At 65.0% G+C, this 114,622-nt stretch carries 100 protein-coding genes (1 of these 100 only partly in view); 69 read left to right on the plus strand and 31 right to left on the minus strand.

All coding sequences use genetic code 11. The features are described 5' to 3' along the window. A protein-coding gene (locus tag QRQ56_RS12995) for a hypothetical protein (RefSeq protein WP_438740475.1) crosses the window boundary here: on the plus strand, positions 1 to 885 show its 3' portion. The gene continues 183 nt to the left of window position 1, outside the view; only the last 885 of its 1,068 coding nucleotides appear in the window; the start codon falls outside the window, past its left edge; it ends in the stop codon at positions 883 to 885. Positions 886 to 942: 57 nt separating this feature from the next. Here the strand turns inward: QRQ56_RS12995 and QRQ56_RS13000 are convergent, their stop codons facing one another. The 4 genes from QRQ56_RS13000 to QRQ56_RS13015 all read right to left on the minus strand — a co-directional run bounded on the left by QRQ56_RS13000 (position 943) and on the right by QRQ56_RS13015 (position 3,348). Next, the gene (locus tag QRQ56_RS13000; protein WP_438740477.1) at positions 943 to 1,479 is read right to left on the minus strand and encodes a GNAT family N-acetyltransferase; all 537 of its coding nucleotides are present in this window, start codon (positions 1,477 to 1,479) and stop codon (positions 943 to 945) included. Positions 1,480 to 1,601: 122 nt separating this feature from the next. Continuing rightward, positions 1,602 to 2,339 carry a di-trans,poly-cis-decaprenylcistransferase gene (locus QRQ56_RS13005; protein ID WP_438740479.1) on the minus strand — a complete coding sequence of 246 codons (738 nt, stop codon included), beginning with the start codon at positions 2,337 to 2,339 and terminating at the stop codon, positions 1,602 to 1,604. Between the two features lie 30 nt (positions 2,340 to 2,369). After that, on the minus strand, positions 2,370 to 2,744 hold the full coding sequence (locus tag QRQ56_RS13010) for a transcriptional regulator (RefSeq protein WP_438740481.1): 375 nt from the start codon (positions 2,742 to 2,744) through the stop codon (positions 2,370 to 2,372). Next, positions 2,731 to 3,348 carry a hypothetical protein gene (locus tag QRQ56_RS13015; RefSeq protein ID WP_438740483.1) on the minus strand — a complete coding sequence of 206 codons (618 nt, stop codon included), beginning with the start codon at positions 3,346 to 3,348 and terminating at the stop codon, positions 2,731 to 2,733. The genes QRQ56_RS13010 and QRQ56_RS13015 overlap by 14 nt, the downstream gene beginning before the upstream one ends. 196 nt (positions 3,349 to 3,544) lie before the next feature. Here QRQ56_RS13015 and QRQ56_RS13020 point away from each other — a divergent pair, with 196 nt between their 5' ends. Next, on the plus strand, positions 3,545 to 4,789 hold the full coding sequence (locus QRQ56_RS13020) for a S1C family serine protease (RefSeq protein ID WP_438740485.1): 1,245 nt from the start codon (positions 3,545 to 3,547) through the stop codon (positions 4,787 to 4,789). 11 nt (positions 4,790 to 4,800) lie between these two features. Here QRQ56_RS13020 and QRQ56_RS13025 read toward each other — a convergent pair whose 3' ends face one another. Then, positions 4,801 to 5,085, minus strand: coding sequence for a DUF3551 domain-containing protein (locus QRQ56_RS13025; protein WP_438740487.1), 285 nt, complete (start codon positions 5,083 to 5,085; stop codon positions 4,801 to 4,803). A gap of 148 nt (positions 5,086 to 5,233) precedes the next feature. After that, positions 5,234 to 6,208, minus strand: a complete 975-nt coding sequence (locus QRQ56_RS13030) for a Bug family tripartite tricarboxylate transporter substrate binding protein (RefSeq protein WP_438740489.1) — start codon at positions 6,206 to 6,208, stop codon at positions 5,234 to 5,236. A 125-nt stretch (positions 6,209 to 6,333) separates the two neighbouring features. On the opposite strand from QRQ56_RS13030, the gene QRQ56_RS13035 reads away from it, so the two are divergent. Then, complete coding sequence (locus QRQ56_RS13035) at positions 6,334 to 6,744, plus strand: VOC family protein (protein ID WP_438740491.1); 411 nt, start codon at positions 6,334 to 6,336, stop codon at positions 6,742 to 6,744. Positions 6,745 to 6,976: 232 nt separating this feature from the next. Further along, positions 6,977 to 8,557, plus strand: a complete 1,581-nt coding sequence (locus QRQ56_RS13040; protein WP_438740492.1) for an AMP-binding protein — start codon at positions 6,977 to 6,979, stop codon at positions 8,555 to 8,557. 119 nt (positions 8,558 to 8,676) lie between these two features. On the opposite strand, the gene QRQ56_RS13045 is transcribed toward QRQ56_RS13040, so the two are convergent. From QRQ56_RS13045 to QRQ56_RS13055, 3 genes are all read right to left on the minus strand, one after another. Beyond that, a complete protein-coding gene (locus QRQ56_RS13045; protein WP_438740494.1) occupies positions 8,677 to 9,771 on the minus strand; it encodes an HD-GYP domain-containing protein in 1,095 nt (364 codons plus the stop codon). A 393-nt stretch (positions 9,772 to 10,164) separates the two neighbouring features. Next, positions 10,165 to 12,459 (minus strand): molybdopterin cofactor-binding domain-containing protein, encoded by a 2,295-nt coding sequence (locus QRQ56_RS13050; RefSeq protein WP_438740496.1) that lies wholly within the window; start codon positions 12,457 to 12,459, stop codon positions 10,165 to 10,167. After that, positions 12,456 to 12,947 carry a (2Fe-2S)-binding protein gene (locus QRQ56_RS13055; protein ID WP_298244447.1) on the minus strand — a complete coding sequence of 164 codons (492 nt, stop codon included), beginning with the start codon at positions 12,945 to 12,947 and terminating at the stop codon, positions 12,456 to 12,458. The genes QRQ56_RS13050 and QRQ56_RS13055 overlap by 4 nt, the downstream gene beginning before the upstream one ends. A 476-nt stretch (positions 12,948 to 13,423) precedes the next feature. Between QRQ56_RS13055 and QRQ56_RS13060 the strand changes: the two genes are divergently transcribed. From QRQ56_RS13060 to QRQ56_RS13080, 5 genes are all read left to right on the plus strand, one after another. Continuing rightward, positions 13,424 to 14,188: an alpha/beta fold hydrolase gene (locus QRQ56_RS13060; RefSeq protein WP_438740498.1), complete on the plus strand. Its 765-nt coding sequence runs from the start codon at positions 13,424 to 13,426 to the stop codon at positions 14,186 to 14,188. Positions 14,189 to 14,212: 24 nt separating this feature from the next. Continuing rightward, positions 14,213 to 14,554 (plus strand): hypothetical protein, encoded by a 342-nt coding sequence (locus QRQ56_RS13065; RefSeq protein ID WP_438740499.1) that lies wholly within the window; start codon positions 14,213 to 14,215, stop codon positions 14,552 to 14,554. A gap of 204 nt (positions 14,555 to 14,758) precedes the next feature. Continuing rightward, the gene (locus QRQ56_RS13070; protein ID WP_438740501.1) at positions 14,759 to 15,430 is read left to right on the plus strand and encodes a dienelactone hydrolase family protein; all 672 of its coding nucleotides are present in this window, start codon (positions 14,759 to 14,761) and stop codon (positions 15,428 to 15,430) included. A 226-nt stretch (positions 15,431 to 15,656) separates the two neighbouring features. Then, a complete protein-coding gene (locus tag QRQ56_RS13075; protein WP_438740502.1) occupies positions 15,657 to 16,139 on the plus strand; it encodes a hypothetical protein in 483 nt (160 codons plus the stop codon). Between the two features lie 176 nt (positions 16,140 to 16,315). Further along, positions 16,316 to 17,404 carry an acyltransferase family protein gene (locus tag QRQ56_RS13080; protein ID WP_438740504.1) on the plus strand — a complete coding sequence of 363 codons (1,089 nt, stop codon included), beginning with the start codon at positions 16,316 to 16,318 and terminating at the stop codon, positions 17,402 to 17,404. Positions 17,405 to 17,467: 63 nt separating this feature from the next. On the opposite strand, the gene QRQ56_RS13085 is transcribed toward QRQ56_RS13080, so the two are convergent. The 3 genes from QRQ56_RS13085 to QRQ56_RS13095 form a co-directional block, all read right to left on the minus strand. Then, the gene (locus QRQ56_RS13085; protein WP_438740506.1) at positions 17,468 to 18,217 is read right to left on the minus strand and encodes a polysaccharide biosynthesis/export family protein; all 750 of its coding nucleotides are present in this window, start codon (positions 18,215 to 18,217) and stop codon (positions 17,468 to 17,470) included. Positions 18,218 to 18,417: 200 nt separating this feature from the next. Beyond that, positions 18,418 to 19,074 (minus strand): peptide-methionine (S)-S-oxide reductase MsrA, encoded by a 657-nt coding sequence (msrA, locus tag QRQ56_RS13090; protein ID WP_438740507.1) that lies wholly within the window; start codon positions 19,072 to 19,074, stop codon positions 18,418 to 18,420. A 193-nt stretch (positions 19,075 to 19,267) separates the two neighbouring features. Beyond that, positions 19,268 to 19,585, minus strand: coding sequence for a hypothetical protein (locus QRQ56_RS13095; protein WP_028139549.1), 318 nt, complete (start codon positions 19,583 to 19,585; stop codon positions 19,268 to 19,270). 361 nt (positions 19,586 to 19,946) lie between these two features. Here QRQ56_RS13095 and rpsT point away from each other — a divergent pair, with 361 nt between their 5' ends. From rpsT to QRQ56_RS13175, 16 genes are all read left to right on the plus strand, one after another. Continuing rightward, complete coding sequence (rpsT, locus tag QRQ56_RS13100) at positions 19,947 to 20,213, plus strand: 30S ribosomal protein S20 (protein ID WP_212083530.1); 267 nt, start codon at positions 19,947 to 19,949, stop codon at positions 20,211 to 20,213. 1,251 nt (positions 20,214 to 21,464) lie between these two features. Continuing rightward, complete coding sequence (dnaA, locus tag QRQ56_RS13105; protein WP_438740509.1) at positions 21,465 to 22,874, plus strand: chromosomal replication initiator protein DnaA; 1,410 nt, start codon at positions 21,465 to 21,467, stop codon at positions 22,872 to 22,874. Between the two features lie 261 nt (positions 22,875 to 23,135). Beyond that, complete coding sequence (gene dnaN / locus QRQ56_RS13110) at positions 23,136 to 24,254, plus strand: DNA polymerase III subunit beta (RefSeq protein ID WP_438740511.1); 1,119 nt, start codon at positions 23,136 to 23,138, stop codon at positions 24,252 to 24,254. A 117-nt stretch (positions 24,255 to 24,371) separates the two neighbouring features. Then, positions 24,372 to 24,737: an endonuclease domain-containing protein gene (locus tag QRQ56_RS13115; RefSeq protein ID WP_438740513.1), complete on the plus strand. Its 366-nt coding sequence runs from the start codon at positions 24,372 to 24,374 to the stop codon at positions 24,735 to 24,737. An 89-nt stretch (positions 24,738 to 24,826) separates the two neighbouring features. After that, positions 24,827 to 25,963, plus strand: coding sequence for a DNA replication/repair protein RecF (recF, locus tag QRQ56_RS13120; RefSeq protein ID WP_438740515.1), 1,137 nt, complete (start codon positions 24,827 to 24,829; stop codon positions 25,961 to 25,963). Between the two features lie 121 nt (positions 25,964 to 26,084). Next, positions 26,085 to 26,828, plus strand: a complete 744-nt coding sequence (locus QRQ56_RS13125; RefSeq protein ID WP_438740517.1) for a hypothetical protein — start codon at positions 26,085 to 26,087, stop codon at positions 26,826 to 26,828. A gap of 147 nt (positions 26,829 to 26,975) precedes the next feature. Then, entirely contained in the window at positions 26,976 to 29,123 is a 2,148-nt protein-coding gene (locus QRQ56_RS13130; RefSeq protein WP_438740518.1) for a hypothetical protein, read from the plus strand. Between the two features lie 252 nt (positions 29,124 to 29,375). Beyond that, positions 29,376 to 29,951 carry a hypothetical protein gene (locus tag QRQ56_RS13135; RefSeq protein WP_438740520.1) on the plus strand — a complete coding sequence of 192 codons (576 nt, stop codon included), beginning with the start codon at positions 29,376 to 29,378 and terminating at the stop codon, positions 29,949 to 29,951. Between the two features lie 270 nt (positions 29,952 to 30,221). Then, positions 30,222 to 32,657, plus strand: coding sequence for a DNA topoisomerase (ATP-hydrolyzing) subunit B (gene gyrB, locus QRQ56_RS13140; protein WP_438740521.1), 2,436 nt, complete (start codon positions 30,222 to 30,224; stop codon positions 32,655 to 32,657). A gap of 195 nt (positions 32,658 to 32,852) precedes the next feature. Beyond that, complete coding sequence (locus QRQ56_RS13145; protein WP_438740523.1) at positions 32,853 to 33,491, plus strand: phospholipid scramblase-related protein; 639 nt, start codon at positions 32,853 to 32,855, stop codon at positions 33,489 to 33,491. A gap of 112 nt (positions 33,492 to 33,603) precedes the next feature. After that, on the plus strand, positions 33,604 to 34,071 hold the full coding sequence (locus QRQ56_RS13150) for a hypothetical protein (RefSeq protein WP_438740525.1): 468 nt from the start codon (positions 33,604 to 33,606) through the stop codon (positions 34,069 to 34,071). 127 nt (positions 34,072 to 34,198) lie between these two features. Continuing rightward, the gene (gene murA, locus QRQ56_RS13155) at positions 34,199 to 35,494 is read left to right on the plus strand and encodes a UDP-N-acetylglucosamine 1-carboxyvinyltransferase (protein WP_438740527.1); all 1,296 of its coding nucleotides are present in this window, start codon (positions 34,199 to 34,201) and stop codon (positions 35,492 to 35,494) included. A gap of 208 nt (positions 35,495 to 35,702) precedes the next feature. Then, on the plus strand, positions 35,703 to 37,097 hold the full coding sequence (locus QRQ56_RS13160; RefSeq protein WP_438740529.1) for an MATE family efflux transporter: 1,395 nt from the start codon (positions 35,703 to 35,705) through the stop codon (positions 37,095 to 37,097). Further along, a complete protein-coding gene (locus QRQ56_RS13165; protein ID WP_438740531.1) occupies positions 37,094 to 37,582 on the plus strand; it encodes a DUF2867 domain-containing protein in 489 nt (162 codons plus the stop codon). The genes QRQ56_RS13160 and QRQ56_RS13165 overlap by 4 nt, the downstream gene beginning before the upstream one ends. After that, a complete protein-coding gene (locus QRQ56_RS13170) occupies positions 37,579 to 38,229 on the plus strand; it encodes a 2-hydroxychromene-2-carboxylate isomerase (RefSeq protein WP_438740533.1) in 651 nt (216 codons plus the stop codon). The genes QRQ56_RS13165 and QRQ56_RS13170 overlap by 4 nt, the downstream gene beginning before the upstream one ends. A gap of 140 nt (positions 38,230 to 38,369) precedes the next feature. Continuing rightward, complete coding sequence (locus QRQ56_RS13175; RefSeq protein ID WP_438740534.1) at positions 38,370 to 39,683, plus strand: SMI1/KNR4 family protein; 1,314 nt, start codon at positions 38,370 to 38,372, stop codon at positions 39,681 to 39,683. A 3-nt stretch (positions 39,684 to 39,686) separates the two neighbouring features. On the opposite strand, the gene QRQ56_RS13180 is transcribed toward QRQ56_RS13175, so the two are convergent. Beyond that, a complete protein-coding gene (locus tag QRQ56_RS13180; protein ID WP_438740536.1) occupies positions 39,687 to 40,802 on the minus strand; it encodes an FUSC family protein in 1,116 nt (371 codons plus the stop codon). Positions 40,803 to 40,925: 123 nt separating this feature from the next. On the opposite strand from QRQ56_RS13180, the gene QRQ56_RS13185 reads away from it, so the two are divergent. Continuing rightward, on the plus strand, positions 40,926 to 42,293 hold the full coding sequence (locus QRQ56_RS13185; protein ID WP_438740538.1) for an MmgE/PrpD family protein: 1,368 nt from the start codon (positions 40,926 to 40,928) through the stop codon (positions 42,291 to 42,293). A 192-nt stretch (positions 42,294 to 42,485) separates the two neighbouring features. Here QRQ56_RS13185 and QRQ56_RS13190 read toward each other — a convergent pair whose 3' ends face one another. Both QRQ56_RS13190 and QRQ56_RS13195 read right to left on the minus strand, forming a co-directional pair. After that, a complete protein-coding gene (locus tag QRQ56_RS13190) occupies positions 42,486 to 43,916 on the minus strand; it encodes a serine hydrolase domain-containing protein (RefSeq protein WP_438740540.1) in 1,431 nt (476 codons plus the stop codon). 316 nt (positions 43,917 to 44,232) lie between these two features. Beyond that, positions 44,233 to 45,294 (minus strand): helix-turn-helix domain-containing protein, encoded by a 1,062-nt coding sequence (locus QRQ56_RS13195; protein WP_438740542.1) that lies wholly within the window; start codon positions 45,292 to 45,294, stop codon positions 44,233 to 44,235. A gap of 331 nt (positions 45,295 to 45,625) precedes the next feature. Here QRQ56_RS13195 and QRQ56_RS13200 point away from each other — a divergent pair, with 331 nt between their 5' ends. The 3 genes from QRQ56_RS13200 to QRQ56_RS13210 all read left to right on the plus strand — a co-directional run bounded on the left by QRQ56_RS13200 (position 45,626) and on the right by QRQ56_RS13210 (position 50,212). After that, a complete protein-coding gene (locus QRQ56_RS13200) occupies positions 45,626 to 46,543 on the plus strand; it encodes a pirin family protein (RefSeq protein ID WP_438740544.1) in 918 nt (305 codons plus the stop codon). Between the two features lie 86 nt (positions 46,544 to 46,629). Then, positions 46,630 to 47,544, plus strand: a complete 915-nt coding sequence (locus QRQ56_RS13205) for a phosphoribosylaminoimidazolesuccinocarboxamide synthase (protein WP_438740546.1) — start codon at positions 46,630 to 46,632, stop codon at positions 47,542 to 47,544. A gap of 451 nt (positions 47,545 to 47,995) precedes the next feature. Next, complete coding sequence (locus tag QRQ56_RS13210) at positions 47,996 to 50,212, plus strand: SulP family inorganic anion transporter (RefSeq protein ID WP_438740547.1); 2,217 nt, start codon at positions 47,996 to 47,998, stop codon at positions 50,210 to 50,212. Positions 50,213 to 50,402: 190 nt separating this feature from the next. On the opposite strand, the gene QRQ56_RS13215 is transcribed toward QRQ56_RS13210, so the two are convergent. Both QRQ56_RS13215 and QRQ56_RS13220 read right to left on the minus strand, forming a co-directional pair. Continuing rightward, entirely contained in the window at positions 50,403 to 51,896 is a 1,494-nt protein-coding gene (locus QRQ56_RS13215) for an NAD-dependent succinate-semialdehyde dehydrogenase (protein WP_438740549.1), read from the minus strand. A 110-nt stretch (positions 51,897 to 52,006) separates the two neighbouring features. After that, positions 52,007 to 52,327, minus strand: a complete 321-nt coding sequence (locus tag QRQ56_RS13220) for a hypothetical protein (protein ID WP_438740551.1) — start codon at positions 52,325 to 52,327, stop codon at positions 52,007 to 52,009. 345 nt (positions 52,328 to 52,672) lie between these two features. Between QRQ56_RS13220 and QRQ56_RS13225 the strand changes: the two genes are divergently transcribed. Both QRQ56_RS13225 and QRQ56_RS13230 read left to right on the plus strand, forming a co-directional pair. Then, the gene (locus tag QRQ56_RS13225) at positions 52,673 to 53,866 is read left to right on the plus strand and encodes a serine hydrolase domain-containing protein (protein WP_438740553.1); all 1,194 of its coding nucleotides are present in this window, start codon (positions 52,673 to 52,675) and stop codon (positions 53,864 to 53,866) included. Between the two features lie 95 nt (positions 53,867 to 53,961). Beyond that, positions 53,962 to 55,656 (plus strand): AMP-binding protein, encoded by a 1,695-nt coding sequence (locus QRQ56_RS13230; RefSeq protein ID WP_438740555.1) that lies wholly within the window; start codon positions 53,962 to 53,964, stop codon positions 55,654 to 55,656. Between the two features lie 266 nt (positions 55,657 to 55,922). On the opposite strand, the gene QRQ56_RS13235 is transcribed toward QRQ56_RS13230, so the two are convergent. Then, the gene (locus QRQ56_RS13235; RefSeq protein ID WP_438740557.1) at positions 55,923 to 56,924 is read right to left on the minus strand and encodes an adenosine kinase; all 1,002 of its coding nucleotides are present in this window, start codon (positions 56,922 to 56,924) and stop codon (positions 55,923 to 55,925) included. Positions 56,925 to 57,049: 125 nt separating this feature from the next. On the opposite strand from QRQ56_RS13235, the gene murJ reads away from it, so the two are divergent. From murJ to QRQ56_RS13255, 4 genes are all read left to right on the plus strand, one after another. Then, entirely contained in the window at positions 57,050 to 58,582 is a 1,533-nt protein-coding gene (murJ, locus tag QRQ56_RS13240; protein WP_438740558.1) for a murein biosynthesis integral membrane protein MurJ, read from the plus strand. A 72-nt stretch (positions 58,583 to 58,654) separates the two neighbouring features. After that, the gene (gene trpS, locus QRQ56_RS13245) at positions 58,655 to 59,707 is read left to right on the plus strand and encodes a tryptophan--tRNA ligase (protein ID WP_438740559.1); all 1,053 of its coding nucleotides are present in this window, start codon (positions 58,655 to 58,657) and stop codon (positions 59,705 to 59,707) included. 90 nt (positions 59,708 to 59,797) lie between these two features. Next, complete coding sequence (locus QRQ56_RS13250; protein WP_438740561.1) at positions 59,798 to 60,292, plus strand: universal stress protein; 495 nt, start codon at positions 59,798 to 59,800, stop codon at positions 60,290 to 60,292. A gap of 279 nt (positions 60,293 to 60,571) precedes the next feature. Further along, positions 60,572 to 61,141 (plus strand): NifU family protein, encoded by a 570-nt coding sequence (locus tag QRQ56_RS13255; RefSeq protein WP_438740563.1) that lies wholly within the window; start codon positions 60,572 to 60,574, stop codon positions 61,139 to 61,141. Positions 61,142 to 61,269: 128 nt separating this feature from the next. On the opposite strand, the gene QRQ56_RS13260 is transcribed toward QRQ56_RS13255, so the two are convergent. After that, positions 61,270 to 62,916: a methyl-accepting chemotaxis protein gene (locus tag QRQ56_RS13260; RefSeq protein WP_438740565.1), complete on the minus strand. Its 1,647-nt coding sequence runs from the start codon at positions 62,914 to 62,916 to the stop codon at positions 61,270 to 61,272. A gap of 373 nt (positions 62,917 to 63,289) precedes the next feature. Here QRQ56_RS13260 and tsaB point away from each other — a divergent pair, with 373 nt between their 5' ends. The 12 genes from tsaB (at position 63,290) to trmB (ending at position 74,171) form a co-directional block, all read left to right on the plus strand. Further along, on the plus strand, positions 63,290 to 63,985 hold the full coding sequence (gene tsaB / locus QRQ56_RS13265) for a tRNA (adenosine(37)-N6)-threonylcarbamoyltransferase complex dimerization subunit type 1 TsaB (RefSeq protein ID WP_438740567.1): 696 nt from the start codon (positions 63,290 to 63,292) through the stop codon (positions 63,983 to 63,985). Continuing rightward, positions 63,982 to 64,467, plus strand: coding sequence for a ribosomal protein S18-alanine N-acetyltransferase (rimI, locus tag QRQ56_RS13270; protein ID WP_438740569.1), 486 nt, complete (start codon positions 63,982 to 63,984; stop codon positions 64,465 to 64,467). Before tsaB ends, rimI begins: the two co-directional genes overlap by 4 nt. Before the next feature lie 38 nt (positions 64,468 to 64,505). After that, positions 64,506 to 64,961 carry a Fur family transcriptional regulator gene (locus QRQ56_RS13275; protein WP_011083619.1) on the plus strand — a complete coding sequence of 152 codons (456 nt, stop codon included), beginning with the start codon at positions 64,506 to 64,508 and terminating at the stop codon, positions 64,959 to 64,961. 5 nt (positions 64,962 to 64,966) lie between these two features. After that, positions 64,967 to 65,647: an HAD family hydrolase gene (locus tag QRQ56_RS13280; protein WP_438740571.1), complete on the plus strand. Its 681-nt coding sequence runs from the start codon at positions 64,967 to 64,969 to the stop codon at positions 65,645 to 65,647. 180 nt (positions 65,648 to 65,827) lie between these two features. After that, positions 65,828 to 67,222 carry a tRNA (N6-isopentenyl adenosine(37)-C2)-methylthiotransferase MiaB gene (gene miaB, locus QRQ56_RS13285; RefSeq protein WP_438740573.1) on the plus strand — a complete coding sequence of 465 codons (1,395 nt, stop codon included), beginning with the start codon at positions 65,828 to 65,830 and terminating at the stop codon, positions 67,220 to 67,222. A gap of 64 nt (positions 67,223 to 67,286) precedes the next feature. After that, positions 67,287 to 68,282 (plus strand): PhoH family protein, encoded by a 996-nt coding sequence (locus QRQ56_RS13290; RefSeq protein ID WP_438740575.1) that lies wholly within the window; start codon positions 67,287 to 67,289, stop codon positions 68,280 to 68,282. A 62-nt stretch (positions 68,283 to 68,344) separates the two neighbouring features. Continuing rightward, on the plus strand, positions 68,345 to 68,854 hold the full coding sequence (gene ybeY, locus QRQ56_RS13295; RefSeq protein ID WP_438740576.1) for an rRNA maturation RNase YbeY: 510 nt from the start codon (positions 68,345 to 68,347) through the stop codon (positions 68,852 to 68,854). 1 nt (position 68,855) lies between these two features. Further along, positions 68,856 to 69,974, plus strand: coding sequence for a hemolysin family protein (locus tag QRQ56_RS13300; RefSeq protein WP_438740578.1), 1,119 nt, complete (start codon positions 68,856 to 68,858; stop codon positions 69,972 to 69,974). After that, complete coding sequence (gene lnt / locus QRQ56_RS13305; protein ID WP_438740580.1) at positions 69,971 to 71,584, plus strand: apolipoprotein N-acyltransferase; 1,614 nt, start codon at positions 69,971 to 69,973, stop codon at positions 71,582 to 71,584. The genes QRQ56_RS13300 and lnt overlap by 4 nt, the downstream gene beginning before the upstream one ends. A gap of 222 nt (positions 71,585 to 71,806) precedes the next feature. Further along, positions 71,807 to 72,220: a helix-turn-helix domain-containing protein gene (locus QRQ56_RS13310; protein WP_008131807.1), complete on the plus strand. Its 414-nt coding sequence runs from the start codon at positions 71,807 to 71,809 to the stop codon at positions 72,218 to 72,220. Positions 72,221 to 72,306: 86 nt separating this feature from the next. Further along, entirely contained in the window at positions 72,307 to 73,464 is a 1,158-nt protein-coding gene (locus tag QRQ56_RS13315; protein ID WP_438740582.1) for a M20 family metallopeptidase, read from the plus strand. Continuing rightward, entirely contained in the window at positions 73,461 to 74,171 is a 711-nt protein-coding gene (gene trmB / locus QRQ56_RS13320; RefSeq protein WP_438740584.1) for a tRNA (guanosine(46)-N7)-methyltransferase TrmB, read from the plus strand. The genes QRQ56_RS13315 and trmB overlap by 4 nt, the downstream gene beginning before the upstream one ends. Before the next feature lie 87 nt (positions 74,172 to 74,258). Here trmB and QRQ56_RS13325 read toward each other — a convergent pair whose 3' ends face one another. After that, entirely contained in the window at positions 74,259 to 75,341 is a 1,083-nt protein-coding gene (locus QRQ56_RS13325) for a DUF2336 domain-containing protein (protein WP_438740586.1), read from the minus strand. Between the two features lie 360 nt (positions 75,342 to 75,701). Between QRQ56_RS13325 and rimP the strand changes: the two genes are divergently transcribed. The 8 genes from rimP to pnp all read left to right on the plus strand — a co-directional run bounded on the left by rimP (position 75,702) and on the right by pnp (position 86,096). Beyond that, complete coding sequence (gene rimP, locus QRQ56_RS13330; RefSeq protein WP_438740588.1) at positions 75,702 to 76,463, plus strand: ribosome maturation factor RimP; 762 nt, start codon at positions 75,702 to 75,704, stop codon at positions 76,461 to 76,463. Between the two features lie 2 nt (positions 76,464 to 76,465). Continuing rightward, on the plus strand, positions 76,466 to 78,076 hold the full coding sequence (gene nusA, locus QRQ56_RS13335; protein ID WP_438740590.1) for a transcription termination factor NusA: 1,611 nt from the start codon (positions 76,466 to 76,468) through the stop codon (positions 78,074 to 78,076). A gap of 23 nt (positions 78,077 to 78,099) precedes the next feature. Then, positions 78,100 to 78,783 (plus strand): RNA-binding protein, encoded by a 684-nt coding sequence (locus QRQ56_RS13340; RefSeq protein WP_438740592.1) that lies wholly within the window; start codon positions 78,100 to 78,102, stop codon positions 78,781 to 78,783. A gap of 70 nt (positions 78,784 to 78,853) precedes the next feature. Continuing rightward, positions 78,854 to 81,571 (plus strand): translation initiation factor IF-2, encoded by a 2,718-nt coding sequence (gene infB, locus QRQ56_RS13345; RefSeq protein WP_438740594.1) that lies wholly within the window; start codon positions 78,854 to 78,856, stop codon positions 81,569 to 81,571. A 156-nt stretch (positions 81,572 to 81,727) separates the two neighbouring features. Next, a complete protein-coding gene (gene rbfA / locus QRQ56_RS13350) occupies positions 81,728 to 82,174 on the plus strand; it encodes a 30S ribosome-binding factor RbfA (protein ID WP_438740596.1) in 447 nt (148 codons plus the stop codon). Continuing rightward, entirely contained in the window at positions 82,171 to 83,289 is a 1,119-nt protein-coding gene (truB, locus tag QRQ56_RS13355) for a tRNA pseudouridine(55) synthase TruB (RefSeq protein ID WP_438740598.1), read from the plus strand. Before rbfA ends, truB begins: the two co-directional genes overlap by 4 nt. A 2-nt stretch (positions 83,290 to 83,291) precedes the next feature. Continuing rightward, positions 83,292 to 83,561 (plus strand): 30S ribosomal protein S15, encoded by a 270-nt coding sequence (gene rpsO, locus QRQ56_RS13360; RefSeq protein ID WP_270164167.1) that lies wholly within the window; start codon positions 83,292 to 83,294, stop codon positions 83,559 to 83,561. A 378-nt stretch (positions 83,562 to 83,939) separates the two neighbouring features. Continuing rightward, complete coding sequence (gene pnp, locus QRQ56_RS13365) at positions 83,940 to 86,096, plus strand: polyribonucleotide nucleotidyltransferase (RefSeq protein ID WP_438740600.1); 2,157 nt, start codon at positions 83,940 to 83,942, stop codon at positions 86,094 to 86,096. A 191-nt stretch (positions 86,097 to 86,287) separates the two neighbouring features. On the opposite strand, the gene katG is transcribed toward pnp, so the two are convergent. Continuing rightward, positions 86,288 to 88,453: a catalase/peroxidase HPI gene (katG, locus tag QRQ56_RS13370; protein WP_438740601.1), complete on the minus strand. Its 2,166-nt coding sequence runs from the start codon at positions 88,451 to 88,453 to the stop codon at positions 86,288 to 86,290. A 114-nt stretch (positions 88,454 to 88,567) separates the two neighbouring features. Between katG and QRQ56_RS13375 the strand changes: the two genes are divergently transcribed. The 5 genes from QRQ56_RS13375 (at position 88,568) to QRQ56_RS13395 (ending at position 92,558) form a co-directional block, all read left to right on the plus strand. Further along, a complete protein-coding gene (locus QRQ56_RS13375) occupies positions 88,568 to 89,491 on the plus strand; it encodes a LysR substrate-binding domain-containing protein (protein ID WP_438740602.1) in 924 nt (307 codons plus the stop codon). A gap of 7 nt (positions 89,492 to 89,498) precedes the next feature. Beyond that, positions 89,499 to 89,963, plus strand: a complete 465-nt coding sequence (locus QRQ56_RS13380) for a GNAT family N-acetyltransferase (protein ID WP_438740604.1) — start codon at positions 89,499 to 89,501, stop codon at positions 89,961 to 89,963. A gap of 92 nt (positions 89,964 to 90,055) precedes the next feature. Then, positions 90,056 to 90,895 (plus strand): hypothetical protein, encoded by an 840-nt coding sequence (locus QRQ56_RS13385; protein ID WP_438740605.1) that lies wholly within the window; start codon positions 90,056 to 90,058, stop codon positions 90,893 to 90,895. Between the two features lie 36 nt (positions 90,896 to 90,931). Continuing rightward, a complete protein-coding gene (locus QRQ56_RS13390) occupies positions 90,932 to 91,846 on the plus strand; it encodes a hypothetical protein (protein WP_438740607.1) in 915 nt (304 codons plus the stop codon). Between the two features lie 115 nt (positions 91,847 to 91,961). Continuing rightward, complete coding sequence (locus tag QRQ56_RS13395) at positions 91,962 to 92,558, plus strand: glutathione S-transferase family protein (RefSeq protein ID WP_438740609.1); 597 nt, start codon at positions 91,962 to 91,964, stop codon at positions 92,556 to 92,558. Positions 92,559 to 92,568: 10 nt separating this feature from the next. Here the strand turns inward: QRQ56_RS13395 and QRQ56_RS13400 are convergent, their stop codons facing one another. The 4 genes from QRQ56_RS13400 to fabA form a co-directional block, all read right to left on the minus strand. Beyond that, positions 92,569 to 94,563, minus strand: coding sequence for an autotransporter outer membrane beta-barrel domain-containing protein (locus QRQ56_RS13400; RefSeq protein ID WP_438740610.1), 1,995 nt, complete (start codon positions 94,561 to 94,563; stop codon positions 92,569 to 92,571). 115 nt (positions 94,564 to 94,678) lie between these two features. Further along, positions 94,679 to 95,476 carry an enoyl-ACP reductase FabI gene (gene fabI / locus QRQ56_RS13405; protein WP_438740612.1) on the minus strand — a complete coding sequence of 266 codons (798 nt, stop codon included), beginning with the start codon at positions 95,474 to 95,476 and terminating at the stop codon, positions 94,679 to 94,681. Between the two features lie 137 nt (positions 95,477 to 95,613). After that, positions 95,614 to 96,837, minus strand: coding sequence for a beta-ketoacyl-ACP synthase I (fabB, locus tag QRQ56_RS13410; RefSeq protein ID WP_097663361.1), 1,224 nt, complete (start codon positions 96,835 to 96,837; stop codon positions 95,614 to 95,616). 54 nt (positions 96,838 to 96,891) lie between these two features. After that, positions 96,892 to 97,413 (minus strand): bifunctional 3-hydroxydecanoyl-ACP dehydratase/trans-2-decenoyl-ACP isomerase, encoded by a 522-nt coding sequence (fabA, locus tag QRQ56_RS13415; RefSeq protein ID WP_438741461.1) that lies wholly within the window; start codon positions 97,411 to 97,413, stop codon positions 96,892 to 96,894. A 372-nt stretch (positions 97,414 to 97,785) separates the two neighbouring features. Here fabA and irrA point away from each other — a divergent pair, with 372 nt between their 5' ends. Further along, on the plus strand, positions 97,786 to 98,277 hold the full coding sequence (gene irrA / locus QRQ56_RS13420) for an iron response transcriptional regulator IrrA (RefSeq protein ID WP_438740614.1): 492 nt from the start codon (positions 97,786 to 97,788) through the stop codon (positions 98,275 to 98,277). A 148-nt stretch (positions 98,278 to 98,425) separates the two neighbouring features. Here the strand turns inward: irrA and QRQ56_RS13425 are convergent, their stop codons facing one another. Then, entirely contained in the window at positions 98,426 to 98,956 is a 531-nt protein-coding gene (locus QRQ56_RS13425; RefSeq protein ID WP_438740616.1) for an SH3 domain-containing protein, read from the minus strand. A 335-nt stretch (positions 98,957 to 99,291) separates the two neighbouring features. On the opposite strand from QRQ56_RS13425, the gene QRQ56_RS13430 reads away from it, so the two are divergent. Beyond that, a complete protein-coding gene (locus QRQ56_RS13430) occupies positions 99,292 to 100,293 on the plus strand; it encodes a 2-hydroxyacid dehydrogenase (protein ID WP_438740618.1) in 1,002 nt (333 codons plus the stop codon). Positions 100,294 to 100,296: 3 nt separating this feature from the next. On the opposite strand, the gene QRQ56_RS13435 is transcribed toward QRQ56_RS13430, so the two are convergent. Continuing rightward, positions 100,297 to 101,208 (minus strand): LysR family transcriptional regulator, encoded by a 912-nt coding sequence (locus QRQ56_RS13435; RefSeq protein WP_438740620.1) that lies wholly within the window; start codon positions 101,206 to 101,208, stop codon positions 100,297 to 100,299. 115 nt (positions 101,209 to 101,323) lie between these two features. Here QRQ56_RS13435 and QRQ56_RS13440 point away from each other — a divergent pair, with 115 nt between their 5' ends. Further along, the gene (locus tag QRQ56_RS13440; RefSeq protein ID WP_438740622.1) at positions 101,324 to 102,331 is read left to right on the plus strand and encodes an aldo/keto reductase; all 1,008 of its coding nucleotides are present in this window, start codon (positions 101,324 to 101,326) and stop codon (positions 102,329 to 102,331) included. A gap of 9 nt (positions 102,332 to 102,340) precedes the next feature. Here the strand turns inward: QRQ56_RS13440 and QRQ56_RS13445 are convergent, their stop codons facing one another. Further along, the gene (locus tag QRQ56_RS13445; RefSeq protein ID WP_438740624.1) at positions 102,341 to 103,144 is read right to left on the minus strand and encodes a HesA/MoeB/ThiF family protein; all 804 of its coding nucleotides are present in this window, start codon (positions 103,142 to 103,144) and stop codon (positions 102,341 to 102,343) included. A gap of 272 nt (positions 103,145 to 103,416) precedes the next feature. Here QRQ56_RS13445 and QRQ56_RS13450 point away from each other — a divergent pair, with 272 nt between their 5' ends. Then, on the plus strand, positions 103,417 to 104,775 hold the full coding sequence (locus QRQ56_RS13450) for a peptidoglycan-binding protein (protein ID WP_438740625.1): 1,359 nt from the start codon (positions 103,417 to 103,419) through the stop codon (positions 104,773 to 104,775). Positions 104,776 to 104,857: 82 nt separating this feature from the next. On the opposite strand, the gene QRQ56_RS13455 is transcribed toward QRQ56_RS13450, so the two are convergent. Both QRQ56_RS13455 and ggt read right to left on the minus strand, forming a co-directional pair. Then, positions 104,858 to 105,796, minus strand: a complete 939-nt coding sequence (locus QRQ56_RS13455) for a sensor histidine kinase (protein WP_438740627.1) — start codon at positions 105,794 to 105,796, stop codon at positions 104,858 to 104,860. A gap of 417 nt (positions 105,797 to 106,213) precedes the next feature. Next, positions 106,214 to 107,893 carry a gamma-glutamyltransferase gene (gene ggt, locus QRQ56_RS13460; protein ID WP_438740629.1) on the minus strand — a complete coding sequence of 560 codons (1,680 nt, stop codon included), beginning with the start codon at positions 107,891 to 107,893 and terminating at the stop codon, positions 106,214 to 106,216. A 236-nt stretch (positions 107,894 to 108,129) separates the two neighbouring features. Here ggt and QRQ56_RS13465 point away from each other — a divergent pair, with 236 nt between their 5' ends. Then, the gene (locus QRQ56_RS13465; RefSeq protein WP_438740631.1) at positions 108,130 to 108,873 is read left to right on the plus strand and encodes an AAA family ATPase; all 744 of its coding nucleotides are present in this window, start codon (positions 108,130 to 108,132) and stop codon (positions 108,871 to 108,873) included. A 366-nt stretch (positions 108,874 to 109,239) separates the two neighbouring features. Here the strand turns inward: QRQ56_RS13465 and mutM are convergent, their stop codons facing one another. Further along, positions 109,240 to 110,121 (minus strand): bifunctional DNA-formamidopyrimidine glycosylase/DNA-(apurinic or apyrimidinic site) lyase, encoded by an 882-nt coding sequence (gene mutM / locus QRQ56_RS13470; RefSeq protein WP_438740632.1) that lies wholly within the window; start codon positions 110,119 to 110,121, stop codon positions 109,240 to 109,242. An 81-nt stretch (positions 110,122 to 110,202) separates the two neighbouring features. Here mutM and ubiE point away from each other — a divergent pair, with 81 nt between their 5' ends. From ubiE to dut, 4 genes are all read left to right on the plus strand, one after another. Next, complete coding sequence (gene ubiE / locus QRQ56_RS13475; RefSeq protein WP_438740634.1) at positions 110,203 to 110,964, plus strand: bifunctional demethylmenaquinone methyltransferase/2-methoxy-6-polyprenyl-1,4-benzoquinol methylase UbiE; 762 nt, start codon at positions 110,203 to 110,205, stop codon at positions 110,962 to 110,964. Continuing rightward, positions 110,961 to 112,535 carry a 2-polyprenylphenol 6-hydroxylase gene (ubiB, locus tag QRQ56_RS13480; protein ID WP_438740636.1) on the plus strand — a complete coding sequence of 525 codons (1,575 nt, stop codon included), beginning with the start codon at positions 110,961 to 110,963 and terminating at the stop codon, positions 112,533 to 112,535. Before ubiE ends, ubiB begins: the two co-directional genes overlap by 4 nt. A gap of 71 nt (positions 112,536 to 112,606) precedes the next feature. Beyond that, a complete protein-coding gene (gene coaBC, locus QRQ56_RS13485; RefSeq protein WP_438740638.1) occupies positions 112,607 to 114,058 on the plus strand; it encodes a bifunctional phosphopantothenoylcysteine decarboxylase/phosphopantothenate--cysteine ligase CoaBC in 1,452 nt (483 codons plus the stop codon). Beyond that, positions 114,055 to 114,513, plus strand: coding sequence for a dUTP diphosphatase (gene dut / locus QRQ56_RS13490; protein WP_438740640.1), 459 nt, complete (start codon positions 114,055 to 114,057; stop codon positions 114,511 to 114,513). The genes coaBC and dut overlap by 4 nt, the downstream gene beginning before the upstream one ends. The last annotated feature ends 109 nt before the right edge of the window (positions 114,514 to 114,622 follow it).

The following is a 114,622-nucleotide window of genomic DNA, read 5'->3' on the forward strand; positions in this document are numbered from 1 at the left end:
CAAATCCGGCGTTCGGAGCGGCTGCCGGCACCCAATCTCGCTTTTCTCGGCGACAGCTCGTGCCTGTTCGGGATTCACATCCCGACCCTGTTGCAAGCGTTTCCGGGCTCGAAAATCGAATCGTTCTGCACCATCGGGTATGTTGGCCCGGATGGCTATGCCGCCATGCTCGACAAGATGATCGCCGGTGGACGCCAGCCCGAAAAGCTCGTTCTGGCGATCAATCCAATCCAGTTCGAGCGCGATCCCAGATGGAACGAGTGGCCGATGTTCATCAGGACTGACCATTTGGAGGCCCCTTCCGTCCTGACGTTTCCGGCCAGCAGCCTCGAGTACATTCGCCTGCTGATGGAGCGAGCCGTGTACAATCCGCTGCCCGGCGCATATGCGATCTATTACGGTGGTAAGGACCAGTTCATCTCGACCATCTGGCGCGAGCACGGCGGCGCCGTCGAGCCCAACCGTATGCTGGATATGCCTTCGCTGGAGGCTTTCAAGGCCTCGCTGGCCGGACACGTTCTTCTCAGGCCACTCCCCCAATCAAAACCTTTCGTGATAAACGCGGAATTCGAAAAGGCACTCGACTCCTTGTCCGTAACGCTTTCGAAGTTCGACCGGTCGAAGGTCTACCTCGTGATAACGCCGGTCAATTCTGTCAATGCTCAGGGCGGCCCGCAGGTCTTCCACACCGAGGCGGGCAAGACGATTGCGGCTCGCCTGGGCCTCGATCAATCGCAATTTCTGGATACCCCGAGCGTCATGCTGGATATCATGTACGCGCACTATCCGGCGCATCTGCATCGCTGGGGACGGATCATCTACACCGAGCAGCTTGCCAAGGCGCTCGCCGAGCGCAACATCCTGGCGAGATCGGCCGGCAACTGATCCGTCCGCCGGCTTGTCCGTTTTTGGTCCTCACGCGACGACGGCTGTTGCGCCCTGCTATTTCGACAGGCGCTTGGCGAGGTGGATCGATTGCCAGTCTCCGAGCCCGGTGTCGTTGAAGCCTGCCTTCTTCGCGAGGCCGCGCATTTCGGCATTGGTACGCGTGGTCTCGGCCGCGATCATCTGGTGTCCGAGATCGAGCGCACGCGTTTCCATCGCCGTCATCATCTGAAGACCAAGGCCCTTGCGCTGAAAGGCATCGGCGACCGAGATGGCAAATTCGCCATGCCGGGCCCTTGCGTCGTAGGCGTAGAGCGCCTCGCCGATGATCCTGCCCTGCCCATCCTCCCTGAGCTCGGCGAGCAAGGTGAAGTTGTGAAGGTCGATGCTCCTGGCGATGCATTCGGCCGCAATCACGCCGGGATCCGATCGCGCGCCGCTGAAGCGCTTGTTGCGTGATGTCGAGGAAAGGCCGGTGAAATAGACCGACAGATTTTCCACGTCGGAGGCGCTGGCGGTCCTGATGCAGACCATGCCTTTCGCCTCGGCCAGTTCGACCGGCTCGACGACGGCTCCCGGAAACAGCTGTGACATGCGTGACGCTTTCGGCAGGTTGCTGGGACTTGCAGACCTAGCCGAGGCAACGCTCCATCCGCTTGGACAGTGTTGCCAATCATGCGGATGAAAACGAACAGCGCGCTTCCGTGTGCCGCGCGTCACACACGCGACAGCGACGGCACCTCCTCGGGCATGATCGCCTGGAGACCGCCGAAGCGGCGTTCGCGGCCGTGGAAGGAGCTCAGCGCCGTGGCGAGATCGCCCGCGTCGAACTCGGGCCACATCCGCTCGGTGAAGTGCAGCTCGGCGTAGGCGCCCTCCCAGAGCAGGAAGTCCGACAGCCGCTTCTCGCCCGAGGTGCGGATGATGAGATCGACGTCGCGCAAGCCGGCTTCGCCGGTGACGAGCTGCGAGAAGGCTTCGCGGGTCAGGCTGGTCAACGCCGCCGCCTTCGCCGCGGCATTGAGAATGGCATCGCGCGCGGAATAGTCGACCGCGATGCGCAGGTGCAGCGTGGCGCCGCCGGCGGTCGCTTCCTCGGCGCGCGAGATCGCCGTGGCGATACCTTCAGGCAGGCGATCGCGGCGGCCGATCACGGTGAGGCGCACGCCGTTCTTGACCAGGCTCTGGACCTCGTTGGCGAGATAGAAGCGCAGCAAGGTCATCAGCGCGGCGACCTCGGTCTTCGGCCTCCGCCAATTGTCGGTGGAGAAGGCGTAGAGCGTCAGCGTGCCGATGCCCTGTTTTGGCGCGGCTTCGACGATGCGGCGGATGGTTTCGACGCCGGCCTCGTGGCCGCGCACGCGCGACAGGCCGCGCCGCGTCGCCCATCGCCCGTTGCCGTCCATGATGATGCCGACATGCAGCTTTTCGTTACGGGACGCATCACTTTGCATTGCAAAGTCTCCGGTCAAAAAGGGGGAGGATCAGGTCGAGACGATTCCGAGGCGGCCGAGCGGCGGCGCTTCGCGTCCGGCGGCCTTGGCGGCGTCGCGCACCAGGCGTTCGAGCACGGTAAGATAATCGAGAAAACGGCGGCGGCCGGTCTTGGTGAGACGGCAAGTGGTGTGCGGGCGATTGCCCTCATAACCCTTGGTCACGTCGACGAGGCCGGCCTCCTGGAGCACGGCGAGATGGCGGCTGAGATTGCCGTCGGTGAGGCCGCAGAGCTGCTTCAGGTCGGCGAACGCCAGACCCTTCGGGTGCGCCATCAGCGAGGTCAGAAGCCCGAGCCTCGCCTTCTCGTGGATGACGCGGTCGAGCCCTTCGTAGGAGAAGGGTGCGCTGTCAGTCTTCGACATCATGGTCTCCGGACGCGAAATGCAGAATGGCCGCCATCACCGACTGCCCGATCACGAAGGGCAGCCCCATGGTCCATGGCGACAGCGTGTGGGTCTGGCTGGCGAGCACCACCACCGCGAAGCCGGACACGAAATACCAGGCGCCGGCCAGCGCGACGGTCCGCGGCAGCGAGCGGACGGAGGCGAAAATGCCGAGCGACACCAGGATCTGCCACAGGCCCGGCAGCAGCCACAATGTCTCGCTCGCGAACTTCCACATCACCACCGCGAGCAGCACGCCGGCAACGCCTGCGGGGAGAAACTGCTCGACCGCCTGATGGATCATGGCATCCGCGAGGCCCGAATGATGCCGGCGTGAGCGCGCACGCATCTCGATCCCGATCATCAGGACGGAGAGCGCGGCGGCGATGAACCAGCCGGCAAAGAAGCCGAGCGGCTCGCCGCCGGGATCGCCGAGCAGCCAGAATTGCAGCACGGCGGTGAGCAGCGCGACCGCGGCGGTCGCGGCCATCGTCGCCGGGCCATAGCCGCGGAACGCGGTACCGGCCGCGATCTGACTGCGGATCGCCACGATGTCGGCCAGTGCCTTGTCGAGATCGCGCATCGGTAACGCCAAACCTCGCTCCGCTCCTGTTGCGGACGCATGAGCCTTAACTTTGTGATGCAAAGTATATAGCGACGCAAAGTAAACGCAAGCGCGAAATCGCCGCGAGAGGATTCCCGCCTCGACGAACAACTGCCGGTTGCGCGGCGCCCGTCCCCGCAGATAAGATGCAATCGAAATCGTCCGGGGGGCTGGCATGTGGTTTAGGTCGTTGATTGTCGCGTCATTGTTGCAGGTGAGCGTCGCCGGCATCGCGCATGCGAAAGGACCATTCGGCAGCGTCAATGTCGGCAACTGGATCGGCGGCGCCTTCAGCAACGACGAGACTGGCGCCTTCTCCCATTGCGCCGCAACGACGCCTTACGGGAACGGTGTCATCCTGGTCGTCAGCCAGAACGCCACCGGCACCTGGTCGCTGGCTTTTGCAAGTCCCGGCTATCACTTCAACAAGGGCGAGAACGCCGCGATCGACGTGACCTTTGACGGGCGGGAGCAAGCCCGGCTTTACGCGACGTCCTATCAGTCCAACATGCTGACGGCCATCATGCCGCTCACCGTGGTGCGGACGTTTCAGAAGTCCAGCCTGATGGTGGCAACTGCCGGCCGCGCCGTGCTGAATTTCGATCTGACATCGACCGGGCCGGTCATCGCGGCATTGGCCAATTGCGTGACGAAGGTGAAGGCCGACGGGCTCGACAAGGCCGGCGACTTCACCAAGGGTGCGGCGAAGCCGGCCGCCACCGCGGAGAAGCAGGCGTCACCGCCTGCGTCCGGCAAGTCTGCCAAGTCCAAAAGCGGCACCGGCTTCGTGGTCAGCGGCAACGGCCACATCGTCACGAACCACCATGTGATCGACGGCTGCGGCGATCTCAAAGGCAATCTTACCGGCGAGGCCGCCATGGCGTTGCGCGTCGTATCAAGCGATGCAAACAACGATCTTGCCCTCCTGCAGGCGCCATCGACAGCGACCTTCAAAGAGTTTGCCCGGATCCGCGATCGTTCGATCCGCTCCGGCGATTCCGTCGTCGCGATCGGCTTTCCCTATCGCGGCCTGCTGAGTTCGGACTTCACCGTGACGACCGGTATCGTGAGCTCGCTCAGTGGGATGCGCAACGATTCGCGCTTCCTGCAGATCAGTGCGCCGGTGCAGCCCGGCAACAGCGGCGGCCCGCTGTTCGACACCACCGGGCAGATCATCGGCGTGGTCACGGGAAAGCTCGACAATCTGCGGATTGCGGTCGCAACCGGAAATATCCCCGAGAACATCAACTTCGCCATCAAGACCGGCGCGCTGCGCGATTTCCTCGACAATTCCGTTGTGCCCTATCAGACCGCCGAGCCGAAGGGCGAGCTGAAGACCACCGACATCGCCGCCAATGCCCGCGCCTATACCATGCTGATCTCGTGTACCGGCGTGGAACAGGCCGACGCGAAGCGGTAGATCGGCTTGCCCTAATACGGCGCGACGGGCCGGGCGCGACGGGGCGGCCGCGGCTGGGGCTGCACCTGCTGCCCCTGGCCGTAGGCGAAACGCGGATTGCGATCGCAGTACAGCAGCCGGCCGGATACGCTGGCCTGGCATTGTTCGTAGCTGCTGTAGGAGCATTCGCCGGGATAATCATATTCACCGCCCTGGGCACACCAGGGGTAGTCGCGGGCGGCCGCCGGCGTGGCGGTGGCGAAGCCGGCCAGGACCGCCGCACTGAACGTCAGCAGCACCAATTGCGTCTTGCGCATGATCCAACTCCTCTTCGGCTGGCACGAGATACGGCGCCATCATTATCAGGTTTCGCAGCGCCGTTTTATTCCAGATCAACGAGACAAAGCACGCAAGAAAAAAGCCCTGCCTTGCGGCAGGGCTCCAATTCCGGTCATCACAAGATCGCTACTCGACCTTCAGGCCGGCGAATTCGACGACCTTCTTCCATTTCTCGGTCTCGGCCTTGATCTCCTCGCCGAACGCTTCCGGGGTCTGCACCCGCGGCTCGCCGCCGAGCTCGACCAGACGCTTGGTCATGTCGGGCTCCTTCATCAGCGTGTTGATCTCGCTGTTGAGCTTGGCGATGATCTCCTTCGGCGTGTTCTTCGGCGCACCCATGCCGAACAACGCGCTGGCCTCGTAGCCCTTGACGGTGTCGGCGATCGGCTGCACGTCGGGAAGCTGCGGCGAGCGCTCGGTCGTGGTGACGCCGATCGCGCGCAGCGAGCCGGAGCGGATGTGCTGGATGATCGAGGGCATGTTGTCGAAGATCACCTGAACCTGGCCGCCCAGCATGTCGGTGATCGCGGGCGCGGCACCGCGATAGGGCACGTGCTGCATCTTGCAGCCGGTCATGGCCATGAACATCTCGCCGGACAGATGCACCGAGGTGCCGTTGCCGGACGAGGCCATGTTGACCTTGCCGGGATTGGCCTTCACGTATTCGATGAACTCGGCGACGTTCTTGGCCGGCACGTCCTTGTTGACGGTCATCACGTTCGGCACGCGCTGGAACGAGGCGACCGGCGCGATGTCGGTCACGAAGTTGAACTTGAGATTCTTGTAGAGCGTGGTGTTGATGTAGTTGGCCGGATTGACCAGCTGCAGCGTGTAACCGTCGGGCTCGGCATTGACGACCGATTCGGTGCCGATGTTGTTGCCGGCGCCCGGCTTGTTCTCGATCACGAATTGCTGGCCGAGCTTTTCCGAGAGCCGCTGACCGATCAGTCGCGCCAGGATGTCGGTCGCGCCGCCCGGCGGATAGCCGACCACCCATTTCACGGGCCGCGCCGGATAATCGGCGGCAAAAGCCTTCGACAGCGGGGTGGCTGCAAGCGGACTGGCGGCGAGCAGGCCCAGCGCGGTACGGCGAGTGATCATCTCAAGGGTTCTCCCAACGTGTTGTTCTTGAAGCCAGATGTCTTGAAACCGGCGTCGGTGGGGTTGTAACAAAGCTTGCTGCAGGCGGAAAGTGCGCGGCGCGCATCGCGACGAAAGGATAAGGCATGCCGGTCAAAGTCGAGGCCCTCGATCATCTCGTCATCAACGTCGCCGACGTCGCGGTCACCGCCGATTGGTACCGCAGGATTCTCGGCATGGAAGTCAAGGTGTTCGATCCCGGCGGCGGCAAAGCGCCGCGGACTTCGCTTCACTTTGGTAACCAGAAGATCAACGTGCGGCCGCGCGATGCCGACAAGGTGGAATGGTTCACCGCGGACCATCAGACCGCCGGCAGCGAGGACCTCTGCTTTCTCACCTCGGCCGCGCCCGACGAGGTCGTGGCGCATTTGAAGGCACATGGCGTCGCGATCGAGGAAGGTCCGGTTCCCAAGCAGGGCGCCCGCGGCACGCTGCGCTCGGTCTATTGCCGGGATCCGGACGGCAGCCTGATCGAGATCTCGTCTTACGCGGATTGAGGGCGGCTGGGCTCGCCCCCCCCAACCACCGTCATTGCGAAGAGCGCAGCGACGAAGCAATCCAGACTGCATCCGCGGAGGGATTCTGGATTGCTTCGCTTCGCTCGCAATGACGTCCGAGGGAGCGCGGACGACATACGCCCCCGATTTGCGCCCCGCGCCATCCGATGGCAGGAAGACGCAATAATCAAAAAGCAGCCGCCAGCAAGATGCAGGCTGCACGGGAGGAGCCATGTCTATCCAACAAGCCAACGCCGGAATCGTGAGCCCCTTCGACGGGCTCGACGTGCCCTGGCTGCTCAAGATGCGCGCGGAGGTCCGCCGTGATCATCCGTTCCTGATCTGGGCGCCGTTCGACGCGCCGGCGCGGCGCTGGAGCTATGGCGAGTTTCACGAGCGGGTCGGCGCGCTCGCGGCGGGCCTTGCCAGGCGCGGCGTCAAGCCGGGCGAATATGTGCTCATTCATCTCGACAATTGCATCGAGTCGCTGCTGGCATGGTTTGCCTGTGTCGAGCTCGGCGCCATCGCGGTCACCACCAACACCCGATCCGCGCCAGCCGAGATCGAATATTTCGCTAACCATTGCGGCGCCGTCGCCGCGATCACGCAGCCGGCCTATGCGGAGATTGTCGCGCAGAACTGCCGCAACATTCGCTGGATGGCGGTGACCTCGCATGATGCGGGGGCGGCGCCGGCGCAAGCCGTCTCGCGCGGCGACAGTTTTGAATCGCTGTTCGCCGACAGCGCCGACCGTCCGAAACGCGCGACCGATCCGCTCGCGCCCTGCAGCGTGCAGTACACTTCGGGCACGACCTCGCGGCCGAAGGCGGTGCTGTGGACCCATGCCAACGCGCTGTGGGGCGCCAAGATCAACGCCGCGCATGAGGACCTGCATGCGAGCGACGTGCACCAGGCCTATTTGCCGCTATTCCACACCAACGCCCTCGCCTACTCCATGCTGGCGACGCTGTGGGTCGGTGCGACGTGCGTGATCCAACCGCGCTTTTCCGCGAGCCGGTTCTGGGGCGTCGCGCGCGAGCATGGCGCGACCTGGACCTCGACCATTCCGTTCTGCATGAAGGCGCTGCTCGAGCAGGAGATCCCCAGGGATCACAAATTCCGCCTGTGGGGCACCGCGATCAACGAGCCGCCGGCCTTCGCCGCGTTCGGCATCAAGATGATCGGCTGGTGGGGCATGACCGAGACCATCACCCACGGCATCATCGGCGAGGTGGACCAGCCCAACATCCCGATGTCGATCGGGCGCGCGGCGCCGGAATACGAGATCCGCATCACCGACGATGACGGTCGGCCGACGGAAATCGGCGGCACCGGCAATCTCGCGATCAAGGGCATCCCCGGACTGTCGCTGTTCGCCGAATATCTGCACAACGAGAAGGCCACGCGCGAAAGTTTCGACGAGCACGGCTTCTTCCTCACCGGCGACCGGGTCGATCGGCTGGAGAGCGGCTTCATCAAGTTCGGCGATCGCGCCAAGGACATGCTGAAGGTCGGCGGCGAGAACGTCGCGGCGTCCGAGATCGAGCAGGTGATCGCGGTCGTGCCGGGCGTGCGCGAGGCCGCCGTGGTGGCGAAGAAGCATCCGATGCTGGACGAGGTGCCTGTCGTCTTCATCATCCCGCATGGCGGCGTCGCGGGTGCCGCGCCCGATCTGCACGACCGCGTGATGGCCGCCTGCCGCAAGGGGCTCGCCGACTTCAAGCTGCCGCGCGAGATCAGGCTCGTCGACGACATGCCGCGCTCGACGCTGGAGAAGGTGGCGAAGGCGGAGCTGCGGAAGATGGTCGGGTGACACCAGTCGTTCCGGGGCGGTGCGGAGCACCGAACCCGGAACCTCGAGATTCTCAGGTGCGCAAGCGCGCACCATAGTTCGCGCTACGCGCGCCCCGGAATAACGGGCCGAACGAATTATTAGAACGACCCCAGCGCCACCGGGCGGAACGCCTGCAGCAGATGCTGGTCGAGCTTGCCGCCCATGCTTTCCATCATCCCGAACGCACGCGAATGCGTGAAGGGCATGCGATAGGCGCGCTTTTCGACCAGGGCGGCGTAGATGTCGACGATCGTCGTGAGACGCACGATGTCGCTGATCTGGTTCGACGACAGGCCGTTCGGATAGCCGGAGCCGTCGAGGAATTCGTGGTGATGCAGCACGACGTCGAGCATCTCCGGCGGGAAGCCGCCTTGCGCGGCGAGCGCGTCATAGCCGCGGCGCGGATGCTGGCGAACCTCGGCCATCTCCTCGTCGGAGAGCTTGCCGGGCTTGTCGAGCAGCGAGGAAGGAACGAACGCCTTGCCGACATCGTGCAGCAGCGCGGCGCGGGTCAGGCGGCGCTGATCGTCCTCGCGCATGCCGAGATGCTGCGCGAAGGCGACCGCGAAGCCGGTGACGAACAGGCAGTGACGATAGCTGCCGACATGGTGACAGCCCACCGTGGTGAGCCATTCGCGCAGCGAGGAGTGCTTGATCGCCTTCAGGATCTTGCTCTCCGCGGCGATGACGTCGTCGAAGGTCAAGGGCACGCCGAGCGGCAGCTTCTCGAACATCTTCGTCAGCACCGCATGCGCCGCCTCGACGCCGCGGTTGAGCGTCTTGCCGCGATCGGTCGCGTCGTAGACGGCGGTGTCCGGGAAGGCGGCGCGGATGCGCTGGAGAATGGCATCGGCCTGAAGCGGGCGCGAAATCGTGTCGGTGGCGCCGAGCGCCCAGGCCTGCATGGTGCCGTGATGCAGGGCATCGGCGAGCACGAACAGCCGCGGCATCGAATGATAGGCATCGCCGCGCAGCTTGTTGCGCACCCGCTGCACGCTCTCGGGCGAGCGCAGATTGATGTCGACCACGAGGCCGGACAGATCGCGCGACGGCTTCTCGGGGATGTCCTGGGTGGTCACCGTCGAGACATCGCCGACCGCCTTCAGGATGCTGGCGAGCTCGTTACTCTCGTCGCTCCGATCGGAGGCGAGCAGAAGCCGGCGTTTGGCGGCGGATTTGGCTGGCGCGTTCATGGCTTCCCCAAAACACGGGACTGGATTTGGCCCGAGCCTAAGCCGGATCAGGTTCTCTGGCCCTTAAGAGGCGTGCTCAATGGAACCTTGGGAAATTGCACGCAATTTTACGGATCGGGTTCCCAGGGGGCGCCCGCAAAAGTGCGAAAACAACCCCATGCACAGTAGGGTTGGCATTGATAACAAAGGGGAATTTTGGCCTAACTGTCATCGCCCGCGCAGGCGGGCGATCGAGTACTCCGCGAAGGTGCGGCTAGAGCCGGGACGCCACGGCGTACTGGATTCCCCGCCTGCGCGGGGAATGACAGCGACTATTGAGGAACAGCCCCAAAACAAATCCGCCGGAGGTTTCCCTCCGGCGGATCGTCTCATGCGGCAATCGCCGCTCGCTCTTTACGCCTTCATGCTCGCCTTCACGGCTTCCGCCGTGATCGGCAGGGCCCGCACGCGGGCGCCGCTCGCATTGAAGATGGCGTTGCCGATGGCGGGTGCGACCACGGTCACCGCGGGCTCGCCAACACCGGTGGCCTTCTCGCCATTGGCGATCACGGCAATCGCGACCTCCGGCGTCTGGCTCATGCGCAAGGGCCGGTAGGTATCGAAATTGGTCTGCTCGATGCCACCGTCCTTCAGCGTCGCCTTTTCGTACATCGCCAGCGACAGGCCCCACAGCGCCGCGCCCTCGACCTGGGCACGGATGTTGTCGGGATGCACCTGGGTGCCGACGTCGGTTGCGACCGTGAGCTTCTTCACGGTCACCGCGCCCGACGGCGCCACCGCGACATGGGCGACACATGCCGTCCAGCTCGCGGTCGCGCGCTCCTGCGACGAGACGCAGGCGACCCCCATGCCCTCGCCTTTCGGCAATGGCCTGGTGCCGTAGCCCGACAGCCCCATCGCGGCGAGCAGCGTGTTGCGCAAGCGCTGCGCGCCGCCGTCGTTCTTGCCCGCGCCGTCGAGCAGCGAGATGCGGAACTGGGCGGGATCCTTGCCCGTGGCCACCGCGATCTCGTCGATCATGCTTTCGACCGCCCAGAAGGTCCAGCCCGGTGCCACCGAGCGGAGCTGGCCGGACGGCGTGGCGTTGTGCGCGAGCTCGTTCTTGATCGCGCGCACATAGTGGTTGGGCACAGTGTAGAAGAAGTCCGCGCCATTGACCGTGAAGCTGTCGAGCGGCCCCTTCTTGTCGACCGAGGGCGTGAGGAAGTCGGGAATTCCCCAGCGCGCGGTCGGCCAGGCCGAAACGACGTCGTGACTGAGCACGACGAGCTTGCCGTCGCCGTCCACGCCGGCCTTCACTTTCTGGTAGGTGAGCGGACGCGAGAAGTCCATCGTCATGTCGTTCTCGCGCGAGTAGATCACCTTGACCGGCTTGCCGACTGCCTTCGCCGCCTGCACCGCCGGAATCATCATGTCGGCATCGAGCCTGCGGCCAAAGCCGCCGCCGAGCCAATGCTGGTGCATCACGACGAATTTCGGATCGATCCCGGCAGCACCCGCGGCGATCGCGCCGGAGCGCGTCGCGAACTGGTTGCCGGAATAGATGTGCAGGATGTCGCCCTTGAACTCCGCAGTGGCGTTCATCGGCTCCAGCGGCGCATGGATGTTGATGCTGGTGGTGTATTCGGCCTCGACCACCTTCGCCGCCGAACCGAAGGCCGCATTGGGATCGCCGTCCTTGACGAAGAACTGGCCGGAATCCTCCAGGCCCTGAAGCCGCTTGGCTTCATCCAGCAGCGACTGGCTCGACAGCTTCGCGTTCGGACCGCCGTCATAGGCGATCTTCAGCGCGTCCGCCGCCTTGCGGGCGTTGGCATAGGTGTTGGCCACCGCGACGACCCAGCCGGACGTGGTCCCGGTCTTGTCGTCGAGGATGACGGCCTTCACGAAGCCGGGCACCTTCTTGGCGTCGCTGTCGTCGACCGATTTCACCGTGGCGCCAAAGCGCACCGGCGGGGTCACCACCTTGCCGTAGGCCATGCCCGGCAGCATCACGTCGATGCCGTACTTGGCCGTGCCGTTGGTCTTGGAGGGGATGTCGAGCTGCGGCACCGAGACGCCGATCATGGTGTATTGATCAGGCGTCTTCAGCTTGAGCGCCTTGAGCTCGTCCGGCGTGAAGGTTTTCGTCGCCTTGCCGCTCTTGACGATCTCGGCAAAGCTCATCTGCTTCTTCGACTTCGGATGCGACACCACGGAGTCGCGGACCACAAGCTCGTCCTTGAAATAAGGCGGCAAGCCCATGGCCGCGGCAGCAGCCTCGCTCAGCGCGATGCGTCCAGCGGCGCCCGCACGGCTCATCGCCTCGAAGTTCATCATGGTCGACCAGCTGCCGCCGGTGATCTGCGCGCCGAGCACGGGATCGTTGAACTTCGGATCGTTGGAGGCGAGATTGACCCGCATGTCACTCCATTTCGCGCCGAGCTCCTCGCAGACGATCTGCGCCATGGTGGACGCGATGTGCTGGCCCATGTCGGCCTTGCCGCAGGTCACGGTGACGAGACCATCCGGCGAGATCGCATACCAGACGCTCGGCTCGAAACTGGCGGGTGCCGCGGCCGCCGCGGAATCGATGCCGGGCGCGCCGGCATAGCCGAGCACGAGGCCGGTCGCGGCGGTGCCGACGAGGAAGGAGCGGCGGCTGAGATCCGTCGTCTCGGGCATCGGGTTCTTCACATGCTCGTTCATGTGGGCCTCCGCTCGTTGGAGGTGGCCGACGCGGTGCGCATCTCGGATGCGGCGCGCATGATCGCCTTCTGGATCCGCGAATAGGTCATGCAACGGCAGAGATTGCCGTCCATGTGCGCCACCACTTCTTCCTTGGTCGGATTGGAATTCTTCGCCAGCAGCGAGGCCGCCTGCATGATCTGCCCGGACTGGCAATAGCCGCATTGCGGCACCTGTTCGGCGACCCACGCCTTCTGCAAGGGATGGTCGCCCTTGGCGGAGAGGCCTTCGATGGTGGTGATCTTCTTGCCGGCGACGTCGCCGACCATGGTCTGGCACGAGCGCACGGCTTCGCCGTTGACGTGCACGGTGCAGGCGCCGCACAGCCCGGCACCACAGCCGAACTTGGTACCGGTCATCTGCAATTGCTCGCGGATCGCCCAGAGGAGCGGCGTGTCGTTCGCCGCATCCACGGACATACTCCGCCCGTTGATGGTGAGAGTTGGCATAGGCGTCTTCCCCTGCCGGTGCATGAAGCCGCTTACGGCGGCAACTTGATTGGCGGACGCCCACCGGGCTGGCGGCCCGCCTTGGCCGCGAGAATGATCGCGTTCGGTTGCCGAGGCAAATGCAATTTGGAACGAGTCGAAACAAACGTGGCGCCGCCACGTTGTGCGATGCGAGAACGCAGCGTGGTTGCAGCGGCTGGACGCAACAGGGAGCGCTCGCGAACATGCGTGGCATCGCATTCAGGCAGTTTCTTCGAGGTAACTTGGCAGGCTAGAGTGCAAACATCAGCGTGGGCGTCCCTTCTCCTCTTGTGGGAGAAGGTGGCGCGAAGCGCCGGATGAGGGGTTCTCTCTACTCGCAACACTGTTCGTGAGGAGAGAACCCCTCACCCGGCTTCGCTTCGCGAAGCCACCCTCTCCCACAAGGGGCGAGGGTGCACCGGCGTCGCGGTGAGAAAAAGAAAGGGCGGAAACTAATGCCTGGGATCAATCGAGACGGCGTCAATGTCTACTACGAGGTTCACGGCGAGGGCCCGCCATTGCTCCTCACGCACGGCTACTCGTCGACCTCGGCGATGTGGCACGGGCAGGTCGATGCACTCGCGAAGAGCCACAAGCTCATATTGTGGGACATGCGTGGTCACGGCCAGTCCGACTATCCCGACGATCCCAAGGCTTACAGCGAAGCGCTCACGGTCGGCGACATGGCCGCGATCCTCGATGCGGTCGGCGCGGGGCGCGCCATCATCGGCGGGCTTTCGCTTGGCGGCTACATGTCGCTCGCGTTCTATCGCGCGCATCCGGAGCGCGCGCGGGCGCTGCTGATCATCGACACCGGCCCGGGCTTCAAGAAGGACGACGCGCGCGAGGCCTGGAACGCGCGAGCGCTCGCCACCGCCGACAGGCTGGATCGCGAAGGACTTGCGATGCTGAAGGCAGCCACGAGCGAGCGTGCCACCGCCAGGCATCGCGACGCCAAGGGACTGGCGCTCGCCGCGCGCGGCATGCTGACCCAGCGCGACGCCCGCGTGATGGAACTGCTGCCCGACATCAAGGTGCCTTCGCTGATCGTGGTCGGCGCCGACGACACGCCGTTCCTCGCCGCCTCCGACTACATGGCCGCGAAAATCCCCGGCGCGCAAAAGGTCGTGATCCCCGCCGCAGGTCACGCCGTCAACATCGATCAGCCCAAGGCTTTTGTTGACGCCGTCGTGCCTTTCCTGAAGAACTTGCCGGCATAGGCTGAGGCAATGGGACCATAGACCATGATGCGAGCGATCTTGGCAGCGGGCGCAATGACGGTGCTGCTGTCGTCGGCGGCGCCGGCCGAACCATTCGGCGCGGTGCCGGCGCGCCGGCCTTTCGTCGCGACCCTGTCGAACAACATTCCGCTCGCCTTCGGCATGGACGCCGAGCAGACCGCCCGTGCCCTCGGAGAGCGCCTGCAATATGTGCGGGGACGGCCCGGCAGCGAAATCTATCTCGCTTTGCGCAATCTCGGCGGCAGCGGGCTGATCCCCTCCCGCCACCGCCTGTTCCTGCAATTCCGCCACGGCCGGCTGGCGGGCTGGAAAGAGGACTACGGCGAGAACTGGATGTGGGAGTGAGCGTGGCTCTTCATGTCGCAAGGACATCGCATCAGCGTTGTCTTGCGTCGACGTTTGCCACATCGTCATGCCCGGGCTTGTCCCGGGCATCCACGTTCTTAGTGACGCGCGAAGATCGTGAATGGCCGGGACAAGCCCGGCCATGACGAGTTTGCGGAACGAGCGGAATTCCCAATCAAAATCCAACCAAGAAGGACAACCCGCGTGGGACAAGACATCAGACTGACGGCGTCCGACAATTTCCAGCTTGGCGCCTATCGCGCCGATCCCTCGGGCGCCCCGAAGGGCGCGGTGGTGGTGATCCAGGAGATCTTTGGCGTCAATCACCACATCCGCTCGGTTTGCGACCGCCTCGCCGGAGAGGGCTACGTCGCGATCGCGCCGTCGATCTTCGACCGCACCGCGCCGAACTTCCAGTCGGGCTATTCGCCCGATGAGATCGCCGAGGCGCGCAAATTCGTCGCCAGCCCCGATTGGGAAGCGATGCTGCGCGACACGCAGGCCGCGATCGATGCGGTGAAGAGCGTGGGTCCGGTCGGCATCATCGGCTTTTGCCTAGGGGGCAGCATCGCGTTCGTCGCGGCGACGCGCTTGAGCGGCCTGAAGGCGGCGATCGGCTATTACGGCGGCGCCGTCGTCCGCTTTGCCGACGAGACGCCGAAGGTGCCGACGCAATTGCATTTCGGCGAGAAGGACGCAGGGATTCCCCTGACCGACGTCGAGACCATCAAGTCGAAGCGGCCGGATGTCGAGGTCTTCATCTATCCCGGCGCGCAGCACGGCTTCCATTGCGACGAACGCGCCAGCTACGACAAAGCCAGCGCCGACATCGCCTGGCCGCGCAGCATGGAATTTTTCGCGAAGCATTTGAAGTGAGGCTCGGCTCTCTCCTCCGTCATTCCGGGATGCGCCGACGGGCGCGGGCCCGGAATCCATCGTGCGTCGGAGTTGGTGGAGGAATGGATTCGCAGGTGCGCAATCGCGCACCATAGCTCGCGCTGCGCGCGCCCCGGAATGCCGAGAGAGCAGGAATCGGGTGGCTGCAGCGTGGCATGCGGCGATAGAGCTGGCCGATCGAGCCAATTCGCGCCGGGAGACCGCCATGCAGCAAGCCATCACCCACCTCGTCATCCGCAATCCGTTCGGAACCATGGATGTCCCCTCACCGGATGATTCCGAGGTGATGGATTATGCCGCTGCGGCCATGCTGCCCGGCGATGCCGCGGACGGCAACGCGGCGGCGTCGGCCGCGATCGCGGCACCATCCGATCCGATCGAAGGGATCTGGGCGAGCCGCTGGAACGGCGGCGCAGATCCGACCATGGCCGGCGACGCACCGGAGAAATGGAAGCAGGGCCGCGCGGAGATCCGCATCGCGGGAAGCCGGATCTATCTGCGCTTCGACTGGGACAATGGCCGCCGGCACGGGCTGATCGACGCCGCGCGCGACGGCACCGATAAGCTGATCGGAAAATACATCAACCTGACCACGCCGACGATCACCCGGCCATGGGTCGGACGCGTGATCGATGCTGCGAGGATCGACGGATGTTTTCCGGAGGGGCGGCTGGATTTCCGGAGGTGAGACGCTGCTGCCCCCGCCGTCATTCCGGGATGCGCCGACATACCGCCACCGCAGATCAGGAGGACGCCACCACCAAAAGCGGACGGGTGGGTTTGCCGTAGACCCCGGGGGGTGTAAAGTCTCATCGATAGGCTGCGCAAAAGCGTTGTGCAGCCGGCACGGAAATGTCTGCGAAGATGTTCAGTTTTGACCGGACGAAGAACGATACGTCGACGCTTCTCGATCTTCTCCGCGCACTCGCAGCCCAGATGGTATGCGTCGGACACACCTGGAATTGGACTTTCGGGCAATTCGGCGGGGCCGAGCCGACACTGGTCCCAGAGATCGGCGTTCTCCTGTTTTTTGTCCTCTCCGGTTTCGTGATCGCCTACACCCTGCACGACCGAACCAAATCCGCCAGCTACTCGCTGCTGAATTATAGCGTCGAGCGCTTCGCTCGCATCTATTCCGCATACGCGCCGGCCCTCTTCCTGATCGCAGCGCTGGACTACGTCGCGTTCACGCTCAGCCTGCCATCGTTCCAGCTCGACAGCCCGACCAGCTTCCTCAGGAACCTGTTGATGATGCAGGGCTACCAAGGCGAGTGGGGCGGAGGAACCTTCGGCTCGGCAGGCCAGCTCAGCACGCTCGCGATCGAGTTTCACATCTACTTCTTCGTCGGCGGCCTGTTCTTCTTGTGCAAAGGGCGCAACCGGCTTGCCGGGCTTTTGCTGGCGATCGCGGCCGCCGCGCTTCCGCTGTTTCATATTGCGGAGAGACCGAACGCATCGCAGAGCCTCTTTGCCCTCTGGTTGCTCGGCTTCGGAGGCTATTTCATCGCGATCAACATGAAGATCGACCGGCTCATGACCGTCGCCTGCGCCGTCCTGTCTTTCTTTCTGTTCTGGCGGTGGCGCATCGCGCATGTCCGCGGCAACGAATATGCGCTGGCGGCACAACCCTACTTTGCGATGTGGTTCTTGAGCCTTGCGATCGCCGCACAAGGGCAAAACTGGCTTCTGCGGTCCAGATCTGTGGTCGAGTTCTTCGCCGGGTATTCGTACACCCTGTTTCTCGTCCACTACACCATCGTCAAGATTATCGTGGGGCTCATGCCGGCACCGCTATGGATGACGTTCGCAACAGCGATTGCCGTCTCGAACCTGGTTGCCTGGCTGCTCGCTCGCGCCACGGAGGCACACCACAAGCAGTTCGCCGGCTGGATCCTGCGGAGATTAGGCAGCCCCCAAACGCGCGCCGAAAAGCTGGAAGAAGCAACGTCCTAGACCGACGGGATAAACCCGGCCGATCGCACCCTTCGCGCGGGCGCTCAACGGCGTTCGCCGGATCTAGAACCAGCGCTCGCCGACGAACACGGTGTCACCAGGGTTCAAGGGGGTGCCGAGCGGCACCACGGCGCGCATAGAGCCGCCGTTCTCGGTGTGGGTGATGGTGACGACGTCGCGCTTGGCGCGGGGCGAGAAGCCGCCGGCGATCGCGACCGCGCTCTCGACCGTCATGTTCGGCACATAGGGATATTGGCCGGGCGCGGTGACTTCACCGAGAATGAAGAACGGGCGGTAGGACTCGATCTCCACCGCGACCGAGGGCTCGCGAATGTAGCCGTTGCGCAGGCGCGCGGCGATCTCGCCGGCAAGGCCCGCCGTGGTGCGGCCGCGGGCCGGCACCGCGCCGATCAAGGGCATGGTGATGGAGCCGCCGGCATCGATGGCGTAGCTGTTGGTGAGACCTTCCTGGCCGTAGACCACGACGCGGAGCTTGTCGCCGGCGTCGAGATGGTAGGAGGCGTCATAACGCACCGGCGCCGCCATCGGTGCGGCGTAGCCGACCGGCATGGGCGCGGGCGAAGCGGCAAAGGAGTTGCTGAGCGCCGCGATCGCGCCGCCGCCATTATTGGCAACGACGACCGGCTGCGGACCGCCATAAGGCTGGCCATAGGCCATCGAGTCGAGATCGGCCCGCGGCGGCATCACCGCAACGGGGCCGGCGGTCTGCATGCAGCCGCCAAGGGTCAGCGCGGCGGACGCTGCCAAGAGCACTGCCGAGATCGACGATCGAAACGCGCGTGCAACTGGCACCGGACCTATCCCTCGAAACGAGACGGCTCCAGTGATGCACCGATTATGGTTAATAAAGCGTTTGCGGGAGGACTTGTGAGGGAGGACTTGGGCCCTGTCATTCCGGGGCGTCGCGATAGCGACGAACCCGGAATCCAGAAGTTGGGGCGCGAGATTCCGGGTTCGCGCTGACGCGCGCCCCGGAATGACGACCCAAACGACTACGCACTCACGCCAACGCCGATCGGACAGGACACGCCGGTGCCGCCGAGGCCGCAATAGCCGGCGGGATTCTTCGCCAGATATTGCTGATGATAATCCTCGGCGAAATAGAATTCGCCCGCCGGCGCGATCTCGGTGGTGATGGCCCCGAGACCCCTGGCTGCAAGCGCCTTCTGATAGAGCGCCTTCGAGGCGTCAGCAGCTTTCTTCTGCGCGTCGGAATAGGTGTAGATCGCGCTTCGGTATTGCGTGCCAACATCGTTGCCCTGACGCATGCCCTGCGTCGGGTTGTGGCTCTCCCAGAACGTCTTCAACAGCGCTTCGTAAGAAATCTTGCCGGGATCGAACACGACCAGCACGACTTCGGTGTGGCCGGTGCGGCCCGAGCAGGTCTCCTCATAGGTCGGGTTCGGCGTGTGCCCGCCGGCATAGCCGACGGCGGTGGTGTAGATGCCGTCGCCGAGTTGCCAGAACTTGCGCTCGGCGCCCCAGAAACAGCCGAGCCCGAACACGGCCTGCTCCAGGCCCGCAGGATAAGGCGGCTTGAGCTTGCTGCCGTTGACGAAATGAGTGGTCGCGGTCGGAATGGATTGCGCGCGGCCGGGCAGCGCCTCGGCTGCACTCGGCAACGCGGTGGACTTGCGCATGAACAGCATGATGGATCTCCGCAGGCGAGCTGTCCGTCGCTCGAGCAGATGCTCGGCGCGCGGTGCTCGCATTGAGGTGGGAATATAGGGATCTACGCCGGCGAGGGCAGCCGCGTTACGCCGCGCCCTTCGCGAGGGTCAGTTCCGGGCATCGAAGCTCCCGGCGGGAATTGAAAGTTCAATCCCAGCGGGAATTGACAGGTCAATCCCGGGAATAGCCGATCAGCGGTTTCCGCGGCCGGAACAGGATCATCAGCAGGATGCCGAGAATGCCGAGCACGGCAAAGACCGGTTGATCGAGCAGCAGGCGGATGACCGAGGTCCAGAGCCAGGGCGCCTTGGCCTCGACCCAGGTCCGGAAGGCCGACTGGCTGGCCTGATTGATGTCGTTCCAGAACTGGCCGAACCGCGTGAATTTGAGGGTCTGGTCGGCCACCCAGCGGGCGCCGTCATAGACCATGAAGATGAACCCGCCGGCGAGCAGCAACAGCCCAATCAGTCGGAAAAAGCCGCGGATCATGCCTCACCTTATATGGTCGTCCGATTGGAGGACCTGACAGAACGCCGCCAGCCAATAGCCGGCCGACGGCAGAAATTCAACCTCTTCAGGGCGTTACGGCGCCCCTTGGGACGCCTCCGGCCCGCTTTTCCAGCCTGGAAAGCGTTGACGGTGCCCAAGACCCTCTCTATAAGGGCGCCAACTGGCGGCGGGCGCAATCCTGCCGCCGCTGTTCTTTGAGCAGTTGCAGGCTTTTTGAAGCCTCATGTTCCGGGGACGGCCAGCAACCGAACATCCTAAATCCGAGCGTCGATTCCGCGGTCAAGCAAGCCGGCGCTACCCGACCAAGACGCGACCGGACCCCGCAAAGGACATTGAGACCATGGCCAATACCACTTCCGCCAAGAAGGCGACGCGCAAGATTGCCCGCCGCACCGCCGTCAACAAGTCGCGTCGCACCCAGATGCGCGGTGCCGTGCGCACCGTCGAGGAAGCCATCGCGACCGGCGACCGCGCCGCTGCCGCGAAGGCGCTGGCGAATGCCGAGCCCGCCTTGATGCGTGCCGCTCAGCGCAACATCATTCACAAGAACAACGCCAGCCGCAAAGTCTCGCGCCTCACCGCGCAGATCGCCAAGCTCGCCAAGTAACGAGCCGAGCAGCGAGCAAGGCAATTGCGGACGATCGACTGATCGATCGAACATCGCACGCGTCAAACAGCCCGGCCTTGCGCCGGGCTTTTTTATTTCCGGCATATTCACGCAAGCAGTCACGTCACGATCGATCGTCGATCGGAAGCTTCGCACGGCCTGCGCTATTCTTCGTTCCGTAGTTCTACCTGCCGATGTCCTGCAACAGTGGAAACTTTCACCGCGTTGCGAAAACCGCTGTGCTGCGGGCGTAACTTGAATTCGCAGACGCGAGAGTTCTGCACACCGTAGATTCACCGGAACAATTCGCGCGATGGAGTTACCCTGTGAAACGAGACTCAAAAAACGATGTCTCGCTAATCACTTATCGACATAGCGAGGGCAAGCATTTGGAAAACTCGCCCCGCGCGTCTCGTGCATGACAAATTTTTAAAAAAAAGTTGGCGGTGGCGGAGAATTGTCACATGAGGCGCGGCGTTTTCGATTCTACGCACGAATCCAGAAACTTGCTCCAAAGCCTGTGCACAAGTCGCGTGCGGCATTAACCGAGGTCAAGTTTTTTTGGTGGCTCAAGTGTGAATCAATTCGTTGCGAGTCTTTCCGCTTAGTGTATTCCTTAAGTCGTCAGCGGCGCCCACGATCTTCAGACCAGCGCGGTTTAGGAAACGGGGCGAGCGTGCAAATCGGCGGCGGTGTGCACGTAGGCGACGCTTCAACAAGCGATGACGGTTCACAACCCATAGCAATATGGGAATGGTAGTTCTTTGTCTGAATGTCTCCAAGCGGGATCTTCCCCGCTTCGTGCCGAGTGCACATGAGAGACGTCGCAAGCTACCCCGGCATGCAAGGCGGCGAAGCCGAGCGGACGACTAGTACAGACGGGCAGGACATCCGCGACTGAAGCGTTTCAGCGGCGGCTGTCTTTCACACGCAGGACCTTGCCGTGAGCGATCACGGCGGGACGGGGAGGTATCATGTCCTACGGATTCAACGCGGTATTGACACAAGTTCCATCGTTCAACGATGCCGTCTCCGATCCGTCCTGCGTTCAGCCTCCGACGTGTGAGGGCGCGTCGAGTACGCGCTGACCTCGCGAACTCTCCATCCCCGACATCGCTGATCTGACCGCGGCGTTTCCGCCGAGCGGTCGAGCCATGCCTGATGATGGACTCGCTAGAGGTCGCGCCATGGCAGGTGACCCTGCATGGCGCTCACCACGCAACCTTATCTCTCAAGAGAAGTTTTCTGACGATGACAATGGAACAGGATCGCTGGTCACGCGTGAAGGGTCGGCTGCGCTCGAGCGTTGGCGAAGACGTTTACACGAGCTGGTTCGCACGCATGGATCTGGAAGGCGTGCAGGACGAGAGCGTGCGGCTCTCGGTGCCGACGCGCTTCCTGAAGAGCTGGATCCAGGCCCATTATGCCGAGCGCGTGCTGTCATGCTGGCAGGCCGAGATGCCGGAAGTACATCGTATCGATCTTACCGTTCGCACCGCCGTGCGCCCGGTGGCGCAGCCGAAGGAAGCGCCCGCCCCGGTCGAAACACGCCGCACGCCTGCGCCGGAGCTGCGCTCGACCGCCACCGCGCCGGTCTCGGCCAATCATGACGCGCTCGGCGGCTCGCCGCTCGATCCGCGCCTGACCTTCGCGAGCTTCGTGGTCGGCCGTTCCAACACACTGGCGCATGCGGCTGCACGTCAGGTCGCGGAAGGCCGCCGCGGCGACCCCGTCATGTTCAATCCACTCTACATCCACGCGGGCGTCGGCCTCGGCAAGACGCATCTGCTCCAGGCCGTGACCTGGGCCGGCAATTCCGGCAACGAGCGCAAGGTGCTGTATCTCACGGCAGAAAAATTCATGTACGGCTTCGTCGCCGCGCTGAAGACGCAGACCGCGCTGGCCTTCAAGGAAGCGCTGCGCGGCATCGACGTGCTCGTCATCGACGATCTGCAGTTCCTGCAGGGCAAGTCGACCCAGGCCGAGTTCTGTCACACGCTGAACGCACTGATCGATGCCGGCCGCCAGGTCGTGATCGCGGCCGACCGTCCGCCGTCCGACCTCGAAAGCCTCGACGACCGCGTGCGCTCGCGGCTCGCCGGCGGCCTCGTGGTCGAGATGGGCTCGCTCGGCGAAGAGCTGCGCCACGGCATTCTCAAATCGCGCGTCGCAGCCGCCCGCACCCATCATGCGACTTTCGAGGTGCCCGAGGAAGTGCTGACCTATCTGGCTCGCGCCATCACCCATAACGGCCGGGATCTCGAAGGCGCGATCAACCGGCTGCTGGCGCACTCCAAGCTCAACAACCGGCCGGTGACGCTGGAGATGGCGGAGCACGAGGTCCGCGACCTGATCCGGCCGCAGGAGCCGAAGCGGATCAAGATCGAGGACATCCAGCGCGTGGTGGCGCGGCAGTATAATGTCAGCCGCTCCGACCTTCTGTCCTCGCGCCGCACCGCCAATGTGGTGCGCCCGCGCCAGGTCGCGATGTACCTTGCCAAGACGCTGACTCTGCGCTCGCTGCCCGAGATCGGCCGCCGCTTCGGAGGGCGCGACCACACCACGGTGCTGCATGCCGTGCGCAAGATCGAGGCGCTGGTCTCCAAGGACAATGCGCTGTCGGAAGAGGTCGAGTCGCTGAAGCGCCAGCTTCAGGAATAAACGCCTAGGGCACTCCTGCCATCCTGCCGCCGCCCTGGCCTCGCCTGGGCGGCGGCTTTCGTTTGAGCGGTAAATCGTGGGAATCGTACGGAACTGGCCCCCGATCCCTTGAATCCGGGGGCCATCCGAGCCACCTTGCGCGACCTTGGCGGCTTTGGTCATATCGATTGGATGGCCCTGACCTGCCGGGGTCATCGGTGCCGCGGCGGGGCTTTTTCGACCGCCCGGCTTCTTCATTTTGGGGATCGGGCGAGTAGTGCAATGAAGGTTACGGTCGAACGCGCGCAACTCCTGAAGTCACTGGGTCACGTCCACCGCGTGGTCGAGCGTCGCAACACGATCCCGATCCTCGGCAACGTGCTGGTCCGCGCCGAGAATGCCAAACTGTCGCTGAAGGCGACCGACCTCGACCTCGAGGTGACGGAAACGCTGCCGGCGGAAACCGCGACCGCGGGCTCCACCACCGTGCCGGCGCACATGTTCTACGACATCGTGCGCAAGCTGCCTGACGGTTCGCAGATCGTGCTGGAGGCCGACGGCGACCGCGCCGTGCTGGCGATCCGCGCCGGCCGCTCGCGCTTCACGCTGCAGACGCTGCCGGAGAATGATTTTCCGGACCTCGCCGCCGGCGACATGTCGCATTCCTTCTCGCTGGCCGCCAAGGACGTCAAGCGACTGATCGACCGCACCCAGTTCGCGATCTCGACGGAAGAGACCCGCTATTACCTCAACGGCATCTATCTGCACGCGGCCGGCACCGCGAAGGCCGCGACCCTGCGCGGGGTTGCCACCGACGGCCACCGCCTCGCCCAGCTCGACCTGGTGCAGCCCAAGGGCGCCGAGGGCATGCCCGGCGTGATCGTGCCGCGCAAGACCGTCGGCGAGGTGCAGCGCCTGATCGAGGACACCGACGCCGAGATGACGATCGAGCTGTCGCAGGCCAAGATCCGCTTCACCATCGGCAATGTGGTGCTGACCTCGAAGCTGATCGACGGCACCTTCCCCGATTACGGCCGCGTCATTCCGCAAGGCAACGACAAGGAACTCGTCGTCGACAAGAAGGATTTCGAGAACGCGGTCGACCGCGTCTCGACCATCTCCAGCGAGCGCGGACGCGCGGTGAAGCTGTCGCTGTCGCCGGGCAAGCTGGTGCTGTCGGTGACCAATCCGGATTCCGGCAGCGCGACCGAAGAGCTCGAGGTCGAATACGCCTCCGACGCCCTCGATATCGGCTTCAACTCCCGCTACCTCCTCGACATCGCCGCCCAGATCGAAGGCGACGTCGCGACACTCCGGCTCGCCGACCCGGGCTCGCCGACCCTGGTGCAGGACCGCGACGACAAGAGCGCACTGTATGTGCTGATGCCGATGCGGGTGTGAGGGTGAGGCAGCGGCCTCTCCTATCGACGAACGCGCGATGCACGTTGCTGTGCCCTCTCCCCTTGTGGGAGAGGGCAGCTCCGCTGGCGGATACAGACTCAGTCGGGTGAGGGGTTGGTGCCGCAGGAGCCGTCCCATCGGCCAGTCGCCAAGCGCCTCCGCCAGTTCGCGAAGAACATGCGCCACGGGTCGACCGATGCTGAAACCGCAATGTGGCGCTTGCTGAGGGATCGTCGGCTCTCCACTTACAAGTTTCGCCGACAGGTACCGTTCAAAAATTACATTCTCGATTTCGTCTGCTTCGAGAAGCGTCTCGTGATCGAGATCGATGGAAGCCAACACGCGGAATCGCAGCGAGATGCGACGCGCGAGGCGACGCTTGCTGCCGAAGGGTTTTGGACTTTGCGCTATTGGAACAATGACGTGCTTCAGCAGTCCACTTCCGTGTTGGAGGATATCCTTGCAAAGCTTGCCGGGCGGTAAGATACCCCTCACCCGTCGCCTCACTGCGTGAGGCGCCACCCTCTCCCACAAGGGGAGAGGGGAAGAACCGCGTCCACAACGAAGAACTGATGACCCCCTCCCGCATTCATCGCCTGACGCTGACGCATTTTCGCAATTATCGGGCGGGGGGGCTCGAGACGGCGGCTGACTTGGTGGCGCTGGTCGGGCCGAATGGGGCGGGCAAGACCAATTGCATCGAGGCGATCTCGTTTCTCTCGCCCGGACGCGGCCTGAGGCGCGCCACGCTGGAGGACGTCGCCGACAACCAGGGCGACGGTTCCTGGGCGGTGTCGGCGCAGGTCGAGGGCGCGCTGGGGCTGGCGACGCTCGGCACCGGCATCGATGCGCCGCGGGCCGACAGCGCGGTGAGCCGGCGCTGCCGCATCGACCGCGAGCCCGTGGGGTCGGCGAGTGCCTTCGGCGACCACATCCGCATGGTGTGGCTGACGCCGGCGATGGACGGACTGTTCATGGGCGCCGCCTCCGAACGCCGGCGCTTCTTCGACCGCCTGGTGCTCGCCATCGACAGCGAGCATTCCAGCCGCATCAACGCACTGGAGCGGTCCTTGCGCTCACGCAATCGCCTGCTCGAGACGCGCAATTACGACGACCAATGGTGCGGCGCCATCGAGCGCGAGACCGCCGAGCTGGCGGTGGCGGTGGCGGCGACGCGCGGCCAGACCGCGGCGCGGCTGACCGGCATGCTCAACGCGCGTGTGCAGGCTTCCGCCTTTCCCTCGGCACAAATCGCGCTCGACGGCTGGATGGAGAACGCGCTGCTGACCGAGACCGCGACGTCGGTCGAGGACCGCTACCGGCAGATCCTGCGCGACAACCGCCCGCGCGATGCCATTGCCGGCCGCACCACCGACGGCCCGCATCTCACCGACCTGCAAGTGATCTATGCGCCGAAGAGCATGCCGGCGCGCGATGCCTCCACCGGCGAGCAGAAGGCGCTTCTGATCGGCCTCGTGCTGGCGCATGCGAGCCTGGTCGCCGAGATGACTGGCATCGCGCCGCTGCTGCTGCTCGACGAGGTCGTGGCGCATCTCGACCCGAACCGTCGGGCCGCGCTGTTCGACGAGCTGAAGAAGCTCGGCGCGCAGGTCTGGCTGACCGGCGCGGACCCGGCGGCCTTCGCCGAGATCGGCGCCGGAGGCGAAGTGTTTGACGTCGAGAGCGGACGAGTCTCCGCACGGCACTAGACGCGGCATTGAACCCGCCCGTTTCCGCCAGCGACTAGCTGCATGAGGCCGCAACACGCGGCCATCGCGCGGATATCTCGGACACCCGCGCTGTTCTTGGCCATATCCTTGGAGCATCGCCATGGCGACGATGAAGCACGGAGCGCAAGCTCCGGCACGATGGCAGTTGTTTGCGTGCGGCCTCGTCCTGCTCGCAAGTTGCCTGCTCGCGGCGAGCGCCGGCGCCTTCGTGTCCAATCTGCCGCCGCTGTTCTCGGCCGCGCTCACGCTGGACCCCGAGGCCAAGCTGCCCGCGCCGACCCGCTACAGCTTTCGCGGTATCCACACCACCGTGACGCCCGGCGTCGAAGCCCCGCTGCGGACGCAGCTCGAAGCGCGCGTGCCCGCGGAGCTCGGCGACGTCCTCACCTTCTATCGCACCGAGCTTGGAAAGCTCGGCTGGCAGGAAAGGCCCGATGGCGCTGCGATCGCGGCCGATCACGTCCAGCTCGCCTTCGTCTCCCCGCTGGGGCCGGCAGCGCTGGAGCTCGCCCGCGGGGATAGCGGCACCGCTATTCACCTCGTGCAGAAGAACGCCGATGCGGCGAGCCGGGCGAACGTCATGCCTGAACCCGGCCAGGCCAAGCTGGTGTTCAGCAATATCAGCGCGACCGACGCCGCGCTCATGATCGACGCGCGGACCGTCAGGCGCGCTGCCGGCACCAACGCAGTGTCGCTGGATCTGGCGCCCGGCAAGTATTCCTACGAGCTGCGCGTGCCGGACCATTCAGTCACCACGAAGACCCTCACCATCGCGGCCGGCGATGCCTGGGAGCTCACGGTCGGGCGGGACGGCGACGCCTGGCCGCCGCTGCAGCTTTACTGAGCGTTTGCAGCTTTACCAAGCGTTGCGCGATCTTTGAACCTGACCGGTTCCTGCCGCGACTTCTCGTCAGAGGCCGCGCCGACGGTGTCGCGGCCTGCAATTGCGCGCGAGCCGATGCGCCGCGCCACGCCCCTTGGAGAAGCGACGATGTCGAGGATAACGCGCGGGACGCAGGTCCCGGCACGGTGGCGGCTGCTTGCATGCGGCCTATTCCTGTTGGCGAGCGCGTCGCTCCCGGCACGCGCCGACGATGGCTACGTCGACGTTCACACCTTGCCGCAGCTCGAGGGCGCGGTGGAAGATACGTCTCTGAAAAATCGCGACCGCGTCGAATATCGCATGCCGACGCCGCAAACCGTGACTGCGCCGGCCGTGAAGAAACTCCTCAGCGCGGGTGGCTGGGTGCCCTATGTGCGGCCGCTGGAAGAGAAGAGCGATACGCTGAACTTCAAGAAGGGCCGGCAAGGCCTGTCCGTCCACTTTACGCAGGCCCTCGGCCGGCCCGACCAATCCGTGGTCTACTACTCGCCCGACCGCATCTATGGAAACGTTCCGTTCCCCGACGGCGCGCTCGGCATCGTGTTCGATGGCACGAGGCCCTATCTCGGTTGCATCGCGCCTGAAGCGCTTGAGCCGACGTTGGATTTCTACACGAGAGAAATGGCCGCGATCGGCTGGCGCAAGCTCACAGCGGAGACGGCCGCGCGCTGGACCAATGCCAGCCTCGACGAGGCCGTTCCGAACGGCGTGCGCGTGTACTACGAGCATCCCGACAGCGAAGCGACCGGCTTCTACCGGCAGAAGCCCGTAATGCTGACGATGACGCGACGCGACGACGGCAGGACCAATGTCGAGATCCGGACGGCCCTGTTCGCGCTGCCGGCCGAGCTCAAGCTCGACGGCGATTCCGCAGGCTTTCCACGGCCGGGCTCGACCAAGACGTCCATGGGCAAGGGCAACGCGACCACTGCGAAGCGCGAAATGTCCGCCGCAGTGATGGCCGATCTGCCCGCCGTACTCGCTTTCTATCAACGCGAACTCACGGCGCGCGGCTGGCGGCACGAAGGCAATGCCGCGCTCAACCCTGGCGACGAGGTGGCGATCAAGGTCGCTACTTCTGAGGAAACCGGCGTGCTCAGGCTCGGCCGCAAATATGATCTCACCATGGTCAGCCTCGCCACGCAGCTGACGGAAGCGGCGATCGCGGCGCGGATCAAGGCGAAGAAGGAAGCGGACGAGAAGTTCATGAAGGATGCCGAGGCGATGGCCAAGCAGGTCATCACCGCCGACGAAGCGCGGCGCAAGGTACAGGCGGCCTCGCTGTCCGATGCACCGCTCAATGCACTTGCCGACAGCAAGACGCCGGTACCGCTGCCGGAGAACGCCGAGGGCGTCAAATTCGTGGGCGACGAAGGCAGCCTCGAATTCTCGTCCGAATCGAGCGTGAAGGCGCTGACCGCGTTCTACCGGGCCTCGCTGAAGCCCCTCGGCTGGAACGAGCGGCCCTCGGTGATCAACCAGCCCAACATGGCGATGCTGGAATTCGCCAAGGGCGGCAAGTCGATTTCCTTCACGGTGATGCAGATGGGCCCCAAGGTCAGGGTCAGCGCCGAAGGAACGGGCCTCAGGGAGGCGGCCGCCAAGCCCGTGGAAGCGCAAGCCAAAGCGTCCGAGCCGCTCAAGCCCGACAGCGAATCCGAGCTCCCCGTGCCGACACAGCGGTCGTCGACCTCGCTCGCCAGCACCAAGATGCCGGGCAGCGAGACTCCGTTCCGCCGCGAGCTAGAAGCCAGCATCCCGGCCCCGCTCGGCGACGTGCTGGCGTTCTATCGCGCGGAGCTTTCCAAGCTCGGCTGGCAGGAAAAGGCCGACGGCGCGATGGTGTCCGCGGAGCGCGCACACATCGACTTCACCTCGCCGCAAGGCCCGGCCGTGCTCAAGCTCGGTCGCGCTCGGAACGAGACCACGGTCAATCTGGCGCAGAAGAATCCGGACGCCGCCGTCAAGGCCGACATCATGCCGAGGGCGGGCCAGGCCAAGATCATGCTGGGCAATATCGGGCCGAAGGAAGCTTCGCTCACGATCAACAAGCAGACCGTCAAGATCGCGGCCGGCGCCGGCGGGCCGCAATCGCCGAAGGGTCCGATGCTCGATCTGCCGCCCGGCAAATACCAATACGCGCTGCGTGTGCCGGGACGTCCTGCCCGCACCGAGACCCTGACGGTCGCAGCCGGCGATGCCTGGGGCCTCATGGTGGGCCCTGATGGCGCCGTGCTGCCGCTGCAGATGTACTGATCCCTCGTGCTGTACCGGCCGGGTTGAACCCATGGGGTTCGCAGGGCGACTAGTCGATGAGGCGGCGGAGACCGGGTCACGGCCGCCTCATCGCGCGACGATCAGGACGCGCGGCATCCCTGGAGAACGGGCATGACGAGGTCAAGGCGCGGGACGAAGGTCCCGGCACAATGGCGGCTGTTGGTATGCAGCCTCATCCTGCTTGCGGGCTGCTCGCAAGAGCCGCTGACCGCGGCAGATCCTCACGCCGAGATGCCCGTGCCGACGCGAGCCAGTCATTCGAGCTTCAGCCGCACCAGCGCGAACGGCGTCGAAGTCCCGCTCCGGCTCGCGCTCAAAGCCGAGGTGCCCGCCGCGCTCAGCGACGTACTCACCTTCTACCGCACGGAGCTCGGAAAGCGCGGCTGGCAGGAAAAGCCTGACGGCGCGGTGGTCACCGCCGATCGCGCCCTCCTCGTCTTCGCCTCCCCGAAGGGGCCGGGCACGCTGACGCTCGGCCGCGCCAAGAGCGAAACCACGGTCGACCTGGTGCAGCGAAATACGGAGGCCGCGGCCAGGGCCAACTTCCTGCCGCTGCCAGGACAAGCACGGCTGATCTTCGGCTATCTCGTGCCTGACGTGGCTTCGCTCGCGATCAATGATCAAACCATCAAAATCGTGGGCGGCTTGAATCATCCGCAAACGCTAGATCTGCCGCCCGGCACATATTCCTACGCTTTGCACGTGTCGGGTCATCAGGTGCGCACCAACACCATCACGCTGGCCGCGGGCCAGGCATGGTTCCTCAAGCTGGCTGACGACGACGCCAAGTCCGACCAGATCTACTGAGCCCGCGGCGCCAAGTCGCCAGGGAGAGAGGCTTCCGAGCCCCCGCAAAATCCACGTCTTCAAGGGCCGAAAGCGGGTCTCGAATCGGGCTTTTCACAGCCCCCGAAATCGGCCCTCGCGCGCCTTGAAATACGGCCAAAAAACCCCATCTCCTCAAAGGGTTGCGACAGCATACTTTGCGCTAGGCGCAATCCCGCTTTCATGGCACAAATAGCTCGCAAATCAGCGCCTTTTGCGCCGCTGATTCGGGCGACATTTCGAAGGCCTCTCATGACAGAACCTGCTCGGCAGCCCGCTGCCGAAAACGAGCCCTCCAATCCGAGCGAATACGGTGCGGAATCGATCCGCGTGCTCAAGGGTCTCGATGCCGTCCGCAAGCGCCCCGGCATGTATATCGGCGACACCGACGACGGTTCGGGCCTGCACCACATGGTGTACGAGGTCGTCGACAACGCCATCGACGAAGCGCTGGCGGGCCACGCCACGCGCGTCGACGTCGTGCTCAATTCGGACAATTCCGTCACCGTGCGCGACGACGGCCGCGGCATTCCCGTCGACATCCACAAGGGCGAGGGCATCTCGGCGGCCGAGGTCATCATGACCCAGCTCCACGCCGGCGGAAAATTCGACCAGAACTCCTACAAGGTTTCCGGCGGTCTGCACGGCGTCGGCGTCTCCGTCGTCAACGCGCTGTCGAGCAAGCTCGGCCTGCGCATCTGGCGCGACAACAAGGAGCACTATATCGAGTTCGCCCATGGCGATGCCGTGGCACCGCTGAAGATGATCGGCGAAGCGCCCGGCAAGCGCGGCACCGAGGTCACGTTCCTTGCCTCGGGCGAGACCTTCAAGAACATCGAATATGATTTCGCGACGCTCGAGCATCGGCTGCGCGAGCTCGCCTTCCTGAATTCCGGCGTCAACATCGCGCTCTCCGACATGCGCCATGCGGTCGAGAAACGCGAGGAGATGCACTATTCCGGCGGCGTCGAGGAATTCGTCAAATATCTCGACCGCAACAAGAAGGCGATCGTGCCGGCGCCGATCATGGTGCGCGCGGAGGCCAACGGCATCGGCGTCGAGGCCGCCTTGTGGTGGAACGACAGCTACCACGAGAACGTGCTGTGCTTCACCAACAACATCCCGCAGCGTGACGGCGGCACCCATCTCGCCGGTTTCCGCGGCGCGCTGACGCGCCAGGTCAACGGCTATGCCGAGGCCAATGCGAAGAAGGAAAAGATCGCGCTGACCGGCGACGACTGCCGCGAAGGCCTCACCGCCGTGCTGTCGGTGAAGGTGCCCGATCCGAAGTTCTCGTCGCAGACCAAGGACAAGCTGGTGTCCTCGGAAGTGCGCCCCGTGGTCGAGAACGTCCTCAACGAGGCGCTGCAAGCCTGGTTCGAGGAGCACCCCGGCGAAGCCAAGATGATCGTCGGCAAGGTGATCCAGGCGGCGGCCGCGCGCGAAGCCGCGCGCAAGGCGCGCGAGCTGACGCGCAAGAGCCCGCTGTCGGTCTCCTCGCTGCCCGGCAAGCTCGCCGACTGCCAGGAAAAGGACCCTGAGAAGTCCGAGCTCTTCATCGTCGAGGGTGACTCGGCAGGCGGCAGCGCCAAGCAGGGCCGCAATCGCGAATTCCAGGCGGTGCTGCCGCTGCGCGGCAAGATCCTCAACGTGGAACGCGTTCGTCCCGACACGATGCTGAAGAGCGAGCAGATCGGCACGCTGATAACCGCTCTCGGCACCGGCATCGGCGACGAGTTCTCGGTCGAGAAACTGCGCTACCACAAGATCATCGTGATGACGGACGCCGACGTCGACGGCGCCCACATCCGCACGCTGCTGCTGACCTTCTTCTACCGGCAGATGCCTGCCATCATCGACGGCGGCTATCTCTATATCGCCCAGCCGCCGCTGTATAAGGTCAACCGCGGCAAGTCCGAACAGTACCTCAAGGACGAGAGGGCGCTGGAGGATTATCTGATCGATACCGGGCTCGACGACTGCGTCTACATTCCCGGCAGCGGAGGCGATCGCACTGGCCGCGATCTGCGCGCACTGGTCGACGATGCCCGCGCCGTTCGCGGCATCCTGCGAAATCTGCACTCCCGCTACAACCGCAAGGTAATCGAGCAGGCCGCGATCACCGGCGTGCTGAACAAGGCAATCTACGGCGATCCCGAGAAGGCCGCGGCGGCCGCTCAGTACATCGCCGGCCGCCTCGACACGCAGTCCGAAGAGGTCGAGCGCGGGTGGGTCGGCCTGTATGTCGAAGGCCAGGGCTTCCAGTTCGAGCGCACCGTGCGCGGCGTCAAGGAAGCCGCTGTCATCGACGACGCCTTCCTGGGCTCGGTCGAGGCGCGCAAGCTCGACGAATACACGGTCAAGCTCCAGGACGTCTATGCGCGCCCCGGCAAGCTGCGGCGCAAGGACGCCGAGCACATGGTCTACGGGCCGGTGGACCTGTTCGAAGCGGTCACCGATTCCGGCCGCAAGGGCGTCACGCTGCAGCGCTACAAAGGTCTGGGTGAGATGAACCCGGAGCAGCTCTGGGAAACGACGCTGGACGTCAATGCGCGCTCGCTGCTCCAGGTGAAGGTCAAGGAGGTCGACGAGGCCGACGACATCTTCACCAAATTGATGGGCGACGTGGTCGAACCGCGCCGCGACTTCATCCAGGAGCATTCGCTGAGCGCGACGATCGATATTTGAGGTCGGCTGGCTTTAGATGGTCGTCATGCCCGGGCTTGTCCCGGGCATCCACGTTCTTCGTGCGACGCGACAAGGGCGTGGATGGCCGGGACAAGCCCGGCCATGACGGAGACGAAGACCGATCACGCCTCCTGAACCTCATCCCCGGCCACCGCGACAAAATGGCGTAGCTGGCACGGGAAGAGGTCCAAGCCAATGTTGTCGACTTTAGCTGACCAGCACCGAATGTACGTGCAGCAGGTGTTCGAAATGGCCGAGCTCTTCGGCCTCGAAACCCGCAACAAATATCGCATCCGCGACGAAAATGGCCGCGATCTGCTCTATGCGGCCGAACAGCAAAAGGGAATTCTCGGCTTCCTGTTTCGTCAGGCATTCGGGCATTGGCGCTCCTTCGAGGTGCATTTCTTCGACGCCGCCCGGCAGCCGGTCATGCGGGGGATCCATCCCTTCCGCTTCTTCTTTCAGTGCCTGGAGCTGCGGTCGCGCGACGGCCGCCTGATCGGCAACATCGAACGCCAGTTCTCGATTCTCACCAAGAGCTTCCATGTGCACGATGCGCAGGGGCGCGTGGTGCTCGAGGTCACTTCGCCATGGTGGCGCGTATGGACCTTCCCGTTCATGCGCGGAGGACACGAGCAGGCGCGCGTCGCGAAGAAATGGTCCGGCTTCGGTTCCGAGCTGTTCACCGACCGCGACAATTTCCTGGTGGAGTATCTGGACAGCGGCCTGACGGAAGACGAACGAGCGCTGGTTCTTGCGGCCGCGATCTACATCGATCTGATGTATTTCGAAGTCAAAGGCGAGGGCGGCGTCATCAATTTGTTCCGCAATTGAAGCGCGATAACCCTTCCCCGCCAGCCCGCCGCACCCCCTGAACCTCGTCACCCGCCATCGCGACGAAGGGACATGACCCACGAGGCCTATTCCGGCCGGGAAGTGTCACGCCATGACCGCCTCTGCAACGAGCAGCTCCGCCGCACCCTCCCGCCGCCTCGGCATCATCGGGAGCATCGTCGGCGTGCTGGCGCTGATGGCGGCTGTGCTGCCGCATTGGGTGGTGCCGATGGTGTTTCCGCCGCCGCCGGCGGACCAGGTCATCGTCGACACCGGGCATCGCATCAAGGACCGCGTGATGGCGCGCGTGAAGGGAATCGAGTACCAGGCGCCGAAAGTCGAGAAATCGGCTGGACGCAGCTGGAGCGAAACCGCTTCCGCCACCGCGATCTCGCTAGGCCTGCTTGCCATTCTGTTGTCGGTCCTCTCGCTCATCTTCCGCGAGGAACGCCTCCTCGCCGGCGTCGCGGCCATCCTCGGCACCGGCGCCATCGCCATCGAGATCTCCTTCGTCATGATCGGCGCGCTGATCCTGATCGCGATCCTCTATGTGGTGGGGAATATCATCGGCCTGCTCTGAGGCCCCCCGCAGAAGGCCGCCGGCGGCCCCTGGAGCTGCAGCCAGCGCAATTGCTACCGCGCTCAATTCCCTATAGTTTCCGCCTCCAAAGCAGCCCGCCCCAACCCTTCAGGACGGAGAAATTCCCGTGGCGCCCATCCAATACATCGTCGAGGGCGGTCACCGGCTCTCGGGCTCGATCGAGCCGTCCGGCAACAAGAATTCGGCCCTGCCGATCATTGCCGCAGCCCTGCTCACCTCACATCCGGTGACGCTGGAGAACGTGCCGCGCATCCGCGACACCGAGACGCTGGTCGAGCTGATCCGCTCGGTCGGTGCGTCCGCGGAATGGACCGCCCGCAATACGCTTCACATCCACGCCAAGAGCATCCGCGCCGCCGACCTCGACCCCGAGCTGTGCGTGCGCATCCGCGCCTCGATCCTGCTCGCCGGCCCGCTGCTCGCCCGCTGCGGCGAGGTGATGCTGCCGCCGCCCGGCGGCGACGTCATCGGCCGCCGCCGGCTGGATACGCATGTGCTGGCGCTGGAGCAGTTGGGGGCAAAGGTCACCGCGACGGACCGGCTCGAATTCCGCGCCGCCAAGCTCGCCGGCGCCGACGTGTTCCTGGACGAGCCGAGCGTGACCGCGACCGAGAACGCACTGGTGGCGGCGGTCGCCGCGGACGGCGTGACATATCTGCGCAACGCGGCCTCCGAACCGCATGTGCAGGACCTCGCCAATTTCCTCGTCGCGCTCGGCGCGAAGATCGAGGGCATCGGCACCAACACCATGATTGTGCACGGGCCGGCGACGCTGGGGGAAGCTACCTACAGGATCCAGCCCGATCACATCGAGGTCGGCTCGCTGATCGGCCTTGCCGCCGTGACGCGCTCGCCCTTGCGCATCACCCGCGCCGGCGTCGAGCACCTGCGCTCGATCCGCATGGGTTTCGAGCGGCTCGGCATCGTCTGCCGCGTCGAGGGCGACGACCTCATCGTGCCCGCGAACCAGACGCTGAAGATCCAGGACGATTTCGGCGGCCATGTGCCGAAGCTGGAGGACCAGCCCTGGCCGGCCTTCCCGGCCGATCTGATGTCGATCGCGATCGTCACCGCTACGCAATGCGAGGGCGTCATCCTGATGTTCGAGAAGATGTTCGAGTCCAGAATGTTCTTCGTCGACAAGCTGATCGCGATGGGCGCGCGCATCGTGCTGTGCGATCCGCACCGCGCCATCATCGCAGGCCCGAGCCGTCTTCACGGCGCCACCATGACCTCGCCCGACATCCGCGCCGGCATGGCGATGCTGCTGGCCGCCGTGTGCGCCCAGGGTACCTCCACCATCAACAACGCCGACCAGATCGAGCGCGGCTACGAGCGCATCGAGGAGCGGCTGAACGCGCTCGGCGCGAAGATCAAGCGCGTGCCCGAGCGGAAGGGCTGAGGCGCGCTTCTTCCTTCTCCCCTTGTGGGAGAAGGTGGCGCGCAGCGCCGGATGAGGGGTTCTCTCAGCGTCTCGAATGAGAGTTGGATTCGCGGACAGATACCCCTCACCCGTCTCGCCGCTATCGCGGCGAGCCACCCTCTCCCACAAGGGGAGAGGGAAAATACGAGCCATGTATTTGGCACTTCGCCCGTGCTAAGCACCCGCCATGCTCGACAGCGTTGAACATCGTGCGCAGCCGCAAGCCGGCGTGCCGCAAAATCATCTCGCGCAAGAATTTGTCGAGACGTTGCGGCTGGCCGTGCCGCTGATGCTGACGCAGCTCGGGCAGATCGCGATGATCACGACCGATCTGGCGTTGATCGGACGGCTCGGCGAGGACGCCGTCGCGGCGGCGGCGCTGGCGCATACGGTCTATTTCGTCAGCTTCACCTTCGGGCTCGGACTGATGTCGGCGGTGTCGCCGCTGGCCGCGCAGGCCTTCGGCGCCGGCGACGTCAGACGCGTCCGCCACTCCTTGCGCGTCGGGCTGTGGGTCGCGTTCCTGATCTCGCTGCCGATGATGGCCTCGCCGCTCTATGGCGAGCAGATCCTGGTTGCGCTCGGACAGGTGCCGCGGTCGGCGGCGCTGGCGCAGCGCTATCTCAACGGCCTTGCCTGGGGCATCGCGCCGGCGCTCGGCTTCATCGCGCTGCGCAGCATGATGAGCGCGGTGAACCGACCGCAGCCGCCGCTGTGGATCACGGTCGCGGCGATTCCGCTCAATGCCGCCCTGGTCTACGTGCTGATCCATGGCCTGTTCGGCCTGCCCGAGCTCGACCTGTTCGGCGCCGGGCTTGCGACCACGATCGTCAATCTCGGCACGTTCCTGGCGACCCTGGCCATCGCCGCGTGGCGGAAGCCCTTTGTGGACTACCGGCCGCTCGCCCATCTGTGGCGGATCGACTGGCCGCTGATGCGGCAGCTCATCGCTGTCGGTGCGCCGATCTCGTTTTCCCTTCTGCTGGAATATGGCCTGTTCTCCTCGGCGGCGCTGCTGATGGGATTGATCTCGACCACCGCGATTGCCGCACACCAGATCGCGCTGCAGGTTACCGCCGTGCTGTTCATGGTGCCGCTGGGTATCGGCATGGCGGCGACGGTGCGGGTCGGCCACGCCTATGGCCGCGGCGATCCGGCCGCCGTGAGGCGCGCCGGTCTCGTCGCAGCCGTGCTCGGCATCGCGCTGGTCTCGGCCCTGACGTTCGCCATCATCCTCGGCCGTTACGAGCTGGGCCGATTGTTCTTCGGCAGCGGCGAGGCCAGTGCGCCGACGGTGGCGCTGACCGGGACGCTGCTGCTGGTCGGCGCCACCTTCTTCATCGCCGACGGCCTCCAGACCATCATGGGCGGCGCCCTGCGCGGCATCAACGACACCAGGATGACGCTGCTGTTCGCCGCAATCGGTTATTGGGGCATCGCCTTTCCCGTCGCCTGGATTCTTGCGTTCCACACGGGGCTGAGCGCCGTCGGCATCTGGGTCGGTTTCTCCGTGGGGACCTTCGTCTATGCCGGCCTGCTGGTCTTGCGCTTCCGGATGCTGACGCGCAGACTGGCGGGATGACCGGACAAGTTCGCGAAATCACCCCCAATGTCGACGCCGGCGCGGTGCTGGCAGGCGCGCAGTTCATCGATGCGTTTCGCGTCGAGGTCGGCGCGGCCGGCGTGAATGCCCGCGAGGCCTGCACGCGGATGGTCTTGAACGGGCCACGATGGGTCGATGCGCTGGTGCGCCTGCGCAACATTCTCGTCACGCCATTCGGCCTGAAGAAGTCAGGCGAAGGCGCGCCCGCGCCCGGCGGCCTGATCGGCCTGTTTCCGGTGTTGAGCGAGACACCGGAGCGGCTGATCGCAGGCTTCAACGATTCTCATCTCGATTTTCGCATTGTCGTCGACGTGGCCGGGAACGCAGCGACCCGGGAGGTCACCTTGACCACGCTGGTGAAGACAAACAATTTTCTCGGCCGAAGCTACCTCATGCTGATCACGCCGTTCCACAAGCTCGTCGCCCGCGGCATGATGGGCAGGATCGGGGAGCCCGCGCGATGACGCTGTCCGTCGACCTGTTCTTCTCGTTCCGCAGCCCGTTCAGCTATCTGGCCCTGCCGAAGACGCGGAAGCTCGTGGAGGACTACGATCTCGCCGTGAACCTGCGGCCGGTCTATCCGCTCGCGGTGCGCGTGCCCGGATTCTTCAAGAAGGCCAGCCCGAATTTCATTCGCTACGTGGTGCTCGACAGCACGCGCGTGGCGCAGCACGAGGGCATTCCGTTCCGCTTTCCTCGGCCCGATCCGATCGTGCAGGACAAGACGAATTTCGATGTCGCGGCCGAGCAGCCCTACATCCACCGCCTGACCCGGCTCGGCGCGATGGCGCAGCTCGAAGGACGCGCGATCGCCTTCACCGACGCGATTGCGCGCGTGCTGTGGGATGGCTCGGTGGCCGGTTGGAACGAAGGCGATCATCTCGCGCGCGCGGCCGAAAAGGCAGGCTTCGATCTCGCCGCGATGGACGCCGCGATCGCCAAAGATCCGGATCGCTACGAGCGGGTGATCACGGAGAACGAGAGGGACCACGCCGCGTCCGGCCATTGGGGCGTGCCGACCTTCGTGTTCGAGAACGAGCCGTTCTTCGGCCAGGACCGCATCGACCTCCTGGTCTGGCGCATGCAGAGCAAGGGCCTGGCGCGACGCTAGTGTCGCGTTCTGCAGCGTCTTCTGACGCGCGCGACAGTACACCGCCGCGCTGACAAGCGCTTCCGCGAACCATGAACCGATCTTTCCGAGCGCGCGACTGAGACGTGGCGCCCGATACCGGCGGCGCGTTCGGAGGTCGCATGCATCTGGCAAAATTCTTCCATCGCGCCCCCGGCGACGACGATCGCGAATTGATGCTGATCCCCGGCAGCGAGCCGATGGTGATCGGCGTTCACATGAACTGGAAGGGCGATCCCGACGCGGATGAATTCCTGCGCAAGACGTTCTCCGGCATTGCCGACGCGGCCGCAGCCTTCCGCCGTCACGTCGCCGATCTCGTCGCGGCCGGCTATGTCGAGACCGTCCACACCAAATATACGCTGCGGGACCTGCCGCCCGATCCGCCCGCCAAGCCGGAATGGCAGAAGGGCCTGGACGAGCTGATGATTCTGGCGCTCGCCGCGCCGATGGCCGAGCAGGCAGCGCAGATCGAGGCGCTCAGGGGCACCCCGGCCGAGCACGAGCCGTTGTATCTCTGGCATGCCGCGCGCCGCAGCCGCTCTGCCGGGCTCGATGCGGCGGAGACCGCACGCCTTGCCGAGCAGGCGCGCGACACGCTGCTGGCGCGGCGTGCTGCCGGGAAGCAGCATTATGCATGGTCGATCTACGAGGGCGATCTCGAAGGGCGCATTCTGGAATTGCTGAGCGACGCCCAACTCGAGGCCGGCAATCCCGACGCCGCGCTGAAGACGATCGAGCATCTGTGCAAGATCGCCCCCAGCCAGGATCGCATCATCAAGCGCGCCGAGCTGCTCTGCGGTTATTTCCCCGAGCGGCAGGAAGAGGCCTTTGACGATGCCTATCAATGGTCGCGGTTCGGCGGCTACGAGGAGATCATGGCGCTTCCCGGCTATGCCGAATACGAAGCGCGGCGCAAGGCGGGAACATCCAGGAAGGGCTGGCGCTGGAGGCAAGGCACGCCGGCGAGCGAGGCGGATATCAATGCCGTGGAGCAAGCGCTCGGTGTCCGGCTGCCCGATGATTATCGCAAATTCCTGCTGAAGCGCGGCGAGACCGAGCTATTGGTGCGACTGCCCGAATCGTCCTCGGAGCTTCGCTTCTATGCACCCGAGGCGCTGACCAAGCAGCTTCACAACCTCCTTGGCTTCATCGCCTATTCCGACGACGAGGTCGAGGAAGCCTGCACCTATTTCCGCAAGGAATATGGAGTGTCGCTGAAGCATCTCGTGCCGATCGCCGAGCCGTCGCAGCTCAGCCGCTGCCTGCTGCTCCATGTCGAGCCCGGCGAACGCTTCGGCCAATGCTTCCAATGGGATCATGACGGCGCATGGGAGCTTGAGCAGCAGCAACCGTCTTTCGACGTCGCCTTGAAGGCGCTGACCGACGGCATCGCGCGCCGCGATGCGACGCAGCTCGCGTTCTTCGATCTCTAGAAATTACTCCGCTACGCGCGCCGGCTTGCTGCTCGCCGCCTCCGACCATTCGCCGACGACGCGGTCGAGGTCGCAGAGATTCTGGTGCATCTGCTCCAGCGAGAAGCCGAGCGCGAAGAAGCGCTCGGCGGTATCGCCGGGATGGCCGCGGATCAGTCCGTCTTGCCGGACGGACGCGACCGCCTCGGCATAGTGCTGGAGCGCGACGTGGACGGGATGGATCGGCGGCGCGCCCGCGCCTTCGCGCAAGGCGGCGGCCGCCGAGCGCAGGAAACGCGCAATGACGGTGGACACCTCCGTCAGCGGCGCGGCAAGCCGCATCTGCACCTCGACCGGCAGCGGCACCACGGTGGCGCGGCCGATCATCACGACGTCATGGCGCAGCCGCAGAACGGTGCGCAGCAGCGGGCCCGTGTCGGGCCCGCTCGACAGCCGCGCGGCGCGCTCGCGCTCGGCCTCGGCACCGATGGCGTTCATGCCGACCATCGCAGTCCCGATGCCGTCCTGGATCCGGTGCAGCGCGTCGTTGTCGCGGCCGCGCGTGAGGCCCGCGAGCAATTCAGTGAAGGCGTCCGCAATCAACTCGAGCAATTGCGCTGCCGCGGCGCGGATCTGCCGCACCGCGCGCGAGGGCAGCACCAGGAACGAGACCAGGAGGCCCGTGACCGCGCCGACACCGACCTCGCTGACGCGGTCGATCGCCGAGGTCATGGGATCGGAATGATGCATGGTCGGAACCAGCAGCACGATCACGGCCGTCACCGTGGCGGCGCTGAGGCTCGGATTGATCGCGGCGATGAAGGCGAGCGGGGCGACCGAGAGCACCAGCAGGCCGAGCAGGCCGACCTCGCTGGAATAGGGAATCAGGATCGCGATGGCGCCGCCATAGATCGCGCCGCCGATGGTGCCGAGCATGTAGTCGCGCGTCGCCTTCAGCGAGCGGCCGACGCTCATCTGGGTGACGATCAGCGAGGTCAGCACCGCCCAGAGCGGTAACAGCAGATGCAGCGCGGTGGCGATCGCATAAGCCGCGGTCGCCGCGACCGTGACCCGGATCGCGAGCCCCAATTGGGTTCGCCGCGACCTGATCCGCTCGAACACCTTCCCTGCGAACGCCATGCCCGACTATCCGGTCCAAACCACGTAAAGCCAAGCAAAAGCATGGCTGATACCCGCGGCTCCAAGGCCGCTTGAAAGGCCAAATCAGCCCGCCTAACTTGCCGGCCAAAACGAGGAAACACGATGGCTCACGAAACCGCAACGCTCGCCGCCTATGTCTTCAATCTGAAATACGGGGATATTCCGGCCGAGGTGCTGGAGCGTGCCAAGGTGCTGACCCTGGACTTCCTCGGCAGCGCCATCCGGGCGAGATCCGAAGCGCAATCCACCCCGTCGATGCTGAAAATGCTGGAGGCGCTGGCGCTCGACACCAAGGGCGAGTCCACCGTGTTCGGCGACACCAAGACCTGGACGCCGGCGGTTGCCGCCCTCCTCAACGGCGCGCTCGGCCACTCCCTCGATTTCGACGACACCCATGCCGATTCCTCACTGCATCCGAGCGCGCCGGTGGTTCCGGCCGCCTTCGCCGTCGGCGAGATGGTGGGCGCCTCCGGCCGCGACGTGCTGACCGCGATCGTCGCGGGCTACGAGGTCTGCTGCCGGCTCGGCAACGCGCTCGACCCGACCTCGCATTATGCGCGCGGCTTCCACCCGACCGCGACCGCGGGCACCTATGGCGCGGCCGCGGCGGCCGGCAAGCTGTTCGGACTATCCGAGCAGCAGCTCATCTCGGCCTTCGGTGTCTCCGGCAGCCAGGCCGCAGGCTCGCTGCAGTTTCTGGTCAACGGCGCCTGGAACAAGCGCTACCAGGTCGGCGCCGCCGCGATGAACGGCGTGATCGCCGCAACGCTCGCGCGCAATGACTTCATCGGATCGAGCGAGTCCGTCGAAGGCAAGCATGGCCTGCTCGCCGGATACACCGACGATGCGCATCCGGACAAGGCGGTCGCCGAGCTCGGCAAGACCTACGAGACCATGAAGATCGGCGTAAAGCCCTATCCGAGCTGCCGCTACACTCACGCCGCCATCGACGCGCTGATCGCGATGCGGCGCGAGCACAATCTGACACCCGACCAGGTCAAGCGCGTCGAGATCGGCCTGCATCGCAACGGCATCACGCTGACCGGCGATGCCGCGACCAAGCGGCATCCGACCTCGATCGTCGGCGGCCAGTTCTCGATGTTCTTCACCGGCGCACTCGCGCTCGACCAGGGCTCGTTCGGCTGGGACGATTACAACCGCCTCGGCGATGCCGCCATCGACGCGCTCGCCGACAAGTTCGACGTGGTGCAGGACGACCGGCTCGAGGTCGGCCGCACCCATCCCTTCGGCGCGCGCGTGAGCATCACGACCGATGACGGCGTGCACGAGCGGCTCTATGCGGATCCCTCGGGGGAGCCGAACTCGTTCCCCGATGCGCAGGCGATGCAGCAGAAGTTCTTGACGCTGGCACGGCCGGTGCTGAACGCGCGCGCGGAAAAATTCGCGGACGCGATCATGACGCTGGAGCGGTTCGATCGCGTGGCCAAGGCGACGGAGCTGGGGAGGTAATTATATTCTAGCAGCGCGGACGGTGCACCCTCGCCCCTTGTGGGAGAGGGTGGATGCGCGAAGCGCAGCCGGGTGAGGGGTTCTCTCCGCGAGTCCAACTCTCATTTGAACGCGAGGAGAGATACCCCTCATCCGGCGCTTCGCGCCACCTTCTCCCACAAGGGGAGAAGGAAGAAGCTCGCTCCGCGCCTCTCAATCCACCCCCGCTAATTTTCCCTTCTCGCGCGTCGCGGCCACGACATCGCGCACGAGATCGAACACGCCATCCGCCTGTGGCGGGGCATTTGGCGAGCGGCCGAGCCGCACGATCACCAGCTGCTCCGACGGGATCACGATGGTGTACTGACCGATCGTGCCCTTGGCGAAGAAGGCATCGCGCGGCCAGCCATGCGTGGTGCGGAGATTCGCGCCAAAACTGTCGCCCTGGTTGGTCCAGAAGCCGGCGCCGATGCCGACCCACGCGTTCGGCGTGGCGGTCGCCGAATAGTTCACCCAGCCTTCCGGCAGGATGCGCCTTCCACCCGCCACGCCGTCATTGAGATAGAGCTGGCCGAAGCGCGCCCAGTCGCGCGCGGATGCGAGCATCTCGCTCGATCCTTCGATCGTGCCCGAGCCATCGAGCTGAAGGACGACATGGCGCATGCCGAGCGGCGCGAACAATTCGCGGCGGGCGAAGCGCAGCGCACCTTCCGGCGTGCCGCCTGAGGCATCACGGATCAGATGCGAGAGGATCAGGATGTTGCCGTCGTGGTAATTCCAGACGGTACCGGGCGCGGTCACGAGCGGAATGGTCTCGGCATAGGCCGCCATGTCCCGCTCCACGAACTTCATCCGATTGACCGGCTCGAAGGCCGAGCCGAGCGAGGCCTCCAGTGAGCTGCCGAGCGCAAGGCCGGCGGTGTGGCGCAGAAGCTGATCGACCGTGATGGCATGGCGGGGATCGCGGGGATCTTTCCAGACGGCGATCGGCGCGCTTCCGTCGAGCTTCAACTTGCTCTGGCGCACCAGCACGCCGATCAGGGCCGAAACCACCGACTTCGTCATGGAGAAGCCGAGCAGCGGCGTCTCCGGTCCAATGCCGTCAGCATATCGCTCCGCGATGACGCGGCCCGACTTCATCACGACCACCGCGCGGGTGCGCCGGTAAGGCGGCTGCGCGGGCTCGGTGAAGGCGCGGTCGAGCGCGGCGGCAAGCAAGGGGCTTTGCGGCGGCACGATCCCGGGGCCGGCGATCTCGGGCAGCAGCGCCGGCTGCCTGTCATCCGGCGGCACCGACACATCGGCGATCCCCGCTTCGTGCTCGAGCGTGCAACCAAGCCCCTCGCGATAGACGGCATGGCTGCGGCTGAGGCCGAACAGCGTCACCGTGACGTCCTTGCGGACGCGGTCGACCCTGGTGTCCATCGCCCAGGTGATCAGCCCGGTGCCGGGCATGGCATCGGTGGTCTCGGCAAGATTGCGCTGTGGATCGAGGCCGGAAACAAATGTCTCCGAGCACAGGATATCCGCGACGAAGCCGGTCGCGACCCTCGGCATGTCGCGCCCGCGCGCCGCACCCAGCGCGAGGCCGGCACAGGCGATAATGGTGGTGGTGAGGAGGATGATCTTGCGGCGGCGGGTCACTGGCTTTCTCCTGACTGGGCAGTTGCCGGGAGGAAGCCGGAATGGGCGGCGAAGCGCTCGCCGGATTTGGAAAATGGCCTGGCTGAAGTTGGGCGCGGGCTGGTCGATTCTGGAATAAAGCAGTTATTTCAAGGTGATAGCAGGTCACCGTCACGGCAGCGGTAGGCTCCCTCGCCCCGCTTGCGGGGAGAGGGTTGGGGTGAGGGGGAGTCTCCGCAAGGACACTCAGAGTGGAGTTCGCGGAGAGCCCCCCTCACCCGGAATTTGCTCTCGCAAATTCCGGCCTCTCCCCGCATGCGGGGAGAGGCGAAGGGCGTCACGCCGTGCTCGTGTTGTGCCGTCGGTATTCCGTCGGCGTCACGCCCGTGACCGCCTTGAAGGCGCGGTTGAACGGCCCGAGCGACTGGAAGCCGGCGTCCATGGCGATGGTGATGACGGGCACCTCGGCCTGGGCGGGATCGGCGAGCGCGGCCTTGGCTTCCTCAATCCGGTGGTTGTTCAGGAACACATTGAAGTTGCGGTAGCCGAGCCGCTGGTTGATCAGCCGGCGCAGCCGATATTCCGGAATCTTCAGCCGGCCGGCGAGCACGCCAATGGTGATGTTCTCCTGGCGATAGATCCGCTCGTCCGCCATCAACCGCATCAGGGCGTCGATCAGCTTTTGATCGGCGGCGTCTTCAGTGGCTTGCGGCGAGAAAACGACCGCCGGTGCAGCCTTCGCTTCCAGCGGAAACAGATCGCTGGCATCGACGCGCATCATGGCGTAGGCGATGGCCGCGACGATGCAGGCGAGAACGCCGGCATTGATCGCATCGGCGGCGTCGACGACGCGGGTCCCTGCGACGGAGATCTGAAGCAGCGCGTTCACCCCGCCATAGATCGCGCCGGCACAGACGATGAAGACGCGAACGCGGCGACGGCGCTCGACGAGGTCGGCCGGCCACGAGGCGATCGTCTGCCCGATCGCAAGCGCGATGAAGCCGAGCACGATCAAATTGACCACCGTCACGGAGAATCGGACGTGGCCGCTCGGTGCAATCCAGACGCAGCCTGCGAAGCTGAACGCCGTCACCAATGCCCAGACCCATCCGTGCCACCAGCGGAGACGAAACTCATCGTCGAACAGCGCGCGCGTGAACAGCCAGAACACCACGATGTTGCCGGTCGACAGCGCGACCAGCGGCGCATGTGACACCGGGATCCGCGATGTAACACCCACCGAATAGCTCACCGCGTGCGCGGCCAGGCCCAGTGCGAGCGCCGCACCAAGCCGCCCCGCCAGCACATTGCGGAAATCGGCGACCAATGACGCCGCCAGTACCAGCAGCAATGCGACGCTGGCAGCGCGGAAGGCAAGCTCGGTTGCGGCTAGGGTCATCAGGTGGCGCGATCGGTCGCAGTTGAAACCAGCCGAACATCGTTCGTTGCGGATGTTTTTTCAAGGACCATGGGCGTCCACGGCTAAAGCGACACCCACAACTGTCATCGCCCGGCCAGTGCGCAATTGCGCACCAGGACCGGGCGATCCAGTACGCCGCGACGGCAATGATTGAACCGATGGCTGCGGCGTACTGGATTCCCCGCCTGCGCGGGGAATGACAGCGGTGGATGTGGCGCTGCCCACACAACATCCACCTCCGGCCTTTGTCGCGACGACGCCGCAAATTCCTGCTAGGTTCGCGCTCAAGAAAGCGAAAAAGGAGTCCACCATGAGCTGGCAACCCTCCAACGATCCCGTGCTCGGCGATCCCATGTCCTGCGACGCGCTGGATCTCGTCATCGTGCCGCGCACGCGCGATCTCGGCGACGGCTTTGCCGTGCGGCGCGCGCTGCCGCATGGCAAGCGGCAGATGGTCGGGCCCTTCATCTTCTTCGACCATTTCGGCCCCGTGCAGTTCGTTTCCGGCAAGGGCATGGACGTGCGACCGCATCCGCATATCGGGCTGGCGACCGTCACCTATCTGTTCGACGGCGCGATCATGCATCGCGACAGCGAGGGCAATGTGCAGGAGATCGCGCCGGGTGCGATGAACCTGATGACGGCCGGACGCGGCATCGCGCATTCCGAACGCACGCCGGACACGCAGCGCGCCTCGGGCCAGAAGATGCTGGGCTTGCAGAGCTGGATCGCGCTGCCGGCGGGGTCGGAGGAAATCACGCCGTCGTTCCAGCACTACGGCTCGGGCGACCTGCCTGTTATTTCCGAGCGCGACTTCACCGCGAAGGTGATCGCGGGCTCATCGTTCGGCATCACCTCGCCGGTGTCGATGGTGTCGCCCTGGTTCTACACCGAGGTAACGGCCGCGGCGGGCGCGAGCGTGCCGCTCGACCCCGATCATGAGGAGCGCGCGATTTATGTCGTCGATGGCGAGGTCGAGATCGCGAACGAACGTTATGAGGGGCCGCGGCTCCTGATCTTCCGGCCCGGCGACCGCATCACCGTGAAGGCGCTCAAGCCCACGCGGATGATGTTTCTCGGCGGCGATGCACTGGAGGGCCCACGCCATGTCTGGTGGAATTTCGTCTCCTCCAGCAAGGAGCGGATCGAGCAGGCCAAGCAGGACTGGAAAACCGGCCGCTTCGCGCCAGTTCCGCAGGAACATGAGTTCATTCCGCTGCCGGAATAGGCTAATCCGGTCTCCGGCCGGGCCATCGGGCACGGCCGGACGCCCTGGCCTTCCCTGCCAAAGACTGCCTTGCGAAAGATCTGCCGATGACCGCCATGCTCTCCAGCGACCTGCCCCTGACCAAGATCGGGCGCGGCAAGGTGCGCGATATCTACGCCGTCGACGATGACCGCCTGCTGCTGCTCACCACCGACCGCATCAGCGCGTTCGACGTCGTGATGGGCGAGACCATCCCGATGAAGGGCGCGGTGCTGACCCAGATCAGCGCGTTCTGGTTCGGCGAGCTTGAAGGCGTGGTGCCGCATCACATGATCAGCGCGGACACCGACGAGATCATCGCGGCCGTGCCGGCGCTCGAAGCCCACCGCGCCGAGATCCTCGGCCGCGCCATGCTGTGCAAGCGCACCACCGTATTCCCGATCGAATGCGTGATCCGCGGCTATCTCTCGGGCTCGGCCTGGAAGGAATATGCGGCCAGCGGCACGCTGGCCGGCGAGAAGCTGAAAGCCGGCCTCGTCGAGAGCGAGAAGCTGGAGCCTTCGATCTTCAGCCCGGCGACCAAGGCCGAGACCGGCCACGACGAGAACATCACCATCGCGAAGATGCGCACCGTCGTCGGTGACGAGACGGCCTATACGCTCGAGAGCATGACGCGGGCGATCTACACGCTCGGCGAGGAGCTGGCGCGCGAGCAAGGCATCATCATCGCCGACACCAAGTTCGAGTTCGGCCGCGACAAGGACGGCCGCATCATCCTGATCGACGAGGTGATGACGCCGGATTCCTCGCGCTTCTGGGCAGTCGATGCCTACAAGCCCGGCCAGCCGCAGGCGAGCTTCGACAAGCAGCCGCTGCGCGACTATCTCGACGTCGAGCGCCGCGCCGGCCGCTGGAACGGCGACGCTCCGCCGCCGCCGCTGCCGGCCAGCGTGGTCGAGGCGACCAGCAAGCGGTATCTGGAAGCGTATCGGCGCGTGACGGGCAAAGAGCTGAAGATTTAGGCCGGGCCGGCGCCGCGCACGCCGTCATTGCGAGGAGCGAAGCGACGAAGCAATCCAGACTGCATCCGCAGGTGCATTTCTGGATTGCTTCGCTCCGCTCGCAATGACGTGGATGGGCCGGCGCGCTCCCTCCTCGTCGTCCCTGCGAACGCAGGGACCCATACCGCGTGATGTCGCGGTTGTGGTCGGCAGTAGTACCGAACGCCGGTTCTTCGCCAAACCACTCCCTGTGGTTATGGGTCCCTGCGCTCGCAGGGACTACGGCGGAGTGTATCGCAGTGCGTCTACGCCTTTCCTCAACCACGGTTGATCATTCACACGTCGTGAACAGGGATTCGCACCGAATCGCCGCGGGACATTGTCGGATGCTTCACAGTCACAAAAATCCAGTTGCGCTAAGTCCGTAGTCGTCTACGTCTCAGACGGTATTTTTCAGGGCGAGCGCAACGGCGTGACCGATCCAGCAATTACTTTCAGTCCGGCCCCTCGTTTCAATCCGGCCGTCAAACGTGCGCTGAATGATATAATGGGCGGCAGTGCCGCCAGCATCCTGACCGTCACTTTCGGGCTGTCCTATTCGCTGCTGATCTTCGCCGGCCCGCTGTCGCCCTACCTGTCCTACGGCATCACCGCGACCTTCGTCAGCTCCGCGGTGCTCGCGATCGTCGTCGCACTGTGCAGCTCGCTGCCCTTCGCCGTGGCTGCGCCCGACAGTTCGACGGCGGCGGTGACCGGCATTCTGGTGGCTTCGCTGGTCGAGCGCATCGAGGCGACCGGCCCGTCCGTGCCGCTGCTCTCGCCGGTGCTGATCACGCTCGGCCTGTCCACGGTGCTGACGGGACTGGTGCTGTGCGGATTGGGGCTGACGCGGCTCGGCCGCGCCATTCGTTACGTGCCCTATCCCGTGGTCGGCGGCTTCCTCGGTGCCACCGGACTTCTCATCGCGCTCGGCGCGATCAGGGTGATCACCAACCACCCGCTGCAATTGGCGACGCTGCCGTATTTCGCCAACGCCACCACGCTGCTGGAGCTGGGCGCCGCCTGCGCCATGGCGCTGGTGCTGTATCTCACCTGGCACCGGTCGCGCAGCCCGTTCGGGCTGCCAATCATCCTGGTGGGCGGCGTGCTCACCGCGCATCTGGCGTTCTGGATCACCGGCGTGTCGTTCGACAGCGCGCGCACGCTGGGCTGGACCTTTCAGCCGCCGCCGCAGGCGGTGTTCACGTTGCCGTGGCATACCCAAGATTTCGCCAGCTATCCCTGGTTCGTCGTGCCGGACCTGATCGGCAACGTCGTCGCCGTCATCTTCGTCACGGCATGCTGCACGCTGTTCAACACCACGGGCATCGAGGTCGCGGTGCACCGCGAAGCCAATCTGGAGCGCGAGCTGAACGTCACGGGCATCGCCAACGTGCTGAGCGGCCTGCTCGGCGGCTACCCCGGCTGCAGCTCGATCAGCCGCTCGATCCTCAACTTCAGCAGCGGCGGACGCGGCCGGCTGTCCGGCCTCACCGTCGCGGCACTGTCGCTCGTGATGCTCGCGGTCGCGCCGGAGCTGCTCGGCTTCATCCCGAAATTCGTCATCGGCGGCCTGCTGCTCTATCTCGGCGCCGACCAGCTGCACAGATGGATCATCGAGTCGCGCAAGCGGCTGTCGAAGCTCGAATATCTTTCGCTGATCGCCATCATCGCGATCATCGTGGCCTGGGGCTTCGTGCCGGGCATCCTGATCGGCGTGATCATCGGCTGCGCGACGTTCGCGTTCAGTGCCGCACGGGTCGAATCGATCAAGTACAGTTTCGACGGCTCGGAGTACCGGTCCTCGCTCGACCGCTCCCGAGACGACCTGGAGGTGCTGTTGGCGCATGGCGGCAGCATCCAGGGCCTCAACCTGCAAAGTTATTTGTTCTTCGGCTCCGCCAACCGGCTCTACCAGCACGTCAAGCAGCTACTGCAGGAGCGTCCGGAATGCCGCTACCTGCTGTTCGACTTCAAGCTCGTCACCGGCGTGGATTCATCGGCCGCGTACAGCTTCGCCCAGATCAAGCGCAGCGCGCACGACCTCGGCGTAGAGCTGATCCTGGTGCACCTGTCGAAGGCCGCCGAAAAGGTGCTACGCTCCAGCGACTTCGTCGGCGAAGGCGTCACTATCATTCCGGAGCTCGATCGCGCGCTGGAATGGTGCGAGAACGAGATCATCTCCCAGCATCAGGGCCTGGTGCAGGAAGAGGCCAGCCTGCATGACTGGTTCGCGCGGATTCTCGGCAGCGAGGACGATGCCGACAGGCTGGTTCACCGCTGCCAGCGCATCGAGGTCGAGGCCGGTGAAATCATCGTGCAGGCCGGCGACCCCGCCGATTCCATGCACTTCATCCTCGAGGGCCGCGTCGGCATCATGGTCCCCGCCGAGGACGATCGCACCACGCGCGTGCGCAGCCTCGGCCGTTACACCACGATCGGCGAGATGGGCCTGGTCTCGAACACCCCGCGTAGCGCGACGATCCAGGCGGAAGTCGACAGCGTGCTCTACGTGCTCAACACGCACCAGTTCGACGCGATCAGGGACGAGGACCCCGCGCTCAGCCACAAGCTGCTGACGTATTTCGTGTCTGTCATGGCGGAGCGATTGACGTTTGCGAACAGGACGATCGCGGTGTTGAGGCGGTGAGCCCGTAGCCCGCATGAGCGCAGCGATATGCGGGTGTCAAGGCCCCGGATGTCGCTGGCGCTCATCCGGGCTACGAAGCCGACCTCGTCATTGCGAGGAGCGAAGCGACGAAGCAATCCAGACCGTCTCCGCGGAAAGATTCTGGATTGCTTCGCTTCGCTCGCAATGACGTGGAGAGATCGCGAGGGTATCACACCCCCGCCATCATCACGTATTTGATCTCGACATACTCTTCCATGCCGTGACGGGAGCCTTCGCGCCCGAGGCCGCTTTCCTTGACGCCGCCGAACGGCGCGACTTCCGTCGTAATCAGGCCGGTGTTGACGCCGACCATGCCCGATTCCAGCGCCTCGGCGACACGCCAGACGCGGCCGAGATCGCGGGAATAGAAGTACGAGGCGAGACCGAACGGCGAGGCGTTGCACATGGCAATGACCTCCGCTTCGTCCTTGAAACGGATGACCGGGGCGAGCGGGCCAAAGGTTTCCTCCTGCGATACCAGCGAGTCCGCCTTGACGTCGGCGAGCACCGTGGGCTCGAAGAAGGAGCGGCCTAGCTCGCTGCGCTTGCCGCCGGTCACGACCTTGGCGCCGCGCTTGACGGCGTCCGCAATGTGACGCTCGACCTTGTCGACCGCCTTCATGTTGATCAGCGGGCCTTGCGTGACGCCACTCTCGGTGCCGTCGCCGATCTTCATCGCGGCGACCTTCGCCGACAGCTTCTTCACGAACTCGTCGTAGATCTTGTCCTGGGCATAGAGGCGGTTGGCGCAGACGCAGGTCTGGCCCATGTTGCGGTACTTCGAGACGATGGCGCCCTCGACCGCGGCGTCGATGTCGGCATCGTCGAACACCACGAAGGGCGCATTGCCGCCGAGCTCCAGACCAAGCCGCTTCACGCCGACGGAGGCCTGCTGGTAGAGGATCTTGCCGACCGCGGTCGAGCCGGTGAAGCCGACGAAGCGCACCGCCGGATGCTCGCAGAGCACCTTGCCGATCGGCGGCGCGTCACCCGTGATGATGTTGAGCACGCCCTTGGGGATGCCGGCCTTCTCGGCGAGCACGGCGAGCGCCAGCGCCGACAGCGGGGTCTCGTTGGCGGGCTTGAGCACCACGGTGCACCCGGCCGCGAGCGCAGGCGAGACTTTTCGCGTGATCATCGAGTTCGGGAAGTTCCACGGCGTGATGGCGCCGCAGACGCCGATCGGCTGCTTGATCGCGAGCAGGCGCGCATCCGGCCGCTGGGTCGGGATGGTCTCGCCATAGACGCGGCGGGCTTCCTCGGCGAAGAACTCGATATAGGCGGCGCCGATGTCGACCTCGCCGAGCGCCTCGGTAAGCGGCTTGCCCTGCTCGGAGGTGAGGATCAGCGCGAGGTCCTCGCGGTTGGCGACGATCAGCTCGAACCATTTGCGCAGGATGTTGGAGCGCTGCTTGGCGGTGTGCTTGGCCCAGCCCGGAAAGGCGCGCTCGGCGGCCTCGACCGCCTTGGTGGTCTCGTCCGCGCCGAGCTGCGGGACCTTGGCCAGCTCGACACCGGTGGCAGGATTGTTGACCGCGAACACCGGCGTGCCGACCCAGGCGCCGTCGATGTAGCAGGCCTCCTTCAGGAGCGAGGGGTCCTTGAGCCGGTCGCGCAGGGTGGCAGTAGCTTGTGGGGCGCGTGCGGCGGCGGTCGGTGTCATGGCGTTACTCCCTGGGGGCGATCGGATCGGGTGCGGAATATAGGGGCAAGCGATGCCCAATGCACCGCCCCGCAACGCACACCTGCCGGGAGCTGAGGGGGAAGCGGCCCTTAGGCCGCGCCGCTCATATACGTCTCGCGCCGGCCGATCATGCGCTCGGCGGCGGCCTTGGCGTCGGCCTTCGAGGAGGTCGCGCAGGTCCGGTACTCCAGATCGGGCCCGTCGGAGGCGTTGCGACGGCCGAACCAGTTCTTCGAGCCGACCGGCAGCAGCGCCAGCGATTGCGCCAGATTGTCGACCGCACCGAAGGAATAGAGCGCGCCGGTCCCGGCGATGCGCACTTCGTAAATGCCGGGCGCAATCGGCGCCTCCAGGTTCTCGCCCCGTCCGGGACGGGGATAGCGCTTCCATTCGCTCCAGGTCGAAATCATCTGAGGTCCCCTCGCAGCCGCCCAGGGCCGCCAAATTTGCATCAAGTCTTAACGTCGGCCGCCGACTGGGCCGAGAGCTGAACGCCGCAACGCACAAAATGTTTCAAGTGCTTCAAACAGGTGAAACATATCGCCAGAGCCCATCCACGGTCACTGGGAGTAGCGGCCATCCACCGCAGATTGTGATCGAGTGTTGCCGTTCAGCCCGCTTGTCGTCCTGCGTGGGGCACGGACCGTCAAGTCACGACATCGCGACCATGACGGGCATCTGGACGCGCTTGCCGCACGGAGCGTGCGGGAGGACAATCGATCACTGCCAATAATAATCAAACCCGAGGAAACGCCATGCAAAGCAAAGCTGAGATCGACGAGATTCTGCGTCAGAAGAGCGAGGCCAGGGAGATTCCCGGCGTCGTCGCTATCGCCGCGAGCGGTAACGACGTGCTGTATCACGGTGCGTTCGGCAAGCGCGACCTGTCCAAGCCCGATGCGATGACTGAAGACAGCGTGTTCTGGATCGCCTCGATGACGAAGGCGGTGACATCGGCGGGCGCGATGCAGCTGGTCGAGCAGGGCAAGCTGTCGCTGGATGCACCGATCGGCGAGCTGCTGCCCGATCTCGCCAATCCGCAAGTCCTCGACGGCTTCGACGCCAAGGGCGAGGCGAAGCTGCGGCCGGCCAAGCGGCCGATCACACTGCGGCAGCTCATGACCCACACCGCCGGCTTCTGCTACAACATGTGGAACGGCGATCTTGCGGTCTATCTGGACAAGCACGGCATTCCCGCCATCACCACCTGCCAGAATGCGGCGCTGAAGACGCCTGTCATGACCGACCCCGGCACGCGCTGGGAATACGGCACCAACATCGACTTCGTCGGCAAGGCGGTGGAAGCCGTCAGCGGCAAGCGGCTCGACGCCTATCTGCGCGACAATCTGTTCAATCCGCTCGGCATGAGCGACACGGCCTTCAAGATCACCGACAACATGCGCAAGCGTCTCGTCGGCATGCATGCGCGCGGCGAGGACGGCCAGCTCGCCGCGATCCCGTTCGAGCTCGAGCAGGAGCCTGAGTTCCACATGGGCGGCGGTGGCCTCTATTCGACCGCGGCGGACTACATCAGGTTCACCCAGATGATCCTGAACAAGGGTCGCGGCAACGGCAACCAGGTGCTGAAGGCCGACACGATCGCCATGATGAGCCAGAACCAGATGGGCGATCTCAACATGACCAAGATGACGACGGCGGCGCCGATGTACACCAACGACGTCGATCTCTATCCGGAGCAGGTGAAGAAATGGGGCCTCAGCTTCATGATCAACACCGCCAAGACCGCCGAAGGCCGCAGCGCCGGCAGCCTCGCCTGGGCGGGCCTTGCCAACACCTATTACTGGATTGATCCCGCGCGCGACGTCACCGGCGTCATCCTGATGCAGCTCCTCCCGTTCGCCGACGGCAAATGCCTCGAGGCGTTCGCTGGCTTCGAGCGCGGCGTCTATGCCGGGCTCGATGCGGGCAGCGGACAGAAGGCGGCGTGAGAGGGAGCCAATCTCTCTCCACGCGTCATGGCCGGGCTTGTCCCGGCCATGACGGCGGATAGACGGCGCTGACCATTTGACGAAAGGATTTCGACTTGACGGATAAAGCGGACAGCTACGTTTGCGGCATCTCGGACACGCCGCTGCTCGGCGACACCATCGGCCGCAGTCTCGACCACGCGGTGCGGCGCTGGGGGAACCGTGAGGCGCTGGTCTCGCCCAGCCACGGCGTCAGATGGACCTGGCGAGAATTCGCCGAGCGGGTCGATGCGCTCGCCGCAGGCCTTCTCGCGCTCGGCCTCGAACGCGGGACGCGGATCGGCATCTGGTCGCTGAACCGGCCGGAATGGACGCTGACCCAGTTCGCCGCCGCCAAGGCCGGGCTGATCCTGGTGACGATCAATCCCGCCTACCGGCTCAGCGAGCTGGAATTCGCGCTGAAGAAGGTCGGCTGCGCGGCGATCGTCACCGCCACCGCGTTCAAGACCAGTCAGTACATGGAGATGCTCAACACGCTGCTGCCGGAGCTGGCGGGCTCAAAGCCCGGACAGTTGCAGGCGGCGCGGTTGCCGGCCCTGCGGATGGTGATCCAGATCGGCGGCCCGGCAGCCCCGGGCACGATCCCATTCGAGGAGGTCGCGGGCATGGGCGGAGCGGAGCATCGCGAGCAGCTCGCTGCGCTCGGCGCCGCCCTGCAATTCGACGATCCCGTCAACATCCAGTTCACCAGCGGCACCACCGGCTCACCAAAAGGCGTGACGCTGACGCACCACAACATCCTCAACAACGGCTATTTCACGGGACGCGCGATGCGGCTGACCGAGCAGGATCGGATCTGCATCCCGGTGCCGCTCTATCATTGCTTCGGCATGGTGATGGGCAACCTTGCGTCCGTCACGCTCGGCACCACCATGGTCTATCCGGGCGAGGGCTTCGATCCGCTTGCGACGCTGCGCGCGGTCGAGCAGGAGAAATGCACCGCGCTGTACGGCGTGCCGACCATGTTCATCGCCGAGCTCGATCATCCCGAGTTCAAGACTTTCAATCTGAAATCGCTGCGCACCGGCATCATGGCGGGCGCGCCCTGCCCGATTGAGGTGATGAAGCGCGTCAACACCGAGATGAACATGCGCGAGGTCACCATCGCCTATGGCATGACCGAGACCAGCCCGGTCAGCTTCCAGAGCGCGACGGACGATCCCCTGGAGCGACGCGTCTCCACCGTCGGGCGGATTCATCCGCATGTCGAGGTGAAGGTCGTCGATCTCGAGGGCAGAATCGTCAAGCGCGGCGAACGCGGTGAGCTCTGCACCCGCGGCTACAGCGTCATGCTGGGCTATTGGGAGGAGAAGGAAAAGACCGCCGACGTGCTCGACGCCAATGGCTGGATGCACACCGGCGATCTCGCCACCATCGATGACGCCGGCTACTGCAACATCGTCGGGCGCATCAAGGACCTCGTGATCCGCGGCGGCGAGAACCTCTATCCGCGCGAGATCGAGGAATTTCTGTACCGTCACCCCAAGATCCAGGACGTGCAGATCTTCGGCGTCGCCGACACCCGCTATGGCGAGGAGCTCTGCGCCTGGATCCGCGTCAGACCGGGCGAGACGCTGACGGCCGAAGAGGTCCGCGCCTTCTGCGACGGCCAGATCGCCCACAACAAGATCCCGCGCTACGTCGAGTTCGTCGACGAATTCCCGATGACGGTGACGGGAAAGATCCAGAAATTCGTGATGCGCGATGCGGTGGAGCAGCGGTTGGGATTGACGGCGGCGAAGACGGCGTGAGGAACTGAAGCTCTCACCAAACGACGGTCGTCATCCCCCGCGAAGGCGGGGGATCCAGTACGCCGCGGCTTCTCCGTATCCCACGACAATCTCTGGAATACTGGATCGCCCGGTCAAGCCGGGCGATGACAGTTGTGAATGCGGCGCACGGCGACCCCAACACCGTCATTGCGAGCGCAGCGAAGCAATCCGGTCTGCCTCCGCGGAGAGATCCTGGATTGCTTCGTCGCAAGGGCTCCTCGCAATGACGCGGAGAGAATCTCGCTTTAAGCCGTCAGCCCGCGCTGGCCGGCCAGCTCCTTGAGCGACACCAGCGGACGCGCGCCGATGTGCTGGATCACTTCGGCGGCCGCGAGAGCACCGAACTCGCCGCACTGCTTGTAGGCGAGGTTGCGCGACAGGCCATACAGGAAGCCCGCGGCGAAGAGGTCGCCGGCGCCGGTGGTGTCGACGAGCTTGTCAATCGGGAACGCGGGCGCCGCGACGGCGTCTTCCGACGACACCACCATGCAGCCCTTCTCGCTGCGGGTGACCACGCCGAGATTGACGTCGTTGCGCAGCTGCTTCAGCGCGGTGTCGAAATCCGAGGTCATGTAGAGCGAATGCAGCTCGGACTCGTTGGCAAACACGATGTCGACGGTGCCGTTGCGCATCAGGGAGAGGAACTCATCGCGATAGCGATCGACGCAGAAGGAATCCGACAACGTCAGCGCCACCTTGCGCTTGGCGTCATGGGCGATCTTGGCTGCCTTGACGAAGGCATCCTTGGCGTTCTTGGGGTCCCAGAGATAACCCTCGAGATAGACGATGCCGGCAGCGGCGATCTCGGCCGGGTCGATATCGGCCGGCGACAGATCCTGCGCCGCGCCGAGATAGGTGTTCATGGTGCGCTCGCCGTCATCGGTGACCAGGATGTAGGAGCATCCGGTGGCGGGGCCGTCCTTGGCGGCGGGCGTGTTGAAGGCGACGCCGGCCGAGCGGATGTCATGAACGTAGAGCTTGCCGATCTGGTCGTCCTTGACCTTGCCGACATAGGCCGCACGCGCCCCCAGGCTGCCGATGCCGACGATGGTGTTGGCGGCAGATCCGCCCGAGACTTCCGTGGCCGGCCCCATGTCCTTGTAGATGGCGGCGGCCCGGGCTTCGTCGATCAGGGACATGCTGCCCTTGGTCATGCCGTGCTTGGCCAGAAAAGCCTCGTCGGTCCTGACCAGCACGTCGAACAGCGCGTTGCCGATGCCGAGAACGTCATATTTCACGTCAGCCATTCACCTTGATCCTGTTTGGCGGATTGCGAACCCTGCGAAAATCCGCTTCCTGTCAGCCTGAAATCCGGCTCGCGGCCTATCACGACAGGGCCTGCGCGGGCAAGCAACGGTATTATCCAGGCGCAATGATCCGCTCCTTCCTGACAGTCTCGACGGGAACACTGGCCTCGCGGCTGCTGGGTTTTGCGCGCGATTCCATGATTGCCGCCCTGCTCGGCACGGGCGCCGTGGCGGACGCGCTCCTGGCTGCTTTCCAGCTCGTCAATGTGGTGCGCCGGCTGCTCAGCGAGGGGGCGCTGAATGCCGCGCTGATCCCGGCCTGGCTGCGCGTCCGTGACAGCGGGGGCGACGCGGCCGCTTCCGCTTTCGCAGGACGCGTGCTCGGCACCGTCAGCGCCGCCCTGATCGCGATCTCGATCGTAATCGCGCTGCTGATGCCGCTGATCGTCACGGTGATCGCGCCGGGCTTCGTTGGCAGCGCGACGCTCGATCTTGCGGTCGCCAACGCCCGACTGATGCTGCCCTACCTCGCCTTCGCCGGCCCCGTCACGGTGCTGATGGGATTGCTCAACGCCCAGGGGCGATTTGCGCTCACGGCCTTCTCTCCGCTGTTGTTCAACATCGCGCTGATCACAGCGATTGCGATGCTGCTCGTTGGGCATGCGGATGCCGGCTTCGACGCGTGGATTCTCGCGGCTACCGTCGGCGTGGCCGGTCTGCTGCAGCTTCTGATGCTGCTGTCGCAGCGAAGCGCCGATCTGGCGACGCCCTTGCGCGTCAGCTTCGACAAGGAGATGCGCGGCTTTTTCGCCAAGGCGATCCCCGGCATGATCGCAAGCTCGGGCCCGCAATGGCTGATGGTGGCCGGCGCGATCATTGCGTCGGCAACGCCCTCCGCGGTGTCCTGGCTCTATTTCGCCAACCGTTTGATCGAACTGCCGCTCGGCATCGTCGGCGTCGCCATGGGCACGGTGCTGGTGCCGGAGCTGACCCGCGCCGTCGCAAACGCCGATCGCGACGCGGTGGCACACGCCGAATCGCGCGCGCTGGAGCTTGCGGCCGGGCTGGCCCTACCCGCCACGCTCGGCCTCATCGTGCTGGCCGAGCCGATCGTGCGGCTGCTGTTCGAGCATGGTGCCTTCGGTGCGGCGGACAGCATGGCCACCGCGCACGCGCTGATGTGGCTGGCGCTGGGCCTCCCCGCCCACGTGCTGATCAAGGCGCTGTCGCCGGCCTTCTATGCCCGCAGCGACACGATGACGCCGCTCAGGGCCACCGGCACAGGCTTCGTGGTCGCCGTCGCCCTCGCCGTCCTGCTCGGCCATGTCTTCGGAGCCAGCGGAATTGCGGCAAGCATCGCGGCCGGCGCCTGGAGCAGCGCGCTCTCGCTGCTCCGGAAAGGCACGGCCGCGTTCGGCTTCTCGGTCGACGCTGCCGCCCGCAAGCGGCTGCCGCGGATCGTGCTGGCGGCCGGGGCGATGGGCGCCCTGCTCTGGCTGACCACGGGTCTGCTGTCTGCCGGAGCCCACGGCCTCGTCAAATTCATCGTGCTGGGCCTGCAGATCGCGGCCGGTATCGCCGTTTATGGCCTGCTGCTGCAGATCCTCGGCGCGGCCTCCTGGCGCGAGGCCGTGACCGCGCTGAAACGGCCAGCCTGACCATAGAATTGCCCTTGACGGGGCAGCGCCGCTGTTGGAAACGACGGCCGACTACCTATGGGAAGGCTCACCATGCCATTCGTTGAACGGGTTTTTTCGGGCGTCCAGCCGACGGGCAATCTGCACCTCGGCAATTATCTCGGCGCCATCGTCAACTTCGTGAAGATGCAGGAAACCCACAACTGCATCTATTGCGTCGTCGACATGCACGCGATCACGCAGGGCGTGGACGTCTGGGGCGGACCGGCCGAGCTCACGCGCAACACCCGCGAAGTGACCGCGGCGTTCATCGCGGCCGGCATCGACCCGAAGAAGCACATCGTGTTCAACCAGAGCCAGGTCTCGGGCCACGCCGAGCTCGCCTGGATCTTCAATTGCGTCGCGCGCATGGGCTGGCTCGGCCGCATGACCCAGTTCAAGGAGAAAGCCGGCAAGGACCGCGAGAACGCTTCGGTCGGCCTGTTCGACTATCCCGTGCTGATGGCGGCCGACATCCTCCTGTACCGCGCCACCCACGTGCCTGTCGGCGAGGACCAGAAGCAGCATCTCGAGCTCTCCCGCGACATCGCGCAGAAGTTCAACAATGATTTCGGCGATTCCATCCGCGCGCAGGGCACCAATGACGGCCTGTTCTTCCCGCTGCCGGAACCCCTGATCACGGGTCCGGCGACGCGCGTGATGTCCTTGCGCGACGGCACCAAGAAGATGTCGAAGTCCGATGCGTCGGACAATTCGCGCATCAACCTGACCGACGACGCCGACACCATCGCGCAGAAGATCCGCAAGGCGAAGACCGATCCGGAGCCGCTGCCGACCGAAGAGAAGGGCCTGGAAGCCCGCCCCGAAGCCGACAATCTCGTCGGCATCTTCGCGGCGCTGTCCGGCCGCTCCAAGGCCGACGTGCTCCGCGAATTCGGCAGCGGCCAGTTCTCCAGCTTCAAGAACGCGCTGGCGGAGCTGTGCGTCACCAAGCTCGCGCCGATCGCCGGCGAGATGAAGCGCCTCGTCGCCGACCCCGCCCATATCGACGCCATCCTGAACGACGGCTCCGACCGGGCCCGCGCCATCGCCGAGGAGACCATGAAGCTCTCCAAGGACATCGTTGGCTTCATCCACCGGCGCTGAAGACGGCCGGCGCCCGCGCCGGCCGCATCTCCTCTCCCCAAGCTTGCGGGAGTGTGGCAGCATGCAGTCCGTGCACATTCCGGGACATGCATGACCAGCAAACGACTTTGCTACGAGCCGGGCCACAAGCCCAAATGCCTCGTCATCGTCGACGACACCGCCGAATGGGATCGCGCGGTCTATTATGCCAGCCGCTGGGCGATCCGCGCCGCCGGCGGCGTGGTGATGCTGCGCATCATCGAACCCGAACAGCAGAGCCAGGAATGGCTGGGGGTTGCCGACATCATGCGCGCCGAAGCGCAGGAAGCGGCGGAGGCGACGCTCGACCGCGCCTCAGGCCGCGCCAACGGCATCGCCGCGATCACGCCGGAGCGGGTGATCCGCGAGGGCGCACCGATGGAGCAACTGCTGGCGGTGATCGACGAGGACCCCGACATCGCCATGCTGGTGCTCGCCGCCAACCCGGGGGCGGAAGGGCCAGGGCCTCTGGTCTCGCTGCTCGCCCACGCGGTCGGAACCTTCCCGATTCCCGTGACGATCGTTTCAGGTGCGCTGAGCGACGAAAGCGTGGATTCACTGTCATAGGCCAGCGCTTCACCTCGCCCCGCTTGCGGGGAGAGGTCGGATCGCAAAGCGATCCGGGTGAGGGGGAGCCTCCGCGAGTCCAAATCCCACCGTCCCCGCGAAGGCTCCCCCTCACCCCAACCCTCTCCCCGCAAGCGGGGCGAGGGAGAAGAGGCCCCCTAACCCGCTGATAGAACAACGAAACCTTCTCCGCTCCCACTTGACCGTGCGTTCCCCGTCGCCATCTGCTAGGGAATGGAGCACGCGCCGGCCTTGAACCGACGACGTCTGGAGAAAACCATGTTCATTCAAACCGAAGCCACCCCCAATCCCGCCACGCTGAAGTTCATTCCCGGCCGCGTCGTGGTCGACGGCAACCCCATGGAATTTGCGAGCCGCGAAGCCGCTGGCCGTTCGCCGCTGGCCGAAAAGCTGTTCGAGGTGCCCGGCGTCACCGGCGTGTTCTACGGATCGGACTTCATCACCGTGACCAAGGCGGGCGGTGAATGGCAGCAGCTCAAGCCCGCGATCCTGGGTGCCATCATGGAGCACTACATGTCCGGCGCGCCGCTGCTCGCCGACGGCGCGGCTGACGATGATGCCGATCTCGACGACGAGGACGAGTTCTTCGACGAGGCCGACGCCGAGACGGTCGACATCATCAAGGACCTGATCGAGACGCGCGTGCGGCCGGCCGTGGCCAATGACGGCGGCGACATTACCTTCCGCGGCTTCAAGGACGGCGTCGTCTATCTCCACATGAAGGGCGCCTGCTCCGGCTGCCCGTCATCGACCGCGACGCTTCAGCACGGCATTCAGAATTTGCTGAAACACTTCGTGCCCGACGTGGTCGAAGTCCGGCCGATGTAAGCACGGCATCGTAGGTGCCGTAGGGTGGGTTAGCCGAAGGTGTAACCCACCACTTCTATATTCGCGTAGACCGTAAAGAGGTGGATTACGCCTTCGGCTAATCCACCCTACGAGACGACAAGGCCGTCCTACGCCGCCTGACCGATGCTTGCGGCCTCTTCCGCGGCACGGCGCATGCTCGCCGACATTTCCTGGGTGACGGTGCTCTGCTCCTCGACTGCCGCGGCGGTTGACGACACGTACTCGCTGACGCCCTGGATTGCGCTCTTGATCTGCTCAAGCGCACCGACGACGTCGACCGAGATGCCGTTGAGATTGCCGATCTCCTGCTCGATCCGGTCCGCTGCCTGCTTGGCCTGATTGGCGAGGTTCTTCACCTCGGACGCGACCACCGCAAAGCCGCGACCGGCTTCGCCGGCGCGCGCGGATTCGATCGTGGCATTGAGCGCGAGCAGGTTGATCTGTCCGGTGATGTTGCCGATCAGTTGCACGATCATCCGCATGGATTCCGCCGCCTGGCTCAGCCGGTGCGCCTGCTGGTCCGCCGCCTCGACCCGATCGACCGCGGTCGATGCGGTCTGGCGCGAGCGCGTCATCGCCTCCGCGATCTCGCGCACCGAGGCATTCAGCTCCTCGGCGCCGGCAGCGACGGATTCCATCATATCGCGCACCTTCTCGCTGCGCTTGCGCGCGATCACCTGCGCGGTGGTGTCGGAGGCGTATTTCACGACCTTGAACGGCTTGCCGTTGAGATCGCGGATCGGATTGTAGGAAGCCTGGATGAAGACCTGCCGGCCGCCCTTGCCGACGCGCTGATATTCACCGGACTGGAATTCACCCGCGTTTAGCCTGGCCCAGAAGGCGCGATAGACGTCGCTGTCGCGCTCCTGCGCACCCACGAACATGCTGTGATGCTTGCCGGCGATCTCGGGGAGCGTGTAGCCGAGCGCGCCGAGGAAGTTTTCGTTGGCAGTCAGAACCTTGCCGTCCATGTCGAACTCGATCACCGCCTGCGACTTGCCGATCGCCTCGATCTGGCCGGCGAAGTTCGCATTCGACAGCTTCTGCGCGCTGATATCGGTTGCGAATTTCACCACCTTGAACGGCTTGCCGGCCTCGTCGAGGATCGGGTTGTAGGACGCGAGGATCCAGATCTCCGTCCCGCCCTTGCCGAAGCGCTTGTACTCGCCGGACTCGAACTCGCCGCGCGCAAGCTTCGCCCAGAACGCGCGATAGGCCGCGCTGTCGCGCTCGCTCGCGCCGACGAACATGCTGTGATGCCGGCCCTGGATCTCGTCGAGCCGGTAGCCCAGCGTGGCCAGGAAGTTGTCGTTGGCGGTGATGATGGTGCCGTCGAGATTGAATTCGATCACAGCCTGGGCACGGCCGATCGCGGTGATCTTTCCGGCGTCCTCGAGGCTGCGGATCTTGCGTGCGGTGATGTCGGTCGCGAACTTGACGACCTTCACCGGCTTGCCGGCTTCGTCGATGATCGGGTTGTAGGAGGCCTGGATCCAGATCTCGCGGCCGCCCTTGCCGAGCCGCTTGTACTCGGCCGATTGATATTCGCCCCGGCTGAGCCGCGCCCAGAACTCGCGATAGGCCGCACTGCCCCGCTCTTCCGGCATCACGAACATGCTGTGGTGCTTGCCCTGGATCTCGTCCAGCCGATAACCCATCGCGTCCAGGAAATTCCGGTTGGCCGCAACGATGGTGCCGTCGAGATTGAATTCGATGACCGCTTGCGATTTCGAGAGGGCGTTAACCTGGGCCATCGCCTCGCGTGCTGAAGAACCGCCTCGCCAAAATGACATTAATAAATCCTCCTAAAATGCCCGGGGCGTGCGCGGCTTGATCTGCCAAAATTGCATCGCCCGAGTCGCCGTTGACTCGTCTTTCCGTGGCCGGAGGGTGTCAGTTGATTGCTAACGCACTATTAATTTGAAATAAATTCAATCACTTAGCATATTTTAAGTTGTAAACGATGCGACTGCATCAAAATCGGAGAAGCCTTTTGGCGGGCGAAACACATGCTTTTTCCGAAGGCGTAGTAGTACGGGGACGGCCGGCCCGTCGCGCCCCGCACCGCTTGTGCAATGCCCAAACTTGCTCTGGTTCTGACGGTGCTGGACCGACTAGATTGCGGCCATGCTGATCCTTGCCATCGATACCGCGCTCGAGGCCTGCGCGGCCGCCGTGCTCGACACCGATGCCGGCCGGCTCCTCGCGCAGGAGCAGCTTCTGATGAAGCGCGGCCACGCCGAGGCCTTGATGCCGATGATCGCGCGCGTCATGCAATCGGCCGATCTCGCTTTCACCGCCCTCGACCGCATCGCCGTCACCGTCGGCCCCGGAAGCTTCACCGGGCTGCGCGTCGGCATTTCGGCGGCGCGCGGCCTCGCGCTTGCCGCCGGGCGGCCGGCCGTCGGCCTCACCACCTTGTCGGCCTATGCGGCCACCATCGTCGGCCAGAGCAAATCGTCGCCCGTGATGTCCGCAATCGACGCGCGGCACGACCATGTCTATTTCCAGATCGTCTCCGGCGACGGCAGCCAGCTGGTGCGGCCGCGCGTCGCGTCGATCGACGAGGCGATCGCGGCCTCGCAATTCGGCGCGCCCCATCTGGTCGGCAACGCCGCGAAGATCCTGGCCGATCGCTGGCCGAAAGACATCGAGCCGCCGATCGCGATCGACATGCAGGCCGCACCCGACATCGGCTGGGTCGCATGGCTTGGCGCGGCCGCCGATCCCGAGACAAATCCGGCGCGGCCGTTCTACCTGAAGGCACCCGACGCGAAGCCGGCCGCGACTCCGCCACTCGCAGCGCAAGCCGCAACCTCATGATGAGATGGCTGTCGGAATGGTGGCGCGGCGGCACCGCCGCCGTCGAGCCCGCCTCCGCGCGCGATGCCGCGCGGCTGGCGCAACTACACGGTGCCTCCTTCGCGCGCGGCTGGGGCGAAGGCGAATTCGAAGGCATGATCAGCGAGCGCAACACGCTGGTGCATCGCTTGCGCCTCGGTCGCAGCACGATCGGCTTTGCGGTGTCGCGGATCGGCGCGGACGAGGCGGAAATCCTCTCGATCGCGGTCGATCAGGCCGTTCGCGGCCGCGGTCTCTCCCGCACGCTGCTGATGACCCATCTCGGCCACCTTGCAGGGCGCGGCGTGCGCACGATATTTCTCGAAGTCGAGGAAAACAACCAGCCGGCGCGGCGGCTCTACGACAGGTGCGGATTCGTGGTGGTCGGGCGCCGCGAACGCTACTATAAGCAGCCGAATGGGGAACAATTGAACGCCCTTCTGATGCGGCGTGACTTGTCGTAACATCGATGGCAGAAAGCGCCCCGTCAGGCAGACAGATCATGACCGCACTGAAACCTTCTTCCGCATCCAAGGCGTCCGGCATCGAGGCGCGCTGTGCCGCCACCGGCATGCGCATGACCGAGCAGCGCCGCGTCATCGCCCGCGTGCTCGCCGAAGCGGTCGATCATCCCGACGTCGAGGAATTGTACCGGCGCTGCGTCGCCGTCGACGACAAGATCTCGATCTCGACCGTGTACCGCACCGTCAAGCTGTTCGAGGATGCCGGCATCATCGAGCGTCATGATTTCCGCGAGGGCCGCGCGCGTTACGAGACGATGCGCGACAGCCATCACGACCACCTCATCAACCTTCGCGACGGCAAGGTGATCGAATTCACCTCCGAGGAGATCGAGAAGCTGCAGGCGGAGATCGCCCGCAAGCTCGGCTACAAACTGGTCGACCACCGGCTCGAGCTCTATTGCGTCCCGCTCGACGACGACAAGCCGACGTCTTAGATTTAGTGCCTGTCGACCTCATCATCTTCGATTGCGACGGCGTGCTCGTGGACAGCGAGGTGATCTCCTGTCGCGCCCATGCCGACGTGCTGACGCGGCAAGGCTATCCGATCACGTCGGAGCAGGTGCTGGTCCGTTTCCTCGGCGTCTCTGAGAAGGACGCGCGGCGGATGGTCGAGCAGGAGATCGGCCGCAGCCTGCCCGACGATCTCGAGCAGCAGATCAGCACGGCCACGCTCCAGTTCTACGCCAGCGATCTGCAGCCGATCACCCATGTGGCGGCAGCGATCGCCGCGATCGATCTGCCCAAATGCGTCGCATCGAGCGGCTCGCCGGAGAAGATCCATCACGGCCTGACGTGCGCCGGGCTCTACGACCTGCTCGCCCCGAACATCTTTTCAGCGAGCCAGGTCGCGCGCGGCAAGCCCGCGCCGGATCTGTTCCTGTTCGCGGCCGCGCAGATGAAGGTCGCGCCGGAACGGTGCCTGGTGATCGAGGACAGCGTCCCCGGGGTCACAGGTGCGCACGCGGCCGGGATGACCGTGCTGGGCTTTCACGGTGGCGGCCACTGCCCGCCCGGCCATGCCGAAAGGCTGCGCGCCGCCGGCGCCGGATTGACGTTCGATGATATGCGGCAGCTGCCGGAGCTGGTCCGGAAGGCTGGAATGGAGACCTTGGCGGGCTGATTTCGCGCCCCTGATGTCATTCCGGGACGCGCGAGCCCGGAATCCAGAGGTTTTGGCGCGAGATTCCGGGTTCGCGACGGCGTCGCTCCCGGGAATGACGGTTCGGCCGGCTCCATTCGCTGGATTTTCGGCTCTCCAGCCTCTATTTGAAGGCCGTCCTCCACCACCATTTCGGGTTCCATGACGCCGCCGCGCAAGCTGCACATCAAATCATATGGCTGCCAGATGAACGTCTACGATGCCCAGCGCATGGTGGACACGCTGGCTCCGGAGGGATTCGTGGAGACCGCGAACGCCGAGGAGGCCGATCTCGTCATCCTCAACACCTGCCATATCCGCGAAAAGGCCTCCGAGAAGGTCTATTCCGAGCTCGGGCGCCTGCGCGTTGCCAAGGACGAGGCCGCGCGCGACGGCCGCACGATGCAGATCGCCGTTGCCGGCTGCGTGGCACAGGCCGAGGGCGGGGAAATCGTGCGCCGCGCGCCTGCCGTCGACGTCGTGGTGGGACCGCAGAGCTATCATCACCTGCCCGAGCTTCTGAAGCGCGCGCGTGATGACGGCCGCGCGATCGAGACGGAATTTCCCGCGGCCGACAAGTTCGGCTTCCTGGCCCAGCCGAAACCCGATGCGATCCGCGCGCGCGGCATTTCCGCCTTCGTCACGGTGCAGGAAGGCTGCGACAAGTTCTGCACCTTCTGCGTCGTGCCCTACACGCGCGGCTCGGAAGTGTCGCGGCCGATCGCGAAGATCGTCGACGACGTCAAGCGGCTCGCCGACAACGGCGTGCGCGAACTCACGCTGATCGGACAGAACGTCAACGCCTATCACGGTGAGGGGCCGGACGGGAAAGCCTGGCCGCTCGGCCGGCTGCTCGAACATCTGGCGACGATTCCCGGCGTCGCCCGGCTGCGCTATTCGACCAGCCATCCGCGCGACGTCGACGACAGCCTGATTGCGGCCCATCGCGATCTCGGTGCCCTGATGCCGTTCGTGCACCTGCCGGTGCAGTCGGGCTCGGACCGGATTCTCGCCGCCATGAACCGCAAACATACCGCCGATGATTACAGGCGGGTCGTCGACCGTTTCCGGGCCGCACGCCAAGACATTGCTTTTTCATCGGATTTTATCGTGGGCTTCCCCGGCGAGAGCGAGCAAGATTTTCTCGCCACACTCGCGCTTGTCACGCAAATCGGCTACGCTGCGGCGTATTCGTTCAAATACTCCGCCCGGCCGGGAACGCCGGCCGCGGATATGCAGGAGACGGTGTCCCCCGCCGAGATGGACCAGCGATTGGAGCGGCTCCAGAAACTGATCGACAGCCAGCAATCGGCCTTCAACAAGGCCGCGATTGGCTCAACGGTCGACGTGCTGTTCGAACGCACCGCCCGCAAGGACGGCCAGATCGTCGGCCGCACCGCCTTCCTCCAGCCCGCCCATGTGATGGCCTCGCCCGACATCATCGGACAGATCCTGCCGGTCAGGATCGACAGCCTCGAGCGTTACAGCTTCCTCGGCGAGCTCGCCACACCGCGCAGCGCGCGGGAGCCCGCTTTATCGCAAGCCACTGGAGCCTGAACCCTTGCCCAAAAGCGCATCGGATTCGTCTTCTATCGCTCCCAGCCGCAAATTTGACCGCGACATGCAAGTTCCGCCCGAGACCCAGGTCGTCATCGACTTCGACGACAACCGCGCCGCATCCGCGCTGGTCGGCCCTTACGGCCAGCACCTGGCGCAGCTCGAGCGGCGGCTCGGCGTCGTCGTGGATTCCAAGGGCAACCACATCACCATCGGCGGCACGCGCGACGGCTGCGACGCCGCGCGCCGCGTGCTGGAGATGCTCTACGCGCAGGCCGTGAAGGGGCAGGACCTCGACCAGGGCGAGGTGGAGGGCGCGATCCGAGCCGTCATCGCCCAGGGCTCGCTGTTCGAGTTCGACGCCAAATCGGCCAAATCCTCCTTCGACAGCATCAATTTGCGCAAGCGTCCGGTGCGCGCGCGCACCGCCGCGCAGGATTCCTACATTCGCGCGCTCAAGCGCCACGAGCTGGTGTTCGGCATCGGCCCCGCCGGCACCGGCAAGACCTGGCTCGCGGTCGCGCATGCGGCCCAGCTGTTCGAGCGCAAGGAGGTCGACAAGATCATCCTGTCGCGCCCGGCGGTGGAAGCCGGCGAACGGCTCGGCTTCCTGCCCGGCGATCTCCGCGAGAAAGTCGATCCGTATCTGCGCCCGATCTACGATGCGCTCTACGACCTCATGGATGCGCGCATCGTCGAGCGCGCGCTGCAGACCGGCGAAATCGAGATCGCGCCGCTCGCCTTCATGCGCGGGCGCACCCTCACCAACGCCGCCATCATCCTGGACGAGGCGCAGAACACCACGTCGATGCAGATGAAGATGTTCCTGACCCGTCTCGGCGAGAACAGCCGCATGATCGTGACCGGCGATCCCTCGCAGATCGACCTGCCGAACGGCCAGACCTCGGGTCTGGCCGAAGCGACCAAGTTGCTGAACGGCGTCGAGGGCATCGCCCAGGTTCATTTCAAGGCCGAGGACGTGATCCGCCACGAACTCGTGGCGCGGATCGTCGCCGCCTACGAAGGTTCGCCGCAGCGGCCGGCCAGCAGCAAATCCTGACGAGGCAAAAGCGGGACCCCTTGAGGGCGCAGACGCGGCGCCCTTTCGTCCCGGACAACACAATGTCCCATCCCAACCTTCCCATGACCGAGGTTCTCGTCGTCGCCGATTGCTGGCAGCGCGAGCCCGATTCCGAAGCCGTGATCCAGCGCGCGGTTGCCGCCGCCGCCGAGAGTGTCGACGAAGACGTTGCCGACGCCGAAGTGGCCGTGATGCTGACCGATGACGACGGCATCCGCACCCTGAACAGCAACTGGCGCGGCATCGACAAGCCGACCAACGTGCTGTCGTTCCCCGCGCTCCAGCCGGAGGGCGAATGGAAGCCGGGCGATGCGCCGCGCATGCTCGGCGACATCGCGATCGCTTACGAGACCATGCGGCGCGAGGCGGACGAGGAACGAAAGCCGTTCGACCACCATCTGAGCCATCTCGCCGTGCACGGCTTTCTGCATCTGATCGGCTACGACCACGAGAACGACGGCGACGCCGAGGAGATGGAAGCGCTGGAGACGCAGATCCTGGCTCATTTGGGAATCCCCGATCCCTATGCTGACCGCGCAGGGACGCACTGAGATGCCGGATTCCGACCCGATCCAGGACAATTCGCGCAACACGGCCAATCTGCCGGCCGTGGTCGCACAGGGCGAGGTGATGCGCCCGACCGCGGACAGCTGGTTGCTGCGCGCCATCCGCACGCTGTTCGGCTGGAAGGCAGGATCGGTGCGCGACGACCTCCAGGTCGTGCTCGATGCGACGACGCCCGGCGACTCCGGTTTCTCGGCGGTCGAGCGCACCATGCTGCGCAACATCCTCGGCCTGCACGAGCGCCGCATCGCCGACGTCATGGTGCATCGCGCCGACGTCATCGCCGTCAAGCGGGACATCCCGCTCGGCGAATTGATGGACCGCTTCGAGAGCGCCGGCCACTCCCGCCTCGTGGTCTACAACGAAACGCTCGACGATCCCGTCGGCATCGTCCACATCCGCGACCTGCTTGCCTTCATGACCGCACGCGCGCGTGTGTCGGAAGCCACCAAGACCAAGCGCAAGAAACCGATGCCGGCCGGGCTCGACCTGCGCACGGTCGATCTCGCGCTGCCGCTCGAGGACGCGCGCATCATCCGAAAGCTGCTCTACGTGCCACCGTCGATGCGGGCGATCGACCTGCTCGCGCAGATGCAGGCCACGCGCATTCACCTCGCACTGGTCGTCGACGAATATGGCGGCAGCGACGGGCTGGTGTCACTCGAGGACATCGTCGAGCAGATCGTCGGCGAGATCGACGACGAGCATGACAGCGACGAGCCGCCTTCGATCGTGCGCCTGCCCGACAACGCCTTCATCGCCGACGCCCGCGCCAGCCTCGACGACGTGCGCACGGTGATCGGCGAGGATTTCGTCACCGGCGAAGCCGGCGAGGAGGTGGAGACGCTCGGCGGCTATCTCGTCAGCTTCGTCGGACGCCTGCCGGTGCGCGGCGAGGTGATCTCGGGCCCCGGCAATTACGAGGTCGAAGTGCTCGATGCCGATCCGCGCCGCGTCAAGCGGCTGCGCATCTCGACGCGGAAGGAGCGGCCGGCGCCGCGCACCCAGCGCGAGCGAAGCCGGCGCGAGATTACGCCGGATGGCGGCCAACCGCCCCCCGGCGACACGCCCAGCCCGCCGCCAAGCGACGGGACCGGCCAGCAGTGAGCCCGTTCCAGCGACTTCGGCAGATTGCGCTCGCCATCATCCTCGCCTGGGGATGGAAGCGCGCGGTCATCGCCATGGCGTGCGGAGCATTGTCGGTACTGGCGCTGGCGCCGTTCAATTTCTTTCCGGTGCTGTTCATCACCTTTCCAGTGCTGGTCTGGCTGATCGACGGCACCGGCGCCGGCCGGTATGGCGGCGTGCCGGCCGCGGCGCTGACCGGCTACTGGTTCGGGCTCGGATTTTTCGTGCCCGGCCTCTACTGGATCGGTTTCGCCTTCTTCGTCGATGCCGATGTGTTCGCCTGGCTGACGCCGTTCGCCGTGCTCGGCCTGCCGGCTTACCTGTCCATCTTCACGGCCATGGGCTTTGCGCTGGCGCGCCTGCTCTGGAGCAAGAACGCCATGCGCGTGCTTGCGCTCGCGGCGAGCCTCACCGTTAGTGAATGGCTGCGTGGCCATGCGCTGACCGGCTTTCCCTGGAACGCGTTCGGCTATGCGCTGTCCGAGCCGCTGCCGCTGGCGCAGACCGCCTCGCTGATCGGCCTGTGGGGCATGACCTTCCTGACGGTTGCGATCTTCGCCAGCCCCGCGACGCTGATCGACCGCACCCCGGATCGCCGCCTGTCATGGCACGCCTCGGCCGCGGCCGTTGCGCTCCTGATTGTCATGAGCATCTTCGGCGCGGTTCGCCTCGCGCTCAATCCGACCACGATGGTGGCGGGCGCGAAGCTGCGGCTGATGCAGCCGAACCTGCAGCAGGACGCAAAATTCAATTACTCCGCCAAGACGGAGGTGATGAAGAAATATCTGGCGCTGTCCGACCGCGCCTCCGGTCCGCAATCGACCGGCGTTGCCGATGCCACCATCCTGATCTGGCCCGAATCCGCCTTTCCGTTCTTCCTGACCCGCGAAGCCGACGCGATGGCGCAGATCGCCGATCTCTTGCCAAAAGGCACGGTGCTGATCACGGGTTCGGTCCGCGCGCCCGATTTGCCGCGCGGGACGCCGATCACGCGTGCCTATAATTCGATCTATGTCATCGATCACGACGGCAGCGTGCTCGCGGTCTACGACAAGTTGCATCTGGTGCCGTTTGGAGAATTTCTTCCTTACCAGTCGTTGATGGAGAAGCTCGGCTTCGAGCAACTGACGCGTGTACGCGGCGGCTTCATTCCCGGCACGGTACGCCATGCGCTGCCGGTGCCCGGCGTGCCGCCCGCGTTGCCGTTGATCTGCTACGAAGCGATCTTTCCCGGCGAGGTCGCCGGACGCAACGAACGTCCGGGCTGGATCGTGAATCTCACCAATGACGGGTGGTTCGGCATCTCGACCGGCCCCTACCAGCATCTGGAGCAGGCGCGCATGCGCGCGATCGAGCTCGGATTGCCGCTGGTCCGCTCCGCCAATACAGGCGTTTCCGCAGTGATCGATCCGGCGGGACGGACCGTTGCCAGCCTCGGTCTCGGGATCGAAGGCATATTGGATGCAAACCTGCCCGCGGCTATTCCTCCGACGGTTTATGCACGGGTCGGCGATGTGCCGGCCGCCATGCTCGTCGCGCTGGCCGTGTTTCTGTCCGTCCGCCGGCGTGTGGCCAGACCCCAGCGCTGATCGCGGGCCGCGCCGCCAGCGCGGGTGGAAGCTTTTGACAACCGCAGTCCCACGGTTGACAGACTGCACACGGGCTCCCCATTCTGCACCGGCTGCAAAAGACAGTGGTGCATTGCTAAATTTCTCCGCAATGTTTCCCAATAAGAGGGTTTGATTTGACGATACTGCACCTGAGGCACTCCAGTTGATTGCGCTGAAGGTCGTGTTTGGAGGGCTGAGGAAATGTCGAAAGCGCCCAACCCTGTTGACAAATATGTCGGCAGTCGCGTGCGTATGCGCCGCATCATGTTGGGCATGAGTCAGGAAAAGCTCGGTGAAGCTTTGGGCCTGACTTTCCAGCAGATTCAGAAGTACGAGAAGGGCACGAACCGCGTCGGCGCGAGCCGCATCCAGCAGATCGCCGAGATTTTGCAGGTGCCGGTGTCGTTCCTGTTCGAGGGCGGTCCGAGCGGAGTGGCCGGGCCGGATGGCTTCGCCGAAGGAGCCTCGCCCTCTTACGTCTCGGATTTCCTCGCGACGTCGGAAGGCCTGGCCTTGACCAAGGCGTTCACCCGAATCACGGATTCGAAGATGCGCCGCTCCATCGTCGATCTCGTCGAGCAGATCGCCGCCCGCGAAGGTCCCGACAAGCGCTGAGGCGCCGTCGCAATGGCGATTTGAGACTGCGCCAAATCTGGCCTATGTCGTCATTTGTGGCCGTGATTTGATGCGCGTCCGCTTCGATGATGCGATTCAAAGGCACAGATGCGCTCATGACCGGCTCCAATTGGTTCGATTCTCAAACTATTCTCGATGGTATCCGCCGCTGGGTGGAGATCGAGACTCCGACGGAAGCGCCTGAACAGGTCAACAAGCTGGTTTCTGCGGTCGCGGAGCAATATCGCGATCTGCCCGTCACGCTCGAGCGCGTCGCCGGCGTCGATGGCTGCGGCGATCATCTCATGGTGCGCTCGCATTGGGGCCAGGACCGGCCGGGCATCCTGGTGCTGAGCCACCTCGACACGGTCCATCCCATGGGCTTCATCGAGCGCCTGCCGTTCAAGATCGAAGGCGACGTCGCGTTCGGTCCAGGCATCTACGACATGAAGGGCGGCGCCTACATCGCCCATCACGCCTTTGCTGCGCTCTGCGCCGACGGTCATCCGTCGCCGCTCGGCATCACGCACCTGTTCACCTCCGACGAGGAGATCGGCAGCCCGACCTCGCGCAGGCTCATCGAAGAGGAAGGGCGCAAGGCCAAATACGTGCTGGTGACGGAGCCGGCGCGCGACGGCGGCAAGATCGTCACCGGACGCAAGGGCGTCGGGCGCTTCCGGGTGTTCGTCAAGGGTGTCCCGGCACATGCGGGCTCCCGCCCCGAAGACGGCCGCAGCGCGGTGCGCGAGCTCGCCAACGTCATCCTGGCGCTGGAGGGGATGAACGACCTCGAGCGCGGCGTCACCGTCAATGTCGGCGTGGTGCGCGGCGGCACGCGCCCCAACGTTACGCCGGAAGAGGCCTATGCCGAAGTCGATTTGCGCGTGGTGAGCCTCAAGGATGCAGACGAGTTCGTCGGCAAGATCCTCAGCCTGACCTCGAAGACCGAGGGCGTCACCGTCACCGTCGCGGGCGAGCTCAACCGCCCGCCATACGAGAAGACCCACGCAGGCGCCTCGCTGTTCGAACACGCAAAGACGCTCGCCGGAGAGATCGGCTTCGAGCTGATCGACACCCACACCGGCGGCGGCTCGGACGGCAATTTCACCGCCCCGCATACCGCGACGCTCGACGGGCTCGGCGTCGACGGCAAGGGCGCGCACACCCATTATGAGCAGCTCTACATCTCCTCGCTCGCGCCGCGCGCGCGGCTGCTCCATCGCCTGTATCAGACGCTGCGATGAGCGAACGCAAGTCAGACCCCGATCGCGACGACAGCGAGCGCGCCTTCTTCGGGCGCCGCAAGGGCCACAAGCTGCGGCAGCACCAGGCCGAGCTGGTCGACCATCTGCTGCCGCATCTTGCGCTCGACATCGCGGGCGAGGCGCCGGTCGACGCCCGCGAGATCTTCGGCCCCGAAACGGAAGACGTGCGGCTGGAGATCGGTTTTGGCGGCGGCGAGCATCTTGCCGCCGAAGCCCAGAGCTTCGCGACCACCGGGTTCATCGGCTGCGAGCCCTACGTCAACGGCATGGCAAAGATCCTCGCGCAGATCGAGGCGGCCAATATCGGCAATATCCGCCTGTTCGCGGGCGATGCCGCCGAGCTGCTGGCCTGGCTGCCGAAGACGTCGCTGTCGCGGATCGACCTGATTCACCCCGATCCCTGGCCGAAGCGGCGGCACTGGAAGCGGCGCTTCGTGCAGGACCGCACCATTGCCGCGATGGCACGCGTGCTGAAGCCGGGCGGTGAATTCCGCTTCGTTTGCGACATCGACGATTACTGCGCCTGGACGCTGTCGCATCTTGCGCGCTCGCAGGACTTCGCCTGGCTGGCCGAGCGCGCCGACGATTTCCGGCAGCCATGGGACGGCTACACGATGACACGCTACGGCCGGAAAGCCGCGCGCGAAAGACGCAAGGCGGCCTACTTGCGATTCAGGCGGGTGTAGTCGTCATTCCGGGCGATGCGAAGCATCGACCCGGAATCCCGAGGTTCCGGGTTCACGCTTCGCGTGCCCCGGAACGACAGCAAAAATTTAGATCGTCTGCCGGTTGCGCCAGAAATTCACGACGCGCTCGGCGGTCGTCGGCATCAGGCGCGTGAAGTTCACGCGCGCGGTCTCGATGTCGGCATCGGCTGGCGTGCGCTGCGAACCGTCCCAGAGCAGGATGAGCGCTCGCACGGTCGGCCAGCCCAGGTTCAGCACGCGGCCGACGATGAGGATCGGATCGTAGCGGTCGCCCGAGATCAGGCGGTCGAGAACCGAAAGACGGACGCCGGACATTGCCGAGAGCGAGGCGATCGATTCCTCGTATTTGTGCGCCTTGGCAAAGCCCAGCAATGCGCTCTCGCCGAGATGGCCCTCGCGATGCAAGGTGAGCACCGTGCGCTGCGCTCCGGAGAAATCGCGCCGCGGCCCCGGCGGCAGCGCGGCTTCCTCGATCGCTGCCATCGCGCGCTTGATCTCGACCTGGCGCGCAGGGTTGACCACGCTGGAAAGACGCCGGCGAATGACGTCGAGCGTCCCGTCGAGAAGCTCTTTGAGGTGGTCGCCCGAAAGATCGCTGCGCTGGCCGATCTTGAGCGTCAGCACCCCATCCTGCGCCGCGCGTTTGATCATCTCGGAATAGCTGCCCGGCGAGAACGCCGCACCGGCATTGCCCGCGGCGCGGCGCACCACGTCGCGATCGCCGCGTTCGACCAGCACGTCGGTGATCTCAGACGACAGTGTCGGGCGTTCCGTCATCGCCAGCAGATGGCCCTGGCCCTTCAGCCGCGCGATCTCGACCAGAGCGGAGTCATCGAGCACGGGCGAGCGGCGCAGCACGGGGCCCGCCACCATGATCTCGTTTTCGCGCGCGAGCTGATTGACCAGATGCGGCGGCGCGTTGGTCAGGTGCGAGAAGCGCTCGGCGAGATCGGCGCGCGAGGCAAGCTCGGCATGCGGCACGAGATCGATCAGGAGATTGTCGAAGAGATCGATGAGCTCGGGACGGAGATTGGCGGAATCCTGGAAAAACAATTCGGAGATTGCGCGCGCGATCTCGCCGCGTCGCCGCGGATCGCCGCGTTTGACGATATCGTCCAGTCCGGGAATGAGCGACGTGGCAACGGTCATGTAAACAACTCGATCAGGGCACGCCGCGGGTGCGCCCTTGGTCGAAGCCGCCCCACAATCCGGGAATTTAGCCTCTCCAGGTGAAAGAAGCGTTAGGCTCGGGACGCTGCGAATCGGGCGCAAAAAGGCCTCGTTTGACCTGCGAGAGGCCTTGTCCGGGAGGGGAGAAAGCGCTATATCAGCGCCAATTCATCTTCTCATACGATCCGCGTAGTGAGAGTGGGCCCGAAAGGACCCGCTCTTTTTTATTACCTGAACGCGGCTTGGCGGAAGATGCGCCCCGACGCGTGTCGGGAAAGTTCCGAAGCGGGCTTTGAAAATCGTAACCAAGCCTTAACCATCGAGCGCCTGATCCTGGACATGACCGAACCGAACCCTGGTTCCACGGATGCCGAATTGCTGGCCGAGCCGAGACTCGTGGTCGAGCCCGGCGCGGCGGCACGGGTGTCCGCGGTCGCCGGCCCGGTGCTGGAGGGCATGGGCTACCGCTTGGTGCGGATCCGGATTTCCGGCGAAGCCGGCTGCACCGTGCAGATCATGGCCGAGCGGCCCGACGGCTCGATGCAGCTCGAGGATTGCGAGGCGATCTCGCGGGCCCTTTCACCAGTGCTCGACGTCGCCGACCCCATCGATCGCGCCTATCGGCTGGAAATCTCCTCGCCGGGCATCGACCGCCCGCTGGTGCGCCGCTCCGATTTCGAACGCTATTCCGGCCATCTGGTGAAGATCGACATGGCGGTCGCCCATGAGGGGCGCAAGCGGTTCCGCGGCAAGCTCGGCGCCGTCGAAGGCGACCGCGTTCAATTGCATCGCGACGACGTCAAGGCAGGCGACAATGCCGACGTTCTCCTGACCATGGAAGACATCGGCGAGGCGCGCCTCGTGCTGACCGACGAGCTGATCGCGGAATCGATGCGCCGCGGCAAGGCCGAGGAGCGCCAGATGCGCAGGGATCTCGGCATCGAGCCGCCGCAGGCGCCGCACGCCGAGATCAGCGCGAAAACCACCAAGAACACCAAGCCGCAAAAGCAAAAGAAGCCGGCTCCGACCAACACCAAGAAACATCGCCTTGCCGCCGAACGCGCGCGGCGCGGCGAGATCGATCCTGACCAAGGAGACTAGCCATGGCAGTCAGCGCCAATCGACTTGAATTGCTCCAGATCGCCGACGCCGTTGCGCGCGAGAAATCGATCGACCGCGGCATCGTCATCGCGGCGATGGAAGACGCGATCGCCAAGGCGGCGCGGGCCCGTTACGGCAGCGAGACTGACGTTCACGCCGAAATCGACCCGAAGAAGGGCGAGCTCAGGCTGTCGCGCCACATGCTGGTGGTCGAGAAGGTCGAGAACCACTCCAACCAGATCTCGCTGGTCGACGCACAGCGCGCCAATCCCGGTGCCCAGGTCGGCGACACCATCGCCGACACCCTGCCGCCGCTCGAATACGGCCGTATCGCCGCGCAATCGGCCAAGCAGGTCATCGTGCAGAAGGTGCGCGAGGCCGAACGCGACCGGCAGTATCAGGAATTCAAGGACCGCATCGGCGACATCGTCAACGGCGTCGTCAAGCGCGTCGAATATGGCAGCGTGATCGTCGATCTCGGCCGCGGTGAAGCCATCATCCGCCGCGACGAGATGCTGCCGCGCGAAGTGTTCCGCAACGGCGACCGCGTCCGCGCCTACATCTTCGACGTCCGCCGCGAGACCCGCGGCCCGCAGATCTTCCTCTCCCGCACCCATCCGCAGTTCATGGCCAAGCTGTTCGCGCAGGAAGTGCCGGAGATCTACGACGGCATCGTCGAGATCAAGGCAGTGGCCCGCGATCCCGGCTCGCGCGCGAAAATCGGCGTGATTTCCCGCGATTCCTCGGTGGATCCGGTCGGTGCCTGCGTCGGTATGCGCGGCTCGCGCGTGCAGGCCGTGGTGAACGAGCTGCAGGGCGAGAAGATCGACATCATTCCCTGGTCGCCCGACATCGCGACCTTCGTGGTCAACGCGCTGGCGCCGGCGGAAGTCTCCAAGGTCGTCATCGACGAAGACCGCGAGCGCATCGAGGTCGTCGTCCCCGACACCAACAACCAGCTTTCGCTGGCGATCGGCCGCCGCGGCCAGAACGTGCGTCTGGCCTCGCAGCTCACCGGTTGGGACATCGACATCCTGACCGAGCAGGAGGAATCGGAGCGCCGCCAGGCCGACTTCGAGAACTCCACCCGCGTCTTCATGGAATCCCTCAACGTCGACGAAGTGGTCGGCCAGCTGCTGGCGTCCGAAGGCTTCACCTCGGTCGAGGAACTCGCCATGGTGGACCTCAAGGAGCTCGCCGGCATCGAGGGTTTCGACGAAGAAACCGCGCAGGAGCTGCAGAGCCGCGCCCGCGAATATCTCGAGCAGCAGGAAGCCGAGATCGAGGCACGCCGCAAGGAGCTCGGCGTCGAGGATGCCGTCAAGGACGTGCCCGGCGTCACCTCCAAGATGCTGGTGAAGTTCGGCGAGAACGACATCAAGTCGGTCGAGGACCTCGCCGGCTGCGCCACCGACGATCTGGTCGGCTGGACCGAGCGCAAGGAAGGCGGCGAGCCGACCAAGCATGCCGGTGCGCTGGATGGTATCGACATCTCCCGTGACGACGCCGAAGCGATGATCATGCAGGCCCGCGTCAAGGCCGGCTGGATCACCGAGGCCGATCTTGCCAAGCCCACCGAAGAGGTTGAGGCCAGCGAAGATCAGCCGGCTTAGGGACGAAGGAGAATGTCGCCCGGATGCTCGCAGACACTGACCACGATCTCGACCATGGCCCGCGGACCGAAAGGTCCGCGACCATGCGCATGTGCGCGGTCAGTCGCGAGGTCCGGCCGATCGACGAGCTGATCCGCTTCGTCGTATCCCCCCAGAACGAGATAGTTCCCGATCTCAAGCGCAAGCTGCCCGGACGCGGCATGTGGGTGACTGCCTCGCGCGAGGTGGTTGCGGAAGCCGTCCGGCGTCACCAATTTAGCAAGGCCTTCAAGCGCGAGCTGCGCATCCCTCAGACGCTTCCCGCCGACATCGAGGCGCTCCTGGTTCGGAGCGTGACCGAAGCCCTTGGGATCGCCGCCAAGGCCGGCCAGGTCGTGGCCGGTTTCGGCAAGGTCGAAAGCGCCCTCGGGGAAGGCACGGTCGAGGTCCTGATCCACGCCAGCGACGGGGCCGCGGACGGAATCCGCAAATTGGACACGCTGGCGCGTCAAAATACCGGAAATCGCGGCGCCAAGCCGCAGATTCCCGTCATCACCGCCCTGAAATCGGTAGAATTGGATTTGGCACTGACCCGGTCAAATGTGATACATGCTGCCGTGCTCGCGGGCCCGGCGAGCAAGTCATTCCTGTCACGTAGCCAGATGCTGGTCCGATACCGGATGGCGGACGCTGACAAGACTGCCGAAGAACCCGGCCAGGATTTCTGAGAGACAACGACCACCCGATTGGACTGTGCGGCAACGCACAACACTGAAAAATCAGGATTAGGACTGCTGAATGGTTGATACCAAGACCCCTGGCGACAAGAAGCTGAGCGTTCCGAGCAAGACGCTATCGCTCAAGCCGCGCGTCGAAACGGGCACTGTGCGCCAAAGCTTTGCTCATGGCCGCAGCAAGCAGGTGCTGGTCGAGACGCGCGGCAAGCGCCGCAACCCCGGCGCTCCCGAGCCGCAGGCGGCCGAAGTGGCGAAGCCGGCACCCGCCGCGCCCGCACCCGCCCCCTCGCGCCCGGCTCCGCCTGCTCCCCCGCGCAATTCCGGCTCCGGCGTGGTGCTGCGGACGTTGACCGAGGACGAGCGCTCCGCCCGCGCCAGCGCGCTGGCCGATGCCAAGGTGCGCGAAGTCGAAGAGCGCCGCCAGGCCGAGGAAGAGGCTCAGCGCCGCGCCGTTCGCGAAGCCGCTGAACGCGCCGAGCGCGAAGCCGCCGAATCCCGCCGCAAGGCCGAGGAAGAGCGCCACCGTCACGAGGACGAAGCCAAGCGCAAGGCCGAGACCGAGGCCAAGAAGCGCTTCGGCGAAGGCGAACAGCCGTCCGCGCCCCGTCCCGCAGCTGCTGCGACGGCGCCGGCTGCTCCCGCGCCGCGTCCCGGCGCACCCGCTCCGCGCCCCGGTGGTGCCACGACGACCGCACGCCCGGGAACCACGACCGCACGCCCTGGGACGACCACTGCACGGCCCGGAGGCGGCCCGCTTGGTCGCGCTCCCGCGGTCGCAGCCGGTCCCGATGAGGATGATGGTCCGCGCCAGATCCGCCGCGGTCCCGGCGGCGCAGCGCGCCCCGTGGTGGCTCCCAAGCCGACCCATAAGCCCGGCCCGCAGAAGGAGCGCGGCCGCCTGACTGTCGTCACCGCATTCAATGCCGACGACGTGCGCGAGCGCTCGATCGCCTCGTTCCGCCGCCGCACCCAGCGCCTGAAGGGCCATGCCGCGAACGAGCCGAAGGAAAAGCTCATCCGCGAGGTGATCATTCCGGAAGCGATCACGATCCAGGAGCTCGCCAACCGCATGGCCGAGCGCGCGGTGGAAATCATCCGCATGCTGATGAAGCAGGGCGCGATCCACAAGATCACCGACGTGATCGACGCCGACACCGCGCAGCTGATCGCCGAAGAACTGGGCCACACCGTCAAGCGGGTTGCCGCGTCCGACGTTGAAGAAGGCCTGTTCGACGTCACCGACGATTCCACCGACACCGAGACGCGTTCGCCCGTGGTGACCGTGATGGGTCACGTCGACCACGGCAAGACCTCGCTGCTCGACGCGCTCCGTCATGCCAACGTGGTCTCCGGCGAAGCCGGCGGCATCACCCAGCACATCGGCGCCTATCAGGTCGTCTCGCCCGAGAGCGGCAAGAAGATCACCTTCATCGACACGCCCGGCCACGCCGCGTTCACCGCGATGCGCGCCCGCGGCGCCAAGGTCACCGACATCGTCGTTCTGGTGGTCGCTGCCGATGACGGCGTGATGCCGCAGACGATCGAAGCCATCAACCACGCCAAGGCGGCGCGGGTGCCGATCATCGTTGCGATCAACAAGATCGACAAGCCCGACGCCAAGCCCGAGCGCGTGCGCACCGAGCTGCTCCAGCACGAGGTGCAGGTCGAATCGTTCGGCGGCGAAGTCGTCGACGTCGAGGTCTCCGCCAAGAACAAGACCAATCTCGACAAGCTGCTCGAGATGATCGCGCTCCAGGCGGAAATCCTCGACCTCAAGACCAATTCGGAGCGTCCGGCCGAAGGCACCGTGATCGAAGCCAAGCTCGATCGCGGCCGTGGTCCGGTTGCGACCGTGCTGGTCCAGCGCGGCACGCTCCGGGTCGGCGACATCATCGTCGCCGGCGCCGAAATGGGCCGTGTCCGCGCGCTGATCTCCGATCAGGGCGAGACGGTGCAGGAAGCCGGTCCCTCGGTGCCGGTCGAAGTGCTCGGCTTCAACGGTCCGCCGGAAGCCGGCGATCGTCTCGCGGTGGTCGAGAACGAAGCCCGCGCCCGCCAGGTCACCAGCTACCGTGCGCACCAGAAGCGCGAGAACGCGGCTGCCTCGATCTCCGGCATGCGCGGCTCGCTCGAGCAGATGATGTCGCAATTGAAGACGGCGGGCCGCAAGGAATTCCCGCTGATCATCAAGGCCGACGTGCAGGGCTCGCTGGAAGCAATCCTCGGCTCGCTCGAGAAGCTCGGCACCGACGAGGTCGCAGCCCGCATCCTGCATGCCGGCGTCGGCGGCATCTCGGAATCGGACGTGACGCTCGCGGAAGGCTTCAACGCCGTGATCCTCGGCTTCTCGGTTCGTGCCAACAAGGAGGCCGCTGCGGCCGCCAAGCGCAACGGCATCGAGATCCGCTACTACAACATCATCTACGACCTCGTAGACGACATAAAGAAGGCGATGAGCGGCCTGCTCGCGCCGACATTGCGCGAAACCATGCTGGGCAACGCCGCGATCCTGGAGATCTTCAACATCTCCAAGGTCGGCAAGGTCGCCGGCTGCCGCGTCACCGACGGCACCGTGGAACGCGGCGCCAATGTGCGCCTGATCCGCGACAACGTCGTCGTGCACGAAGGCAAGCTGTCGACGCTGAAGCGCTTCAAGGACGAAGTGAAGGAAGTCCAGTCCGGTCAGGAATGCGGCATGGCCTTCGAGAACTACCACGACATGCGCGCAGGCGATGTCATCGAGTGTTATCGCGTGGAGACGATCCAGCGCTCCCTGTAAGTCCAAATCTTACCGAAGCGTTCGGATCTTTTTGAACTGAAATTGCGGGAGTGCGATGGCCGGATTTTTTTCCGGCCATCCACCCCTCTTCGTTCCAACAGGACACATGACAATGCCCGTGCCTCGAACACGGGCATGACGAGGTGATTTTCGAGAATGCCACGGCATCATCAGAAGAAGAGTTCCGCCCCCGGCGGAGGCTCGCAACGTCAGTTGCGCGTCGGCGAGCAGGTTCGCCACGCGATGGCCGATATTCTGGCGCAAGGCAACGTGCATGATGCGGACCTCGAAGGTCACATCATCACCGTGCCGGAGGTGCGGATGTCGCCCGACCTGAAACTCGCGACAGTCTATGTGATGCCGCTCGGTGGCCGCGACACCGAGATCGTCATCGCTGCGCTCGAGCGCAACAAGAAATTCCTGCGCGGCGAAGTCGCGCATCGCGTTAACCTGAAATTTGCACCTGACCTTCGCTTCCGCGTCGACGAACGATTCGACGAAGCGGAACGGATCGAGAAGCTTTTGCGAACACCTGCGGTGCAGAAGGACCTCGAACAGGACTTGGAACAGGATCCGGAGACGGATCGGGAAGAAGAACGATGACGATGGACCCGGCTCACGACACGATCAGCGGCGAACAGGCCGACCAGCGCGACGTGCAGAAAAATAATTTTGCGGAGATCGGCGGCAATTCCGAGCCGCGGCAGGAGCCGCGCCGCGTCAACAACGATCCGCGCGCCAAGCAGCAGAAGGGCAACCAGGTTCGCCGCGACCGGCGCGACGTCCATGGCTGGGTCGTGCTCGACAAGCCGATCGGCATGACCTCGACGCAGGCGGTTGCGGTGCTCAAGCGCCTCTTCAATGCCAAGCGCGCCGGACACGCCGGCACGCTCGATCCGCTCGCCTCGGGCGGCTTGCCGATCGCGCTCGGCGAAGCCACCAAGACCGTTCCCTTCGTCATGGACGGCCGCAAGCGTTACCAGTTCACGGTGTGCTGGGGCGAGGAGCGCGATACCGACGACATCGAGGGCCGGCCGACCGCGACTTCCGACCAGCGCCCGACCCGGGAGGCCATTCTGGCCCTCCTGCCCCGCTTTACCGGGGTGATCGAGCAAATCCCGCCGCGCTATTCCGCGATCAAGGTCCAGGGCGAGCGCGCCTACGACCTCGCCCGCGACGGCGAGATCGTCGAGCTGGCCCCCCGTCCGGTCGAGATTCACCATTTAACCCTTGTAGATCAACCGGATAGCGACCACGCCGTGTTCGAGGCCGAATGCGGCAAAGGCACCTATGTCCGGGCGCTGGCCCGCGATATGGGCCGGATTCTCGGCTCTTACGGCCATATCTGCGCGCTGCGCCGGACCCTGGTCGGCCCGTTCGACGAGAACGACATGATTCCACTGGATCAATTGGAGGCTTTGTGCGATAGAGCCGCGTCCGGCGAGGGTAGCCTCGCGGACGCGCTTATGCCCGTTGAGACCGCGCTGGACGACATCCCGGCACTGGCCGTCACTCGGGCTGATGCGGCAAGGCTCCATCGGGGCCAAGCCGTTTTGTTGCGCGGACGGGATGCGCCCACAAGTAGCGGCACAGTCTATGTCACGGTGGCAGGCCGTCTTTTGGCGCTTGCCGAAGTTGGCAATGGCGAAATCATCCCCAAGCGTGTGTTCAACCTGACCGGCCTGACTGCCAGCCCCGGTCGCAACGAGAGAAATTGACGATGTCGATTGCCGCAGAACGCAAAGCGGAAGTCATCAAGACGAATGCCAACAAGGCCGGCGACACCGGCTCGCCGGAGGTTCAGGTCGCGATCCTGTCGGAGCGCATCAACAACCTGACCGCCCACTTCAAGACCCACGTGAAGGACAACCATTCGCGTCGTGGCCTCTTGAAGCTGGTTTCGACCCGCCGCTCGCTGCTCGACTACCTGAAGAAGCGGGACGAGGCGCGTTACAAGGCGCTGCTCGAGAAGCACAACATTCGTCGTTAAGAGTTCTTACGCGCGCCCAACGGCGCGCGTTTTCGCGTGTGGTTTCGAACGAAAGCGTTTGTTTAAAGGTTTTTGATCGAGGCTGCGTGCGCGTCGGGTGCGAACCGACAAAGATTCGCATCCGGGGCACGATGAGCGAAGACCGCAGGTTCGGTGTTCGCGTTCGTGCCGACTGACAGTCCAGCAGCAATCCGGCGGCTGGGCAGAACGGGCAAGGCGCCCGTATGACCCGAAGGGATGGACGCCATCCGAAATCCAAAAACCATGGCAGGATCGCAGGACGCTGATCACCCGCTCCGATCAGCGCCCCGCAATCTTGCGCATGGTTTTTGTTTTTCGAGCCGTCCTTCTTTCGAGAACCCATGAAAGAAGACATCTATGTTCAATAAGCATTCGGTCGAGATCGACTGGGGTGGACGCACTCTCAAGCTGGAAACCGGCAAAATCGCCCGTCAGGCCGACGGCGCCGTCGTCGCCACCTATGGCGAGACCGTGGTTCTCGCCACCGTCGTCGCGGCGAAGTCGCCGCGCGAAGGCGTCGACTTCCTGCCGCTGACCGTCGACTACCAGGAGAAGACCTACGCTGCGGGCCGCATTCCCGGCGGCTATTTCAAGCGCGAAGGTCGTCCGACCGAGAAGGAGACGCTGGTCTCCCGCCTGATCGACCGTCCGATCCGTCCGCTGTTCGTCGACGGCTGGCGCAACGAGACCCAGGTGATCGTCACCGTCCTGTCGCACGACATGGAGAACGATCCCGATATCGTCGCGCTGGTGGCTTCGTCCGCGGCGCTGACCCTGTCCGGCGCTCCCTTCAAGGGCCCGATCGGCGCCGCCCGCGTCGGCTTCGCCAATGACGAGTTCATCCTCAACCCGACGCTCGACGAGATGGTCGACACCCAGCTCGACCTGGTCGTCGCCGGCACCGCCGACGCCGTGCTGATGGTGGAATCGGAAGCCAAGGAGCTGAACGAAGACATCATGCTCGGCGCCGTGATGTTCGGTCACCGTCACTTCCAGCCCGTGATCAACGCCATCATCGAGCTGGCCGAGAAGGCCGCGAAGGAGCCGCGCGAAGTCACCGTCATCGACAATGCCGCGCTCGAGAAGGAAATGCTCGGGATCGTCGAGCAGGAGCTGCGCGCCGCCTACGCCATTCCGGTCAAGCAGGATCGCTACGCCGCGGTCGGCAAGGTCAAGGAAAAGGTGATCGCCCACTACTTCCCCGAAGGGCAGGAGCCGAAATACGACAAGCTGCGCATCGGCGCCGTGTTCAAGGAGCTCGAGGCCAAGATCGTTCGCTGGAACATCCTCGACACCGGCAAGCGCATCGACGGTCGCGACAGCAAGACCGTGCGCAACATCGTGGCCGAAGTCGGCGTGCTGCCGCGCGCCCACGGCTCGGCGCTGTTCACCCGCGGCGAGACCCAGGGCCTGGTCGTCACCACGCTCGGCACCGGCGAGGACGAGCAGTACATCGACGCGCTGTCGGGAACGTATAAAGAGACGTTCCTGCTGCACTACAACTTCCCTCCCTACTCGGTCGGTGAGACCGGCCGCCTCGGCGGTACCAAGCGCCGCGAGATCGGCCACGGCAAGCTGGCCTGGCGCGCGATCCACCCGGTGCTGCCGCCGCATCACGAGTTCCCCTACACGATCCGCGTGGTCTCGGAGATCACCGAATCCAACGGCTCCTCGTCGATGGCTTCGGTCTGCGGCGCCTCGCTCGCGCTGATGGACGCCGGCGTGCCGTTGAAGCGGCCGACCGCGGGTATCGCGATGGGCCTGATCCTCGAAGACAAGCGCTTCGCGGTTCTCTCGGACATCCTCGGTGACGAAGACCATCTCGGCGACATGGACTTCAAGGTCGCCGGTACGGAGCAGGGCATCACCTCGCTCCAGATGGACATCAAGATCGAGGGCATCACCGAGGAGATCATGAAGGTGGCGCTCGGCCAGGCCAAGGATGGACGTATCCACATCCTCGGCGAGATGGCGAAGGCGCTCACCAATGCGCGCGCCGAGCTCGGCGAATACGCGCCGCGCATCGAGACCTTCAAGATCGCCACCGACAAGATCCGCGAAGTGATCGGCACCGGCGGCAAGGTGATCCGCGAGATCGTCGAGAAGACCGGCGCCAAGGTCAACATCGAGGACGACGGCACCGTGAAGGTCGCCTCCTCCGACGGCGAGGCCATGAAGGCCGCGATCAAGTGGATCAAGTCGATCGCGTCCGATCCGGAAGTCGGCCAGATCTATGACGGCACCGTCGTCAAGGTCATGGAGTTCGGCGCCTTCGTGAACTTCTTCGGCTCCAAGGACGGTCTCGTCCACATCAGCCAGCTCGCTTCGGCGCGCGTGCAGAAGACCTCCGACGTCGTCAAGGAAGGCGACAAGGTCAAGGTCAAGCTGCTCGGCTTCGACGACCGCGGCAAGACCCGCCTGTCGATGAAGGTGGTCGACCAGACCACGGGCGAAGACCTCGAAGGCAAGGGCGGCGAGGGCGAGAAGGCCCCGCGCGAAGCGGCCGGCGAGTAAACCGCTTTAAAGCCAATTCAGAAACACGAAGGGCGGCCGAGAGGCCGCCCTTTTTGTTTTGCGCCGTTTTGTCGATCAGTCCGTAGCCCGCATATAGCGAAGCGGAATGCGGGACCGGCGTCCCGGATTGCGCTGCGCTCCATCCGGGCTACGGGAGCCACCTCCCCCGCAAGCGGGAGAGGTGCCACACCTTACGCAACGATGTCGTAGCGATCGAGGTTCATCACCTTGGTCCAGGCCTTGGCGAAGTCCTCAGCGAATTGCTGCTTGGCATCCGACGAGGCATAGACCTCGGCGAAGGCGCGGAGCTGCGAGTGCGCGCCGAAGATCAGATCGGCACGCGTGCCGGTCCACTTCGCGGCATTGGTCTTGCGGTCGCGAGCCTCGTAGCTGCCGTCAGCGGCCGGCGTCCACTGCACGCTCATGTCGAGCAGGTTGGCGAAGAAGTCGTTGCTCAGCGTGCCCACCTTGGAGGTGAGGACACCGTGCTTCGACCCGTTCGCGTTGGCACCGAGCACACGCAGGCCGCCGACGAGCACGGTCAGCTCGGGACCGCTCAGCCTCAGCAGCTGCGCACGATCGACGAGAGCTTCTTCTTCCTGCAGGAACTGATGCCGCTTGCCGACATAGTTGCGGAAGCCATCGGCCCGCGGCTCGAGCGGCGCGAAGGACTCCGCGTCGGTCTGCTCCTGCGAGGCATCCATCCGGCCCGGCGTGAAGCCGACCTTGACGTCGACGCCGGCATCCTTCGCAGCCTTCTCGACCGCCGCGGACCCGCCAAGCACGATGAGGTCGGCCAGCGAGACCTTCTTGGCGCCCGACGAAGCGTTGAAGTCCTTCTGGATCGCTTCGAGCTTGCCGAGCACCTTGGAGAGCTGAGCCGGCTGGTTCACCTCCCAATCCTTCTGCGGAGCCAGACGGATGCGCGCACCATTGGCGCCGCCGCGCTTGTCCGAGCCGCGGAACGTCGAGGCCGACGCCCAGGCGGTCGAGACCAGCTCGGAGACCGAGAGGCCCGAAGCCAGGATCTTGGTCTTCAACGCCGCGATGTCCTGATCGCTGACCAGCTCGTGATTCACGGCCGGAATCGGATCCTGCCAGATCAGCGTCTCCTTCGGCACCAGCGGGCCGAGATAACGCTGGATCGGACCCATGTCGCGATGGGTGAGCTTGAACCAGGCACGGGCAAAGGCGTCCGCGAACTGGGCGGGGTTCTCCAGGAAGCGACGCGAGATCTTCTCGTAGGCCGGATCGAAGCGCAGCGAGAGGTCGGTGGTCAGCATCGTCGGCCGATGCTTCTTCGACTTGTCGAAGGCATCGGGAATGATCGCGTCAGCACCCTTGGCCGTCCACTGCTGCGCGCCGCCCGGGCTCTTCGTCAGCTCCCATTCGTAGTTGAACAGGTTCTCGAAGAAGTTGTTGCTCCACTTCGTCGGCGTCGTGGTCCACGTCACCTCGAGACCGCTGGTGATGGAATCGCTCGAATGGCCCGAGGCGTGCTTGCTCTTCCAGCCCAGGCCCTGGTCTTCCAGCGCACCCGCTTCCGGCTCCGGACCGACCAGCGACGGATCGCCCGCGCCGTGCGTCTTGCCGAACGAGTGGCCACCGGCGATCAGCGCAACGGTCTCTTCGTCGTTCATCGCCATGCGCGCAAAGGTCTCGCGGATGTCCTTGGCCGCGGCGACCGGATCCGGCTTGCCGTTCGGGCCTTCCGGGTTGACGTAGATGAGGCCCATCTGCACCGCGCCGAGCGGCTCGGCGAGCTGACGCTCACCGCTGTAGCGCTCGTCACCGAGCCAAGTGCCTTCCGGACCCCAATAGAGTTCTTCCGGCTCCCACACGTCGGTGCGGCCGCCGGCGAAACCGAAGGTCTTGAAGCCCATCGATTCCAGCGCGACGTTGCCGGCGAGGACCATCAGGTCAGCCCAGGAAATCTTGCGGCCGTACTTCTGCTTGATCGGCCAGAGCAGGCGGCGCGCCTTGTCGAGGTTGGCGTTGTCGGGCCAGCTGTTGAGCGGGGCGAAACGCTGCTGACCGGCACCGGCGCCGCCACGGCCATCCGTGGTGCGATAGGTGCCCGCACTGTGCCAGGCCATGCGGATCATGAGGCCGCCATAGTGACCGAAGTCGGCGGGCCACCATTCCTGCGAATCGGTCATCAGCGCGGTCAGGTCCTTGATGACCGCGTTCAGATCGAGCGACTTGAACTCCTTGGCATAGTCGAAGCCCTTGCCCATGGGATCGGACAGGGCGGAATTCTTGTGCAGCATCTCGATGCTGAGCTGGGTCGGCCACCAGTCGCGGTTCGCCGGCACACGTTTTCCACCCGAAAACGGGCACTTCGAAGAGTCGTCCATGAATACCTCCTCTGGTGGCGTCGAACTCGCGCCTTTGACCAGGTAGAAGCACTCTAAGCTCCGCGTTCGATCAGGGGAAGTTGACTTTAGTGATCGCTGCAATAAGATTTACTGATGATCAACGTCACCCTGCGGCAGCTCCGGTATTTCGATGCGCTGGCGCGCCACGGCCATTTCGGCCGCGCGGCGGAGTCCTGCTCCATCTCGCAGCCGGCCTTGTCGATGCAGATCAAGGAGTTGGAGGAAGCGCTCGGCGGCCTCCTGCTGGAGCGTAGCGCGCGTCAGGTTGCACTGACCCGGTTCGGCGAGGAACTGTCCCAGCGCGTCCGCGACATTTTGCGCTCGGTCGATGAGCTCGGCGATTTCGCGCGCGCCTCGCAGGACCGCTTCGCGGGCCGCCTGCGCATCGGCATGATCCCGACCATCGCGCCTTATCTGCTGCCCAAGATCACCAAGAATCTCACGCGCATGCATCCCGAGCTCGACATCCGCGTGCGCGAGACGATGACGCCGCGCCTGATCCAGGAACTGGTGGAAGGCCGCCTCGACACCGCGATCGTGGCGCTGCCGGTGTCCGAGCCCTCGCTCACCGAGGTCGCGCTGTTCGACGAGAAATTTCTGCTGGTGCGGCCGGGCTCCGAGGAGGGCACGCCGGTGCCCTCGCGCGAGATGATGCGCGAGATGCGGCTGTTGCTGCTCGAGGAGGGACATTGCTTCCGCGACCAGGCGCTGTCCTTCTGCAACATGCAGTCCGCCCCGCCGCGCGAGATGCTGGACGCCAATTCGCTGTCGACGCTGGTGCAGATGGTCAGCGCCGGCATCGGCGTGACGCTGATCCCGGAGATGGCGGTGCCGGTGGAGACGCGCTCGGCCTCGGTCTCGCTGTCGCGCTTCCGCGACCCCGAGCCGTCGCGCACCATCGGCATGGTCTGGCGCAAGACCAGCCCGCTGGCGCGGCAGCTGCTGCAGATCTCCGAAGTCGTGTGCCTGTCGGCGGGCAAGGCCCGCCCGCGGCAGGCCGCGCGCAACCGCGCCTGAGCCGTCGATGCCGCAGCCCGTCATCCGCCCCTCGCGCCCCGACGAATATGACGAGGTCGGCCGCGTCTGGATGGAGAGCTGGGTTTCGACCGGCCTCGGCGAGGCCAGCGACGCCCTGCTGGCCGACTTGCGCGCACGCATCCGGCGCGAGATCGCGGACGGCTGGAGCCTGTTCGTCGCCGACGACGACGGCACCATCGCAGCCATGCTGGCGCTGCATGTGCCAAGACTCTATCTCGACATGCTGTTCGTCGCGCCCGCCTACCAGGGCCAGTCGGTCGGCCGGCAACTGCTCGCCTTCACGCGCACGCAGATGCCGGACGAGATGCATCTTCGTTGCGTGCGCGAAAACGAAAAGGCCTGGCGCTGGTACGAGCGCGAAGGTTTTGTGTTCGAGAAGGAAGCGATCGAGCCGTCGAACGGCTTCATGATGAAGTACTATCGGTGGAAGCGGCAACGGCCGGCTGGATAGGCAGCAACACGCGGGTGCAGCTTGCGGTTGTCACGATCCCCACCTAGTGTGGCGGGGACCGATAATCTCCCGCCGCAGATCTCTTGGAATCCATGCTCCGCATTGCTGTCTCGCTGATCGCGCTGCTGTCTCTTTTGACCCTGGCCGCTGCGCAAACTCCTCCGACAACCACTGCGCCATCCGCGCAGCCTGCAGTGCCACCAAAGCCGGCTGCCAAGAAAGCAGCGCCGAAGGCCAAACCGTCTGCGAAGCCGACGGCCGCGGTCGAGAGCGGCCCGTGCCGTCTTGGCGTGATCTCGGTGATCGGAGAGCATTACTCCGTACAGAAATTTGGGGTGACGATCTTCGAGGCTGAGGAGAACGAGGTTCCGATCGACTGGGGCCTTGATGATCTGGTTTTCGCGCGCGTGCGCGCGGCGACGAACAATGATTCCTCGGTGCGCAGGATCGCCTATCCCAAGGGCGCCTTCGAGCCCTTCTATCATGCGAAGGCGATCTTCATCCCGGACCCCAAGGAGAGTCTGCCGGTGATCGTGAAGAGCTTCACCGCGAATGCGAATTGCAATCGCTATCTCGTCGCAACCACATTCAAGACGAAGCTGCCGAACTCGAACATGACACTGAACGGTATCGGCACCTACAATCAGGGGCTCGGCAAAGTCCTCCGCCACTCGCATCTTTTCGCCAATGTTGCGATCCCGCTGATCGACGGCCGCAGCTACGAGCAGATCAAGCGCCCCCTTACGGACATCGGCGCGAACCTCGCCGCAAACATGCGTCTGTTTGAAGACCCGATCACCAAGCTCGACAACTCGCTGTTCCCCGATCCGCCCGAGACAGCTTCGACCAACGCGGCGCTGCGCGAGAGGACGCGCGCGCTCGTCTTGGAAAGGCTCGACCGGAGCCTCCCGGGGTATCTAAAGGAAGAGTAAGCGCCTTTGCCAACGCGACACGCCAAAGGATCAAATTTGGCCGCGCCCGCTAACACAACCGTGTTCAGCATCATGACCCGGCTGTCCGTGATCGCGATCATCCTCTGGAGTTTTTCAACTCAGGCGTGGGCGCAGGTCCAATCGGAGACGGCGCGACCAACCGTCAAACAAGCCACCGGCAAGATAACCACGCGGCGTGAAGCGACGGGCAAGTCCGCTCCCGTGGCCGGCGGCTCGTGCGACTTCGGTGTCGTCGTCACCACCGGCGATGAGTTCACCGTGCAGACGACCGGCCTGACCATATTTCAGAACAAGAAGACGGTGGTCCCGATCCCAGGCTGGGGACTGAGCGATCTGATCTTCGCGCGCGCTCGCGCCGCGATCCCTGCCGGCGCATCCGTTCTGAGAATCTCCTACAATCCGGCGAAATTTCCTCCCCGCGATGAGTCAAAGGACACGTTGAAAGACAGGTTGGCCCGCGATCCCAACGCGGAGCTGGCCGGATACATACGCGAGGCCGTGAAAGGAACAAACTGCCGGCACTACATCCAGATCCTCAATGCAATCAGTCCGATCGGGTCATCAAGCTATACGGTCCGCGGCTTCGGCATCCTCAACCAGGATGCGGTGCTCGGGCGGCGCATCTTTCTCCACGCCCTGGCGTTTATCCGTATCTTTGACGGGCGCGACTTTGCCATCGTCAGACAGAGCTCTGCGCTGATCAACCTGGATCATTCCCTGGCGGTGCAGAGGTTTTTGGGCAAGCTCGTCGGCGGCCCTTATCGCGAGTTGCCCGCAGAATCGTTTCCGACGCGCCCTGAGGATGCCGCCGGCAATCCCGCACTGCGCGACGGTGTGCGCGCCATGCTGGCGGAAAGTCTCGACAAGACGCTGCCACTCTTGCTTGGACGTCGACCAGCAGTACGCCAAAGCGACACTGAACAACGTTGACCCATATGTCGTTTACGCCGGTTGGCATCTGCCCAACCGTAGTGCGTTGCGGAGACGCTGCAAACGCGGCATGAATTGCACGCTGCCAGCCTTCCGCCGATGAAAGGTTCCCGCAATGATCAAGCTCTATTGGTCGCCCCGCTCACGCTCGTTCACGACGCTCTGGCTGATGGAAGAGAGCGGCCTGCCCTATGAGCGCGTGCTGACCGACATCTCGACCGGCGCGCAGAAGGCGCCGGACTTCCTCAAAGTCAACCCGATGGGCAAGGTGCCGGCGCTGACCGACGGCGATGCCGCACTCGGCGAGGCCTCGGCAATCTGCGCCTACATCGCCGATCGCTACTCGGAGACCAAGCTCGCACCCGCCGTGACCGACCCGCGCCGCGCGCGCTATTTGCAGTGGCTGTTCTTCTCGCCGGGCTGCATCGAGCCCGCCATCATCCAGATCTTCACCAAGATCGAGATCCCGACCTCGACCGCGGCCTGGGGCAGCGCGACGCAGGTATTCGACGTGCTGGAAGCCGCGCTCACGAAGGGACCGTGGATTCTCGGCGAGGAATTTTCCGCCGCAGACATCACGATCGGCTCGGGCCTGAACTTCGCGGTGCGCCTGTTCAAGATGGTGCCGTCGCGCCCGGCCTTCGATGCCTATCTGGCGCGGTGCACGGCACGGCCGGCATTCCAGCGCGCGGAGAAGATCGCGGCGGGGTGAGACGGCGCATTTACAATTTGATCTTGAGGACGGCGAGCCCGGACTGCTGCAGCAGTCCGGAGGATGTCGCCGCAACACCGTAGCGGATACCGAGATCTAAGCCCTTACCGTCGGTCGCAACGAGGCCCAGCGCGGTCGAGTAGATCCAGGGCGATAGCGCAAGGCCGCTGGTGACGAAACTATCGCCACCGCCCGCAAACGCCGACTTGATCTGCAGCCCCTGGTTCAACGTGTTGTAGCCGACGCCGGCCTCCCCGGTGAGATGGACTTGCTTCGTGATCCGGTACGCGCTCTTCAACCCTGCCGTCACCGTCAGCTCGCGATAGATTTGCGAATCCACGTTGAGACTGAAGCCGCCCGCGCCGCCCTCCTGATAGGCTGGCGAGCGAACCTGTCCATAGTCCAGCCGCAGCGACGGCGCGATCGTAAGTCGCGGCTCGACCGGGATCAGCTTGGCGATGCCGACGCCCGCATGGCCACTATAGGAGCGATAACCGGCGCCAGCGACGCCGTTGACGAAGGTGAGCGAGCGGCTCTCGCCATTGTCGTTGAGCGCGCCATCGAGCTGGCCATCGACCCGAATGCCATGGCCGAGTGCATAGGCACCGTAGAGACCCGCAGAATAGGAATCGACGGCCAGTCGGTTCGGGACGGCGGCGTCGCTACCGGTGATGGCCTGATGTGAATAGGCGAACACGCCGCCCAGCATCGCGCGCGGGAAGATCGTTGTGTCCGCACCGATCGCAATGCCGCCGCCGGAGGCGTTATAGCCGGTGACACCGTCGACGCCGCCTTGCCGGGTGCTGCCGCCGAGCGGCTTCATCCAGACATGTCGCTCGGGCGTGACGCCGGAATTCAGCCCGAGCAAATCGTCCAAACGCCCGGTCATAGCCTGCTGGAATGCGCGCTGCGTGGCGTAGGTCGCCTGCGATGCCGCGCCGGTGAGAACAGGCAGGGTCTGGTTGACCGCGTTGACGAGAGCGGACCCGCTGAGATTGTCGAGCGCCGTGAAGCCGGTGGCCATGCCGCTGGTCCAGCCAAGCGAGGTCGCCGACAACCGATAGAGCATATCGGCTGCCCCCAGGCCCGCGCGGCTGTTCTGCGCCTGAAGCGTTTCGGCATAAGGGCGCACCAGGGAGAGATAGGCGATGCCGCCGGTCGGATTGCCCGAGAGATCATAGGTGCTGACGAGCATCTGCGCGCCCGAGGCATCGCCGCCGGCTACGCCGTAGAGGCTGGCAAGCGTGCCTTTCGAGAGCGTGTTGAAGAGCACGTTGCCCTCCGGCGTCACGGATCCCAGCAGCGTGAAGTTGGCAGCGCCGCTGCCCGCGGGCGCGACGCCCGCGCCCCAAAAATATCCGTTCTGGTAGTTGGTGATGACGAAGCGGCCGGGCGCGGAGGTGCCGAACAAGGCATTGCTCGAAATCCGCCACGGCGTGCCCGAGGTCCACGCCCATTGCGGGACGGAGTTGGCGGGCACGGGCTGCGAAGCGGGCGGCGTGAAGGTCGCGGGATCGTAGGGAAGCATGTAGGCCCAATGCGTCACGAGCACGCTGTCGCCCGTGATCATCTGCATCTCCATCGAGGCCACGCCGCCGACGGTCCTCATATGACCCAGACCCACCGTCGTGGCACCGCCCGCGGTCGGCGTGAACAGCATCGTGATCTGGCCCGCGGTGGTGACGAAGCCCTGGATCGTCGAGGTGTCAGTCAGAAGCGCGGGGCCCATCTTGAGCCGCGCGACGCTCGTTCCGGTGAACGAGCCGTTGGTCGCGGTCGCGAGCGACCACAGGGTCTGGTCGCCGATCGGGATCGGGTTGGCGAAGCCGGTCTTCGGCGATGCATAGGCCAATAGCTGCGCCGTCGGGACGTACCAGCTTGTGTTGGAAAGGGTCGTGTCCCAGATCGCCGACTGTGCCAGGGCATGCGAACCGCCGCACAGCAGCACCGCGCCCGCCGCGGACGCCAGCGCGCTCGCGCGATAAATCGCATGCAGCCTTGGCACGATCGCTCCTCCCCAACCGCAGAGGATACGACCCTGCGGCGCCACCGGGGAGCAGCAAGCACAATTGGATGGTGGAGTCAGCCCCATGATCGTGGGGCGGAAGGCGGTGTCGCGGCTATTCCGCCTTCATATCGTCCGGCCGCGGCATCAGCACGATGTTGTAGCCGGAATCGACATAATGGATCTCGCCGGTGACGCCGCCGGACAAATCCGACAAGAGATACAGCGCCGAGCCGCCGAGCTCTTCGAGAGTGACGCCGCGGCGGAGCGGCGAATGCTTCTGCATGAAGGCGAACATCGCGCGCGCCTCGCCGATGCCGGAGCCGGCCAGCGTGCGGATGGGACCTGCGGAGATCGCGTTGACGCGGATGCCGCGCGGTCCGAAATCGGAGGCGAGATAGCGCACGGAGGCTTCCAGCGCCGCCTTGGCGACACCCATCACGTTGTAGTTCGGCATGGACCGCTCGGAGGCACCGAAGGTCAGCGTGATCATGCTGCCGCCGTCGGTCATCAGCTCGGCGGCGCGCTTTGCGACTTCCGTGAACGAGAAGCAGGAGATCACCATGGTGCGCGAAAAATTCTCGCGGCTGGTGTCTGCGTAGCGGCCCTTCAGCTCGTTCTTGTCGGCAAAGCCGATGGCGTGGATGACGAAATCGAGCTTGGCCCATTTTTCGCGCAAGACATCGAAGGTTGCATCGACGCTGGCGATGTCCTCGACGTCGCAGGGCAGCACCAGATCCACACCGAGCGATTCCGCCAGGGGCTTGACGCGCTTGCCGAGGGCCTCGCCCTGGAAGGTGAAGGCGAGCTCGGCGCCGTGCGCATGCAGCGTCTTCGCCATGCCCCAGGCGATCGAATGATCATTGGCGACGCCCATGATCAGGCCGCGCTTGCCCTTCATCAAACCTTCCATTGCCTCGTAACTCCGCTATTCCGAGGTCATGCCCCGCGAAGGCGGGGCATCCAGTATTCCGAGACAGCTGTGCTAGGTCGAGAAGCCGCAGCGTGCTGGATGCCCCGGTCAAGCCGGGGCATGACATCGTGCTGGGCTCACACGTCCATCCGGCTGAACACCAGCGTGGCGTTGGTGCCGCCGAAGCCGAACGAATTCGACAGCACGGTGCCGATCTTCACGTTGTCGATGCGCTTGCGCACGATCGGCATGTCGGCGAAGACGGGATCGAGTTCCTGGATGTGGGCGCTCTCGCAGATGAAGCCGTTGTTCATCATCAGCAGCGAATAGATCGCCTCCTGCACGCCGGTCGCGCCCAGCGAATGGCCGGTCAGCGCCTTGGTCGCCGAGATCGGCGGGCACTTCTCGCCGGCACCGAACACGCGGCGGAGCGCGTCGATCTCCGGCGGGTCGCCGGCCGGTGTCGAGGTGGCGTGCGGGTTGATATAGTCGACCTTGGTCTTCACCGTCGACATCGCCATGCGCATGCAGCGCTCGGCGCCTTCGCCAGACGGTGCCACCATGTCGTAGCCGTCCGAGGTCGCACCATAACCGACGATCTCGCCGTAGATGCGGGCGCCGCGCGCCTTGGCATGCTCGAGCTCTTCCAGCACCAGCACGCCGGCACCGCCGGCGATGACGAAGCCGTCGCGGTTGACGTCGTAGGGACGCGAGGCCGTAGCGGGAGTGTCGTTGTACTTCGAGGACATCGCGCCCATGGCGTCGAACAGCACCGACAGCGACCAGTCCAGCTCCTCGCAACCGCCGGCGAAGATGACGTCCTGCTTGCCGATCTGGATCGTCTCATAGGCATTGCCGACGCAATGGTTTGACGTCGCGCAGGCCGAGGAGATCGAGTAATTCACGCCCTTGATCTTGAACCAGGTCGCAAGCGTCGCGGAGGCCGTGGACGACATCGCCTTCGGCACCGCGAATGGTCCGACGCGCTTCGGTCCCTTGGTGCGGGTGATGTCGGCGGATTCGACGATGGTGCGGGCGGACGGACCGCCGGAGCCCATGATGATGCCGGTGCGGATGTTGGAGACTTCCTCCGGGCTCAGACCGGAGTCCTGGATCGCCTGCTCCATCGCGACGTGATTCCAAGCCGCGCCCTGGCCGAGGAAGCGCATCGCGCGGCGGTCGACCACGGTTGCGGGATCGAGCGTCGGCGCACCCTGCACCTGCGAACGAAAGCCGAGCTCGGCATATTTTTCAGCCCGAGAAATGCCCGACTTCGCCTCGTGAAGGCTCGCAAGCACTTCCTGGGTGTTGTTTCCGATCGACGAGACGATGCCCATCCCGGTGACCACAACCCGCCTCATGACAGCCTCGCCCTGCTCGTTGTCTTCTTGCTCGTTGTCTTCGTGGTGATGCGCTCAGCCCAGGTCGGTGCCCTGCTTGAACAGGCCGACCTTGAGGTCCTTGGCGCGATAAATAATCTGGTCATCGACCGAAAGCCATCCGTCGGCGATCCCGAGCACCAGCTTTGAACGCATCACGCGCTTGATATCGACGTTGTACACAACCTTGCGCGCCTCCGGCAGCACCTGGCCGCTGAACTTTAATTCGTTCAGACCAAGCGCGCGCCCACGGCCTTCGCCCCCGGTCCAACCCAGATAAAAGCCGACCATCTGCCACAGCGCGTCGAGGCCGAGGCAGCCGGGCATCACCGGATCATTCTTGAAGTGACAGCCGAAGAACCAGAGGTCGGGCTTCACGTCGAGCTCGGCGCGCACCACGCCCTTGCCAAACTCCCCGCCGGTCTCGTTGATCTCCGTGATGCGATCGAACATCAGCATCGGCGGCAACGGCAGCTGGGCATTGCCCGGGCCGAACATCTCGCCGCGGGCACAGGCCAGCAGATCTTCGTATTCGTAACCGTTGCGCCTGTTCAGCATGCACGAGCCTCTGTTTGAATTCCGATTGAGCGGCATTCTTTGGCGAAAATGGGCCCCGTCTCGGTCGGAGAGCAACGCCAACTGCCATGGTCAGGCGCGGCTCCCGCATGCCCCGGATGGACTGCCGACCGGGCCACTCTGCCCGGCTGCGCCAAAATCGGCTAAGCGGAACCGCGCGCTCTCTAACACAGGGCATTTCGGGTAGCAAAGCGCATCCATGAAGGTAAAATGACGCGATCCGGGCTCGGTTCCAAGCCTGACTAGAATCCTCAAGGCTGATTAGAACCTCTCTAGTTGCGAGAAACTTGCATCTGCATCTTTCTGTTCTTATATTGATTAGAGATATTGTTCACGCGTGCCCGAAATCTGGAAATGAGCGAGAATACCGCGCCCCATCACGACGACGACGTCCATACTGCGGCCCTTCTGTCGGGCCGCCAGCCGGCGCTGACCGGCTGCCCCTGGCACGACGTCAATGAAATGCTCCAGTCCGCCGGGCTGCGTCCGACGCGTCAGCGTATGGCGCTCGGCTGGCTTCTGTTCGGCAAGGGTGCACGTCACCTGACGGCTGAAATGCTCTACGAGGAAGCGACCCTGGCCAAGGTTCCGGTGTCGCTGGCCACCGTCTACAACACGCTGAACCAGCTCACCGATGCCGGCCTGCTGCGCCAGGTCAGTGTCGACGGCACCAAGACCTATTTCGACACCAACGTCACCACCCACCACCACTACTACCTCGAGAACAGCCATGAGCTGGTCGATATCGAGGATCCGCATCTGGCACTGTCCAAGATGCCGGAGGTGCCCGAGGGTTACGAGATCGCGCGCATCGACATGGTCGTGCGGCTGCGCAAGAAGCGCTGAGATCGATCCAAAGCTAGTTTGAATTCGTCGTCATGGCCGGGCTTGTCCCGGCCATCCACGTTCTTGGGCTAAGCATGCAAGTAAGTGGATTCCCGGGACAAGCCCGGGCATGACGTCGGGGCAATAGTTGCGCCCCGCCTTCAAGCCGTCAATTCACCTGCTCGTCCGAATAGACGCCCCAGAGGCGCTCCTGCTGGATCCAGCCATCGAAGCCGTTGCCGGTGACGCGGCACCAGTTTGCAGTGCACTTCTTCACCTGCGTGACGACCCCGGCCTGGAGCTTTGCAGCCACCGCGCTGTCGGGATCGGCGCGGTCGTAGATCGGGGCGAGCTCGTCCTTGTGCTTCATGGTGACGACCGCGGTGCGGCGGCCCGACAGCAGCGAGTGATAGACCCAGCCTTCGGCGCCCTCGGAATCGCGGACCCGGCGCCAGTTCTCGAACTCGGCGGTAATTTCGACCGGCAGGCCGGCGCGGGTATAGACCCAGGCGACGTCATTGTCCTTGGTCGGACCGCCGCGGACGTTGACGTGATCCGATTTGAGGCTGACGTAGCGCGGCACCGGCAAGCCGCTGGCGGTCTGCGGAGTGCTGTCCTTGGCCGAATGCGAGGGGCCAACCGAGGCACTCAACCAGGTGCAAACGAGCGCCATCACCGACCAAAAACGCCCCAACGCCATCAACCCGTCTCCCGTCAAGGACCCGGCCGAGCCAGGTCCTCACTCCAAAAATCCAAAACCTGCCGCAGCCCTCTCCCGCCCCACGCGGGTGTTCCCAGCCCGATCCTCAAAGCCTTGACCCCGTGGTTCTTGTCTTGGCCCGGCCTTCTGCTAGAGAGGACGGGCCCTTGAACAACCAGTTTGGCCCGATTTTCCGGCCGGAAGTATCGGGAGAGCTTGGAGGAAACGCCGGGGACGGACACGGCAAGGGCAGTGTCGAACAACCGGGTTAATGAGGCCTCAACGACCGGCCTTTGGCGACAGAGGCGGCCTGCGACGCCTCATGAGAGCAGGACATGTCGGTGAAGAAAAAGCCCCTCGTTGTCGTGACGCGCAAGCTGCCGGATTCGATCGAGACGCGGATGCGCGAATTGTTCGACGCGCGGATCAATCTCGAGGACACGCCCATGTCCGCCGAGCAGCTCGCGGAAGCCGCGCGCACCGCCGACGTGCTGGTTCCAACCGTCACCGACCATATCAACGCCGACATCGTCAACCAGCCCGACTGCAAGCTGCGCCTGATCGCCAATTTCGGCAACGGCGTCGACAATATCGACGTCGAGGCCGCGCATGCCCGCGGCATCACCGTCACCAACACGCCGAAGGTCCTGACCGAGGACACCGCCGACATGACCATGGCGCTGATCCTCGCCGTGCCGCGCCGGATGATCGAAGGCGCCTCGATCCTGACCGAAGGAAAGCCCTGGGCCGGCTGGTCGCCGACCTGGATGCTCGGTCATCGCATCGGCGGCAAGCGCCTCGGCATCATCGGCATGGGCCGGATCGGCCAGGCGGTGGCGCGCCGCGCCCGCGCCTTCGGCCTGCAGATCCACTATCACAACCGCCGTCCCGTCGCGCCCGTCATCGCCGAAGAGCTCGGCGCCACCTATTGGGAAAGCCTCGACCAGATGCTGGCGCGGATGGACATCGTCTCGGTGAACTGCCCGCACACGCCGGCGACCTATCATCTGCTCTCGGCGCGGCGGCTGAAGCTGATCCGGAAAGACGCCTACATCGTCAACACCGCGCGCGGCGAAGTCACTGACGAGGACACGCTGATCAAGCTGATCGAAGGCGGCGAGATCGCCGGCGCCGGCCTCGACGTCTACGAGCACGAACCCGCGGTCAACCCGAAGCTGGTGCGGCTCGCCAAGGCCGGCAAGGTGACGCTGATGCCGCATATGGGCTCGGCCACGATCGAAGGCCGTGTCGAGATGGGCGAGAAGGTGATCATCAACATCCGCACCTTCCTCGATGCGCACAAGCCGCCGGATCGCGTGCTGCCCAGCATGCTCTGAGGCTTATTTGCTGCGCGTTTCGCGCTTGCGCCAATCCGCGGCGAAATCGATGAATGCGCGTAGCGCGGGCGGCGTCTGGCGCCGACTTGGATAGTACAGGAACGGGCCCGGGAACGGCTCGCACCAGTCTTCCATCAGGCTGACCAGCGCGCCGGATTTCACGGCTTCACCGACATAACCATCGAGCGTCGCCCAGATGCCGACGCCATCGCGCGCGGCGCGCATCGCAAGGTTCATGTTGGTCGAGATCAGCTTTGCCGGCGGATCGACCTTGACGATCTGGCCGTCTTTCTCGAATTCCAGATCGTGCATGACGCCGCTCGAGTAGCGCGCGCGGATGCAATCATGGTCGAGCAGATCCTTCGGATGTCTCGGTCGTCCGCGGCGCGCGATGTAATCAGGCGAAGCGACGACGACATAGTGCTGCGGGCCGCTCAACGGGATCGCCACCATGTCCTGCGCGAGATGCTCGCCATAGCGCACGCCGGCGTCGAAGCCGGCGCTGACGATGTCGACGAAGCCGCTTTCGGAAACGATGTCGAGATCGACCTGCGAGTGCGCGCCCAGGAACGGGCCGACCATCGGCGCGAGCACGAGATCGACCGCCGGCGGCGGTGCGTTGATGCGCAGCCGGCCTGAGGCGACCTCACGCAGGCCCCGCACCTCGTCCAGGGCATCGCCGACATCCCGCAGCGCCGGCCCCACCCGGGAGAGCAGCAGTTCGCCCGCCTCGGTCAGCGCGACACTGCGGGTGGTCCGGTTCATCAGGCGGACGCCGAGACGCTCCTCGAGGTCCCGCAGCCGCTGGCTCAGGCCCGACACGGACACGCGCATGTCGACCGCCGCGCGCCGGAAATTGCGGGTACGGGCAATCGTCACGAAGGCGTCGAGATCACGCAGGTCGGGCTCGGCCATTGTTCGCTAATGTGAACAAGCTATTCTCAATTGTCCAGATTATCAGCGTAATTAAGGAGGCGCATATCTGGCCTCGTCACGCGGCGCCACCGCCGCCTACTCGAGGAGAGCCATCATGGAACAACGCAAACTCGGTTCGACCGGCCCCACCGTCTCCGCCCTTGGCCTCGGCTGCATGGGCATGTCCGAGGTCTATGGCCCGGCCGATCGCGGCGAAGCCATCGCCACCATCCATGCGGCGCTCGATGGCGGCATCACGCTGCTGGACACCGGCGATTTCTACGCGATGGGCCACAACGAGATGCTGCTCCGCGAGGCGCTGAAGGATGTGCCGCGCGAAAAAGTGCAGCTCAGCGTCAAGTACGGCGCCCTGCGCGGGCCCGCCGGTGAATTCGCCGGGATCGACTCGCGACCGGCTGCGACCAGAAACTTTCTGGCCTATTCGCTGCAGCGGCTCGGCACCGACTACATCGACATCTATCGCCCGGCGCGTCTCGATCCCAACGTCCCCATCGAGGAGACGATTGGCGGCATCGCCGACATGGTGAAGGCAGGCTATGTCAGGCATATCGGCCTGTCCGAGGTCGGCTCAGACACCATCCGCCGCGCACATGCGGTGCATCCGATCGCCGATCTCCAGATCGAATATTCGCTGATCGAGCGTGGCATCGAGCGCGACATCCTCAAGACCTGCCGCGAGCTCGGCATCGGCATCACCGCTTACGGCGTGCTCGCGCGCGGCCTGATCAGCGGCCATTGGTCGAAGGAGTCCGGCAAGGCTGGCCGCGACTACCGGCTGATGACGCCGCGCTTTCAGGGCGCGAACCTCGACGCCAATCTCGCGCTGGTGGAGCAGCTGCGCGTCATCGCCGCCGATGTCGACGCAACGCCGGCACAAGTCGCGATCGCCTGGGTCTCTGCGCAGGACAAGGCGATCGTGCCGCTGGTCGGCGCCCGCACCCGCAAGCGTCTCACCGAAGCATTGGGGGCAACGCAGGTGACTCTGACATCCGCGCATCTTGCCGCGCTGGCAAAGGCCTTCCCGCCGGATGTCGCGTCCGGCACGCGCTATGCGGCCGAGCAGATGGCGCATCTCGACAGCGAGAAGGCGGCGACGACCTGAGCACCGTACTCAGTTGCGATGGGCGCTGAGGTCGTTGACCACGGGCCCGTCGCCGTTGAGCGGATTCGCGGGATCGCGCGCATAGCGCAGCGTCTCGAAGCGCATCGCGCGCGCATCGATCATCAGGAGGCGGCCGACGAGGCCCTCGCCGAAGCCGACGATCTCGCGGATCGCCTCCAGCGCCATCATCGAGCCGAGCACGCCCGCCAGCGCACCCATGACGCCGGCCTCCGCGCAGGCCGGGACCGTGCCGGGCGGCGGCGCCTCCGGAAACAGGCAGCGATAGGTCGGGTTGAATTCGCCCTGTTCGTTTCTCTCATGCGCGCGGATGGTCGTGAGCGAGCCGTCGAAGGTTCCGAGCGCGGCGGTGATCAGCGGCCGCTTGGCGAAGAAGCAGGCGTCCGAAGCCAGATAGCGCGTCGAGAAATTATCCGAGCCGTCCAGCACGAGATCGTAGTCGCCGATCAGGCTGAGCGCATTGTCGGCGTTGAGCCAGGTGGCATGGCCGACGAAGCGGACATGGGGATTGAGGGCCGCGATCCGTTCGGCGGCGCTCTCGACCTTGTGCCTGCCGATATCAGGCGTTGTGTGGATCACCTGCCGCTGCAGGTTCGACAGCGACACCACGTCGTCATCGACCACGCCGAGCGTGCCGACACCAGCCGCGGCCAGATACATCAGGGCGGGCGCGCCGAGGCCGCCGGCGCCGATCACCAGCACGGAAGCCCGCTTCAGCGCGGCCTGGCCCGGGCCGCCGACATCGCGCAGCACGATATGGCGGGCATAGCGTTCCAGTTCGTCCGGGCTCAGCATCGTCTTTTGTCTCTCCTACCGAGCCATCGCCCCATCCCCTCATGGTGAGAAGGCGCGAAGCGCCGTCTCCGGACGATGCTGCGCATCGCCGGGCGAACCATGAAGGCCCGACTGCCGCCCGTTGCCATCCTTCGAGACGCGGCCTTCGGCCGCTCCTCGGAATGAGGACTGCATACGCGGCTCGACCTTAGGCCTGAACCACCCCAACATTGTTCGCGACCAACGAGATGTGCTTCAATGGCAGTGCGTTCAATGGGCTGGTTGGATTTGTCATGAGATCGATGCTTACGGCAACCCTCGTGTTTGCGGCTGCCACGGCTGCGAACGCCCAGATGACGACGTCGCCGGTCGCCGGCGCCAAGCCGAAGACGGTGCAGACCGTGCCGATCCAGCCACCGGCCATGCAGACGCCCGCGGCGACGGCGGACGCGATGGCAAAGGCCGAGCGGCTGGCGCTGCAATCCGACCTCGCCTGGGTCGGCCAGTACAACGGCGCCATCACCGGCGACGTCAGCGATCGCATGGTCAACGCCATCAAGGAATACCAGAAGGCAAAAGGCGGCAAGCCGACCGGCGTGCTCAATCCGCAGGAGCGCACAGCGCTCGCCGAGACGGCGCGAAAGAAGCAGGACGGCGTCGGCTGGAAGATCGTGACGGAGCCGACCAGCGGCGCGCGGCTCGGCATTCCCTCCAAACTGGTGCCGCAGCAGACGAGCGACGCCAATGGCTCGAAATGGACGTCCCCGACGGGAACCGTGCAGGTGCTGCTCAGCCGCCGCAAGGAGGCGAACCCGACCACCGCGAAGCTCGCGGAACTGGAGAAGGAGCCGTCAGGGCGCAAGGTCGACTACACCGTCGTGAAGCCCGACTTCTTCGTGCTGTCGGGCTTGCAGGGCCTGAAGAAATTCTACGTGCGCGGCACCTTTAAAGGCGACGAAGTGCGCACCATGACGATCCTCTACGACCAGGCGACCGAGAACACGGTCGAGCCGGTCGTCATTGCGATGTCGAGCGCGTTCAATCCGTTCCCGGCAGGACCGCAGGCCGGGCCGCCGCCGCGCAAGACGGTTGAATACGGCACCGGCGTCGTCGTCACGGACGACGGCGCGATCGTCGCCGACCGCCTCGTCACCGACGGCTGCCTCGCGATCACCATCGCAGGCCATGGCAGCGCCGACCGTCTCGCCGAGGACAAGGAACGCGGCCTGGCGCTTCTGCACATCTACGGCGCACGCGGCCTGAAGCCGCTCAACCTCGCCGGCGGCGCGGCCAAAACGAATGTGGACATCGTCGGCATCGCCGATCCGCAAAGCCAGGGCGGCGCAGGCAGCGTCTCGGTCGTCAAGGCCGCATCGGCGCCGGTCCCGAGCAGCGATTCCGTGCTTTCCCCGCCACCGGCGGTCGGGTTTTCCGGCAGCCCGGCGATCGATGCCGACGGCAAGTTCGCCGGCATTGCGCTGTTGAAGCCGGCCATGGTGGCGGGCCCTGCGACTTCGGTGCCGGCCTCGCAGGCCGTGTTGGTGTCCACAGACGCCGTGCGCGATTTTCTGAAGGCCAACCAGATCACGCCGAACGGTACATCGACCGACGCGAAAGCCGCCGTCGTGCGCGTGATCTGCGTCAGGAAATAGAGCGAGCGATCCTCGCGCTCTCTCGTGTCCGATGCGGCGCGGTACGTGATGTTTTCCGCTGGGCCACGCCCATGCAGGCGTCTCACGTGATAATTTGCGAAGTCCCGAGATTTCCGAGAGGCGCCGCCAGACGACATTTGAGCCCGGCCGCGCCATAGGAAACATCGACGGAACCGCTGAAGTCGTCTTTCAGCACGCGCGATATAAGCCTGGAGCCGAAACCTGCGCCGACGGGCTCCGACACGGGCGGCCCGTCAATCTCCTCCCAGACAAAAATGAACTTCGACTCACCGTCCTCGGATTCGACCGTCCATGTGATTGATACACAGCCTCCCGCCACGGTCAGCGCGCCGTACTTCAAAGCGTTGGTCGCAAGCTCATGGAGCGCCAGGGACAGAGCAAGCGCTTGCCGAGACTTCACGACGAGTGGAGGACCCGACACCGTGAAGCGGCCTTCACCTGTCCGATAAGGTGCAAGAGCAGTGCGGATCACATCGTGGAGCGGCGCGGCCGCCCAGTTTGACGCGGTCAGCAGGTCCTGCGCGCGTCCAAAGGCGCCCAGCCGCGCCTGGTACTTTTCGAGGCTCGCTTTGCTCGTGGGTTCGCGAAATGTCTGCGCAGCTACCGCGCTCAACACCGCAAGCGTATTCTTGACGCGGTGCTTCAGCTCCTCGTTGATGAGGTTGAGCGCCTCCCTTGCCATATGCTCGGACGTGACATCCCTGCAGACGACAAGCACGCCGCCAACCTTGCCTTCAAGATCGATGGGGCCGAAGCTATAGGTCCACCAAACGTCCTCGCGACGTCCGTGACGCGTGACCGGCACCAATTGGTCCTCGTTCCAGGTCGCTCCCTTGCCAGACATGACGTACTCGATCTGGGGACCAATGATGTCCCAGATCTCAGCCCAACACTCGCGGCCGCCGCTCCCCAAAGCGCTTGGGTGCCTTTCCGGCCCCATCGTCTCCCGATATGCATCGTTGTAGAACTGGATGAGCTCTGGCCCCCACCAGATGAACATAGGGTGCCGCGAAGTCAGAACGAGCCGCACCGTAACCCGAAGACTTTGGGGCCAGTTGTCTGGAGCGCCCAGGGATGTGCTCGACCAGTCAAACGCTCGCGTCAAAGCGCCCAACTCGCCTCCGCCAGCCAAGAAGTCGCCGCCTGTATCCCCGCCCATACGCACAGCCTTACCGAGACGCTGACCGACGCGCCTGCCGACAGCCGGTCGCAGCATACATCGCCGGGCTTGTGTCGTCATCCGCAGTGGATCGGGTCTGAAGTGACGTCGATCCTGCACCGGGAAAGGCGATTGTTCGAAAAATGCCGCCGCTGTTCGAGAAGTGCCAAACCCTGGAACGGGATCGCGACGTCTGGGGGCGATTGGACGACCTCAGGGACCCCCGACGGCCGAGCGCACCGTCCTGTGATTTCCCGGTTAGCCCAACCTGAACCTGATGCCGCTCCGCGCGAGCCCACCCGATATCCCGACCGGCGTGCCGTCGGCGCGCCAGCAGGCGGCTCCGGTCATGGTGCCGTCGTCGTGGAAAGCGATGCCGTTCATGCCGCCGGCGACCGTTGCCACGGGCTGCACTTTATGGCCCAGGCCCTCGAGCTTCCTGCGAACGTCCTCCGGCACCGTCTGCTCGACCTCGAGCGCGTTGCCCTCGGTCCACACACGCGGCGCCTCCACCGCCTCCTGCAGGCTCATGCCGTGGTCGATCAGATTGACCAGCGCCTGCATCGCGCTCGGGAAGATGCGCTTGCCTCCGGGCAGGCCGAGTGCGTAGCGCAGCTTGCCGCCATCGAGCGCCATCATCGGCGACATCGAGGTGGTGACACGCTTGCCCGGTGCCAGAGAGAGCGCGTGGCCCGGCCGCGGATCGAACAGGTTCATGTAGTTGTTGGCGATGGCGCCTAAGCCCGGGATCATGATCTTGGCGCCGAACAGATTGTTGATGGTCTGCGTGGTCGCGACCACGTTGCCAAAGCTGTCCGCCGCCGTCATGTGCGTGGTGTGCGCGCCTTCGAGCTGCGACACGCCGGCGCCCCAAACTTGCGCCCGGGCCGTATCGATGCCGCGGCGGCGCTCCTCGGCATAGGCTTTCGAGGTCAGCTTCTCCACGGGCACCCCGACATAGTCAGGATCGCCGCTGGCGGCGGCGCGATCGGCGAAGGCGATCTTCAGCACTTCGGCGAGGTAGTGAATCGTCTCCGGCGTGCCGAAGCCGAGGCCGCCGATGTCGTAGCCCTCGAGAATGTTGAGCATCTGCGCGATGTGCACGCCGGACGCGGCGGGCGGCGGCGGACCGAGAATGGTCCAGCCCCGATAGTCGGCGCGGATCGGCTGCCGCTCGACCGTCTTGTAGGCCGTAAGATCGTTGCGGCGGATGAAGCCGCCTGCCTTCTCCATGTAGTCGACCAGGATATCGCCGAGCGGCCCCTCGTACAGCGCCTGCTCGCCGTGATCGGCGATGTGACGCAGCGTCTCCGCATATTCCGACTGCACCACGCGCTCGCCGACCTTCAGCGGCGCGCCGCCAGGCAGGAAGATCGCCGCGATCGCCCGGTCCTTGCGCATCTCATCCGCGCTCTCGCTGATACATTCATGCAAATAGGGCGTCGTCGCGTAGCCGCGCGCGGCATGCTTGATCGCAGGCTGCATCACGTCCGCGAGGCTCATGGTGCCGAACCGGCGCAGCGTCTCGCACCAGGCCTTGAGCGAGCCCGGCGTCGCCACCGCCTTCGGGCCGTTGAGATTCTCGTTGCCGATTGTGTCGAACACGTCGTGGGCCGAGCCCGGCTTGGACGTGTAGGTCGTATCGCGAACCGCCGAGGGCACGGTGCTCTGGCCGTCGATGATGCGATGGCTGCCGTCGGCCAGGCGGATATGCGCCATGCCGCCGCCGATGATGCCGACCATCATCGGCTCGACCACGGTCAGCGTGAACAGGGTGGCGATGGCGGCATCGACGGCGTTGCCGCCGGCCGCCAGCATCTCGGCGCCGGCGCTGGAGGCGAGCGGATGGTTGCTGACCACCATGCCGCGGCTCGAGACCGCCGGCATCTTCTGGCAGTCAAAGGTGGTTGCCGTCCGGTCGCGCCAGTTGCTGCTCATCTCGCCTGCCCTTTCAATGCACGGCGGCGAGCACATCACACGTACGACTACTGGTCCAGTAATGGTACGGATTAGCTGGCATTCCCTATTCCGCCATCATCGTTACCGTTGATTCGGACCTCCGCGATCCCCTTTGGATCGGGCCGGCACGTCCTGAGCGAGAAGAGCTCAGCATCGAAATCGATGCACGTTCGCGTGGCGTATTCCTGACCCAACTCCAAAGGATTGATCTTCAAATGCACACGATCGTTTTGGCCACCCAAAAGGGCGGCAGCGGCAAGAGCACGCTCGCCATCGGCCTCGCGCTGGCAGCCAAGCAGGCCGGCTTCACCGTCCGCCTGATCGAGACCGACCCGCAGGGCACCCTGTCCAACTGGGCACGCCGCCGCAACAACGACGACGTCGTCGTCGAGCCGATCTACCATGCCGCCGACATCGAGCCGCGTCTGAAGATGCTGGCCGACAGCGGCCTGCAGCTCGCGATCGTCGACACCGCGGCCGGCCTGTCCGCCGCAACCACCGCGGCGATCCGCCATTCCGATCTCTGCCTGATCCCGGCCCGCCCGAGCGTTGCCGACATCGAGGCGACGGTCTCGACGCTCAGCGTCGCGCGCGCCTGGAAGCGGCCCTACAGCTTCGTGCTCAACCAGACGCCGATCCGCGGCCAGCGCATCGACAACGCCGCCAACACGCTCGCCGAGGAAGCCGCGCTCGATCTCGCCGAGGTGCTCGCGCGCCCGCTGATCGTGATGCGCAATGATCACCAGGACTCGCTCGCGAGCGGTCTCGCGGTCAGCGAGTTCGCGCCGAACGGCAAGTCGGCGGACGAGGTCCGCGGCCTCTGGCGCTGGATCGAGACCCGGCTCGAGCTCGAAGCCACGACCAACGTCCTGATCGACCAGGTGATGTCGGCTGCGGACGGCATGCTTCACGTCGCCGCCGAGCTTGCGGCGGACGAGACCACGACCCTGGCGTCCTGAGCGGGGCAATCGCTCAGGACGACAGTCGGCCCTTCGCCATCCGGAAGGGCCCCAGCGACGAAGCAATCCGGCCACCAGCCCGGTCGGATTGCTTCGCTTCGCGTTTTTGGAAAACTCTCTCCACCCGTCATTGCGAGCGCAGCGAAGCAATCCAGATTCTCTCCGCGGAGACGGTCTGGATTGCTTCGTCGCAAGAGCTCCTCGCAATGACGGAGTCCGTTGCTCGAGCTCGAGCTCAATCGGCGAACTCGTTCTCGTAGCCCGGATGGAGCGCAGCGCAATCCGGGACGCCTGCATCCGTTGAGCGAAGGCCCCGGATTACGCTGCGCTCCATCCGGGCTACGGCGCCGACGTTACGGACCTGCGCTATTTCTGACATTTCGGACACCAGAAGGTCGAGCGTCCGTTCTGAGTGAAGCGCTTGACCGTACCGCCACAGCCCGGCGTCTTGCAGACCTCTCCTTCACGGTCATAGACCTTGAACGAATGCTGGAAATAGCCGAGCTCGCCCGAGGTCTGGCGATGATCGCGCAGGCTGGAGCCCCCGGCCTTGATCGCATCGTTCAGCACGGTGTGGATCGCGCCGACCAATCGCTTCGCATGGTCCGTCGGCTCACCCTTCCTGGTCGCCAGCGTCGCCGCGATCCGGCGCGGCGACAGATGCGAGCGATGCAGCGCCTCGCAGACATAGATGTTGCCAAGCCCCGCCACCACGCGCTGGTCGAGCAGCGCGGCCTTCAGGCTGGTCGTCTTGTCCTGGCAGGATCGCGCCAGCATCGCGGCGTCGAACTCGTTGCCGAGCGGCTCGGGGCCGAGCCCGCGCAGCAGCGGCTCGTCCTCAAGCGCGTTGCGCGCGATCACTTTCATGTAACCGAAGCGCCTGGGATCGTTGAACACGATGTCCGCGCCGGAGGACATCCGAAACAGCACGTGATCGTGCGCTGAGTCCTTGCCCTTGGGATAGTGAAACTCGCCGGGCGCGGCCTCGTTGTCGGGCTTGATGACGCGGAACGAGCCCGACATGCCCAGATGCATCAGCAGCACGTCGCCGGAGGCGAGATCGGCCATGAGATATTTTGCACGGCGACCGAGCCCGGTGACCACCTGGCCCTTGAGCCGGGCCACGAAGTCCGGCTGGAACGGAAAGCGCAAATCCGGCCGGCGGGCCTCCGCGACCAGGATTTTCGCACCCTCCATGACGGGCTGAAGGCCGCGGCGGACGGTCTCGACTTCGGGCAATTCAGGCATGGTCAGGCATTCACCTTATGAGGGCGGTGTGATAGCGCCATTACGGCGGGCGCGCTATGGTTCGCCCAGTGGAGTAGAGTAATGGATCGGCCGGGCGAAACCACGCATTTTGGCTTCAGGGACGTTCCCCTCGGGGACAAGCAGACGCTGGTGAACGACGTGTTTCACAGCGTGGCGTCGCGCTATGACCTGATGAACGACCTGATGTCCGGTGGCCTGCACCGGGTCTGGAAGGACATCATGATCACGGCGCTGGACCCGCCCCGAAGCGACCGGCCATTCGCGCTGCTCGACGTTGCCGGCGGCACCGGCGACATCTCGTTCCGCGCTGCCAAGGCAGCGGGCGCGGGCTTCCATGCCACCGTCTGCGACATCAATTCCGACATGCTCGCCGTGGGCCGCGAGCGCGCCATCAAGCGGCATCTCGAGACCCAGGTGGATTTCGTCGAGGGCAACGCCGAGGCGCTCAGCTTCGCCGACCGCAGCTTCGACGCATATACGATCGCTTTCGGCATTCGCAATGTACCGCAGATCGACAAGGCGCTGGCCGAGGCCTATCGCGTGCTCAAGCCCGGCAGTCGCTTTCTCTGCCTGGAATTCTCCACCGTCGAGATGCCCGGCCTCGACAAGATCTATGACCTGTTCTCGTTCAAGGTGATTCCGCCGCTCGGCCGCATGGTCACGGGCGATGCCGAATCCTATCAATATCTCGTCGAATCGATCCGCAAGTTTCCGAAGCCGAACGCCTTCGCCGACATGATCCGCGACGCCGGCTTTTCCCGCGTGAGCTGGCAGACACTCTCCGGCGGCATCGTCGCACTGCATTCGGGCTGGCGTTTGTGATCTCTGCCTTCACCCACATTTCGCGCCTGATCCGCGCCGCGTTCGTGTTCGCGCGCGAAGGCGTGTTCGGTTCGGTCGACCCGAGCCTGGTGCCGCCGCCCGGCCAGCTTGCACTGAAGCTGGCGCGCCTCGTCGAACGGCGCGGCGTCAAGCACGGCCCGCGGATCGCGCGCGCGCTGACGCGGATGGGCCCCGCCTATCTCAAGCTCGGACAGTTCCTGGCCACGCGCCCCGACGTCGTCGGCGTCATCATGGCGCGCGACCTCGAAAGCCTGCAGGACCGTCTGCCGCCGTTTCCGCAGGACGAAGCCGAGGCCGCCATCGCGACCTCGCTGGAACGACCGCTGAAGGATATCTTCGTAAGCCTCAGTCCGCCGGTCGCAGCCGCCTCGATCGCGCAGGTGCATCGCGGCGAGGTGATGCATGACGGCGTCCGCAAACAGGTCGCGGTCAAGGTGCTCAGGCCGAACGTAGCGTCGCGCTTCCGCCGCGACCTCTCCGATTTCTTCTTCGTCGCGCACAAGGCCGAGGCCTATTCGGCGGAAGCGCGGCGGTTGCGCCTGATCGAGGTCATCAACACCATGTCGCGCTCGGTCGCCATGGAAATGGACCTGCGGCTGGAGGCGGCCGCGTTGTCGGAGATGGCGGAGAACACCCGCGACGATCCCGATTTCCGCGTGCCCGAGGTCGATTGGGACCGCACCACGCACAACGTGCTGACGATGGAGTGGATCGACGGCATCGCGCTGAACGATCACAAGCGCCTGGCAGAATCGCAGGTCGACCTGCCCGACCTCGGCCGCAAGGTGATCCAGAGTTTCCTGCGCCACGCGCTGCGCGACGGCTTCTTCCATGCCGACATGCATCCGGGCAATCTGTTCCTCGATGACGCCGGCCGCCTCGTCGCGGTCGATTTCGGCATCATGGGCCGGCTCGGGATGAAGGAGCGGCGCTTCCTCGCCGAAATCTTGCTCGGCTTCATCACCCGCGATTATCGCCGTGTCGCCGAGGTGCATTTCGAAGCCGGCTACGTGCCGGCGCATCATTCGGTCGAGAACTTCGCGCAAGCGATCCGCGCCATCGGCGAGCCGATTCACAACCGCACGGCTGAAGAGATCTCGATGGCGCGGCTGCTCACGCTGCTGCTCGAGGTCACCGGCCTGTTCGACATGACGACGCGGCCGGAGCTGATCCTGCTGCAGAAGACCATGGTCGTGGTCGAGGGCGTGGCGCGGGGCTTCGATCCCAGGCTCGATATCTGGAAGGTCGCCGACCCCGTGGTGCGCGAATGGATCGAGCGCAATCTCGGACCGATCGGGCGCGTGCAGGGCGCGCTTGCCGGGACCGGCGACATCGCGCGCGTGCTGATGCGCCTTCCGGAGATCGCCGAGCGGTCGGTCAAGGTGCTCGAGCAGCTCGAAACCATGACGCGGGAGGGCATCCGCCTGTCGCCTGAAAGCATCGCCGCGATGGGCCGCAGCGAGGGCCGCAAGAACCGCTGGCGCACCGTCGCGCTCTGGATCATCGCCGCGACCTTCATCGGGATCCTGATCGCCGTCCGGAATCTCTGATTGCCAAAGCCTGATTGCATTGCAATCACACGAGTGATAGCATCGCTATCATTCCGTGCTGGAGGGGCGCCATGGCAAGCCTTACCATCCGCAAGCTCGACGACACCGTCAAAACCTATTTGCGGCTGCGTTCGGCCAAGAATCGCAGGTCGGTCGAGGAAGAGGTCCGGGTCATCCTGCGGGAGCTGATCGAAGGCCGCGAGGAGCCGCTGACGCCGTTTTCGGCGCCGCCGGCACCATCTTCCGCCCCCACGCCCCAGCGCACCGGCGCGGACCCCGAGGCCAGCGTCACCCTGATCATCGGCGGCGGCATCGCGGCCTACAAGTCGCTGGACCTGATCCGCCGGCTGAAGGAGCGGCGCATCGAGGTCCGCTGCGTGCTGACCAAGGCGGCGCAGCAATTCGTGACCCCGCTGGCGGTGAGCGCGCTGTCGCATGAGCGCGTCTACACCGACCTGTTCGACCCCCAGAGCGAGTTCGACGCCGGCCATATCCGCCTCGCGCGCGAGTGCGACCTGGTCGTGGTGGCGCCGGCCACCGCCGACCTGATGGCGAAGATGGCGAACGGCCATGCCGACGATCTCGCCAGCGCCATCCTGCTCGCGACCAATCGCAAGATCCTGCTGGCGCCGGCGATGAACCCGCTGATGTGGAACAACGCGGCGACACGGCGGAACGTCGGCTTGCTCCAGCGCGACGGCGTGGTGCTGATCGGACCGAATTCCGGCGAGATGGCGGAGGCGGGCGAAGCCGGCATCGGCCGCATGTCGGAAGCGATCGAGATTGCCACAGCGGCCGAACGCCTGCTGCGGCCGCCGGTGCCGAAGCCGCTCGCCGGCAAGCGCGTGCTGATCACCGCAGGGCCGACGCACGAGCCGATCGATCCGGTGCGCTACATCGCCAACCGCTCGTCCGGCAAGCAGGGCTTCGCGATTGCCGCGGCCGCGCAGGCCGCTGGCGCTGAAGTGATCCTGGTCAGCGGCCCGGTCGATCTGGACGATCCCGCCGGCGTGACGGTGAAACATGTCGAATCGGCGCGGCAGATGCTGGAGCAGGTGCAGGCATCGCTTCCCGCCGACATCGCCATCTTCGCCGCCGCCGTCGCCGACTGGCGCGTCGTCAATGAGGGCGAGCAGAAGCTGAAGAAGACCTCGGCCGGCATGCCGCCGCTGCAACTGGTCGAGAATCCCGACATCCTCGCCACGATCTCTAAGCTGACCGACAAGCGTCCGCCGCTTGTGATCGGTTTTGCCGCCGAGACCGAGCACCTCATCGACAACGCCAGGTCCAAGCTGGCACGCAAGGGCTGCGACTGGATCGTCGCCAACGACGTCTCGCCTGCCACCGGCGTGATGGGCGGCGACCGCAACACCGTGCACCTGCTGAGCCGCAAGAATGGCGCGAAGGACGGTGAGATTGCAGTTGATTCCTGGCCGGTGATGACCAAGGAACAGGTCGCCATCGAACTGGTCGCGCACATCGCAAAGAGCGCGACCGACAAATCCACGGAGCCGGCGTCTTGAGCACTGAAGTCACGGTCGAACTGCAGCAACTGGCGCATGCCGACGGTTTGCCCCTACCGGCCTATCAAACCGCGGACGCCGCCGGCCTCGATTTGATGGCAGCCGTGCCGGAGGGCGAGCCGATGACGCTCGCGCCGGGCCAATATGCACTGGTGCCCACGGGGCTTGCGATCGCCTTGCCGCCCGGGCACGAGGCGCAGGTGCGGCCGCGTTCGGGACTCGCCGCCAAGCACGGCGTCACCGTGCTGAATTCGCCCGGCACGATCGACGCCGATTACCGCGGCGAGATCAAGGTCATCCTGATCAATCACGGCGCGGCGCCGTTCGTGATCAAGCGCGGCGAGCGCATCGCCCAGATGGTGATCGCACCCGTGGTGCAGGCCGCACTGGTTCCCGTCGCCACCTTGTCGGCAACCGACCGCGGCGCCGGCGGCTTCGGCTCGACCGGCCGCTAACTCCAGGCAATCCCAGCCGAATCATCCCGAAGAACGACGTGCGCTGGAACCACCCGCCCGGCATTTTTTAGGGACCGCTTTTACGTTCACGATCTGGACTCTTACCGGC

It is taken from the genome of Bradyrhizobium sp. U531 (assembly GCF_051710265.1).
Classification (GTDB): domain Bacteria; phylum Pseudomonadota; class Alphaproteobacteria; order Rhizobiales; family Xanthobacteraceae; genus Bradyrhizobium.

Excerpts from the sequence above, each read along its gene's own strand:
- QRQ56_RS13255 (WP_438740563.1), top strand. The coding sequence starts at position 60,572 with ATGTTCATTCAAACCGAAGCCACCCCCAATCCCGCCACGCTGAAGTTC.
- QRQ56_RS13380 (WP_438740604.1), top strand. The coding sequence starts at position 89,499 with ATGCCGCAGCCCGTCATCCGCCCCTCGCGCCCCGACGAATATGACGAG.
- QRQ56_RS13455 (WP_438740627.1), bottom strand. The coding sequence starts at position 105,796 with ATGTTCATCTGGTGGGGGCCAGAGCTCATCCAGTTCTACAACGATGCA.
- nusA (WP_438740590.1), top strand. The coding sequence starts at position 76,466 with ATGGCAGTCAGCGCCAATCGACTTGAATTGCTCCAGATCGCCGACGCC.
- QRQ56_RS13130 (WP_438740518.1), top strand. The coding sequence starts at position 26,976 with ATGTCGAGGATAACGCGCGGGACGCAGGTCCCGGCACGGTGGCGGCTG.
- QRQ56_RS13020 (WP_438740485.1), top strand. The coding sequence starts at position 3,545 with ATGTGGTTTAGGTCGTTGATTGTCGCGTCATTGTTGCAGGTGAGCGTC.
- ybeY (WP_438740576.1), top strand. The coding sequence starts at position 68,345 with ATGTCCCATCCCAACCTTCCCATGACCGAGGTTCTCGTCGTCGCCGAT.
- rpsT (WP_212083530.1), top strand. The coding sequence starts at position 19,947 with ATGGCCAATACCACTTCCGCCAAGAAGGCGACGCGCAAGATTGCCCGC.
- ggt (WP_438740629.1), bottom strand. The coding sequence starts at position 107,893 with ATGAGCAGCAACTGGCGCGACCGGACGGCAACCACCTTTGACTGCCAG.
- QRQ56_RS13310 (WP_008131807.1), top strand. The coding sequence starts at position 71,807 with ATGTCGAAAGCGCCCAACCCTGTTGACAAATATGTCGGCAGTCGCGTG.
- QRQ56_RS13005 (WP_438740479.1), bottom strand. The coding sequence starts at position 2,339 with ATGCAAAGTGATGCGTCCCGTAACGAAAAGCTGCATGTCGGCATCATC.
- QRQ56_RS13375 (WP_438740602.1), top strand. The coding sequence starts at position 88,568 with ATGATCAACGTCACCCTGCGGCAGCTCCGGTATTTCGATGCGCTGGCG.
- QRQ56_RS13250 (WP_438740561.1), top strand. The coding sequence starts at position 59,798 with ATGACCAGCAAACGACTTTGCTACGAGCCGGGCCACAAGCCCAAATGC.
- QRQ56_RS13425 (WP_438740616.1), bottom strand. The coding sequence starts at position 98,956 with ATGGCGTTGGGGCGTTTTTGGTCGGTGATGGCGCTCGTTTGCACCTGG.
- QRQ56_RS13200 (WP_438740544.1), top strand. The coding sequence starts at position 45,626 with ATGAGCTGGCAACCCTCCAACGATCCCGTGCTCGGCGATCCCATGTCC.
- QRQ56_RS13215 (WP_438740549.1), bottom strand. The coding sequence starts at position 51,896 with ATGACACCGACCGCCGCCGCACGCGCCCCACAAGCTACTGCCACCCTG.
- QRQ56_RS13385 (WP_438740605.1), top strand. The coding sequence starts at position 90,056 with ATGCTCCGCATTGCTGTCTCGCTGATCGCGCTGCTGTCTCTTTTGACC.
- QRQ56_RS13260 (WP_438740565.1), bottom strand. The coding sequence starts at position 62,916 with ATGGCCCAGGTTAACGCCCTCTCGAAATCGCAAGCGGTCATCGAATTC.
- QRQ56_RS13275 (WP_011083619.1), top strand. The coding sequence starts at position 64,506 with ATGACCGCACTGAAACCTTCTTCCGCATCCAAGGCGTCCGGCATCGAG.
- pnp (WP_438740600.1), top strand. The coding sequence starts at position 83,940 with ATGTTCAATAAGCATTCGGTCGAGATCGACTGGGGTGGACGCACTCTC.
- trmB (WP_438740584.1), top strand. The coding sequence starts at position 73,461 with ATGAGCGAACGCAAGTCAGACCCCGATCGCGACGACAGCGAGCGCGCC.
- QRQ56_RS13000 (WP_438740477.1), bottom strand. The coding sequence starts at position 1,479 with ATGTCACAGCTGTTTCCGGGAGCCGTCGTCGAGCCGGTCGAACTGGCC.
- QRQ56_RS13195 (WP_438740542.1), bottom strand. The coding sequence starts at position 45,294 with ATGACCCTAGCCGCAACCGAGCTTGCCTTCCGCGCTGCCAGCGTCGCA.
- QRQ56_RS13025 (WP_438740487.1), bottom strand. The coding sequence starts at position 5,085 with ATGCGCAAGACGCAATTGGTGCTGCTGACGTTCAGTGCGGCGGTCCTG.
- QRQ56_RS13340 (WP_438740592.1), top strand. The coding sequence starts at position 78,100 with ATGCTCGCAGACACTGACCACGATCTCGACCATGGCCCGCGGACCGAA.
- murJ (WP_438740558.1), top strand. The coding sequence starts at position 57,050 with ATGATCCGCTCCTTCCTGACAGTCTCGACGGGAACACTGGCCTCGCGG.
- QRQ56_RS13235 (WP_438740557.1), bottom strand. The coding sequence starts at position 56,924 with ATGGCTGACGTGAAATATGACGTTCTCGGCATCGGCAACGCGCTGTTC.
- QRQ56_RS13035 (WP_438740491.1), top strand. The coding sequence starts at position 6,334 with ATGCCGGTCAAAGTCGAGGCCCTCGATCATCTCGTCATCAACGTCGCC.
- QRQ56_RS13095 (WP_028139549.1), bottom strand. The coding sequence starts at position 19,585 with ATGATCCGCGGCTTTTTCCGACTGATTGGGCTGTTGCTGCTCGCCGGC.
- QRQ56_RS13075 (WP_438740502.1), top strand. The coding sequence starts at position 15,657 with ATGCAGCAAGCCATCACCCACCTCGTCATCCGCAATCCGTTCGGAACC.
- QRQ56_RS13465 (WP_438740631.1), top strand. The coding sequence starts at position 108,130 with ATGCACACGATCGTTTTGGCCACCCAAAAGGGCGGCAGCGGCAAGAGC.
- QRQ56_RS13135 (WP_438740520.1), top strand. The coding sequence starts at position 29,376 with ATGCCCGTGCCGACGCGAGCCAGTCATTCGAGCTTCAGCCGCACCAGC.
- miaB (WP_438740573.1), top strand. The coding sequence starts at position 65,828 with ATGACGCCGCCGCGCAAGCTGCACATCAAATCATATGGCTGCCAGATG.
- QRQ56_RS13440 (WP_438740622.1), top strand. The coding sequence starts at position 101,324 with ATGGAACAACGCAAACTCGGTTCGACCGGCCCCACCGTCTCCGCCCTT.
- QRQ56_RS13160 (WP_438740529.1), top strand. The coding sequence starts at position 35,703 with ATGCTCGACAGCGTTGAACATCGTGCGCAGCCGCAAGCCGGCGTGCCG.
- QRQ56_RS13030 (WP_438740489.1), bottom strand. The coding sequence starts at position 6,208 with ATGATCACTCGCCGTACCGCGCTGGGCCTGCTCGCCGCCAGTCCGCTT.
- QRQ56_RS13315 (WP_438740582.1), top strand. The coding sequence starts at position 72,307 with ATGATGCGATTCAAAGGCACAGATGCGCTCATGACCGGCTCCAATTGG.
- gyrB (WP_438740521.1), top strand. The coding sequence starts at position 30,222 with ATGACAGAACCTGCTCGGCAGCCCGCTGCCGAAAACGAGCCCTCCAAT.
- ubiE (WP_438740634.1), top strand. The coding sequence starts at position 110,203 with ATGGATCGGCCGGGCGAAACCACGCATTTTGGCTTCAGGGACGTTCCC.
- mutM (WP_438740632.1), bottom strand. The coding sequence starts at position 110,121 with ATGCCTGAATTGCCCGAAGTCGAGACCGTCCGCCGCGGCCTTCAGCCC.
- QRQ56_RS13165 (WP_438740531.1), top strand. The coding sequence starts at position 37,094 with ATGACCGGACAAGTTCGCGAAATCACCCCCAATGTCGACGCCGGCGCG.
- QRQ56_RS13050 (WP_438740496.1), bottom strand. The coding sequence starts at position 12,459 with ATGAACGAGCATGTGAAGAACCCGATGCCCGAGACGACGGATCTCAGC.
- QRQ56_RS13225 (WP_438740553.1), top strand. The coding sequence starts at position 52,673 with ATGCAAAGCAAAGCTGAGATCGACGAGATTCTGCGTCAGAAGAGCGAG.
- QRQ56_RS13185 (WP_438740538.1), top strand. The coding sequence starts at position 40,926 with ATGGCTCACGAAACCGCAACGCTCGCCGCCTATGTCTTCAATCTGAAA.
- QRQ56_RS13045 (WP_438740494.1), bottom strand. The coding sequence starts at position 9,771 with ATGAACGCGCCAGCCAAATCCGCCGCCAAACGCCGGCTTCTGCTCGCC.
- QRQ56_RS13015 (WP_438740483.1), bottom strand. The coding sequence starts at position 3,348 with ATGCGCGATCTCGACAAGGCACTGGCCGACATCGTGGCGATCCGCAGT.
- QRQ56_RS13170 (WP_438740533.1), top strand. The coding sequence starts at position 37,579 with ATGACGCTGTCCGTCGACCTGTTCTTCTCGTTCCGCAGCCCGTTCAGC.
- QRQ56_RS13080 (WP_438740504.1), top strand. The coding sequence starts at position 16,316 with ATGTTCAGTTTTGACCGGACGAAGAACGATACGTCGACGCTTCTCGAT.
- QRQ56_RS13175 (WP_438740534.1), top strand. The coding sequence starts at position 38,370 with ATGCATCTGGCAAAATTCTTCCATCGCGCCCCCGGCGACGACGATCGC.
- QRQ56_RS13060 (WP_438740498.1), top strand. The coding sequence starts at position 13,424 with ATGCCTGGGATCAATCGAGACGGCGTCAATGTCTACTACGAGGTTCAC.
- rbfA (WP_438740596.1), top strand. The coding sequence starts at position 81,728 with ATGCCACGGCATCATCAGAAGAAGAGTTCCGCCCCCGGCGGAGGCTCG.
- trpS (WP_438740559.1), top strand. The coding sequence starts at position 58,655 with ATGCCATTCGTTGAACGGGTTTTTTCGGGCGTCCAGCCGACGGGCAAT.
- QRQ56_RS13430 (WP_438740618.1), top strand. The coding sequence starts at position 99,292 with ATGTCGGTGAAGAAAAAGCCCCTCGTTGTCGTGACGCGCAAGCTGCCG.
- QRQ56_RS13055 (WP_298244447.1), bottom strand. The coding sequence starts at position 12,947 with ATGCCAACTCTCACCATCAACGGGCGGAGTATGTCCGTGGATGCGGCG.
- QRQ56_RS13450 (WP_438740625.1), top strand. The coding sequence starts at position 103,417 with ATGAGATCGATGCTTACGGCAACCCTCGTGTTTGCGGCTGCCACGGCT.
- coaBC (WP_438740638.1), top strand. The coding sequence starts at position 112,607 with ATGGCAAGCCTTACCATCCGCAAGCTCGACGACACCGTCAAAACCTAT.
- QRQ56_RS13290 (WP_438740575.1), top strand. The coding sequence starts at position 67,287 with ATGCAAGTTCCGCCCGAGACCCAGGTCGTCATCGACTTCGACGACAAC.
- fabB (WP_097663361.1), bottom strand. The coding sequence starts at position 96,837 with ATGAGGCGGGTTGTGGTCACCGGGATGGGCATCGTCTCGTCGATCGGA.
- QRQ56_RS13445 (WP_438740624.1), bottom strand. The coding sequence starts at position 103,144 with ATGCTGAGCCCGGACGAACTGGAACGCTATGCCCGCCATATCGTGCTG.
- rimP (WP_438740588.1), top strand. The coding sequence starts at position 75,702 with ATGACCGAACCGAACCCTGGTTCCACGGATGCCGAATTGCTGGCCGAG.
- rimI (WP_438740569.1), top strand. The coding sequence starts at position 63,982 with ATGATGAGATGGCTGTCGGAATGGTGGCGCGGCGGCACCGCCGCCGTC.
- QRQ56_RS13065 (WP_438740499.1), top strand. The coding sequence starts at position 14,213 with ATGATGCGAGCGATCTTGGCAGCGGGCGCAATGACGGTGCTGCTGTCG.
- fabI (WP_438740612.1), bottom strand. The coding sequence starts at position 95,476 with ATGGAAGGTTTGATGAAGGGCAAGCGCGGCCTGATCATGGGCGTCGCC.
- QRQ56_RS13125 (WP_438740517.1), top strand. The coding sequence starts at position 26,085 with ATGGCGACGATGAAGCACGGAGCGCAAGCTCCGGCACGATGGCAGTTG.
- katG (WP_438740601.1), bottom strand. The coding sequence starts at position 88,453 with ATGGACGACTCTTCGAAGTGCCCGTTTTCGGGTGGAAAACGTGTGCCG.
- dnaA (WP_438740509.1), top strand. The coding sequence starts at position 21,465 with ATGACAATGGAACAGGATCGCTGGTCACGCGTGAAGGGTCGGCTGCGC.
- infB (WP_438740594.1), top strand. The coding sequence starts at position 78,854 with ATGGTTGATACCAAGACCCCTGGCGACAAGAAGCTGAGCGTTCCGAGC.
- QRQ56_RS13395 (WP_438740609.1), top strand. The coding sequence starts at position 91,962 with ATGATCAAGCTCTATTGGTCGCCCCGCTCACGCTCGTTCACGACGCTC.
- QRQ56_RS13325 (WP_438740586.1), bottom strand. The coding sequence starts at position 75,341 with ATGACCGTTGCCACGTCGCTCATTCCCGGACTGGACGATATCGTCAAA.
- tsaB (WP_438740567.1), top strand. The coding sequence starts at position 63,290 with ATGCTGATCCTTGCCATCGATACCGCGCTCGAGGCCTGCGCGGCCGCC.
- truB (WP_438740598.1), top strand. The coding sequence starts at position 82,171 with ATGACGATGGACCCGGCTCACGACACGATCAGCGGCGAACAGGCCGAC.
- irrA (WP_438740614.1), top strand. The coding sequence starts at position 97,786 with ATGAGCGAGAATACCGCGCCCCATCACGACGACGACGTCCATACTGCG.
- QRQ56_RS13435 (WP_438740620.1), bottom strand. The coding sequence starts at position 101,208 with ATGGCCGAGCCCGACCTGCGTGATCTCGACGCCTTCGTGACGATTGCC.
- recF (WP_438740515.1), top strand. The coding sequence starts at position 24,827 with ATGACCCCCTCCCGCATTCATCGCCTGACGCTGACGCATTTTCGCAAT.
- QRQ56_RS13040 (WP_438740492.1), top strand. The coding sequence starts at position 6,977 with ATGTCTATCCAACAAGCCAACGCCGGAATCGTGAGCCCCTTCGACGGG.
- QRQ56_RS13150 (WP_438740525.1), top strand. The coding sequence starts at position 33,604 with ATGACCGCCTCTGCAACGAGCAGCTCCGCCGCACCCTCCCGCCGCCTC.
- QRQ56_RS13145 (WP_438740523.1), top strand. The coding sequence starts at position 32,853 with ATGTTGTCGACTTTAGCTGACCAGCACCGAATGTACGTGCAGCAGGTG.
- fabA (WP_438741461.1), bottom strand. The coding sequence starts at position 97,413 with ATGCTGAACAGGCGCAACGGTTACGAATACGAAGATCTGCTGGCCTGT.
- rpsO (WP_270164167.1), top strand. The coding sequence starts at position 83,292 with ATGTCGATTGCCGCAGAACGCAAAGCGGAAGTCATCAAGACGAATGCC.
- msrA (WP_438740507.1), bottom strand. The coding sequence starts at position 19,074 with ATGCTGTTCATGCGCAAGTCCACCGCGTTGCCGAGTGCAGCCGAGGCG.
- QRQ56_RS13300 (WP_438740578.1), top strand. The coding sequence starts at position 68,856 with ATGCCGGATTCCGACCCGATCCAGGACAATTCGCGCAACACGGCCAAT.
- dnaN (WP_438740511.1), top strand. The coding sequence starts at position 23,136 with ATGAAGGTTACGGTCGAACGCGCGCAACTCCTGAAGTCACTGGGTCAC.
- QRQ56_RS13180 (WP_438740536.1), bottom strand. The coding sequence starts at position 40,802 with ATGGCGTTCGCAGGGAAGGTGTTCGAGCGGATCAGGTCGCGGCGAACC.
- QRQ56_RS13010 (WP_438740481.1), bottom strand. The coding sequence starts at position 2,744 with ATGTCGAAGACTGACAGCGCACCCTTCTCCTACGAAGGGCTCGACCGC.
- QRQ56_RS13220 (WP_438740551.1), bottom strand. The coding sequence starts at position 52,327 with ATGATTTCGACCTGGAGCGAATGGAAGCGCTATCCCCGTCCCGGACGG.
- QRQ56_RS13205 (WP_438740546.1), top strand. The coding sequence starts at position 46,630 with ATGACCGCCATGCTCTCCAGCGACCTGCCCCTGACCAAGATCGGGCGC.